The sequence below is a fragment of the Dinoroseobacter sp. S124A genome (assembly GCF_049801015.1).
Lineage (GTDB): Bacteria > Pseudomonadota > Alphaproteobacteria > Rhodobacterales > Rhodobacteraceae > Dinoroseobacter.
Genome location: NZ_JBNAGD010000003.1, coordinates 167,654 through 282,996, shown reverse-complemented (window position 1 = coordinate 282,996; position 115,343 = coordinate 167,654). Strand labels below are relative to the sequence as shown.

The 115,343-nt window shown below is 63.9% G+C and carries 103 protein-coding genes and 1 tRNA gene (2 of these 104 running past the window's edge); 51 read left to right on the top strand and 53 right to left on the bottom strand.

Annotated elements, in window-relative coordinates:
* Positions 1-112, bottom strand: the 5' portion of a protein-coding gene (locus ACP15I_RS09150; RefSeq protein WP_424974822.1) for a hypothetical protein. Its footprint begins 86 nt before the window's first position; the window shows 112 of its 198 coding nt (coding positions 1-112); the start codon lies at positions 110-112; its stop codon lies beyond the left edge, outside the window.
* Positions 113-959: 847 nt separating this feature from the next.
* Here ACP15I_RS09150 and ACP15I_RS09145 point away from each other — a divergent pair.
* The 3 genes from ACP15I_RS09145 to ACP15I_RS09135 are packed head-to-tail and all read left to right on the top strand — an operon-like array spanning position 960 to position 3,268.
* Positions 960-1,649 carry a flagellar hook-length control protein FliK gene (locus tag ACP15I_RS09145; RefSeq protein WP_424974821.1) on the top strand — a complete coding sequence of 230 codons (690 nt, stop codon included), beginning with the start codon at positions 960-962 and terminating at the stop codon, positions 1,647-1,649.
* A gap of 8 nt (positions 1,650-1,657) precedes the next feature.
* Complete coding sequence (locus ACP15I_RS09140; RefSeq protein WP_424974820.1) at positions 1,658-2,323, top strand: flagellar hook capping FlgD N-terminal domain-containing protein; 666 nt, start codon at positions 1,658-1,660, stop codon at positions 2,321-2,323.
* A 45-nt stretch (positions 2,324-2,368) separates the two neighbouring features.
* On the top strand, positions 2,369-3,268 hold the full coding sequence (locus ACP15I_RS09135) for a phosphotransferase (protein ID WP_424974819.1): 900 nt from the start codon (positions 2,369-2,371) through the stop codon (positions 3,266-3,268).
* Here ACP15I_RS09135 and ubiB read toward each other — a convergent pair.
* Positions 3,230-4,759: a 2-polyprenylphenol 6-hydroxylase gene (ubiB, locus tag ACP15I_RS09130; protein ID WP_424974818.1), complete on the bottom strand. Its 1,530-nt coding sequence runs from the start codon at positions 4,757-4,759 to the stop codon at positions 3,230-3,232. The genes ACP15I_RS09135 and ubiB overlap by 39 nt on opposite strands.
* A 1-nt stretch (position 4,760) precedes the next feature.
* Positions 4,761-5,513, bottom strand: a complete 753-nt coding sequence (gene ubiE, locus ACP15I_RS09125; protein WP_424974817.1) for a bifunctional demethylmenaquinone methyltransferase/2-methoxy-6-polyprenyl-1,4-benzoquinol methylase UbiE — start codon at positions 5,511-5,513, stop codon at positions 4,761-4,763.
* Positions 5,514-5,597: 84 nt separating this feature from the next.
* On the opposite strand from ubiE, the gene mutM reads away from it, so the two are divergent.
* From mutM to recF, 7 genes are all read left to right on the top strand, one after another.
* Positions 5,598-6,470 carry a bifunctional DNA-formamidopyrimidine glycosylase/DNA-(apurinic or apyrimidinic site) lyase gene (gene mutM, locus ACP15I_RS09120; RefSeq protein WP_424974816.1) on the top strand — a complete coding sequence of 291 codons (873 nt, stop codon included), beginning with the start codon at positions 5,598-5,600 and terminating at the stop codon, positions 6,468-6,470.
* 61 nt (positions 6,471-6,531) lie between these two features.
* The gene (locus tag ACP15I_RS09115) at positions 6,532-7,308 is read left to right on the top strand and encodes an enoyl-CoA hydratase (protein WP_424966292.1); all 777 of its coding nucleotides are present in this window, start codon (positions 6,532-6,534) and stop codon (positions 7,306-7,308) included.
* Between the two features lie 92 nt (positions 7,309-7,400).
* Complete coding sequence (gene rpsT, locus ACP15I_RS09110) at positions 7,401-7,667, top strand: 30S ribosomal protein S20 (protein WP_424966291.1); 267 nt, start codon at positions 7,401-7,403, stop codon at positions 7,665-7,667.
* Positions 7,668-7,940: 273 nt separating this feature from the next.
* On the top strand, positions 7,941-8,354 hold the full coding sequence (locus ACP15I_RS09105) for a rhodanese-like domain-containing protein (RefSeq protein ID WP_424974815.1): 414 nt from the start codon (positions 7,941-7,943) through the stop codon (positions 8,352-8,354).
* Between the two features lie 22 nt (positions 8,355-8,376).
* Positions 8,377-9,759 carry a chromosomal replication initiator protein DnaA gene (dnaA, locus tag ACP15I_RS09100; RefSeq protein ID WP_424966290.1) on the top strand — a complete coding sequence of 461 codons (1,383 nt, stop codon included), beginning with the start codon at positions 8,377-8,379 and terminating at the stop codon, positions 9,757-9,759.
* 138 nt (positions 9,760-9,897) lie between these two features.
* Positions 9,898-11,016 carry a DNA polymerase III subunit beta gene (gene dnaN, locus ACP15I_RS09095; RefSeq protein WP_424974814.1) on the top strand — a complete coding sequence of 373 codons (1,119 nt, stop codon included), beginning with the start codon at positions 9,898-9,900 and terminating at the stop codon, positions 11,014-11,016.
* 6 nt (positions 11,017-11,022) lie between these two features.
* Positions 11,023-12,108: a DNA replication/repair protein RecF gene (recF, locus tag ACP15I_RS09090; protein ID WP_424974813.1), complete on the top strand. Its 1,086-nt coding sequence runs from the start codon at positions 11,023-11,025 to the stop codon at positions 12,106-12,108.
* Here the strand turns inward: recF and ACP15I_RS09085 are convergent.
* The 5 genes from ACP15I_RS09085 to ACP15I_RS09065 form a co-directional block, all read right to left on the bottom strand.
* The gene (locus ACP15I_RS09085) at positions 12,105-13,208 is read right to left on the bottom strand and encodes a flagellar basal body P-ring protein FlgI (RefSeq protein ID WP_424966287.1); all 1,104 of its coding nucleotides are present in this window, start codon (positions 13,206-13,208) and stop codon (positions 12,105-12,107) included. The two genes, recF and ACP15I_RS09085, sit on opposite strands and share 4 nt — an antisense overlap.
* Positions 13,205-14,215, bottom strand: coding sequence for a flagellin (locus tag ACP15I_RS09080; RefSeq protein WP_424974811.1), 1,011 nt, complete (start codon positions 14,213-14,215; stop codon positions 13,205-13,207). The genes ACP15I_RS09085 and ACP15I_RS09080 overlap by 4 nt, the downstream gene beginning before the upstream one ends.
* Positions 14,216-14,217: 2 nt before the next feature.
* Positions 14,218-15,675, bottom strand: a complete 1,458-nt coding sequence (flgK, locus tag ACP15I_RS09075; RefSeq protein ID WP_424974809.1) for a flagellar hook-associated protein FlgK — start codon at positions 15,673-15,675, stop codon at positions 14,218-14,220.
* A 24-nt stretch (positions 15,676-15,699) separates the two neighbouring features.
* The gene (locus ACP15I_RS09070; protein WP_424966284.1) at positions 15,700-17,010 is read right to left on the bottom strand and encodes a flagellar hook protein FlgE; all 1,311 of its coding nucleotides are present in this window, start codon (positions 17,008-17,010) and stop codon (positions 15,700-15,702) included.
* 83 nt (positions 17,011-17,093) lie between these two features.
* The gene (locus ACP15I_RS09065; RefSeq protein ID WP_424966283.1) at positions 17,094-17,912 is read right to left on the bottom strand and encodes a flagellar motor protein MotB; all 819 of its coding nucleotides are present in this window, start codon (positions 17,910-17,912) and stop codon (positions 17,094-17,096) included.
* Positions 17,913-18,110: 198 nt separating this feature from the next.
* Between ACP15I_RS09065 and ACP15I_RS09060 the strand changes: the two genes are divergently transcribed.
* Both ACP15I_RS09060 and ACP15I_RS09055 read left to right on the top strand, forming a co-directional pair.
* Positions 18,111-19,901 (top strand): autotransporter assembly complex protein TamA, encoded by a 1,791-nt coding sequence (locus tag ACP15I_RS09060; protein ID WP_424974808.1) that lies wholly within the window; start codon positions 18,111-18,113, stop codon positions 19,899-19,901.
* Complete coding sequence (locus tag ACP15I_RS09055) at positions 19,898-23,152, top strand: translocation/assembly module TamB domain-containing protein (RefSeq protein WP_424974807.1); 3,255 nt, start codon at positions 19,898-19,900, stop codon at positions 23,150-23,152. The genes ACP15I_RS09060 and ACP15I_RS09055 overlap by 4 nt, the downstream gene beginning before the upstream one ends.
* On the opposite strand, the gene ACP15I_RS09050 is transcribed toward ACP15I_RS09055, so the two are convergent.
* The 4 genes from ACP15I_RS09050 to ACP15I_RS09035 form a co-directional block, all read right to left on the bottom strand.
* On the bottom strand, positions 23,146-23,772 hold the full coding sequence (locus ACP15I_RS09050) for a rhomboid family intramembrane serine protease (protein ID WP_424974806.1): 627 nt from the start codon (positions 23,770-23,772) through the stop codon (positions 23,146-23,148). The genes ACP15I_RS09055 and ACP15I_RS09050 overlap by 7 nt on opposite strands.
* Positions 23,773-23,920: 148 nt before the next feature.
* Positions 23,921-25,522, bottom strand: a complete 1,602-nt coding sequence (gene xrtD, locus ACP15I_RS09045) for a VPLPA-CTERM-specific exosortase XrtD (protein ID WP_424974805.1) — start codon at positions 25,520-25,522, stop codon at positions 23,921-23,923.
* 112 nt (positions 25,523-25,634) lie between these two features.
* Complete coding sequence (locus ACP15I_RS09040; RefSeq protein ID WP_424974804.1) at positions 25,635-28,046, bottom strand: tetratricopeptide repeat protein; 2,412 nt, start codon at positions 28,044-28,046, stop codon at positions 25,635-25,637.
* A 165-nt stretch (positions 28,047-28,211) separates the two neighbouring features.
* On the bottom strand, positions 28,212-28,898 hold the full coding sequence (locus tag ACP15I_RS09035) for a sugar transferase (protein WP_424974803.1): 687 nt from the start codon (positions 28,896-28,898) through the stop codon (positions 28,212-28,214).
* Positions 28,899-29,475: 577 nt separating this feature from the next.
* Between ACP15I_RS09035 and ACP15I_RS09030 the strand changes: the two genes are divergently transcribed.
* Genes ACP15I_RS09030 through ACP15I_RS09020 form a run of 3 tightly spaced genes read left to right on the top strand, consistent with a single transcriptional unit; the run spans position 29,476 to position 32,748 of the window.
* Complete coding sequence (locus tag ACP15I_RS09030) at positions 29,476-30,324, top strand: ExeA family protein (protein ID WP_424966275.1); 849 nt, start codon at positions 29,476-29,478, stop codon at positions 30,322-30,324.
* On the top strand, positions 30,321-31,850 hold the full coding sequence (locus ACP15I_RS09025) for a GumC family protein (protein ID WP_424974802.1): 1,530 nt from the start codon (positions 30,321-30,323) through the stop codon (positions 31,848-31,850). The genes ACP15I_RS09030 and ACP15I_RS09025 overlap by 4 nt, the downstream gene beginning before the upstream one ends.
* A 46-nt stretch (positions 31,851-31,896) precedes the next feature.
* A complete protein-coding gene (locus ACP15I_RS09020; RefSeq protein WP_424974801.1) occupies positions 31,897-32,748 on the top strand; it encodes a tyrosine-protein kinase family protein in 852 nt (283 codons plus the stop codon).
* Here ACP15I_RS09020 and ACP15I_RS09015 read toward each other — a convergent pair.
* The 3 genes from ACP15I_RS09015 to ACP15I_RS09005 form a co-directional block, all read right to left on the bottom strand.
* Positions 32,742-33,428 carry a metallophosphoesterase gene (locus ACP15I_RS09015; RefSeq protein ID WP_424975035.1) on the bottom strand — a complete coding sequence of 229 codons (687 nt, stop codon included), beginning with the start codon at positions 33,426-33,428 and terminating at the stop codon, positions 32,742-32,744. The genes ACP15I_RS09020 and ACP15I_RS09015 overlap by 7 nt on opposite strands.
* An 82-nt stretch (positions 33,429-33,510) precedes the next feature.
* A complete protein-coding gene (locus ACP15I_RS09010; RefSeq protein WP_424974800.1) occupies positions 33,511-34,308 on the bottom strand; it encodes an N-acyl homoserine lactonase family protein in 798 nt (265 codons plus the stop codon).
* Positions 34,305-34,586 (bottom strand): putative quinol monooxygenase, encoded by a 282-nt coding sequence (locus ACP15I_RS09005; RefSeq protein WP_424966269.1) that lies wholly within the window; start codon positions 34,584-34,586, stop codon positions 34,305-34,307. Before ACP15I_RS09005 ends, ACP15I_RS09010 begins: the two co-directional genes overlap by 4 nt.
* A gap of 121 nt (positions 34,587-34,707) precedes the next feature.
* Between ACP15I_RS09005 and ACP15I_RS09000 the strand changes: the two genes are divergently transcribed.
* Together ACP15I_RS09000 and ACP15I_RS08995 are read left to right on the top strand one after the other, a co-directional pair.
* Complete coding sequence (locus ACP15I_RS09000; protein ID WP_424974799.1) at positions 34,708-35,781, top strand: isocitrate/isopropylmalate dehydrogenase family protein; 1,074 nt, start codon at positions 34,708-34,710, stop codon at positions 35,779-35,781.
* Positions 35,778-36,788 carry a Gfo/Idh/MocA family protein gene (locus tag ACP15I_RS08995; protein ID WP_424974798.1) on the top strand — a complete coding sequence of 337 codons (1,011 nt, stop codon included), beginning with the start codon at positions 35,778-35,780 and terminating at the stop codon, positions 36,786-36,788. The genes ACP15I_RS09000 and ACP15I_RS08995 overlap by 4 nt, the downstream gene beginning before the upstream one ends.
* Before the next feature lie 73 nt (positions 36,789-36,861).
* On the opposite strand, the gene ACP15I_RS08990 is transcribed toward ACP15I_RS08995, so the two are convergent.
* The 7 genes from ACP15I_RS08990 to ACP15I_RS08960 all read right to left on the bottom strand — a co-directional run bounded on the left by ACP15I_RS08990 (position 36,862) and on the right by ACP15I_RS08960 (position 45,552).
* Complete coding sequence (locus ACP15I_RS08990; RefSeq protein ID WP_424966266.1) at positions 36,862-38,313, bottom strand: TRAP transporter large permease; 1,452 nt, start codon at positions 38,311-38,313, stop codon at positions 36,862-36,864.
* 3 nt (positions 38,314-38,316) lie between these two features.
* Entirely contained in the window at positions 38,317-39,120 is an 804-nt protein-coding gene (locus ACP15I_RS08985) for a TRAP transporter small permease subunit (protein WP_424974797.1), read from the bottom strand.
* 87 nt (positions 39,121-39,207) lie between these two features.
* Entirely contained in the window at positions 39,208-40,251 is a 1,044-nt protein-coding gene (locus tag ACP15I_RS08980) for a TRAP transporter substrate-binding protein (protein ID WP_424974796.1), read from the bottom strand.
* Positions 40,252-40,579: 328 nt separating this feature from the next.
* Positions 40,580-41,308, bottom strand: a complete 729-nt coding sequence (gene ubiG, locus ACP15I_RS08975) for a bifunctional 2-polyprenyl-6-hydroxyphenol methylase/3-demethylubiquinol 3-O-methyltransferase UbiG (RefSeq protein WP_424974795.1) — start codon at positions 41,306-41,308, stop codon at positions 40,580-40,582.
* Complete coding sequence (locus ACP15I_RS08970) at positions 41,301-42,068, bottom strand: methyltransferase family protein (RefSeq protein WP_424974794.1); 768 nt, start codon at positions 42,066-42,068, stop codon at positions 41,301-41,303. Before ACP15I_RS08970 ends, ubiG begins: the two co-directional genes overlap by 8 nt.
* 76 nt (positions 42,069-42,144) lie before the next feature.
* Positions 42,145-43,410: a M10 family metallopeptidase gene (locus ACP15I_RS08965; RefSeq protein WP_424974793.1), complete on the bottom strand. Its 1,266-nt coding sequence runs from the start codon at positions 43,408-43,410 to the stop codon at positions 42,145-42,147.
* A gap of 402 nt (positions 43,411-43,812) precedes the next feature.
* Positions 43,813-45,552 (bottom strand): AMP-binding protein, encoded by a 1,740-nt coding sequence (locus ACP15I_RS08960; protein ID WP_424974792.1) that lies wholly within the window; start codon positions 45,550-45,552, stop codon positions 43,813-43,815.
* A 228-nt stretch (positions 45,553-45,780) separates the two neighbouring features.
* On the opposite strand from ACP15I_RS08960, the gene ACP15I_RS08955 reads away from it, so the two are divergent.
* Positions 45,781-45,981: a hypothetical protein gene (locus tag ACP15I_RS08955; RefSeq protein WP_424966259.1), complete on the top strand. Its 201-nt coding sequence runs from the start codon at positions 45,781-45,783 to the stop codon at positions 45,979-45,981.
* 18 nt (positions 45,982-45,999) lie between these two features.
* Here the strand turns inward: ACP15I_RS08955 and ACP15I_RS08950 are convergent, their stop codons facing one another.
* Complete coding sequence (locus tag ACP15I_RS08950) at positions 46,000-46,722, bottom strand: DsbA family protein (RefSeq protein WP_424966258.1); 723 nt, start codon at positions 46,720-46,722, stop codon at positions 46,000-46,002.
* A gap of 269 nt (positions 46,723-46,991) precedes the next feature.
* Between ACP15I_RS08950 and ACP15I_RS08945 the strand changes: the two genes are divergently transcribed.
* Together ACP15I_RS08945 and ACP15I_RS08940 are read left to right on the top strand one after the other, a co-directional pair.
* The gene (locus ACP15I_RS08945) at positions 46,992-47,540 is read left to right on the top strand and encodes a L,D-transpeptidase (protein ID WP_424974791.1); all 549 of its coding nucleotides are present in this window, start codon (positions 46,992-46,994) and stop codon (positions 47,538-47,540) included.
* A gap of 133 nt (positions 47,541-47,673) precedes the next feature.
* Entirely contained in the window at positions 47,674-49,809 is a 2,136-nt protein-coding gene (locus ACP15I_RS08940) for a protein-disulfide reductase DsbD family protein (RefSeq protein ID WP_424974790.1), read from the top strand.
* Positions 49,810-49,812: 3 nt separating this feature from the next.
* Here the strand turns inward: ACP15I_RS08940 and ccmI are convergent, their stop codons facing one another.
* From ccmI to tsaD, 8 genes are all read right to left on the bottom strand, one after another.
* Positions 49,813-50,991, bottom strand: coding sequence for a c-type cytochrome biogenesis protein CcmI (gene ccmI / locus ACP15I_RS08935; RefSeq protein ID WP_424974789.1), 1,179 nt, complete (start codon positions 50,989-50,991; stop codon positions 49,813-49,815).
* Positions 50,988-51,476, bottom strand: coding sequence for a cytochrome c-type biogenesis protein (locus ACP15I_RS08930; RefSeq protein WP_424974787.1), 489 nt, complete (start codon positions 51,474-51,476; stop codon positions 50,988-50,990). The genes ccmI and ACP15I_RS08930 overlap by 4 nt, the downstream gene beginning before the upstream one ends.
* Entirely contained in the window at positions 51,473-52,036 is a 564-nt protein-coding gene (locus ACP15I_RS08925; protein WP_424974786.1) for a DsbE family thiol:disulfide interchange protein, read from the bottom strand. The genes ACP15I_RS08930 and ACP15I_RS08925 overlap by 4 nt, the downstream gene beginning before the upstream one ends.
* A 4-nt stretch (positions 52,037-52,040) precedes the next feature.
* Positions 52,041-54,035, bottom strand: coding sequence for a heme lyase CcmF/NrfE family subunit (locus tag ACP15I_RS08920; protein WP_424974785.1), 1,995 nt, complete (start codon positions 54,033-54,035; stop codon positions 52,041-52,043).
* 206 nt (positions 54,036-54,241) lie between these two features.
* Positions 54,242-54,661: an EVE domain-containing protein gene (locus ACP15I_RS08915; protein ID WP_424974784.1), complete on the bottom strand. Its 420-nt coding sequence runs from the start codon at positions 54,659-54,661 to the stop codon at positions 54,242-54,244.
* Positions 54,661-54,933, bottom strand: coding sequence for a YciI family protein (locus ACP15I_RS08910; protein WP_424966250.1), 273 nt, complete (start codon positions 54,931-54,933; stop codon positions 54,661-54,663). Before ACP15I_RS08910 ends, ACP15I_RS08915 begins: the two co-directional genes overlap by 1 nt.
* 1 nt (position 54,934) lies before the next feature.
* Positions 54,935-55,897 (bottom strand): NAD(P)H-dependent glycerol-3-phosphate dehydrogenase, encoded by a 963-nt coding sequence (locus ACP15I_RS08905; protein ID WP_424974783.1) that lies wholly within the window; start codon positions 55,895-55,897, stop codon positions 54,935-54,937.
* Positions 55,894-56,967 (bottom strand): tRNA (adenosine(37)-N6)-threonylcarbamoyltransferase complex transferase subunit TsaD, encoded by a 1,074-nt coding sequence (tsaD, locus tag ACP15I_RS08900; RefSeq protein WP_424974782.1) that lies wholly within the window; start codon positions 56,965-56,967, stop codon positions 55,894-55,896. The genes ACP15I_RS08905 and tsaD overlap by 4 nt, the downstream gene beginning before the upstream one ends.
* Positions 56,968-57,015: 48 nt before the next feature.
* On the opposite strand from tsaD, the gene ACP15I_RS08895 reads away from it, so the two are divergent.
* The 3 genes from ACP15I_RS08895 (at position 57,016) to ACP15I_RS08885 (ending at position 60,843) form a co-directional block, all read left to right on the top strand.
* Positions 57,016-57,732, top strand: coding sequence for a uroporphyrinogen-III synthase (locus ACP15I_RS08895; protein WP_424974781.1), 717 nt, complete (start codon positions 57,016-57,018; stop codon positions 57,730-57,732).
* Between the two features lie 71 nt (positions 57,733-57,803).
* Entirely contained in the window at positions 57,804-59,339 is a 1,536-nt protein-coding gene (locus ACP15I_RS08890) for a COG4223 family protein (RefSeq protein WP_424974780.1), read from the top strand.
* Between the two features lie 10 nt (positions 59,340-59,349).
* Positions 59,350-60,843 (top strand): heme biosynthesis protein HemY, encoded by a 1,494-nt coding sequence (locus tag ACP15I_RS08885; RefSeq protein WP_424974779.1) that lies wholly within the window; start codon positions 59,350-59,352, stop codon positions 60,841-60,843.
* 77 nt (positions 60,844-60,920) lie between these two features.
* On the opposite strand, the gene ACP15I_RS08880 is transcribed toward ACP15I_RS08885, so the two are convergent.
* The 5 genes from ACP15I_RS08880 to ACP15I_RS08860 are packed head-to-tail and all read right to left on the bottom strand — an operon-like array spanning position 60,921 to position 65,753.
* Entirely contained in the window at positions 60,921-62,384 is a 1,464-nt protein-coding gene (locus tag ACP15I_RS08880) for an aldehyde dehydrogenase (RefSeq protein WP_424974778.1), read from the bottom strand.
* 10 nt (positions 62,385-62,394) lie between these two features.
* Positions 62,395-63,432: an LLM class flavin-dependent oxidoreductase gene (locus ACP15I_RS08875; protein ID WP_424974777.1), complete on the bottom strand. Its 1,038-nt coding sequence runs from the start codon at positions 63,430-63,432 to the stop codon at positions 62,395-62,397.
* Positions 63,429-64,358, bottom strand: a complete 930-nt coding sequence (locus tag ACP15I_RS08870) for a flavin reductase family protein (protein ID WP_424974776.1) — start codon at positions 64,356-64,358, stop codon at positions 63,429-63,431. The genes ACP15I_RS08875 and ACP15I_RS08870 overlap by 4 nt, the downstream gene beginning before the upstream one ends.
* The gene (locus ACP15I_RS08865; RefSeq protein ID WP_424974774.1) at positions 64,355-65,179 is read right to left on the bottom strand and encodes an alpha/beta fold hydrolase; all 825 of its coding nucleotides are present in this window, start codon (positions 65,177-65,179) and stop codon (positions 64,355-64,357) included. Before ACP15I_RS08865 ends, ACP15I_RS08870 begins: the two co-directional genes overlap by 4 nt.
* Complete coding sequence (locus ACP15I_RS08860; protein ID WP_424975034.1) at positions 65,151-65,753, bottom strand: amino acid synthesis family protein; 603 nt, start codon at positions 65,751-65,753, stop codon at positions 65,151-65,153. Before ACP15I_RS08860 ends, ACP15I_RS08865 begins: the two co-directional genes overlap by 29 nt.
* Positions 65,754-65,855: 102 nt before the next feature.
* On the opposite strand from ACP15I_RS08860, the gene ACP15I_RS08855 reads away from it, so the two are divergent.
* The 5 genes from ACP15I_RS08855 (at position 65,856) to ACP15I_RS08835 (ending at position 71,724) form a co-directional block, all read left to right on the top strand.
* Complete coding sequence (locus tag ACP15I_RS08855) at positions 65,856-66,545, top strand: GntR family transcriptional regulator (RefSeq protein ID WP_424974773.1); 690 nt, start codon at positions 65,856-65,858, stop codon at positions 66,543-66,545.
* 118 nt (positions 66,546-66,663) lie between these two features.
* Positions 66,664-67,914, top strand: a complete 1,251-nt coding sequence (locus ACP15I_RS08850; protein ID WP_424974772.1) for a sarcosine oxidase subunit beta family protein — start codon at positions 66,664-66,666, stop codon at positions 67,912-67,914.
* A 9-nt stretch (positions 67,915-67,923) separates the two neighbouring features.
* Entirely contained in the window at positions 67,924-68,211 is a 288-nt protein-coding gene (locus ACP15I_RS08845) for a sarcosine oxidase subunit delta (RefSeq protein WP_424974771.1), read from the top strand.
* Entirely contained in the window at positions 68,208-71,159 is a 2,952-nt protein-coding gene (locus ACP15I_RS08840) for a sarcosine oxidase subunit alpha family protein (protein ID WP_424974770.1), read from the top strand. Before ACP15I_RS08845 ends, ACP15I_RS08840 begins: the two co-directional genes overlap by 4 nt.
* Entirely contained in the window at positions 71,152-71,724 is a 573-nt protein-coding gene (locus ACP15I_RS08835; protein ID WP_424974769.1) for a sarcosine oxidase subunit gamma, read from the top strand. The genes ACP15I_RS08840 and ACP15I_RS08835 overlap by 8 nt, the downstream gene beginning before the upstream one ends.
* Here ACP15I_RS08835 and ACP15I_RS08830 read toward each other — a convergent pair.
* The gene (locus ACP15I_RS08830; RefSeq protein ID WP_424974768.1) at positions 71,721-72,716 is read right to left on the bottom strand and encodes a GlxA family transcriptional regulator; all 996 of its coding nucleotides are present in this window, start codon (positions 72,714-72,716) and stop codon (positions 71,721-71,723) included. The genes ACP15I_RS08835 and ACP15I_RS08830 overlap by 4 nt on opposite strands.
* Before the next feature lie 128 nt (positions 72,717-72,844).
* Here ACP15I_RS08830 and ACP15I_RS08825 point away from each other — a divergent pair, with 128 nt between their 5' ends.
* The 5 genes from ACP15I_RS08825 (at position 72,845) to glnT (ending at position 77,922) form a co-directional block, all read left to right on the top strand.
* Positions 72,845-73,471 carry a helix-turn-helix domain-containing protein gene (locus ACP15I_RS08825; RefSeq protein WP_424974767.1) on the top strand — a complete coding sequence of 209 codons (627 nt, stop codon included), beginning with the start codon at positions 72,845-72,847 and terminating at the stop codon, positions 73,469-73,471.
* Positions 73,472-73,585: 114 nt separating this feature from the next.
* Complete coding sequence (locus ACP15I_RS08820; RefSeq protein ID WP_424975033.1) at positions 73,586-74,482, top strand: class II glutamine amidotransferase; 897 nt, start codon at positions 73,586-73,588, stop codon at positions 74,480-74,482.
* Between the two features lies 1 nt (position 74,483).
* Positions 74,484-75,161: a protein GlxC gene (locus tag ACP15I_RS08815; RefSeq protein WP_424974766.1), complete on the top strand. Its 678-nt coding sequence runs from the start codon at positions 74,484-74,486 to the stop codon at positions 75,159-75,161.
* A 10-nt stretch (positions 75,162-75,171) separates the two neighbouring features.
* On the top strand, positions 75,172-76,518 hold the full coding sequence (locus ACP15I_RS08810; RefSeq protein ID WP_424974765.1) for an FMN-binding glutamate synthase family protein: 1,347 nt from the start codon (positions 75,172-75,174) through the stop codon (positions 76,516-76,518).
* Positions 76,519-76,593: 75 nt separating this feature from the next.
* The gene (glnT, locus tag ACP15I_RS08805; protein WP_424974764.1) at positions 76,594-77,922 is read left to right on the top strand and encodes a type III glutamate--ammonia ligase; all 1,329 of its coding nucleotides are present in this window, start codon (positions 76,594-76,596) and stop codon (positions 77,920-77,922) included.
* Between the two features lie 254 nt (positions 77,923-78,176).
* On the opposite strand, the gene ACP15I_RS08800 is transcribed toward glnT, so the two are convergent.
* Positions 78,177-78,252, bottom strand: a tRNA-Thr gene (locus ACP15I_RS08800).
* A 594-nt stretch (positions 78,253-78,846) separates the two neighbouring features.
* Here ACP15I_RS08800 and pufB point away from each other — a divergent pair.
* From pufB to ACP15I_RS08780, 4 genes are all read left to right on the top strand, one after another.
* Positions 78,847-79,002 (top strand): light-harvesting antenna LH1, beta subunit, encoded by a 156-nt coding sequence (gene pufB, locus ACP15I_RS08795; RefSeq protein ID WP_424966228.1) that lies wholly within the window; start codon positions 78,847-78,849, stop codon positions 79,000-79,002.
* A 12-nt stretch (positions 79,003-79,014) separates the two neighbouring features.
* The gene (locus tag ACP15I_RS08790) at positions 79,015-79,347 is read left to right on the top strand and encodes a light-harvesting protein (protein ID WP_424966227.1); all 333 of its coding nucleotides are present in this window, start codon (positions 79,015-79,017) and stop codon (positions 79,345-79,347) included.
* 84 nt (positions 79,348-79,431) lie between these two features.
* The gene (locus ACP15I_RS08785; RefSeq protein ID WP_424974763.1) at positions 79,432-80,889 is read left to right on the top strand and encodes a PucC family protein; all 1,458 of its coding nucleotides are present in this window, start codon (positions 79,432-79,434) and stop codon (positions 80,887-80,889) included.
* Positions 80,886-81,908, top strand: a complete 1,023-nt coding sequence (locus ACP15I_RS08780) for a PucR family transcriptional regulator (protein WP_424974762.1) — start codon at positions 80,886-80,888, stop codon at positions 81,906-81,908. Before ACP15I_RS08785 ends, ACP15I_RS08780 begins: the two co-directional genes overlap by 4 nt.
* Positions 81,909-81,985: 77 nt before the next feature.
* Here ACP15I_RS08780 and ACP15I_RS08775 read toward each other — a convergent pair whose 3' ends face one another.
* The 3 genes from ACP15I_RS08775 to ACP15I_RS08765 all read right to left on the bottom strand — a co-directional run bounded on the left by ACP15I_RS08775 (position 81,986) and on the right by ACP15I_RS08765 (position 86,953).
* Positions 81,986-83,776 (bottom strand): PHA/PHB synthase family protein, encoded by a 1,791-nt coding sequence (locus ACP15I_RS08775; protein WP_424974761.1) that lies wholly within the window; start codon positions 83,774-83,776, stop codon positions 81,986-81,988.
* A 74-nt stretch (positions 83,777-83,850) separates the two neighbouring features.
* The gene (locus ACP15I_RS08770; RefSeq protein ID WP_424974760.1) at positions 83,851-85,035 is read right to left on the bottom strand and encodes an acetyl-CoA C-acyltransferase family protein; all 1,185 of its coding nucleotides are present in this window, start codon (positions 85,033-85,035) and stop codon (positions 83,851-83,853) included.
* Between the two features lie 22 nt (positions 85,036-85,057).
* Positions 85,058-86,953, bottom strand: a complete 1,896-nt coding sequence (locus ACP15I_RS08765) for a propionyl-CoA synthetase (protein ID WP_424974759.1) — start codon at positions 86,951-86,953, stop codon at positions 85,058-85,060.
* 288 nt (positions 86,954-87,241) lie between these two features.
* On the opposite strand from ACP15I_RS08765, the gene ACP15I_RS08760 reads away from it, so the two are divergent.
* Positions 87,242-88,666, top strand: coding sequence for a helix-turn-helix domain-containing protein (locus tag ACP15I_RS08760; protein ID WP_424966221.1), 1,425 nt, complete (start codon positions 87,242-87,244; stop codon positions 88,664-88,666).
* Between the two features lie 193 nt (positions 88,667-88,859).
* Here the strand turns inward: ACP15I_RS08760 and ACP15I_RS08755 are convergent, their stop codons facing one another.
* Positions 88,860-89,570: a dimethylsulfonioproprionate lyase family protein gene (locus ACP15I_RS08755; RefSeq protein WP_424966568.1), complete on the bottom strand. Its 711-nt coding sequence runs from the start codon at positions 89,568-89,570 to the stop codon at positions 88,860-88,862.
* A 402-nt stretch (positions 89,571-89,972) separates the two neighbouring features.
* Between ACP15I_RS08755 and ACP15I_RS08750 the strand changes: the two genes are divergently transcribed.
* Together ACP15I_RS08750 and ACP15I_RS08745 are read left to right on the top strand one after the other, a co-directional pair.
* Positions 89,973-91,628 (top strand): glycosyltransferase domain-containing protein, encoded by a 1,656-nt coding sequence (locus ACP15I_RS08750; RefSeq protein WP_424974758.1) that lies wholly within the window; start codon positions 89,973-89,975, stop codon positions 91,626-91,628.
* Positions 91,625-92,950: a glycosyltransferase family 2 protein gene (locus ACP15I_RS08745; RefSeq protein WP_424974757.1), complete on the top strand. Its 1,326-nt coding sequence runs from the start codon at positions 91,625-91,627 to the stop codon at positions 92,948-92,950. Before ACP15I_RS08750 ends, ACP15I_RS08745 begins: the two co-directional genes overlap by 4 nt.
* 18 nt (positions 92,951-92,968) lie before the next feature.
* Here the strand turns inward: ACP15I_RS08745 and ACP15I_RS08740 are convergent, their stop codons facing one another.
* The 10 genes from ACP15I_RS08740 to ACP15I_RS08695 form a co-directional block, all read right to left on the bottom strand.
* A complete protein-coding gene (locus tag ACP15I_RS08740) occupies positions 92,969-93,790 on the bottom strand; it encodes a sulfotransferase family protein (protein ID WP_424974756.1) in 822 nt (273 codons plus the stop codon).
* Between the two features lie 127 nt (positions 93,791-93,917).
* A complete protein-coding gene (locus ACP15I_RS08735; protein WP_424974755.1) occupies positions 93,918-94,499 on the bottom strand; it encodes a sulfotransferase family 2 domain-containing protein in 582 nt (193 codons plus the stop codon).
* A gap of 295 nt (positions 94,500-94,794) precedes the next feature.
* Positions 94,795-95,787: an SIS domain-containing protein gene (locus ACP15I_RS08730; protein WP_424974754.1), complete on the bottom strand. Its 993-nt coding sequence runs from the start codon at positions 95,785-95,787 to the stop codon at positions 94,795-94,797.
* Positions 95,788-95,818: 31 nt separating this feature from the next.
* Positions 95,819-96,709, bottom strand: coding sequence for a carbohydrate kinase family protein (locus ACP15I_RS08725; RefSeq protein WP_424974752.1), 891 nt, complete (start codon positions 96,707-96,709; stop codon positions 95,819-95,821).
* Positions 96,706-97,758, bottom strand: a complete 1,053-nt coding sequence (locus tag ACP15I_RS08720; RefSeq protein WP_424974751.1) for an ABC transporter ATP-binding protein — start codon at positions 97,756-97,758, stop codon at positions 96,706-96,708. Before ACP15I_RS08720 ends, ACP15I_RS08725 begins: the two co-directional genes overlap by 4 nt.
* Positions 97,759-99,243 carry an argininosuccinate lyase gene (argH, locus tag ACP15I_RS08715; protein WP_424974750.1) on the bottom strand — a complete coding sequence of 495 codons (1,485 nt, stop codon included), beginning with the start codon at positions 99,241-99,243 and terminating at the stop codon, positions 97,759-97,761.
* The gene (locus ACP15I_RS08710) at positions 99,240-99,674 is read right to left on the bottom strand and encodes a VOC family protein (protein WP_424974749.1); all 435 of its coding nucleotides are present in this window, start codon (positions 99,672-99,674) and stop codon (positions 99,240-99,242) included. Before ACP15I_RS08710 ends, argH begins: the two co-directional genes overlap by 4 nt.
* Before the next feature lie 157 nt (positions 99,675-99,831).
* Positions 99,832-100,710, bottom strand: coding sequence for a carbohydrate ABC transporter permease (locus tag ACP15I_RS08705; RefSeq protein ID WP_424974748.1), 879 nt, complete (start codon positions 100,708-100,710; stop codon positions 99,832-99,834).
* Entirely contained in the window at positions 100,707-101,603 is an 897-nt protein-coding gene (locus ACP15I_RS08700; RefSeq protein WP_424974747.1) for a carbohydrate ABC transporter permease, read from the bottom strand. Before ACP15I_RS08700 ends, ACP15I_RS08705 begins: the two co-directional genes overlap by 4 nt.
* 108 nt (positions 101,604-101,711) lie before the next feature.
* The gene (locus ACP15I_RS08695; RefSeq protein ID WP_424974746.1) at positions 101,712-102,977 is read right to left on the bottom strand and encodes an extracellular solute-binding protein; all 1,266 of its coding nucleotides are present in this window, start codon (positions 102,975-102,977) and stop codon (positions 101,712-101,714) included.
* 114 nt (positions 102,978-103,091) lie between these two features.
* Between ACP15I_RS08695 and ACP15I_RS08690 the strand changes: the two genes are divergently transcribed.
* From ACP15I_RS08690 to ACP15I_RS08670, 5 genes are all read left to right on the top strand, one after another.
* Positions 103,092-104,264, top strand: a complete 1,173-nt coding sequence (locus tag ACP15I_RS08690; protein WP_424974745.1) for an ROK family transcriptional regulator — start codon at positions 103,092-103,094, stop codon at positions 104,262-104,264.
* A gap of 12 nt (positions 104,265-104,276) precedes the next feature.
* Positions 104,277-106,622: a PIG-L family deacetylase gene (locus ACP15I_RS08685; protein ID WP_424974744.1), complete on the top strand. Its 2,346-nt coding sequence runs from the start codon at positions 104,277-104,279 to the stop codon at positions 106,620-106,622.
* Positions 106,619-107,479: a DMT family transporter gene (locus ACP15I_RS08680; protein ID WP_424974743.1), complete on the top strand. Its 861-nt coding sequence runs from the start codon at positions 106,619-106,621 to the stop codon at positions 107,477-107,479. Before ACP15I_RS08685 ends, ACP15I_RS08680 begins: the two co-directional genes overlap by 4 nt.
* A gap of 81 nt (positions 107,480-107,560) precedes the next feature.
* The gene (locus tag ACP15I_RS08675) at positions 107,561-108,202 is read left to right on the top strand and encodes a DUF3047 domain-containing protein (protein WP_424966204.1); all 642 of its coding nucleotides are present in this window, start codon (positions 107,561-107,563) and stop codon (positions 108,200-108,202) included.
* Positions 108,203-108,241: 39 nt separating this feature from the next.
* Positions 108,242-109,564 carry an ABC1 kinase family protein gene (locus ACP15I_RS08670; protein ID WP_424974742.1) on the top strand — a complete coding sequence of 441 codons (1,323 nt, stop codon included), beginning with the start codon at positions 108,242-108,244 and terminating at the stop codon, positions 109,562-109,564.
* On the opposite strand, the gene ACP15I_RS08665 is transcribed toward ACP15I_RS08670, so the two are convergent.
* Positions 109,561-110,607: a LacI family DNA-binding transcriptional regulator gene (locus tag ACP15I_RS08665; RefSeq protein ID WP_424974741.1), complete on the bottom strand. Its 1,047-nt coding sequence runs from the start codon at positions 110,605-110,607 to the stop codon at positions 109,561-109,563. The two genes, ACP15I_RS08670 and ACP15I_RS08665, sit on opposite strands and share 4 nt — an antisense overlap.
* An 86-nt stretch (positions 110,608-110,693) precedes the next feature.
* On the opposite strand from ACP15I_RS08665, the gene ACP15I_RS08660 reads away from it, so the two are divergent.
* The 6 genes from ACP15I_RS08660 to ACP15I_RS08635 form a co-directional block, all read left to right on the top strand.
* Positions 110,694-111,650 carry a Bug family tripartite tricarboxylate transporter substrate binding protein gene (locus tag ACP15I_RS08660; RefSeq protein WP_424974740.1) on the top strand — a complete coding sequence of 319 codons (957 nt, stop codon included), beginning with the start codon at positions 110,694-110,696 and terminating at the stop codon, positions 111,648-111,650.
* Positions 111,651-111,719: 69 nt separating this feature from the next.
* Complete coding sequence (locus ACP15I_RS08655) at positions 111,720-112,175, top strand: tripartite tricarboxylate transporter TctB family protein (RefSeq protein WP_424966200.1); 456 nt, start codon at positions 111,720-111,722, stop codon at positions 112,173-112,175.
* Entirely contained in the window at positions 112,176-113,660 is a 1,485-nt protein-coding gene (locus ACP15I_RS08650) for a tripartite tricarboxylate transporter permease (protein WP_424966199.1), read from the top strand.
* A gap of 3 nt (positions 113,661-113,663) precedes the next feature.
* Positions 113,664-114,554, top strand: a complete 891-nt coding sequence (ltnD, locus tag ACP15I_RS08645; RefSeq protein ID WP_424966198.1) for an L-threonate dehydrogenase — start codon at positions 113,664-113,666, stop codon at positions 114,552-114,554.
* 81 nt (positions 114,555-114,635) lie between these two features.
* Positions 114,636-115,052, top strand: coding sequence for a hypothetical protein (locus ACP15I_RS08640; RefSeq protein ID WP_424974739.1), 417 nt, complete (start codon positions 114,636-114,638; stop codon positions 115,050-115,052).
* A gap of 69 nt (positions 115,053-115,121) precedes the next feature.
* Positions 115,122-115,343 carry the 5' portion of a Dps family protein gene (locus tag ACP15I_RS08635; RefSeq protein ID WP_424974737.1) on the top strand. It continues 249 nt past the right edge of the window, so only the first 222 of its 471 coding nucleotides appear in the window; its start codon is at positions 115,122-115,124; its stop codon lies off the right edge, out of view.

Here is a 115,343-nt window from a genome sequence, read left to right as displayed (position 1 = left end):
TGGTCGCAAAGACACAGCCATCCGCTATTTCTGACCGTCCGATGCCGACACCCATCCCGGTCTCGACTTCGGCCGAACCTCGCGGCGCCTCGAACATCTTGGCAGGCGTCATACCAGCGTCCCGGTCGACCGGACCGAACGACCTCGCAGGACAGAAAACTGACGGGGTCGTGCCCACCAGACGTCCGGGGGATGTGACCGCTGGGATCTCGAACCAAACGCCTTCGGACAAGATAGCCAAGGCTGTCGCAAACGCACCGCAGCAAGGACAACCCTCTTCAATGACCCTGAGCGAAACCGCATTCGGCATGCGAGCAGCTGCGACAGGGGCTTCGACCGCAGAAACAGTTTCCCGAGATTCGTCTTTCGACATGCAGGGGCCACCACGCTTTCCAGTCGTGTCTGGCACAGTCCCCAGCGCTTTGGCCGCCCGCGGTCCGAATACTGCTCCGGGGAGCGGGCCAAACCCGGCCGCGGACATCGGCGAGACGCCCCGGACGCCAGAGGCCAACAGATCGAACATGTCGGGCAACGCTGTGCCCGGTACGCAGGATGAGGGCTTATCCACGAAAGCACAGATACCCCCCATGTCGTCATCAGCCGCAGGGATCCCTGCGCCCGGACCCGCCGAGGGCCCGGACGTCGCGCGTGAACCGGCAATTGCGACGGCGGCCAAGCTGCCGCTGGGGGACATTGAAGCCCCCGGAGCAAGCGGTTCCCAACTTCGCGCAGAGATCAGACAGGTTGTCGCAGCGCCCGTCGCCGCGACGGGTGATCTGGAACCTCCGACGAAAACCCCGGAGCAAGGATCATTCCCGCGCGCGGAGGTGAAAGGTGACGCCTCCCCTGCATCAGGCAATCAAAATACGCCCTCGGGATCGGCAGGTTCAGCCCCTCCGTCCACGGCAGTGCAAACGCAAAGCCCGGTACAACCTGCCGCAGCGAAACAGGCCCCGCCTATGTCGAGAGATGACCAAGGCGGGACCGATACGGCGCAGCGGCTTTCGAACCGCGTTAATACTGAAACCACGCAAATGCGGGCTCAGTTCGGGCTGGGACAGAGTGGTCAAACCACGACGGTTGCAGCGCAGTCTGGCCTGACGACGACCGCAGCTCCGTCCCCTGCCACCGTGTCAAACAAACTCGACACGTTCGAGGACCTCACACTTGGCGGACCTTCATCCCCCGCCGATACCTCCACGACGCGTAGCGAAATTGCAGCGACGGCTGGCCAGCGGAGCAATCCGACTGCGCAAGCCATCCTGGCACAGCTGCAGGCCGCACTCCCCAAGGCGAATGGCGAGGCGACCGAGATTCTGCTGAACCCGGAGGAACTCGGGCGCGTGCGCATGACGCTTTCGGGCGGCGATGGCGTAGGCTCGGTTCTGTTGCAGGTGGAGCGCCCGGAAACGCTCGATCTGATACGCCGCAATATCGAGCAGATGCGCTCTGAGCTTGCCGAGGCTGGCTGGGAATCCGTTACCTTCAACTTCGCGCAAGGCGGGTCGGGCTCGTCCGAGGGCTCGCCTGATCACGGCCAATCCGGGCACACCCCAGGGTCTGCCGTGCCTGCTGAGACCGCCCAAGAAACACCACTTCCGGCTTCACGCGCCAATGCTTCCGCGTCGGGCTTGGACCTGAGACTATAGGAGACACCATGGACGCTGTTTCAGGGGTCACTTCGACCACCGCACAAACCAGCACTTCGTCGAGCTCAAACTCCGCCACGGCCATCGCCTCGGATTTCGAGACGTTCCTGACCATGCTGACCACACAGCTCGAGAATCAGGACCCCCTGGATCCGGTGGACAGCCAGGACCTCGCGGTTCAGCTCGCGACCTTCTCCGGGGTTGAACAGCAAACGCGGACCAATGCCCTGCTGGAGGATCTCGGCGGTCAGATGGGGTTGATGAACCTCTCCCAACTGGCCAGTTGGGTCGGGATGGACGCTCTGGCCTCGGGCGAGCTCTACTTCGATGGGTCTCCAATCGAGATCCGACCGGAGATCCCGGCCGTCGCCGATACGGCCGAGCTGGTCGTGTTCCGCTCCGATGGCACCGAGGTGCAACGCCTCGCCATGGACACGTCTGCGGAAACCGCCCTTTGGGCCGGGGTCGGCGCCGATGGCAATCCCCTGCCGGACGGTGCCTATACTCTGGCGGTGGCTTCCACAGCCCGGGGCGAGGAGCTGCCCTTGGGCCAGGTCTCCGCCTATCGTGAAGTCCTCGAGGTGAAAGCGTCGGGTGGCGGGACGCAACTTGTCACCGAAGGCGGCATCGAAGTGGACTCCTCTTCCGTGATCAGTCTGAGGCAACCTCTCTAGAACCGATCTGGTCAGCCCCGCTCTCTCTGGCTATAGCTCCGCGCCATGGCCGGCTCGCGTCCCCAGACCAGACTGACGGAGATTTCCGTCGCCTTGCGCAGGACCCTTGCGGATCTGGGCCTCTCCGAGGACAAGCTGCAGCGGATCGACAAGGGGGGGACCAGCCATGTCTGGTTGCATGATGCGGCGGATGGCCCCTCCACCATCCTGAAGGCTTCGAGCGTGGATCGCGGCACTCCTCTGTTTCCGAATGATCCGCAAGCAGAATGGGAGGCGATGAAACGGCTGAGCAGCAAAGCCTTGTCGCCCTTTCCCCTGTCGATCCGCGCGCTTGAGGGGGGGACAACGCTGCTGGTGTCCCAATATCTGCGGCCCGAAGGCCCCGTCACGACCGAAGCGCTGGCTGAAGTGCTGCGCCGAGTTCACAAGACCCCCGGATGGGCCGGGTTGGCCCGGCGGTCTCACGACACCCAGGAGTTGCGCGCGCAAGGGGTCAGCATGCTTTCGAAAAGTAGCGCGCCGGCATGGCTGATGAACCTCGCTCCAAAGGCCGTGGCTGAAACCCTGACGTCCCCTCTGGTCCTTGTTCACCGAGACCTGGTGCCCGCCAATGCCGCGATGCTGGCGACCGGCGCAGCTGTTGCTTTGGACTGGCAGTGCCCGGCCCTCGGGGATCCTTGCGAAGACATTGCGCATGCGACGTCGCCGGGCATGCAATCTCTGTCTGACACGCCAGTCGTCATCAAGGACACGGACTTGCTCAGGGCCTACGGGGACGCAGAGGTGTCGCGCGCCTATATCCGGCGCGCACCTTTCTATCGCTGGCGCATGGCCTGTTACTGCCAGTGGCAGCTGGACCGAGGGCAGCTGGACTATGCCACTGCGCTGGACCGGGAATGCACCGCCCTAGAAGAGGCCCGCGAGCGCGCCGATCGTACCTGCTGAGACGGCCCCGGCGAAAAACCAGGCCCAGCCCGGAACCCGTGCCACCTTGGGCGGCGGCGTGGCCAATGTGGTCTGGCGAATGAGCGCGGCTTCCGCAAGCTGCGGCAAGCGGGGACCGAACTTGCCCAGAACCCGAACCGTCGCGGTCAGGTCCCGTAGCAGGGCCTTGGGCCCCACATTTTGCGCGATATAGGATCCAACGATCGGCTGCGCGACTTCCCAGATATTGATCCGCGGGTTCAAGGAACGGGCCACCCCTTCGACCACGACCATGGTGCGCTGCAACAGGATCAGTTCGGTCCGTGTTTCCATCCCGAACCGCTCGGTAACCTCGAAGAGATAGGCCAATAGTCGCGCCATGGAGATGCGCGAGGCATCCATACCGAAAATCGGCTCCCCGACCGAGCGCAGCGCCTGCGCGAACTGATCGATATCCCGGTCTGCGGGCACGTATCCCGCCTCGAAATGAACCTCGGCGACCCGGCGATAGTCTTTCTGGATGAACCCCATGAGGATCTCGGCATAGACCCGTCGGGTATACTCGTCGATCCGCCCCATGATGCCGAAATCGAGCGCGATGATGTCCCCGGACGGCCCGACCTTGAGGTTGCCCTGATGCATATCCGCGTGGAAATAGCCGTCACGCAGGGCCTGACTGAGAAACAGCGACAGCACCCGGCTGCCCAATTCCATCGTGTCGAGTCCGGCCGCGCGGATGGCATCGACATCATGCATCGGAAGGCCTTCGACCCAAGACAGGGTCATGACCCGGCGCGCCGAGAGATCCCAATGAACCTCAGGGACCTTGAACCCGGCATCCTGCGCAGTGGTCGCCGCGAACTCTCCGGCGGCGGAGGCCTCGAGCCGGAGATCCAGCTCCCCCATGACCACGCCTTCGAAATGCTCGATCACATCGATGGGCCGCAAGCGCCGCGCGCCGGGCGCAAAGAGCGAAACCGCCTGTGCGATCAGGTAGAAGGCGTCGATATCCTTGCGGAACGCCTTTTCGATCCCCGGGCGCAGGACCTTGATCGCAACGGCCTCGCCGGTCTCGGCAAGCCGCGCCTTGTGAACCTGAGCGATCGAGGCCGCGGCCACGGGCGGCGAGAAGTCGGAGAATACGCTTTCCACCGGCATCTCCAACTCGCGGGCCACTTCGCGCTTGGCCTCCTCGGCGGTGAAGGGCGGCAGCTTGTCCTGCAGCACCTTCAACTGATCCGCCAGCTCCTGCCCGACCACATCCGGCCGGGTCGAGAGGATCTGTCCGAACTTGATATAGGCCGGCCCGAGCGCGGTCAGCGCCCGGGTCACCGGTGGCATGCTCTCATCCCCCTTGAGCCCGAGCCACTGGAACGGCCAGCCCAGCACCCGCGCCGCCAGCCGCAAGGCGGGGGGCGCATCCATCGCCTCGAGCGCCACGCGCATGGCCCCTGTCCGCTCAAAGGTGGCTCCGGTTCGGATCAGGCGCCAGAAGTTGTGGGGTCCGCGCATCCTAGAGCTTCCACCCGGAATGCAGCGCGGCGATCCCGAAGCTCAGATTGCGATACTTCACCTGTTCGAACCCGGCGCCGCGGATCATATCGGCAAAGGTCTCCTGATCCGGGAAACGCCGGATGGATTCCACGAGATACTGATAGCTGTCGCGGTCATTCGCCACCATCTGCCCCATGGGCGGGATCACGTTGAAAGAATAGAGGTCATAAGCTTTCTGCAGCCCGGGATTGGGCAGCTGGCTGAATTCGAGCACCATCAACCGACCGCCCGGCTTGAGCACGCGAAAGGCCTCGGACAGCGCATCGGCGATCCGGGTCACGTTCCGGATGCCGAAACTGATCGTATAGACGTCGAAGCTGTTACTCTCGAAGGGCAGCGCCATGGCATCGCCCACCAGCCAATCGAGCCGCGTGTCCATCGCCTCGGCCTCGGCGCGCTGCCGCCCGGCGACCAACATACTCTCGGTCAGGTCGAGCACCACGGCCTCGGCGCCGGGGGCCCGCTTGAGGAATCGGAAAGAGATATCCCCCGTGCCGCCCGCCACATCGAGCAGACGCTGACCATCCCGCGGGGCCAGCCAATCCATCATCGCATCCTTCCAGACCCGGTGCAGACCGGCGGACATCAGGTCATTCATCACATCGTATTTCGACGCGACATTCGTGAAGACACCCTGCACGAGCGAGGCCTTGTCCTGCTCGGCCACCGTCTGGTAGCCGAAATGCGTGGTTTTCTCATTCTTCTCGGTCATGTGCTCTTGCCATCGGTGGATGCTGCCCCCTCCTTATAGGCTGCGTCTTGGCGGTGACAACGTGCTGCAACGCAGGGGGAGCTGATGCCTGAACTTCCAGAGGTCGAAACGGTCTGTCGCGGGCTGGATCCGGTCATGACCGGTCAGCGGATTGTCGCGGCAGATGTGCGGCGCCCGGATTTGCGCTGGCCCCTGCCCGAACGCATGGCCGAACGCCTCAGCGGGGCAAGGGTGCAGCGGCTCGGACGGCGCTCGAAATACATCCTCGCCGAGCTCGACACGGGCGAGACCCTGATCATCCATCTCGGTATGTCCGGGCGCATTCTGATCCACGCCCCGGAGGCGGCAAAACCTGCCCATGGCCCCGGGGCGTTTCACCACACCTTGCCCGCACTCGAGAAACACGACCATGTGGTCTTTGACTTCGAGACCGGCGCGCGGGTGGTTTTCAACGATGCGCGGCGCTTCGGGGCGATGGATCTCGCCCCGAGCGACGCGGTCGAGGCCCATCCGATGCTTGCCAGTCTCGGGCCCGAGCCACTGGGGAACGCCTTTGACGAGGACTATCTCGTGGTACGCCTCAAGGGCCGGAACACACCGATCAAATCCGCCCTGCTCGATCAGAAGATCATCGCAGGGCTTGGCAACATTTATGTCTGCGAGGCTCTCTACCGGGCCGGGATCGCGCCACACCGCAAGGCCGCGCGGATCTCGGAAGCCCGGGTGCGCAGCCTTGTGCCGATCATCCGCACGGTGCTTGGCGAGGCCATCGAGGCGGGTGGGTCCTCTTTGAAAGACTATCGGCAAACCGATGGCGATCTGGGGTATTTCCAGCACCGATTCCGCGTTTACGACCGCGAAGGCGCGTCCTGCCAGACGCCGGGATGCCCAGATGTAGTGCGCCGGATCGTGCAATCAGGCAGATCGTCCTTCTATTGTCCGAGCTGCCAAAGATAACCTTGCACCCCGCGCTCCAGTTGGTAACCCTGCCCGGGCTGGGAACAACGGGAGCGGCTGAATGGCCTACAACACGCTGATCGTCGATGTGGAGGACCATGTCGCACTGATCCGGCTGAACAGACCGGACGCGCTGAATGCTCTGAACACGGAACTTCTCCAAGAGCTCGCCAAGGCGTTGAAGACCGCGGAAGAGAACGAGAAGGTCCGCTGCATCATTCTGACCGGGTCCGACAAGGCCTTTGCCGCCGGTGCCGATATCAAGGAAATGTCCGACAAGACCTTCGTGGATGTGTTCGGGTCGGACCTGTTCGGGCCCGAGGTCGAGCGCCTGCTGAACTGCCGCAAGCCGATCATCGCCGCGGTGTCGGGCTATGCCCTGGGCGGCGGGTGCGAGATCGCCATGATGTGCGATTTCATCATCGCGTCGGAAACCGCGAAATTCGGCCAACCCGAGATCAATCTCGGCGTGGTCGCCGGGATCGGCGGCACGCAGCGCCTGACCCGCTTTGTCGGCAAGTCGAAATCCATGGACATGCACCTGACAGGCCGGTTCATGGACGCGCAAGAGGCCGAACGCTCCGGCCTCGTCAGCCGGGTCGTCCCGGTGAAAAAGCTGATGGAAGAGGCGATGGGCGCGGCCCACAAGATTGCCGAGAAGTCACAGCTGACGGCGATGGCGGTGAAGGAGGCGGTCAACCGCTCCTACGAGACATCGCTGCGCGAGGGGCTGTTGTTCGAACGGCGTTTGTTCCACGCCATGTTCGCCACCGAGGACCAGAGCGAGGGCATGGGCGCCTTCCTCGAGAAGCGCGAACCGCAGTTCCGGGACAAATAGGGCATTTGCCCTGTTCACAGGTTGACTTGACCGCGAGTCGCTTCTATTGGAGCGGTTCAGAATTTTACTCGTGACATCAAGTGGGAGGCCTCATGGCCAACTCGCCTCAGGCAAAGAAACGCGCGCGCCAGAACGAGCGTCGCGCTGACGTTAACAAGGCGCGTCGGTCGCGCATCCGCACGTATCTGCGCAAGGTGGAAGAAGCCATTGCGTCCGGGGACTATGCGGTGGCCACCGATGCTCTGCGCTCGGCTCAACCGGAGCTGATGCGGGGCGTGACGAAGGGCATCGTGCACAAGAACACGGCAGCCCGGAAAATGTCGCGCCTGACCAAGCGGGTGAAAGCGCTCAGCGCCTGATCGCTCACCCTCAGGTTGAAAAAAATTTGAAAGCGCCTCCATTCGGGGGCGTTTTTGCTTTTATGACGGAATTCCCCAGCATTTCATGAACCTTACTCGGCCAGCCCGACATCAACCCAGGGTTGTGTAAAGATTCGATGAACGATATCCCCGGAGTCAACAAAGAAGATTTGTTGCGAGACCGGTGGACCAGTTGATACCCATGTCCCAGCGAGTCACACGGAAGTGAGTTAGGATATGAGCGCGGGCCCAAATCCCGTCGTAGGAGAGGCTTTGCCTCATGACGTCTGGGACAGTCTCTCACAGGATGCAAACGCGGTGTTGGTGGATGTCAGATCTGCCGCAGAGTGGGCGTTCGTGGGCGTGCCCGATCTCAGCGATCTCGGCCGTGCGCCCATTCAAGTCGAATGGGCCAGCTTCCCCGAGATGTCTCGGAACGTGGACTTCGCACAGCAGGTGCTGGACGCCCTTGGAGGAGCTGCTCCCTCCCAGGCGTTTTTTATCTGCCGGTCCGGGGCACGCTCACTCAGTGCTGCACAGACCATGGCGCAAGCGTTTGCCGAGCGAGGCGAGTCGGTCGTTTGCGTGAACGTGACGGAGGGTTTTGAAGGAGACCTGAACGACGAGAAGCACCGCGGCACGCGGTGTGGATGGAAGGCACGTGGACTGTCATGGGTGCAGTCCTAAACACTTATAAAAAGGGCAAAAAATGACCGAAGACACTTGGGGGAGTGTTCAGAATGATCTGCTTAAGACTGTCGGGCAAAACAACTACCTTACTTGGATCGAGCCACTGAAATTCACGGACTGCCGCGAAGGGGTCGTCCGTTTCGAAGCACCATCAAACTTTGTCGGAAACTGGGTCGCACGGAACTACCGTGACGATATTCTGCAGCATCTCTTGTCGGCGGGCGTACAGGTGAACCGCATCGAATTCGATGTTGCACGTCTGGCCGCCACGGCCCGGAACAATGCATCCGTAGCCAAGACTGCGGCACCCGCGACAAAGGCAACACCGGCGGCAGGCGAAAAGCCGGTTCCGTCCGCGTCGCTGCAAAGTGCTCCGCTGGACTCGCGACTGACATTCGAGAACTTCGTGGTCGGCAAACCGAACGAGCTGGCGCATGCATCCGCACGGCGCGTGGCCGAAGGGGGACCGGTGTCGTTCAACCCGTTGTTCCTCTATGGAGGCGTCGGTCTTGGAAAGACACATCTGATGCATGCCATTGCCTGGGAAGCCTGCTCACGCAACCCAGAGTTGAAAGTGCTGTATCTTTCGGCAGAACAATTCATGTATCGCTTTGTTCGCGCTCTGCGCGATCGAAACACCATGGAGTTCAAGGAGCTGTTCCGCTCGGTTGACCTGCTCATGGTGGATGATGTGCAGTTCATCGCAGGCAAGGACAGCACCCAGGATGAGTTCTTCCACACGTTCAACTCGCTGATCGATCAGAACAAGCAGATCATCATCTCGGCGGACCGCGCACCGGGCGAGATCGACGGGCTCGAGGATCGGATCCAGTCGCGCTTGTCGAGCGGTCTTGTCGTGGACCTGCATCCGACGGATTACGAGTTGCGGCTCGGGATCCTGCAACAACGGCTTCAGGATCACATCGCCAACGGCGAATCGATCCATATCGATGACGGGGTGCTGGAGCTTCTGGCGCAACGGATCTCGACCAATGTGCGCGTGCTCGAAGGGGCCTTGAACCGCCTTTTCGCGTTCTCGTCCCTGGTGGGTCAGCACATCACGATCGAGGTCGCGCAAGAGGCCTTGTCGGACATGATCCGGGCCAATGATCGGCGGGTGACCGTGGACGAGATCATGCAGACGGTCTCGAAATTCTACAACGTGCGCATGACCGATCTTCTTGGCCCCCGCCGCACGCGGGCCATCGCGCGCCCGCGGCAGTTGGCCATGTATCTGGCCAAGACCCTGACCACCCGGTCGCTGCCGGAGATCGGGCGTCGCTTCGGCGGCCGCGACCACACCACGGTCATTCATGCGGTCAAACGGATCGAGGCCCTGCGCGACGAAGACCCGCAGGTCAAAGAAGACCTGCAGATCCTGACCCGGACCCTTCAGGTCTGACCGGGACAGGCCATAGGCCCGCAACAGGTAGGCGGGCCTTGACGCCCCCCTCAAACCATTGGAAGTTCGCATTTAGCGCTTGAGCACTGTGCAAGAATGCTTAGGCTCGAGCGCTCCCGGGGGGCATAGGACAACGCTATGAAAATCAGCATCGAGCGGGCCACTCTTCTTAGGGCCGTTAGCCAGGCGCAATCGGTTGTCGAGCGGCGCAACACCATTCCGATCCTAGCGAATGTGCTGATCGAGGCCGAGGGCGATGCCGTAAGCTTTCGCGCCACGGATCTGGATATCGAGGTGGTGGATCGGGTCTCTGCGCAGGTCGAGCGCGCGGGGGCGACGACCGTGCCGGCCGTAACACTGCACGAAATTGTCCGGAAACTCCCGGATGGTGCGCTTGTCCAACTGATCGATGACAGTGCCAAGGGACGGCTGGAAGTTGTCGCCGGACGGTCGAACTTCTCGCTCGCGACCCTGCCCCGCGAAGATTTCCCTGTGATGACAACGGCGGAATACACGAGCAACTTCGCGGCCCCCGCGAAGGTTCTGAGGCGGCTGTTCGAAAAGTCCAAGTTCGCGATTTCGACCGAAGAAACCCGTTACTATCTCAACGGTGTGTACATGCATGTCGCGGATGGTGAGGACGGTCGCTGCCTGCGCTGTGTGGCAACCGATGGACACCGACTGGCGCGCATCGATACGGACTTGCCGGATGCGGCCGAGACAATGCCGGGCGTGATCGTCCCCCGCAAAACCGTGGGAGAGCTTCGCAAACTCCTGGAAGACGATGACGCGCAGATCGCCGTGTCGGTGTCTGAAACGAAAGTCCGTTTCGCGACCCCCGAGATTACGCTCACCTCCAAGGTGATCGATGGCACCTTCCCGGATTATACCCGGGTCATCCCCATGGGGAATTCGCGCAAACTCGAAGTGGATGCGTCTGAGTTTGCCAAGGCTGTGGATCGAGTGGCAACGGTCAGTTCCGAACGGTCTCGCGCCGTGAAGCTGGCGCTGGACGAAGATCGTTTGGTCTTGTCGGTCAACGCCCCCGATAGCGGCGCCGCTGAAGAGGAGCTTGCCGTGGCCTATGGCGATGAGCGGCTCGAGATCGGTTTCAATGCGAAGTACCTTCTGGAGATCGCAAGCCAGGTTGATCGTGAGAACGCCGTGTTTCTCTTCAACTCCGCCGCTGACCCCACGATGATGCGCGAAGGCGGCGATTCTTCAGCAGTCTACGTCGTCATGCCCATGCGGGTGTGATCGCGTGTGGCGAAGCTAGCGGTCGAGCATATTCACCTTTCCCATTTTCGATCCCACAAATCGCTCAAGCTGGATTTGGAGCCAGGCCCGGTGGTCCTCTATGGGCCAAATGGCGCTGGTAAAACCAATATACTTGAGGCGCTTAGCCTGTTGTCTCCAGGTCGTGGACTGCGCAGGGCAAAGTCCAATCAGCTGGCCCGTCAGCCCGAAGCCATTGGCTGGAAGATCACCGCGCATGTGGCGAAGGGCCAAGACCACCATGTAGTGGAAACCGGCAGCGAAGATGCCGTAGCCCGTACTGTCAGGATTGATGGCAAAGCGAAGCCGCAGATTGCGCTTGGCGCGTTGGTGCCCGTGGTCTGGCTCGTTCCGGCAATGGATCGCCTGTGGACCGAAGCTTCCGAGGGGCGACGCCGGTTTTTGGACCGCCTCACGCTGAACTTCCGACCAGATCACGGAAAATCAGTTCTGAGCTACGAAAAGGCCATGCGCGATCGCAACCGGCTGCTCAAAGATGGGGCTCGGGATCCCCATTGGTATGACGCGCTCGAAGATCGGATGGCGCATTCCGGCGCACAGATCGTCGCCAACCGATTGGACACGCTGGATCGGATCACCCAGGCTCAAGATGATACCAATGACTGCTTTCCTTCGGCCGGGCTCGGACTGGCCGGCCCGGATGGGGGTCGCGTTCTTGCGGAGAGCGCACGCCTAAAGGATGCCCTGCAGTCGGGTCGAAATCGGGATCTGCTGGCTGGTCGGACGCTTAGCGGACCGCATCGCGATGACCTGACAGCCCTTTACTCGGCAAAAGGGATGCTCGCCCAAGACTGCTCGACCGGAGAACAGAAGGCACTCCTGATTTCTTTGATCCTGGCTGTGGTTCGTTCATTGCGGTCTATGAACGCATCGCCACCATTGGTCCTGCTCGACGAGGTATCTGCGCATCTTGACCATGAGAGGCAGCTGGCGCTCTATGATGAGATTTGCGCATTGGGTGCACAGGCCTGGCTGACTGGTACGGAAAGCGATCTTTTCCAAGGCCTTGCTCAGCGCGCACAGTTCGTCGAAGTCCGCGACACTGCGACTTAGCGCACCAGGAACTCCGCGTGGAGCGCACCGGCGGCTTTGATGCTTTTCAGGATATCGATCATGTCCCTCGGAGCAACGCCCAGCGCGTTCAGGCCTGCAATGACTTCAGACAGATTTGTGCCTTCCTGAACTTCAGCAAGCCCAATGCCTGGCTCACGGTCAAGTTCCACTTCCTGCCTGGGGACGACAATCGTGTCCGCAGTCGAGAAGGGGTTTGGCACCGCAATCACCGGACGATCCTCGATCCGAATGGTCAGGTTTCCCTGAGACACCGCGACGCGAGAGACACGGACATCTTCCCCCATCACGATGGTGCCGGAGCGTTGATCCACCACCACACGCGCGCGCAACTCAGGCTCTACAAGGATGTTTTCGATGCGCCCGATTGCGTGTGCGGCGGACCGTAGACGTGTTCGTGCGATATCGATCTCCACGGTACCTGCATCAAGCATCAGCGCCACCTGCCTTTCGAAGAAGGCATTGATAGCGGTCTCAATCCGCGAGGCCGTCGTGAAATCAGGTGCACGCAAGGCCAACCTCAAGGAAGTCAGTTCGCCAAACTCGAAATCGACCTCCCGCTCGACGCGGGCGCCGGATGGGATCACCCCTGCCGTCGGAACCCCCGTAACGATCTCTTCATTGCCGCCACGGGCTGATTCCCCGCCAGCAATGATGGTACCTTGAGCAACCGCATAGATCTCCCCGTCAGCGGCGTTCATAGGTGTCATGATCAGCGTACCGCCGAGCAAACTTTTGGCGTCGCCAATCGCTGAAACGGTGACGTCAATCTGACTGCCCGCGCGTGCGAAGGGCGGCAACTCGGCCGTCACGATTACGGCTGCGACATTCTTGGGGCGGAACTGCTCGCCCGAGACATTTACGCCCAGACGCTCCAGAATATTTCCCAGTATCTCTTCGGTGAACGGCGCGTTTCGAATACCGTCCCCCGTTCCATTGAGCCCGACCACGAGGCCATAGCCGACCAGATCATTCCCCCTGACGCCATCAAACTCAACCAGGTCCTTGAGACGGATAGGCGTTGCGAAACTCTGCGTGGCGAGGCAGAGGCACAAAAGCCAAGACAAAAGAGACCTGATCATCGTAGATACTCGGTCATCGAAAGACTGCTGAGACGCGATGTCACCGCATACATCGTCTCAAGTTGCAGCGCGACGGCTTCGAGTTGAGTCGCGACTTCATAAGGGTCTGCGGCGTAAATCTCGTTCAGCGCCATCTGGTACGTGCTCTTCTGCGTATCCAGGTGACCGCTGACGCCATCCAGAAACGCCTGTTGCGCCCCGAGCTCAGCTTGGATCACCGACAACCCGGTTTCGGAACTGAGCATCGCTTCACCGGCAGCACCAATCAGGTCCGCCTGCAGTTGCGCATCACCGTCGAACGCGCCTCTGGCCACGAGCGCCGCACTTGCAAAGGACGACATCACCTCGCGAATAGCCGGATCCGCCGCTGTGATACTCTGGGCAAGCCGCTCATCGGGCCCGACCGGGATTGCGGTCATGGGATCGGCAGACCCTTGATAGGCAAGGGTTTCAAAACCTCCCCCCGCATCCGAAAACCAGCTATCGACGAGCGCGAGCGCATCTGCCGGCGTTGGCGCACCCGCAACGAGGGCGGTCAGTTCATCCATAATCTCCTCAGCAGAGATCAAGGGCGATCCATCCGTCGCCGCCCCCCCAAAGATCGCGCGCCCGGATACGGAGACGTTCAACGCGGAAACAACGGTTGCCAGCTTCTGCTCGGCATCCTCGCCGGCCGCTTTGAGCATTGCGGGATCAGACACCTCACTCGAAAGAATGAGGTTGGGACCCGCTTCAACGGTCAAATCGTTGATCAATGTCAGGGACGCCTGAGCTGTGTCAAACAGCAGAACGCCTTCGGTCACGGAGTTCTCATAGGCTGCCAGTGTTTTCAGGGAGCCCTCGAGCGCGGAGACCGCGCTAAATTCGCCGCGCACCTCGGAGGCGATATCCTCTTTCTTCCCCGATGACATTTCATAGGTCAGAGTACCGAGATTGCTCTTCAAGCGCGTCATCTGCATGCGGTTGGACATGGTTTGCGCGAGATCACCGATGGAGGTCGAAATCATGGTCAGATCCTCAGGAGCAAGTCGAGCATCTCGTCGACAGTTTGAATAACACGCGCATTCGCCGCGTAGGCATCTTCGATGACCAGAAGCTTCTGCAGCTCCTGATCCGTATCCACACCGCGTTCGAGTTCAAGCGTCCGAAGCGCTTCCCACTTTGCGGATGTGTAGGCGACCTCTCCGTCAGAGGCTTGGCGCGCAGTCCCGATCTTGGAGAGAAAGTCGCTAGCCAGCTCAGATGCAGCGCGCGGAACAGAAGAGAACGACCCCGAGGATGTCACGCGCGGGTCATTCAACGCGTCTGACAATGACAAGAGAATGGTGCCCGCACCTGCCTCTCCGGGGGACGTCGCGCCAAGCCCGGCACGGAGCCTCCACGATTCGCCTCCTTGCTTCGGGTCCACAAGGGCGTTGATCGAAATGCGCCCGGCAAGCCCCGTTTCCATACTGATGTCAAACGCAGTCCCATCATCCGTAAAGAGCCCGGGATCCCCAGGCGCCAGCGTCGGGTCAACAGCGGGATCGGCAAACCGTTCGATCAGGTCTCTGGCAACCGCATCGACATCCTGCTGGGCCGATACCGCCAATTCATCGCGAACCTCGAAGAGGGCCTCGAGAGATCCCCCCTTCAGCGGATTGATACTCGTACTCGTATCAACCGGATTTCCGTTCATTTCGATGTAATTAAGCCCACCGCCCTCCACGGTCATGTCGGGCACGATCGCTCCGACATCCTCGAAGACAAACTCCGCCGCACGCCCGTCGAGCAAAACCCCTCCCCCATCGGAAATCAGCGCAACCTGTCCAAAGTCCCGGTCGACAACATTCACTGGTACGATGCTAGCGACCTGATCAATCAGGAGTTGGCGCTGGTCCATGAGCGCCAGAGCGTCATTCCCATTGGAGACTTGGCGTTGGATCTCTTTGTTCAGGTCTTCGATCTGAGACAGCGACGTGTTCAAAACATCCACCTGGGAGGCGATCTGCTTTTCAGCCTCCAGACGTTCGGCTTGGATACCGTCGCTCAGATCCCGCAACGTGATTGCCAGACTGTCTGCGGCGGCAACCGCACTCGACAGCCGCGCGTCCGAGTCCGGACGGCTCGCCGCCTCGATCAATGCCGCGTCAAACTTGGCAAGCTCGGACGACAGAGATCCGGCATCTCCGGGCAAGCCAATCGCGGCTTCGATGCTCGCATAGTAGCTGGCTTGCGTTGCCGCATTGGCGAAGGCGGCATCCGCAGCGCGACGATCCGCGAGAACGCGCTCGTCCACGCTGCGGGACACGCCATCGACCCTGACCCCGGCCCCCTGGCCGCCAAGCGACGCAGAGGACAGCTCCATTTCGCGCACGCCGTAGCCTTCGGTATTCGCATTGGCGATGTTCGCGGACACCACGGACGCGGCCTTGCTGGCCGCCGTGAGGCCAGAAAGCGCGTTGTTGAGAGCAGTCGTGACGGACATGGAAGGGTCCTTTTCTGATGATTATCAGCGTTTGATGTTGGTCGTTTCCTGCAACATCTCGTCAACGGTCTGAATGATCTTCGCGTTCGAGGAATAAGCCCGTTGTGTCGTGATCAACCGGGTCAGTTCACCCGCGACATCCGCTGTGGATTCCTCCAGAGCGAACCCCACGATGTCTCCGGTCGGACCATCTCCTGCGTCATAGAGGAAGAAGGCGCCGCTGTCGGAAGAGACCGAGTACGCCTGATTGTCTTTCGACATCAGACCGTTGGGGTTGGGCACATCAACGAGCGGGATCTGGTAGATCGTCCGCGTGGCCCCGTTGTCATAGATGGCATTCACCATCCCGTTCTCATCCACACGCACTCCTGTGAGCCCACCCACAGGTGTCCCGTTCTTGTCGTAATCGCTGGAGTAGGTATCGGACAGTTGCGTCATCTTGGTCGGAACGCCAGACCCGCCAAGCCCACCAATCTCCAGAGAGATCGGGCCACCTGCCACGGTCAGATCCAGAGTACCTTCCGTGTCGTTGTAGGAACCACCGGAGAGCGCCGTGACAGATGCTAGGCTACCGCCTGTGTCGCGGCCCGTGTTGAAGACCAACTCGAACTCGGCAATCACAGCCCCGTCGGATGCGGAATCCGTGATCGACAAGGTCCAGGTATTCGATGCCCCAGACGCCGGAATAGTCGGCGTATAGGTGGCGGTCAGGGTCTCGGAGGTCCCGAGATTGCCGAAATACTCCATCGGCATGATGATCGGCTCAGCCCCGGAATCGGCCTTGGTCGCATCCGCAGGCAGGTTGATGTTCAGATCCATCAGCGTCGTCGGATCGCCGGCAAACTGGTTGTAGGTCACCTCGATCGGTTCAAGCCCGGCGACAGTATCCCGCGGGAAGTCCGGGACCGTTCCATCCGGATCCGCGGGCCATCCCATGAGGACCATACCCGTTGCCGTTGTCAGATACCCATCCTCATTCGGGCTGAACGAGCCCGTCGTCATCAGATTGAGAGGGTAGTTTCCATTCGGGTTTTCCACCGCAGCCATCGTGGTCACAGGCAACATGCCACTGCCCGCGACAGCAAGGTCGGTGGAATTTGACGTCGCGACCAAGGGCCCTCGTTCGTCAATCACACGTGTGGTCGTAGCCCGGACACCACCGGCAGAATAACTGCCGCTGCCATTGTCCGTGATAACCATGGACTGGAAATCCGCCTCGGCCCGCTTGTAGCCATAGGTAGACGAATTCGCGATATTATCCGAGATGGTCGCCAGACGCGTCGCATTCGCATTAAGTCCGGCAACACCCGCATTCAAAGAAGAAGAAATAGTCATTGTGCGCCTTTCTGCAGCATCGACTCCGATGATCGGAACTTGGAACCGAAGCTGTTAAAGGCGCCCTAATTTGGCCTTCTTTTTTACTTGGAATGGCTCGAACGCAGCAAGACAATCTCCAACCTGTTGTTTTGAATTGATATATCTGGATAGGCTTTCGGCTTGCGATCTGCCTGTCCCGAAACCATGACAATCCGCTCCGCCGGGAATCCGGCCTCCTGAAGCGACTTGCGCGCGACATGCGCCCGCTCGGTCGAGACTTCCCAGACGTCGTTTTCGCGCAGAACCACAGGGCGACTCGGCACATGGCCAGTGACCGTCAGCCCATTGTCCACCACCTTGAAGACCTCCGCCACGACCAGAAGCAGCGCGGTGCCCAAAGGCGTGAGCTCATTCCCACCGGGCACAAACACTGTGGCCCCGTCCTGATCATAGAGATTGACCACGAGTCCGCGATCGGTCACCCGCGTCGTCACGTGACGCTTGAGCTGCTCGGCCACGTCGCTCTCGCCGCTCAACCCCAACAGGTCCTCTGACAAAGCCTGCAGGCGTGCGCCCTCGGCTTCCGCATCGGCACGGGCCGATGCCGACCCATTGGTCCGATCGGTGCCACCCGTGCCACTGCGTGCCAAAGTCATCTCGGAGAAGATGTTATCCCCCCCGAACATGCCCTCGCCACCGCCAGAGATCCGGTTCACCGGGATCGTCGGATTGAAGTAATCCGCGATCCCCTTACGTTGTTTTTCGGTCGTTGCATTCAGCAGCCACATCAACATAAAAAAGGCCATCATCGCGGTCACGAAGTCCGCATAGGCAACTTTCCACGCACCCCCGTGGTGGCCGCCGCCTGCGATAACCTTTTTACGTTTGATGATGACTGGTGCGGGAAGGTCCCCACCCATCGCATCACCTCTATACTTCACCCAAGACCGGTTTTAGCCCGCAGGCTGTTAAGGTGGACCTAACAGTTCAAATGCGCCCTTTATTGACCAATTGGTTAAACCCGTGCTCAGCCCGTCTCAGCCGTTTGCGTGCGCGCCGCGATGGGGTATGCCTGATGCAGGAGCGAGGCGAACAGGTAGAGTGCGATGGGATGGGTGATGGGGCGAGTGCGGGCACGGATCGGTGCACTTTTGGTGGTGACCGGTGTCGCCATCACGGGCGTTCAGGCCCAAGAGCTGCAGATTTCGACCTCTTTCATCGATGAAGACCTGTCAAACGCGTTGAGAGCCGCATCGCTGGTGCGCGTGGTTCTGGAAGAAGAGAGTTCGACCTCGCAAGATCTCGTGGCCGCGGCCAAGGCGGATTACAAACGCTATCTCTCGGTTCTGTACCGGAACGGGTACTATTCAGGGGTCGTCTCGATCCAGGTGGATGGGCGCGAGGCAGCCGAGCTTTCTCCCTTCGAGATTCCGGACTCGGTCGGAACGGTCCAAGTCGAGATCGAGCCTGGCAAACCCTTTACCTTCGGGCGCGCAGTCGTGGACCCCACCGCGCCGGGTACGGAACTGCCCGAGGATTTCCGCTCCGGCGTGCTGGCGCGCAGCGGGTTGATCAAGCAGGCCGCAGATGCCTCGATCCAGGGTTGGCGGGATGTGGGCCATGCGAAGGCGAAACTCACGGGTCAAAGCGTGACAGCGGCCCATCGTGAGAACGCGCTGAATGTGGATATCGATATCGACCCGGGCCCACGCCTGACCTTTGGCGAGATGCGGATTACCGGGAATGAGGATGTCCGCACCGAGCGCATCCGGGCCATGGCCGGTTTTCCGACGGGCGCCCTGTTTACCGATGATGATCTCGAGACGATCCAACGCAGGATCTCGCGCACCGGGGCCTTTCGCTTCGTCGTTGTGGAGGAGGCCGAGACCCCGAACCCCGATGATACCATCGACGTCATCGTCGAGCTGCAGGAAGAAAAGCCGCGCCGCCTTGGCTTTGGCGCCGAAATCGGCAGCAGCGATGGCATCTCGGTCTCGGGTTTCTGGTTCCACCGCAATCTGTTGGGAGGCGGGGAACGGCTGCGCTTTGACGCCGACCTGACCCAGCAGCTCGAAGAGGGCAAGGAGCTCGAATACACGTTCGGGGTTTCCTTCCTGCGCCCGGCGGTCTTTGCCCCCGAGGCTGATTTCCGAGCGTCTCTGGACATCTCGCGCGAGGCGAACTCGACCTTTCGCGAAGACATTCTGACCTTCGACACGGGGTTCAACTATCGGCTGAGCGACGAGCTATTCCTTTATGGTGGGATCCGGCTCTCGGCCACCAAGACCGACCTGAAGCCCGGCAAGCGGCGTTTCCGCATCTTCGGCACACCGGTCGGCGCGACCTACGACACCCGCGACATCGTCACCGATGCCCGCGCCGGGACGTTCATCAGCGGCGAGGTTTTCCCCTTTGTCGGAGAGCGTGATGCGGATGACGGGGTCCGCTCGACACTGGATGCGCGGTACTACAAGTCCTTCATAGAGGACGACGCCCTGACCCTGGCCGTGCGCGGGCAATTGGGCAGCGTCTTTGGCGCAACCTCGGGATCGGTTCCGGAATCCTATCTGTTCTTCTCGGGCGGGGGTGGCACTGTACGCGGTCAACCCTTTGAATCTCTTGGCGTTGAACGCAATGGCAGTCTGTCCAGCGGCGAGGGCTTCGCCGGGCTCTCTCTCGAGGCACGCTATCGCTTCACCGACGCGATCGGGGCAGTCGGGTTCTTCGATTACGGTCTGATCACGGATGGAGACGTCTTCACGGGCAGCGGTGACAGTCATAGCGGCGCAGGGATCGGCCTGCGCTACGACACGCCTGTCGGCCCGATCCGGGTGGATATTGCCGCTCCGGTCGGCGGCGACACCGATGACGGCGTGCAATTCTACTTCGGCCTGGGGCAAGCGTTTTGACACGATTTCTGATTACTCTCGTCTGCCTGATCTGGCTGCCTCTGAGCGCAATCGCACAGGATAAAAAGGGCGGACTCGAAGGGCTTCTCGAACGCAGCCTGTCCAGCGATACCCTGGAAGTCACCGTCGACGGGCTAAGCGGCGCACTGTCTTCGACGGCTACGATCGAACGCCTAACCTTCGCCGATCCAAATGGCCCCTGGATGATCATCGAGGATGCGAAACTGGACTGGACCCGTACGGCGCTGTTGCGAGGCCGTATACGTGCCAATGAGCTGGCCGCCGCTCGGATCACCTTGCTCCGCCTGCCCGCCGCAGCCCCTGAGGATCCGGAACTGCCCAGCGCCGAGGCCGAGCCTTTCGCGTTTCAGCTGCCTGAACTGCCCGTCTCGGTTGAAATCGAGCGCATCGCAGCCGAGGAGATTGTGCTCGAAGAGGCCATTCTCGGCGAACAGGTTGTTGCGAAACTGGTCGGCGGGCTGACCCTGGCCAATGGCAACGGTGCCATTGCGCTCGATCTGGAACGGACCGACGTGGACGGGACGCTGCTCAACCTCAACGCAAGTTTCGAGAACAGCAGCGAAGAGCTTGTCGTGATCCTCGACGCGAAGGGGCGCGAAGGCGGTTTGCTGTCGCGGAAGACTGGGATACCCGGGGCACCGGCGCTGGAGCTGGCGGTCACCGGGCGGGGGCTGCTGTCGGATTTCGAAGCAGATGTTCGGTTCGACACAGCCGACAGCACGCGGCTGGGCGGGATCGTGCGCCTTCTGGCAGCTGAGGCCGAGGGCGCGGAGGGCGTCGACCGGACCATACAGGCCAAGCTGTCGGGCGATATCCGGCCTCTGGTCACCGAGGACATTAAGGGCTTCTTCGGCCCGGAAACCGGCCTCGACTTCGAAACTGTGCTCTTTGCCAATGGTGCGATCAGTGTCCCGCGGCTGCATTTGCAGAGCTCACTCTTCAACATGCGCACGCGGCTGGCCCTATCGGAAACAAAATGGCCCGAACAGATCACCCTCGTCGCCCGTCTGGCGGCCGCCGAAGGGACCCCCGTGCGCCTGCCGATTCCGGGAACTCCAACCGAGCTAACATCGGCCTATGTCAACGTTTCCTACGACCGCACGGCGGCGTCGATCTGGTCCGCAGTGATCGCCATGTCCGATCTGCAACAAGGCGCGTTCGAGATTGAAAGCGTCGATCTTCGCGGCGCGGGGGAGCTGACCCTGCCCGAAGGGGAAACCCTCGGGGCCGTCTCCGGACGTCTGAGTGGTGGTGCGGATGGCGTGGTCCTGGGGGATCCGAAACTTCAACAGGCCGCCGGGGACGAGGTGGCCTTCAACGCGGCCTTCGACTGGCAGAAGGAAGCGCCTCTGACCATTTCCGAAGCCGCGATCGCGGCTGGGGATGTGGAACTTTCCCTCGACGGGATGTTCGCAAACCTCGCAGAAGGCGTGGATTTCGAGGGGGGTATCGCGCTCTCTGCGCCAAACCTGTCACGCTTTGCGGCTCTGACGGGGCAGGCGCTGCAAGGCGCGGTGGATCTGGACCTGAGCGGGACCGCTACCCTGTTGAGTGGGATGTTCGATCTGGAAGTTTCGGGGCAAGGTCGCGACCTGAAGACCGGGATCGCCGAGGCAGACAACCTGTTGGGCGGGCGCGCAGATCTTGCCTTTTCGGGGTCACGGGACACGGACGGGATCTCGATCCGCCAGGCCCTCATAGAGACCGAAGCGCTGAACCTGTCGGCGACTGGCGGCGGCAGTAACGCGCAAACGGATCTCGACATCGCGCTTGCGCTGGATTCGCTGGCGCGCATCGTGCCGGGCTTTCCCGGTGCCGCCGAGTTTTCCGGCACCGTGCGCAGTGGCGCAGGGGGCTATACCGTCGATGGCAGCGGATCCGGACCAGCCGGCTTGCGGCTGAATGTCGGCGGCTCGGTTGCCGAGGACTTCGCGACAGCAGATCTGACTCTGGACGGGACTGTTCGGATGGAACTCGCGCAGCCCTTCCTGTCGCCCCGAACGGCAAGCGGCGCCATTGGGTTCGACGTGTCGGTTAATGGCCCCTTTGGGCTCGATGCGGTGACCGCGACCTTGCGGGTGGAAAATGGGCGCGTGGCCGACCCAACCGTCGGCTTCGCGCTGGAGCAGTTGGGCGGTACGATCGGTCTTGAACGCAGCACCACAACCCTCGACCTTTCTGGGCGCGGCAACCGGGGCGGGCGAATCTCGCTGGGGGGATCGCTGGGGCTCACCCCTCCACAGCAAGCCGCGCTCGACATCGATATCGACAGGTTGCGCTTTGCACTGCAGGGCTTTCTCGCCACCCGGATCGATGGCGCGATTGCCCTCGACGGACCGCTCACCGGTGGTGCGGTCCTGTCTGGCGAAATCAACCTCGCCGAAACCGAAATCCGCGTTCCGGATGGCGGCGGTACAGTGGGCACCTTGGAAGGGGTTCGCCATGTCGGCGCGCCACAGGGTGTTGAACGGACGCTTTCCCATGCCGGGTTGGCCGCGCAACCAGAGCCCCCCTCGGCCGGTGGGGCAGGCGGCCCGGTGCTTGGGCTTGACCTCTTTATCAATTCTCCCACGCGGATTTTCGTCCGAGGGTTTGGTCTCGACGCCGAACTGGGCGGCAATGTTGAGATTTCCGGAACCTCCGCAAATCCGCGCCCTGTCGGCGAGTTTGAGCTGCAGCGTGGACGGCTCGATATTCTTGGCCAGCGGCTGGATTTGACCGAAGGCGAGATCCTGCTGACGGCGTCGATCGTGCCGGATATCCGCTTCGTTGCGAGCACCGAGACCGACGACTACGAGGTTGCCGCGATCATTTCCGGCCCGGCCGATGAGCCCGAGGTCAGTTTTGAGTCCACACCGACCCTCCCCGAGGACGAAGTGCTGTCGCGGCTTCTGTTTGACTCCGAGGTTTCGGGTCTGAGCCCGCTTCAGGCTTTGCAGCTCGCGAACTCGCTTGTGGCCGCGCGCAACGGCACCGGGCTCGGGTTCTTCAACGCCCTGCGCGAGGAGGCGGGTCTCGATGATCTGGACCTGACGACCGAAGATGACGGTCAGACCAACCTGCGTTTGGGCAAGTATATCTCTGACGACGTCTACACCAATGTGAACATCAACAATGAAGGCGAGACCGAGATCGACCTGAACGTTGAGCTGACGGATTCACTCACTGCGCGGGGGACCGCAGGTACCGATAACAGTAGCATCGGCCTGTTTTTCGAACGAGATTACTGAGCGTCGCTTTCGGGCGGCGGTCGCCCCGTCGGATCCAGCAGCATGGCCATGATCCACCCGGCGACGAAACCGCCGAGATGGGTCTCCCAAGCCAGCTGTCCGTCCATCGCCCACCACAAGGCCAGGTTCAATCCGATAAGAAAAAGCACGGTTCTGAGCACCGGCAGCAGCCCCTCGGAGAACAGGTAGCGGTCGAGATAGTCCCAGGCGACGATCGCACCGGCGAGGCCAAAAAGCGCTCCGGACGCGCCCACCATCGGACGAAGGCTGGAGGTCAGGAGCCAGTAGCCCACCGCGCCGCCGAGAATGGCCACCGTGTAAAGCGCGATGAACTTGACTGTCCCGACCCGCTGGATGACCGCCTTGGACAGGGAATAGAGCGTGACCATGTTCAGCAAGAGATGCAGCAGCCCGCCGTGCAGGAACCCGTAAGAAAAGAACATCGCATAAGGCTGAAGGGGGTAGTTTGCCTGCCAGCTGCGCAGCAGACCGGGCCAGAAGGCAAGATACTCGAGCACTTCGGCCCGCAGACGCGGATGGTCGATCAGACCGAGATTGGCGATCTGAAAAATCGCCTCAACCAGCACGCAAATCGCGATTAGCACGCCAGGCACAAGCATCGCCGTCGCAGCCGGGCTCTTGGAAGCTTTGAGGTCAGATGAGCCCGTTTGGATGGTGTGAGCGGGTGATGGTCTGCTCGTCTCGTTCATCTGGATGCTCATCAGGACCTAGCGCCTGATGAACACCCTAGATGCAATCCGCTGGACTTCAAAGTGGAACAAACCTCGGAAGCTTAACCAGAGTTTCCTCCATGAAGCTCTTGAGACGATCGTCTGCCGCGCTCTCCGGTTCGCCACCGCGGATCGGGGTCACGAAGCGCACCATCGCGCCATCGGTCCGACCTTCGAAGATACCATCATACACGACAGCTGCTTTGGCGGAGTAGTCATTGGTAAAGCGCTCGCCGCGCTGCTCGAACCAATAATAGACCAGCTGCTTGGAGAGCCCCTTCTGGATCACCGCGCGGTTCAGATTAAACGTGCCATAGGACGTTTCGGGCAAAGACACTTCGTAGGGATCGAGGCTGAACACCTCCCAGCCGCCGGCAGGGAGGCAAACCTCCGGCGAGTGGATCCCGCTGCCCTCTGTCTGATTGTGATAGAAGGCCACAAAGAAGTTGATCGTATCTTCGGTTTCCCGGTTCACATAGTTGGCGTTGATGTAGTCATCTGCCCCCAACACCTGTTCGATCTGGGTGTCGAGCGGGACCTGCACGCCCCGCCACTCAGAGATCTGGCGGGGAAAGATCGCGAACGGATCCCGTTCGATTGCCGGGGCCGGACCGGGATTGATGACAATGAACAGCGCTGTGGTCACCACAGCAATCCCCGTACCAACCATCATCGCAACAGAGTTCGGGATCGACAGGATGCGCGCGCTGACGGCGCCAAGCCCGTTGAAGTCGAGATCAATCGCCTCGCTGAGCGGCAGAGGGTTCGGGGTCAGGCGTTGCAGGGCAATCGCCATCAGGAAGAGGATCGCGATACAGGATCCAAAGATGACCCAGCCCTCAAAGAAGTGCATGAATCCTTCCGCATGCTGGATGCCATAGGAATTGACCATCACACCGATGATGCCGATCCGGACCGAATTCATGAACACCGCGAGAGGGGCTGCCATCAGCAGGAGCACCGCCTTGTGCCAGTAGGGTCCCCGGTACAGGATCGCAAAGAGATAGGAGAACGACAGGATCGGGAAGAGGTAACGCAGACCCGAGCATGCCTCCGCCACCTGCAACTTGTAGACGCCGAGATCGATGATGTTCCCTTCGAGGAACACCGGAACGCCGGCGAGTTGTACGAACCAGACCCCAACAACGGATGAGATGCCCTGCAGGAACATCGTCATTTGCCAGTACACGAATTGCGGCAGCGGCAGCATGAAGACCAGATGGAAGACAGGCAATTGATGACGGATACCCTGTTTCCAGCCGAACACGGTCAGGACAACGCCGCCGGTCCAGATGATAAAGCCATAGGTGATGATATCCGGGATACGCGCCAGGTTTCCGGCAAAGGCAATCAGAAGGCCAAAGGCAATCACAAGGATCCCTGGCCATCTCTTCTTGGCTTCGCCCTCGGGCGCATGCGGCTTGTCCCGCAATTCACGCAGGAAGAGATACAGAGAAATCAGTGGGATCAGAGGTCCATGACTGTATTCAGGCGTGCCCCACGCGTTGAACAACGAGACGAACCCCATCCAGAAAATCGGGACGGAGACAGCCAGAAGGAGCCCAAATGACAACAGACCGGGTAAATTAACTGGCAGCCGGTCGCGACCGGAACTTATGCTTTCTGTTAACGTCGACATTCACAATCACCTAAAGGCTAGTACACACGGGGGGCCGTTATTTACGCGTCAGTTCAACGTTGCGGTACTCGAACCGCAACGTTGACGTTTCATACATGGATTCGCGGAGCAATCACTGCCCTGCGCTCTCAAGTTTGTTCAACTCTTCACGAGCAATCTCAAATTGTGGCCGCACATCATCAGGACCCGCCAGAGAGATCGCGGTCTGCAACGCCTCGACCCCTTCGGTCGTCCGGTCCACAGCGAGGTAGGTCATGCCAAGATGGAACCGAACCAGCGGATCCTGAGGCAGGCCAGCAACGGCGGGCTCGAGATAGGTCAGGGCCTCGTCGAAGCGGCCGCGCTGATAGGCAAGCCAACCATAGGTGTCCTGGAACGCCGGATTGTTTGTCCCGCGCAAGCGACGCGCGATCCGATAGGCCCGCTCGATGCTGGCCTCATCCCCACGATGGGTCGAGAGCAAGCTCGCCAGATTGTTCGACACGATGGTCGAGCGACTAGAGATCGCATAGAGCTGTTCATAGATTGAAATCGCTCCTTCGAAATCGTTCTGCTGCTCCAGCGTTGAGGCCTTTGCCCAGAGCAGGTTCGGACCATCCGGGAACTTTTCAAGTCCCTGGTCAAGCATGAGCCCCGCCTCACCAGGTTTGCCCGCACGGTTGAGGACGCGCACAAGCTCAACCCACACGCGTTCATTCGCTTCCTCACGGGAAATCAGTTCGCGATAGGTCTGCTCGGCGACCGACAGATCACCGGCACTGCTTTCCAGCGCGGCATCGAGAAACTTGAGGTCAAACCGGTCCGGGTCGATTTCGATCGCATCCTGGACAAGCGCCCGCGCCTGTTCGACTTCACCCGCCGCGATGAGCGACTGGACCGCCGCGGTCAAGGCCCGGAAATTTCCATCTTCGCCAGTCGCAAGTTGGGCAAGGAAATCAAGGGCATCTTCGCTGCGGTCCTGACCGTCCAGAATGGCGACACGGATGGCATCCGCAGCATCCTTGGCCTGAGGCTCTTCAAGCCCGCGCAGGGTACGCTCCACGTGTTCGGCACGAGACCAATCTTCCAGCCTGACATACACATCGCCAAGGAGGGCCAGCAGTCGCAGGTTGGAGGGCGACCGACGCAATGCGTTCACAAGGACGTCTTCGGCCCCCAGAAGCTCGCCAGCGCCAACGAGGAACTGCGCATAACGCAGGCTCTCATCCGGTGCAAAGGAGGATGTGTCCGCGGCAAGGCTCAGAAGATCCCGCGCGAGTTCCCGATCGCCGTTGCGCAAATGCGCATTGGCAATCAGCGTCATGATCTGCGGGTCGTCCGGCGTCTGGTCCAAAGCGGTGCGCAGAAGGCTGATCGCGCGCTCGGTCTCATCGCCGTCGATCAGCCATGCGGCCTGCATCTTGATGGCATCTACATTGCTGACATCCTCGGCAAGCGTCTCTTCGACCAGCTTTCGCGCGCCGACTTCGTTGCCCGTGGCCAGCAGCATCTGCGCCAAAGCCACCTTGAAGCGCAGCGCATCCGAGGATCCCTCATCCGAATCTACCAGAGCCTGCATCCGGGAAATGCCTTCATCGCGCTGGCCGGAATCGAAGATCAAGGAGGCTTGCAGTGCCTTTAGAACGGCCGATTCCGGAGCCTGCTCCAGGGCGGATTGGAGCTCTTCCACGGCCGCTTCGATCCCCCGCGTATCCCGCAGATAGCGCACAAACGCGACGTATTCCGCCGGGTCCTCATCCGTGGGGGAGACAATGCTGCGGATAAAGGCTTCGGCCTTTTCCGGCTCGCCACGCTGTTGATAAAACTGCAAAACCAGCCGGCGGTACCGCTCAACATCGGGGAATTGCTGCGCCAGCGCGACCAGCTGCTCTTCGATGCCATCCATGTCTCCCAGCTGCTCAAGCGCGGCGAGGCGGAGCATATAGAGCTGCTGCTCTTCCGGGTGATGGCCGAGCGCATCATCGACACGGGCCAGAGCCAGTTCGAAGTCCTGTTGCCAGATGGCTCCGTCGATCACCACATTATGGAGGGTCAGCTTGTCCGGCGCGGTTTCCAGCATCTCCTGAGCCGTTGCCAGCAATTCGGCCCGCGTTGCATCGTCATTCGCCAGTCCAGCCTCGCGGTAGCGCACCACCAGGTCGACCACCTGCACTTCGAACTCGTCCGGCGCAAGTTCCTTGGCCCGGGCAGCATGGCGCGCCGCATCTTCCCAGGTGCGGCCTTCAATCGACAGATTCGCGAGGGCAAGGCGCGCCTCGAGATCATCCGGATGCTGTTCGACCAGGCGGAGATACTGCCCAAAGGCCTCACGCGTTCGGCCCATGTCGCGCACGGTGGCTGCATAGAGCGCGCGCGCATCCCGGTGGTTGCCATTCAGATTGAAAACATTTCGCAATTCGACCAGAGCGCGGTCGGCATCGCCAGCCTCGATCAGTTCGAGCCCCTTTTGATAGTGCTCTTCCGCGCGCTCCTCGGCAGTGTCACAGGCGGCAAGCGCCAACACACCAAGGACGCCGATCGCCAAGCGAACTGAACCAGCAAATCTCATACAACTACTCTCCGCAATTCTCACTGGCGTTTCTCTCGCCGTTCTTGCCAGTGTAGCAGTGCAAGTATGGTCTAGCCACGGCAAGAACTGCACGAATTCGTGCAGTTCTGCGACATATAGCGACCAACCCCTAAGGGTTTATTAGTATCCGGTGCAGCGGAAGACCACGGAGAAGGTCTGCTTCAGGATCCGGACGTCTTCCCGCAGAGTGATCTTTTGCTCGTAGAGATCATCGAACTGAGCCCGGCCGCGGAAGCTGCAATCATTGCGATCCGAGATCTGCCAGGTGCCGGTGATACCGGGGCGCATGCGATAATACGCCTTGCCCGGGTACATTTCACGCTGGGCTTCCATCATCGGACGCGGCCCGACCAAGGACATGTCGCCAAGCAGCACGTTGATCAGCTGCGGCAGTTCATCAAGGGAGCTTTTGCGAAGGATCCGGCCCACACGCGTGATCCGCGGGTCCGATTTCAACTTCTGGGTCGTGTCCCACTCTTCGCGGGCGTCAGGGTTGGCCGCGAGATACGCCTCAAGCTTCTCGTCCGCCTTCGGCACCATCGTGCGCAGTTTCCACAGCCGGAAGCTCCGCCCGTTCAGGCCGACGCGAGATTGCCAGTAGAAAGGATTATGTCCATCAAGCGCGACCAGGGCCGCGAGAAGAAGAATAACAGGCGCCACAAAAATCGCGGATCCCAGAACCAGCACCATATCCAGCGCTCGCTTGCCTGCGTTGCGGTAAAGGCGGTTCTTGGAGGAGGCGGTGGTCCCTACTGCAATCGCGGAGACCGGGGTGCTACCTGAAATGTCGTTCGCTCTTATCGTCATGGTACTCTTCACTCACCATTCAGCGTCTGCAGAAATTCGAGACGCGCCACACACACTGATCTTTGAAACTCTGTAGATCGTTAAGACAGCGCTAACTAAGCACGTGCGGCGGAGTCTGCCAAGGCCTGAGGAAAGCCAGATCACGCGGAAAAACGCCGTAATATACTGATTTCACGCACAAAACTATCAGTTAAACTTGATTGTAAATTTTATATGTGCATGGTTAAACTGCCGCTACGTCGGCGTTTGTTGTTATTTTTGGGCGAATTTTGAATATTTTCACGCTACGCTGCAGCGTGCTGAAACCGACAGCAGACGAATCACGACATCGGTGACAGACCGAAAACGAAGGTCTCGCGGCACAGAGATTGTTGCAGACAGCGAACCGCAGTGCCCGGACGACACGGTGCTGCGCAAAATGCGCACAACCGAGCCTCGTTGCGCGCATTTCGCTGTTCTTTAACCCTCCGAGACTACAAACAACTGCAAAGACCGGGGTAAATTCCTATATGGTGGGCGCAGGCCGCCCCTGTTCAGGCCTCGTGTTGATGGAAAGAATGAGTGTGTATCCATGTCGATGAGCGGGTTGTATTCGGATTATTTCGGGCTCCGGGAGCGGCCCTTCAAACTGCTGCCCGATCCCGACTTTCTGTTCTGGAGCAAGATCCACAAACGCGCCTATGCGGTCATGGAATACGGCATCCTCAGCAGCGCCCCTATAACAGTTGTCACGGGCGAGGTTGGCGCCGGCAAGACAACCCTGCTCCAGCGCCTTCTGCGCTCCATCGACGACCAGGTGACGATCGGTCTGATTTCAAACGCGCAGGGTGGCCGCGGCGAATTGTTGAAATGGGTGTTGAACGCCCTGTCCGTGCCGTCAGAACCCGGTGATGACTACGTTGAACTTTTTCAACGTTTACAAGACTTTCTGATCTCTGAATATGCAGAAGGGCGGCGCGTTATCATCATTATCGATGAGGCGCAGAACCTGTCTTCGGAAGGTTTGGAAGAGCTGCGCATGCTGACCAATATCAACTCGAACAAGGATGAAGTCCTGCAGTTGGTGCTGGTGGGGCAGCCGCAGCTCCGCAAGATGATCATGCACCCGGATCTGCAGCAATTCGCGCAACGTGTTTCGGCCTTCTACCACATCCCGGCGATGGACCGTGAAACCGTCGGGGATTATGTAGCGCATCGCATGAAACATGCTGGCGGAACAGGCACCGAGTTCACGGATCAATCGCTGGACCGTATCTATCAGGCGAGCGAAGGCGTTCCTCGGCTGGTCAACAAGCTCTGCGACTTTGCGTTGCTTTACACCGCGACAGAGAATCGGCAAGTGGTCACCGCAAGCGCCGTTGATGAGGTTCTCTCTGATGGCATCTTCATCGGAAACTTTGACCAAATGGGCGAGGCGGCAGAATGAACTTGAGCATAAACTACCTTCTGTCGGTCTTCTGGCGCCGGTTCCCGATCTTCATTCTTGTCGCAGGTCTGTCCATCGTGGCCTCGGCCTTTGTGGCCAAGCAGCTGCCCACCCGTTATGAGGCCTCAGCGCGTCTTCTGCTCGAGGCCGGACAGATCCCGGACGAGCTGGTCACCACGTTGAGCAATACCGGGGCACAAGAGCAGCTCGAAGTCGTTCAACAGCGCCTTTTGACCCGCGCGAACCTGCTGGATATCGCCGATCGGTTCGACGTGTTCCCGAACGCGTCGGAGATGAGCCCGGATGAAATCGTGCGCTCCATGCGTGCCAAGTCGGTGATCCGCCTGACAACCGGCCGCAACCGCGCGACGCTGATGTCGCTGTCCTTCACGGATGACGTGGCACAGACGACCTCAGACGTGGTCAATGAATACGTGACCCTCATCCAGCGCGAAGACAGCCGTCTGCGCACCAGCCGGGCGTCAAACACCGAAGAGTTCTTCAAACAGGAAGTTGAGCGCCTCTCCGAGGAGGTTGACGAGCGCACCGCGGCCATGCGGCAGTTCCGGTCCGAGAATATCGGGGCCCTTCCCGAGACCTTCCAGTTCCGGTTGGAGCGTCTGGCGGACCTGCAAGAACGTTCCACGACATATACGCGCGACATTCTGATCCTGAACGAACAGCGCAAGCAGCTGGTGGACGCACTGCCCTCGGGCTCCGATCCGTCCCAACTCGAAGGCAATGCGGCCCTTACCCGCGAGCAGGAACAGGTCGAGATCCTGCGGCTTGAGCTGGCCGAAGCCATGGAAACCGCGGGTGAGACGTCTCCGCGTGTGCGTATTCTGCGGTCGCGCATCCAGCAGGTGGAAGGCGTGATCCAGTCTCTGGGCGGTCAGCGGCCGTCCGACGATCCCACATCGACCCTGCAGTCCCAGATTGAACAGATCGATGCGCAGATCGCGTTTCTGCGAGAACAGCTCGAGCTGACGAATACGCAGGTTGAAGAGGTCGAAGCGACCCTGGACGAAACGCCTGGAATTTCTGTGACACTCCAGGGCCTGACGCGCGACTATCAGAATGTGCAACAGCAATATAACGCCGCGGTGGAACGTCTGCATATTGCGCAAACCGGCGAACGGATCGAACTGGCAGCACGCGGCCAGCGGATCACAGTTCTCGAACAGGCGACGACCCCGACGGATCCATCCAGCGCATCGCCGATGCTTGTGTTTCTTGGGGGCTCTCTGGCCGGGATCGGACTTGGTCTGGGTCTGATCCTTCTGCTGGAGCTTCTTGATCGCACTGTGCGCCGCCCCGTAGACCTCGTCAAAAGCCTCGGAATTGCGCCCTTGGCGACGCTGCCCTACGTCAAGACCCGGCGTGAAGAGGTGCTCGAACGCAGTTTGAAGTCAGCCATCGTGATCCTGGTCATAATCGGAATCCCGGTCGCGCTCTATGCGATTCATATGCTGTATCTGCCGCTCGATCTTCTGGCGGATCGCGTCCTCAACAAGATTGGCGTGTAGACGCCACCGCATGTGGCACCACGCTGAGGTGTAAGGAACCAGTTGAATGGAAAAACTGCAAGCAGCTCTCGAGAAAGCGCGCGAACGCCGTGGAGACGCGCCGACCAGTAGCGGCATCGTCGAAGCGCGCCCCGACACCGCGGCCCCGCGGGAGCGTGGCGGATCGAGCCTTGATCAACGCTGGGGTGCCCTCGAAGAGTTCCAGATCGACCCGGCGCATCTGATCAAGAACCGGGTCTTCTCGGCCGGATCCAAGCAATCCGAGGCAGCCAGCTTCGACGTCTTGCGCACCAAGGCCCTCAAGCAGATGGAGAAAAACGGTTGGAAACGCCTCGCCGTAACCTCTGCAAACAGTGGCGCGGGCAAGAGTACGGTCTGCTGCAACCTGGCAAGCTCCATCGCGCGCCAGAGATCGATCCGTGCAATCCTCATGGATCTGGACATGCGGCGCCCCGCCTTGGCCGAAATCCTCGGGGTGAAGCCCAGCGGAACGGTGGCCGATGTGCTGCATGGGCACCTGCCCTTTGAACAGCATGCCCGTCGTCTTGGGCCGAACGTGGCGCTTTCGCTCAACGCGCACCGGGTGAAAGACCCGTCCGATGTCTTTCTCAACACGTTGACAACCGACATCGTTGACCGGATCGAGGCGGACTACAAGCCGAGCATCATGCTCTTTGATGTGCCGCCGATGTTCGTGAACGATGATGCTGCGGCGTTCTTCACAAATGTGGATTGCGTGCTGATCGTGGCCGATGCAGAGCGCAGCAAGGTCGCAGATCTGGATCGCTGCGAAAAGGAAGTGGCGGAACACACCAATGTGCTCGGCATGGTTCTGAATAAATGCCGCCATTCCGATGAAGGCTATGGCTACGGATACAACAGCAGCGAGAGCTACTGAGCCACGCCTCGCACGGTAAGAATGCGCGCCGTAGCGCCGTCGCAGCGCACAGCGCTGAGGACACCACTTCTATAGGCGCCTGTATCGACGCTGATCCGTCCGGGACCAATCTCAGCCGCATCGACGATCGTATGGCCGTGAACAAGCCAGATCCCATCGAGCCGCGGCGCTGAATTCGGGCTCGGTCGCCCCCAGAGCAACATCCGTTCTTCTTGATCCTCCCAAGCGCGCGCCGGATCAGCCATGGCATGGAGACAACCCATGTTTCCGCTGAGAAAGGAAAGCGGCAAGGCCCGCAGCCAGTCCAGCATGTCCGTGCCGATCACCTCCTGCAGTTGATCCCTCAGAGTCTCCATGGGCGATTGACCGTTGACGCTGGTACGCCGCGCGGGGCCGAAATCGGCGATGGTCTCCAGCCCTCCATTCCGCAGCCAGAGCTCACCTCGCGCTGGATCCTCCAGAAATGACAGGAACATCCGCTCGTGATTGCCCATCAGACAGGTCACGGTCAGATTGCCCAGCTCCAACCGATAGAGACGCTTCAGCACCGCCGCACTGTCCGGACCACGATCAATGTAATCCCCGAGAAACACCAGGTCGCCCTGCGCCCCATCCGCGTCCGCCTCAATTTCGTCGATCATCTGATCGAGGAGATCCCGCCGCCCATGGATATCCCCCACAGCATAGGTCAACCGGTTCGGCCGAAGCGGCGCGATCTCCACCGCGGTCCCGGATCTCCCTTTGGACAGGAATGAAAACACGTCAGCCGAAATCGCCGGCTACCGGTCCCCGATCCAATCGCAGGATCATCTCCGGTTCTGTGGCAGGGAAATAGTCAAACACGAGAGGGTCGTGCCCCGGCACGATCAGGCGGCGGTCGCTTGCAAGAGTTTCGAGACGTGAGAACCCGCGCAGCATGTCTTCGAGATCCACAACCAGAGGGAAGGGCTTGCGCGACCAGAGGTTCTCGTAGAAATGCGCCGCGTCCGACGCAAGACACAGCCATCCGGCCTCGGTCCGCACCCGCACCGCCTGCAGTCCTCGCGAATGCCCGCCGATCTGGTGCACGGTCACGCCCTCGGCAACTTCGCCATCGCCTTCGAAGAACACCAGCTTGCCGGAGTACAGCCGCTGAACGGCCTCGCAGATATGCGCCCCGGTGAAGGGAAACCGCAGCGCGTCATGGCACATGCACGGCCCCGTCGCATAGGCCATCTCGGCTGCCTGCATGTAGAGTGTCGCATTGGGAAAGAGATGCAGCCCGCCCGCGTGATCATAGTGCAGATGCGTGACGATCACCCGATCGATATCTTCGGGCTGCAACCCCAGCGGCGCGAGCGCCTCACGCGGATCAAGGCGGATGGGCCGCCCCCGCTCCGCCGCTTCGGCCTTGTCATACCCGGTATCGACCAGGATGGTTTCCGCCCCACGGCGCAGCACCCACATGAAGTAATCCATCGGATGGGGCTGATCATGCTGGTCATCAAAGAGAAAACTGTCTCCGCGCACCCGCGCGTTGCGGTCTGCGTATTTGACGGCGTACACCTCCCAGGTGCTCATACCTGCACCTGCGCATAGGTCCGCACCTCCTTGCTGGCCACGAGGTTGGCAACCTCCCCATCGAAGGTTCGGAAATGCGGTGTCTCCAGATGCCGATCAAACGCCGCCCGATCATAGTAGATCTCGTAAAGGAACACCTCGTTCGGCAGTGCGGGATCCGTACACACGTCAAAGCGCAGGCATCCGGGCTCGTCGGTCAACGTCGTCCGGGCATTGGCCAGCATCAGGGGCATGAACGCCTCCGCGCCCCCCGGCACCAACCGAAATGTGACTGTCACCGCATACACCTGCGCATCCTCCCATGGATCAGTTCAGAAAACCTATGTCGAGCGCCGGACCCCTTGCAAGACGCTTGCGACCGGCGGGCCAGACCGGCAGATTGCGCGCGGGAGGATATCCATGCAGACTTTTTCAATTGTCGTCTTCGACGGCGACGGGATCGGGCCCGAGATCATGGCACCGACGCTCGCGATCTTGACCCAGATTTCCGAGGCCGCGACCAGCTACAGGCTGGCCTTTGATCACCATCCGATGGGCGCGTCGCATTACGCCAAGACCGGCGAAGCCCTGCCCGAGGCCTCGGTCGAGGCCGCGCGGCAGTCGGACGCGATCCTGCTTTCGGCGATGGGTCTGCCCGATATCCGGTATCCGGACGGCACGGAAATCACGCCGCAAATCGATATCCGCATCGCGCTCGACCTCTATGCCGGGGTGCGCCCCGTTCGGATCGTGCCCGGTCATCCGACGCCGCTGGCTGCGCCGGGTCCGGTGGATTTCGTCCTGATCCGTGAAAGCACCGAGGGGCTCTTTCACACCAAGGGCACCGGCGAGGTCACCGAGGACTATGCCAAGGAAACCCTCAAGATCACCCGTGCCACCTCCGAGAAGCTGTTCCGGTTTGCCTTCGATCTGGCGGCCCAGCGCAAGGCAAGCGGACGCGGATCGGGCAAGGTGACCTGCGTGGACAAGGCCAACGTCTTCCGTGCCTTTGCTTATTTCCGCGAGCTCTTCGATGCCGAGGCCGCCAAGCATCCGGAGCTTGCGGCAGACCACGCCTATGTCGACGCCATGGCGCTCTGGATGGTGACGCGGCCCGGCGCGTTCGATGTGATGGTGACCGAGAACATGTTCGGCGACATTCTCAGCGATCTGGGCGCGGGCCTCATGGGCGGGCTCGGTCTCGCGCCGTCTGCCGATATCGGGGATGACAACGCGGTCTTCCAGCCGTGCCACGGCACGGCGCCGGACATCGCGGGCCAGGGCATTGCGAACCCGCTGGCGATGATCCTGTCGGCGGCCATGATGCTCGACTGGCTGGGCGTGCGCGCCGAGAATGCCGAGATCGCGGCGGATGGCGCGCGCCTGCGCGAGGCGGTAGAGGCGGTGCTGACCGAAGGGGCGATCCTCACCGGTGATCTGGGAGGCAAGGCCACCACCGAGGAGGCGGCCGCAGCCGTCGCGGCACAGCTGTGAGCTACCGCGTTGCCTGTGTCGGCGCCGGGTATTTCGCCCGGTTCCACTATGACGCCTGGGAGCGTCTGGATGACGCCACGCTTGTCGGGGCGGTGGACCGTGATCTGGACAAGGCGACAGCCACGGGTCTGCCCGGTTTTGCCACACTCGACGACCTGTTCGCTGTCGAGGTTCCCGAGATCCTCGACATCATCACCCCGCCCAAGACCCATGCGGCGGCAATCCGGCTGGCCATCTCCAAGGGCGTTCGCGCGATCATTTGCCAGAAACCCTTCTGCAGCAGCCTTGAGGAGGCCCATGCCGTCACCGCTGAGGCGGAGGCGGCGCAGATCCCCCTCATCATCCATGAGAATTTCCGCTTTCAGCCCTGGTACCGCGCCATGCGCGCCGCCATCGAGGATGGTGCGATCGGTGATCCGCGCCAACTCACCTTTCGCTTCCGCACGGGGGATGGCCGGGGACCCGAGGCCTATCTCGACCGGCAGCCCTATTTCCAGAGGATGCGCCGCCTGTTGGTGCAGGAAACAGCCGTCCATTGGATCGACACATTCCGCTACCTTCTGGGCCCGGCCACAGGGGTCTATGCGGATCTGCGCCGCGAGAACCCGGTCATCGCGGGCGAGGATGCGGGCTACATCCTGTTCGACTACGCCTCCGGGGCGCGGGCGTTGTTTGACGGCAATCGCCTGCTTGATCACGCAACGGAGAACCCGCGCCTGACCTTTGGCGAGGCTCTGCTGGAGGGGACGGACGCGACGCTAAGCCTCTGGGGCAATGGTTCGGTCACACGCCGGGTCTTTGGCGCAACCGACGAGACCGAGATCCTCGCCGCCCGAACCTATCCGGGCTTTGCGGGGGATTGCGTCTTTGCCCTGAATGCCCATGTGCTTGCCGCCTTGCGCGGGGAGCAGCCCTTCGAAAACGCGGCACGGGACTATCTCGAGGTGCGCCGGATGGAAGAGGCGGTCTACACCTCCGCCGCGGAGCAGCGCCGCCTGCCGCTCTGAACCCGGAGACGCCGCAAAAGCAAAGGGCGCGCCAGTGGCACGCCCTTTTTTTGATGTCAGCTCACGTTCCACGCTAATCCGCGTAGGCCACCGCAGGTAACCATGTGGTCAGCGCCGGGAACTCGAACACGATGAATAGCCCCAGAAGCTGCAGCATCACGAAGGGAATGATCCCCTTGTAGATGTGCCCAAGGCTCACCCCCGGCGGACATACCCCCTTCAGATAGAAGAGCGCGAAGCCCACTGGTGGCGTCAGGAAGCTCGTCTGCAACGTCACCGCCACGAGGATCGCGAACCACACGACCGCCGGGTCCCGCACCTGATCAAAGCCAGGCACCGCCAGTTCGAGGCCCTGAATGATCGGCAGCATCAGCGGCATGATGATGATCGTGATCTCGATCCAGTCCAGCAGGAACCCAAGCAGGAAGATGATGAACAGAATGAACAGCACGATCATGTAGGGATCCGAGAAGGCCGAGGTCACATAGCCCTGGATGATCTCATCCCCGCCATAGCGGCGCAGCACCAGCGCAAAGAAGTTCGCGGCCAGGAAGATCCCGACGATGTAACCGGCGGTGTTCAGGGTCGAACGGCTGACCTCCTTGAGAACCTTGAAGTTCAGCTTGCCGTTCAGCGCCGCCAGCACTGTCGCCCCAAAGGCGCCCAGCCCCGACGCCTCGGTCGGTGTCGCGAAGCCCGCAAAGATCGAGCCCAGCACGAGCAGGATCAGGAACATCGGCGGCACCACGGCGAGGAGCACGTCCTTGACCACCTCCCAGCCGACCTCACCCGTATGCTCGGGCACCGGCATCGCCTTGGGATTGATCAGACCGTAGATGACGATGAACACGATGTAGAGCGCACCGAGGATCAGCCCCGGGAAGAGCGCCCCCATGAACAGATCGCCCAGGCTGATGGCCAGCTGGTCCGACATGATCACGAGCATGATCGAGGGCGGGATCAGGATGCCCAGCGTCCCCGCCGAAGCAATCGTCCCCGTGGCGATCGGTTTCGAATAGTTCTGCTTCATCATCGCCGGCAGCGCCATGACCCCGAGCAGGGTCACCGATGCCCCGATCACACCCGTGGACGCCGCGAGAATGATCCCGATTAGCAGAACCGTCAGGGATAGCCCGCCGCGCAGGCCCCCGAACAGCTTCTGCATCGAATGCATCATCCGCTGGGCCACGCCGGACTGGTCCAGCATCAGGCCCATGAAAATGAACATCGGCAGGGCGACCAGAACCGGGTTCTTGACGATATTGCCGAACAGGCGCCCCGAGAGGACCTGCAATCGCTGGTAATCGATACCGGTCCGGTCGAAATCGATCACCTCGCGCAGCACAGACCGGTTCGGGTCGAGGAAGATCTCGGCGATCAGGGCAAAGACAAGGCTCACCCCGACCAGCGCATAGGCCACCGGGATGCCCCGGAACAGCATGAAAATGAAGACAACGAACATCCCCAACACGGCGATCTCGTTCAGTGTCAGGATGGGCGAAACCGCCTCAAGCAAGGTCAGCATAGGTTAAAACCTCGCCTCTTTGCGACGGTCCATCAGCCACGCGCCCGCGATGACGAGCAGGGTGACAACCGTCGTGATGATGATGGTGTAGGGGATCTCCTCCACACCGACTTCCCATTCGCCAAAGATCGGCATCCGCCCGATCTCGCGATCGGTGACATCGGCGGGCGTCGTAAGACGCAGGAACCACCAGATGCTGTAGAACACGATCAGGTTGATCAGGAACATGGTGGACGGGAACGCCCAGAGGAGCTGTTTCCACAGCAACGGCTCGGTCAGCTTGTCGAGGAACCGCACATAGGCCGCCCAGATCGCGATCCCGATAAAGGCGAAGGACACATTCATGACCACCTTCAGGAACCACAGGTTGTGCAGGCCGTTCGGACTGTCCGAGCCCTCATCGGCGATCACCGACGAGATGGCGTAGTGAACGGTGACGTCCCAGCACAGGATGATGAAGGGCAGAAACAACCAGACGAGGCCGAATATCTCGATCTTGGTCTTCTTTTGCTCCGAATAATTGTCGAACAGGATGTCCACGCGCACATGGCTGGTCGTGGTCACGGCATAGCCGATCCCCACCAGCACGGCCGCGCCGTAGAGCCACCATTGCAGGTCGTCCAGCCAGGCTTGGTTGAACCCCGAAGAGCGCAGCACCACCTGAGCGCAGATCGCGACCATCAGGATCGGGAACAACCACGCAGCGGCGTTCGAGACCCAGACAATACCTCTGTCACCGCGATTATGGACCGCGCGGTCCTTTTCGCCGGGATCAGAAAGTTTGATGATTTCGTCGGCTGGTTCCATGGCTCCCCCCGCCCTTGTTGCGTGCCCTCAGACACGAAAAAACCGGGGCGGGCCCTTGGCGCCGCCCCGGCTTGGTAGGCTCAGATCTTACCGCGGGCGCGGCAGATAGATGGTGTTACCCCAGGTCTTGTAGCCTTCACGGTACTCCTGCAGGTCGTCCCAGACTTCCTTGAAATACGCATCTTCGGCGGCCAGCTCGGCGGCAACCTCGTTCCAGGTGCTCTCGAAAGTGGCGAGCATCTCGTCGGGCCAGGTCTTGATGGTCACACCGTGCTGTTCGGTGTTCTCGATCATGGCCGCGAAGTTGGTCGCTTCGCCTTCGGCATAGTTGGTGGTGATGTTCGCGAGGCAGGCCACTTCGATCTGCTTCTGGCTGCGCTCATCCAGATCGTTCCAGCGATCCTTGTTGACCAGCAGTTCGAACATCGTGGCGGGCTGGTGCCAGCCGGGGAAGTAGTTGAACTTCGCGATGTTGTAGAAGCCGAGGCGCGCGTCGATGCGGGGCATCGAGAACTCGGTCGCGTCGATTGCCCCACGCTCCAGCGCCGGGAAGATGTCGCCACCGGCCAGCAGCGAGGTGGACACACCCAGACGCTGCATCACTTCGGCGCCGAGGCCGAAGAAGCGCATGTTCAGACCTTCGAGATCGGCCATCGAGGTGATCTCGTTCTTGAACCAACCGGAGGTTTCCGGGGCGATGATCCCGCAGGGCAGAACGTGGACGTTATAGCCTGCTTCGTCATACATGCGCTGATAGAGCTCGGCGCCGTCGTCATAGAGCATCCAGCCGAGGAATTCGCCCGCTTCGGGACCGAAGGGCACAGCCGCGAACAGCGATGCCGCGGTGATCTTGCCCTGCCAGTAGCCAGCGGTCGCATAGGACGCGTCCACCGACCCGTTGGACACTGCGTCCAGCGCTTCGAGTGTCGGGACCAGCTCGCCCGGATCGAAATGCTCGAACTCGACGCCTTCGGAGATGCTGTTGATCTTTTCGACGAAGTCGACGCCGGCGGTGCCGAGGATCGGCAGGTTCTTACCGAACGACGATGTCATCTCGAGGACTTCCTGCGCGGATGCCCCGGTCGCGGCAAGGCTCAGGCAGCTGATCGCCGCCATTGTTCTGAACTTCATGGATTTCCCTCCCTAGGTATCCCACGTGCTTTGGTAAAACTTTCTTACCATTTTCCGCAACTCAAAAAAGCTGCGAACACCACGTGAGCATTTAAAAAATAACTCGGCATGGCAAGGCGCAATTACCAAAAATTAGGTGCCTGATGTTAATAACAAAATTACCTGCCGGGGCATAGCCCGGGATGCACTCTACCCAATACTACGCAGGGGAGTCCGGGCTGCGGCAACGCTGGCTTCGATTCTGACCGGGGCCGTGGCCGGAGCCGGCGAAGGTACAATTTGCGCGATTTCGGGTGCTTTGTGTCGCAGCCATGCGCGACGGCCTCAACTAACCAGTGCGCTCCGGTTTGCGCGCAGTCCCCATATAGATGATCGCCGTTCCCGGCAGCCGCCCGAAAGTGAAATCACCCCTTCGCGTGATCCCGCGCGGACCAAGCCCGGTGAAGGCCCCGACCTCGAACTGCGCGCCCGACAGGGCATCCCGCAGCTCAGCCGGCTTGATGAACATCGCCGGATCATGGGTGCCTTTGGGCAGCAAGCCGAGCACATCCTCGGCCATGGTGATCACCGCCAACCGCGCAAGCGGGTTGCGATTGATCGTATCGAACAGAAACATCCCCCCGGGCCGCAGCACCCGCGAGACCTCGGCAATCACCTGCGCCAGATCCTCCACATGCTCCAGCACGTCAACGCAGACCACCACATCGAAGCGCGCATCGTCATAGGGCAGCGCCTCGCCCACCCCGGTATCATAGCGGATCTCGAGGCCCTCAGCCGCCGCATGGGCCCGGGCAGCCGCAATCGCCTTGGCCGCCGGATCGATCCCCGTGACCTGCGCGCCCTTGCGCGCGATGGCCTCGGCCATGAAACCGCCCGCGCAGCCGAGATCGAGCACGGCCTGCCCCTCCCACGCTGTGAAGCGGTCGAAATAGGCCAACCGCCCCGGTACCATGTTCTTCAGGGTGCGAACCCAGCGCACCTCATCTGTCCACCACTGATCGGCGCGGTCGTCATAGATCTGCAGGTCGTTGCGCTGCGGCGCGGGTCCATCAGGCATCGGTCCGTCCTCGTCTTGGGCCCCCGGGGATCCAGTAGGGCACCCGGGCCTGATAGGCGCGGAAGCGATCCCCATAGATCCTGAGAAAGCGTTGCTCCTTGAACCTCGGCGCGGTCACGCAATAGGCGGTGTAAACCGTCGCCACCAGCAGCTGATCCGGCGTCCAGACCGGCACGCACCACAGCGTCAGGGCAAAGGCCACATAGATCGGCTGGCGCACCACCCGAAAGAGACCGCGCTCCGGCATATCGGGAAACACCGGCCGTTGCCCGCGCAGCAGGGCCATCCAGCCCAGCGAGCCCGATTGCACCGTGGGCCCCGCATCGAACGACGCCTTGGTCAGGAGCAGCCAGCTCCCCCCATAGCAGAGGCACAGCACCCAGAATGCCACGCCCTCGGCGCGCCAGAGCACCACGCCAGAGGGGGTCCAGAGCGTGAAGAGAAGCAGCAATTGCAGCGACGCGATGGTCGCATAGACGGTCGTGGCCAGTGTCTGCCCATGGGGCGCCGGGGCCAGTCGCGCGAGCACGCGTCGCCCCCGGGGCGTCAGCAGCGCGGAATGGGCTAGGGGAAACTGCGCCAGCAACACGAGGTTCGCGATCCAGGCATAGGGCTGCGGCACCGCACCGAAGCCGGATTGCATGCCGGTGAACAACCCCACCAGCATCGCGAGCCCCGCCAAGGCAAAGATGCCATGGCAGACCGCGCCATAGGTCAGGGCAAGGCCCATACGGAACAAAGGAGTGTCGGAGGACGTCATAGGGGCGGAGCTAGCAGCGCCGCGCCCCCTGTCGAGGGGCCTGCGTCAAAACCCCGCCAAAACGGAAGATCCGCGTTTAGATGAAGACGAAGTCTTCGGCACCCAGGACATCCGCCTCGATCCCGAGCAGGACGGCCCGGTCTCCGCCGAAGCCGACCACGGTGCCAAAGGCGCGTTCGACCACCAGAATATCACTGAACGTCTGAGCAGACTCGAAGAAGAGCTGATCTTCCCCGTCGGTGAAATCCGTCACCACATCGAGACCGTCAGAGCCGGTCCCGGACAACACGAAGCCATCCGCGCCCGCACCCCCGGTGAGGACGTCAACGCCCCCTTCGCCCATGAGCACGTCGTCGCCATCGCCACCGATCAGCGTATCGAACCCGTCGCCTCCCAGCAGGTAGTTGTCCGCCGCATTGCCGGTCAGCGTGTCATTGCCCGATCCCGCCCGCGCGAATTCGATCACCGTATCGGTATAGATAATGAGATTGCCCTTGAGGCCGTTCACATCGCTGATCGATCCGGGCGTGAGATCAATTGTCTGGTTCTCGGTCACAGAGCCGAAATCCAGCGTATCCAACCCGCCATCATCGATGATCGTATAGGCGATCGGGTTCCGCGTGGTCATCAGCTCGTCGTAATAACCGCCCGCATTCGAGTTATCACCATAGGTGGTGTTCTCGGTGCGAAGACCGCCATCCACGCCATAGAGCTGCTGGATCGCGCGGATATCGGCGATCATCGGCGTGACGACATAGGCGAAGCTGGCGTCGATCGACGTATTTTCGGTCTGGCTGAAATACGACATGATCGACATCTGCCAGCTGTCATTGGAATAAAGCGCGTCCTTCGGATAGGTCGCGTTGCCATTGTAATTGCCCGCATGCTCCAGACCCAGCGCATGACCGATCTCGTGGATAAAGGTCTGGAAGGAATAGTTATCGATCGTCTCGCTATCCGTCCGGATCCAGGATTGCGAGATGTTGATCTTGGCCGTGTAGATCTCGTCGCGGCTGTTGGTGATCGGCTGGGCATAGGCGCCGGATTCGGTGTCATCAAACACGATCCCGCTCTCGGCAAAGCCAAAGGCGATCACATCCAGCTCGGTGATGTTGAACTCGATCCCGGTGGTCATGGTCCAGGCATCGAGCGCGAGCTCGGCATAGTACTGGCCCTTGTCGGTCAGGCGCGAGATATCGACATTGATCGCCTCGCCCGGATCCAGATCCCAGGACGTCTCGTTCGGATTGAAGAAACCGCTCTTGAGCTGGTCCGCGACCTCGTCCACGGAGTATTCCGGCAGGGTCGCTTCAAGCGTGACGCGCGCAAGCGCGCCGAGCATGGGAGCCTCGTGGTAAGTAAACCGTTCACGATCGGGATGCATTGCCTGGCAAATGGTACACATAATCAAAGCTCCGGGTCGCATGCTGCGACGGGGTTGTTAACTAGATCTTTTCGGCTGTATTGGCCGTCTGTTTTACTGGCAAACAAATTCTCTGTCATCCGGAACGTTACGTCCCGTTAAGGTTACTATCTCGCTTTGAGCGGCAGATTATCGCCTATTCGGCCACGGAAACGGTCTGAGCCTCCGCGGGGGTCACCCTATGGTCATTATGGTTAAGAGAACCTTAATTGGCGTCCCGGTCGCGGAGATTCTTGAGGACCGCCGGCCCGGAAAGCGGGCCGCGATCCTGTCCGCAAAACACCGGGGAAAAGCCGCGACGTTAACCAGCCATCTGACGGCTCAGGCAGTCTCAATCTCCTCCAGGCCAAGCTCTGCCACCATCTCCGCCCGCATGATGAATTTCTGCGGTTTGCCCGTGACGGTCATCGGCAGGTCGGACTTGAACCGGATCAGGGCGGGGATCTTGTAATGGGCGATCCGTTCGCGACAGAAGTCGAGGATGTCCTCCGCGCTCGGACTGGCGCCGGGCTTCACCACGATCCAGGCGCAACTGCGCTCGCCATAGCGGGCGTCGGGGATGCCAAAGACCTGCACTTGGCTGACATCCGGATGGGTATAGAGAAACTCCTCCACCTCGCGGGGATAGATGTTCTCGCCGCCCCGCACGATCATGTCCTTCACCCGCCCGGTGATCTTGCAAAACCCCTCGGCATCGAGGGTGGCCAGATCGCCCGTGTGCATCCAGCCCTCGGCATCTATGGCCTCGGCGGTGCGCTCGGGGTCCTCCCAATAGCCCTTCATAACGCAATAGCCCCGGGTCAGCAGCTCGCCCTGCATGCCCACGGGTACCGGATCGCCTGCCTCATCCACGATCTTCACCTCCACATGGGGCTGGATCCGGCCGACCGAGGTCACCCGCTTTTCCACCGGGTCATCGGTCGCCGATTGGAACGAGACAGGCGAAGTCTCGGTCATGCCATAGGCGATGGTCACCTCGCTCATATGCATGCGCGCCTGCACCTGCCGCATCACCTCGATCGGACAGGGCGCGCCGGCCATGATGCCCGTGCGCATCGTGCTGAGGTCAAAGCGCGCGAAGTCGGGATGTTCGAGCATGGTCACGAACATGGTCGGCACCGCATAAAGCGCCGTGCAGCGATGGGTCGACAGGGCCTCCAGCGTCACCAGAGGCTCGAAGCCCGGACCGGGGATGACCATGGTCGCGCCCTTGGTCACGCAGCCCAGCGTCCCCATCACCATGCCGAAACAATGATAGAACGGCACCGGAATGCAGAGCCGGTCCTCTGCCGTCAGGCGGATCGCATCGGTCACGGATGCCGCGTTGTTGACGATATTGTGGTGGGTCAGCGTCGCGCCTTTGGGCATCCCCGTGGTGCCGGATGTGAACTGGATGTTGATCGCGTCATGGGGGTCGAGGCCTGCCGCCAGCGCGTCGAGTTCCGCCGCCACCACATCGCGCCCGGACGCCAGAACCGCATCAAAGGCCAGCATCCCCGCCGGGGCCGTCCCGCCGGTGACGATCACAGCCCGCAGATCCGGCAGGCCCTCGGCGGCCAGCGCACCGGGGGCGGCGCTGGCAATCTCGGGCGCCAGCTCCGTCAGCATGGCCACATAGTCCGAGCTTTTGAAGGCAGGCGCGAGGATCAGCGCCGTGCACCCAGTCTTGGTCAGGGCATAGCGCAGCTCATGGGTGCGATAGGCCGGGTTGATATTCACGAGGATCAGCCCCAGCCGCGCAGTGGCGAATTGCGTCAGCAGCCACTCGGCACAATTCGGCGCCCACATGCCGACCCGGTCCCCGCGCACAAGGCCCAGCTGCGCGAAGCCCGAGGCCAGCTCATCGACCTTGCGGGCGAACTCTTCATAGGTCCAGACGATGTCCTGATCGGCGAAAATCGCTGCGGTCCGCGCGGGCTGGGCCGCCGCCGTCCGGCGCAGCAGATCCGGGATCGTCAGGTCGAGAAGCGGGCGCTCCGTCGCCCCGCGCACATGGCTGACGCCGTCATCCGGCGTGATTCCCAACCCCGCCCCGACCTGTCCCTGAACACTTTGACCCACGCCATCCTCCCCATTTTGCAAAGAAAGCGCCTAAACTCACGGCACTCCATGAACACATGAGGTGTCTCGACACCGCGCCTGTGTCAACTCCGCCCAAATCGTTAACAAATCGTTGCGAACGAGATCGGGTACGCTAGGTATACGTCCAGGAACTGGAGGTTGAGCCCCGCGGGGCTCTGCGTCACCGAACGAAAACGACAGCGCCCCGCGCAGTTGGAGGAGATCCAGATGACCAAGTTTGCCGTTCCAGATATCAACCGCTCCAGCCGGGTGTCGTCGATTCAGGATGCTCTGACCGAACTGGATCCGGATGCCGTCGTCGACACACATCCGGACAATTGCATCATCGAAGTGCGCACGCAGGAATCCGAGGCTGTCGTCCTGTCGGTCCTGAACCAGCTCGGCTTTGCGGCGAACGTGGCCCGCTAGACGCGGGCCGCTGCCACGTCAGCCATCCGAGCGCTCGGCATCAACCAGCTCTTCGAGCTGCGCCTGATCCACCAGCCCCGGCAAGATGGTCTCGCCCACCACGAAAGACGGCGTCCCCGTGATCCCCAGCGACTGAGCCAGCGCCATCGAGGTTTCGATATGCGCGGTCACCGCATCGGACTCCATATCCGTGCGCAACTGATCCGTGTCGAGCCCGACCTCTTCGGCGGCGGTCATGATCTGCGCCTCGCCAATCCGACCTGACAGCGCCATGAGCGCCCAGTGGAACTCTTCGTATTTGCCCTGCTCGCGCGCGGCCAGCGCGGCCCGCGAGGCGATCACGCTGTTCTCGCCAAGGATAGGAAATTCGCGGAACACGACACGCACTTCGGCATCCGCCGCGATCAGACCTTCGATCGTGGGCTTGGCCCGGCGGCAATAGGGGCAGTTATAGTCAAAGAACTCGATGACCGTGACATCGCCATCGGGATTGCCGAGCACCGGCGCGTTCTCGTCCCGCTCCAGCAGGTCGCGCTGGGTGGACAGGGTCTCGGCGGCAGCGGCAGCCTGCGCCTCGGCCTCACGTTCACGCAGGATCGCAACGGCATCCATGACGATCTGCGGGTTCTCCAGGATCGCTTCCAGCGCCAGCTCCTTGATGCGTGCGTCGCTCAGGTCCTGCGCCCCGGCGGGCAGGGCGAGACACAGGCTCAGGGCGGCGGTTGACAGCAGGTTTTTCATCGAAGTCTCCTCACGGTGGCGGTCCGAAACCGTCACGGGGTTGTCGCGCGCAGAATGTCCCAGATGCCGTGCCGCGTCAAAGCCATTGGCGGGATCTGGCGTTCGAGAAACAACATATTCAGAATGTTTGCCCTAGCCTCGCGGGGATGTGATGAGCGAATCGGTGATTGCTTGTTACCCCAAACCCGGATCTGAGAGCCGGGTTTACCGGCGGGGCAGGCCACGCCCGGCAACGTCCGGGCCATCGCGGGACATGAAGGAGAGTTGCCATGATTACCAAGCGCGCGTTTCTCGGGATGGGTCTGGCGACCTTCGCCACACCGGCTATCGCCCAAAGCGGGTTTCAACTCGACCCAAGGTTCGAACCCCGGGTCGTGCCCCTGCGCTATCCGTTCAAGGCGGGTCAGATCATCGTCGTGCCCACGGCGCATTACCTCTATCTCGTGCAATCGGACCGGACGGCGCTGCGCTATGGCGTCGGGGTCGGCAAGGCCGGGCTGGAATTTAAGGGGAATGCCACGATCAAGCGCAAGGCCGTCTGGCCCAGCTGGCGTCCAACGGACGAGATGATCGAGCGGGATCCCCGCAGCTATGCGAAATACGCCGATGGGGTCCCCGGCGGTCCGGACAACCCTTTGGGCGCCCGGGCGCTCTATCTCTATCAGGGGAATGTGGACACCTATTTCCGCATTCACGGCACCACCCAGCCCCGGTCGATCGGCCGGTCGGTCTCCAACGGCTGCATCCGGATGATCAACGAGCATGTCATCGACCTTTATGAGCGGGTGCCCACGGGAACGCTGGTGACCGTGCTCTGACGCTCGCAAGCTCGTGACCAGAGTTTGATTGCACCTGCCGCCCGCAGACGGCAGGTCTGCAAATGTGTCCTCTCGTTCCTGAGACGACGCGGGCCTATATAATAGTGAAGTCTGAGTCTCAGGATATGCACGCGTGAGCCGAATTCTCAAAGACCTGACCCGCCGCGCGCGGGGTGTCGGATACGCGCTCGCGCTGGCGAGCGGGCTTGTTGCCTTTGCCGGGCCCAGCCCCGCGGCGCAGTCCGAGCCCCATGTCTCGCCCATATCGACGGCCCGTCTGGTCACCGCCGAGAACGGGATCGCGCCAGACGCACGCTACCTGTCCGCCGGGATCGCGGTGACGCTCGAGGATGCCTGGAAAACCTATTGGCGCTCGCCGGGCGAGGTGGGTCTGCCCCCCGAAGTGACATGGGAAGGCTCCGAGAACATCGCGGAGGTCGAGTTTCTCTTCCCCGCGCCCACCCGGTTTCGCGCCTTCGGGATCGAGAATTTCGGCTACGCGGATGAGGTGACTTTCCCGCTCAAGGTCACGCTCGCCGATCCCGGCGCGCCTGCCCAGCTCTCGGCGCAGGTGAACCTGCTCGTCTGCGCGGATATCTGCGTGCCGGAGACCTTTGAGCTGTCCCTGCCTCTCGCACCGGGGGAGGGCGTGGATCTCGACGCGGCGTCGCTGATCGCCGATGCCGCCAGTCAGGTGCCCGAAGCACCGGAGCGGTTCGGCGCCAGCCTGACCTCTGCCGCACTGACCGATGACGGCACGGCCCTGGTTCTGTCAGTGGCGCGCGCAGGCGGCTGGACCGACCCGGATGTCTTTCCCGAGATGGGCGAGTTCACGGCCTTTGGCGTGCCAGATATCCGCGTCGAGGGCGACGCGCTTTGGGCCCAGCTGCCGATCCTGTCGGAGCCGGTGACGGGCGAAGAACCCCTCCGGCTCACCCTCACCGATGGGGCCGTGGCCATCGACCTGCAGGATGTCGCGCTGGACGCGACCGCGCCTGCCCCGCCCTATGATGCGACCCAGGCCGCCGGATCGGCGGTGACCGAGCTTCTCTGGATCGCACTAGTGGCGGTGCTGGGCGGGCTGATCCTCAACGTGATGCCCTGTGTCCTGCCGGTGCTGTCGATCAAGTTCGCCTCGGCGCTCAAGGCCAAGGACCACTCCCCTGCGCGGGTGCGCGTCGGGTTCCTGATGTCCGCAGCAGGGGTGCTGGCCTTCATGTGGGCGCTCGCCGCTGGGACCCTGGCCGCGCGCGGTATGGGGGTCTCGGTGGGGTGGGGCCTGCAGTTCCAGAACCCCTATTTCCTCGTGGCGCTGCTGGCCATCCTTGCCGTGTTCGCCGCAAATCTGGCCGGATTGTTCGAAATCGCCCTGCCCCAGGGGCTGATGACGCGCATGGCGTCGGACAAGGGCTCGGGCTATCTCGGGGATTTCGCGACCGGGGCCTTTGCCGCCGTGCTCGCGACCCCCTGTTCCGCGCCTTTCCTCGGGACCGCCATCGCCTTTGCCATGGCCGGGCGCCCGATTGATATCGTGGTGATCTTCACCGCGCTCGGGCTGGGTCTGGCCCTGCCCTATCTGTTGATCGCCGCCGCGCCGGGGCTGATCCGCTACCTGCCGAAACCGGGCGCCTGGATGGTCACGCTGAAATTCGTGCTCGCGGCCCTGTTGCTTCTGACCGCGGCCTGGTTGCTCTTTGTCCTGATCGGTGTGGCGGGCCCGTCCGCAGCGCTCTGGACGGCGGGGACGCTCGCGATCCTTGTGCTGATCCTGTCTCCTCTGGGCGCGCGCCTGTCCCGCGCCCGCACCCCGGTGGCCGCCGCGGCCCTGATCGCGGCGTTCCTTCTGCCCGTTGGTCCGACCCCGACCAGCGCCGAGAGCGGCGATGCCCTGACGGCCTCGGACTGGGTGGTGTTTGACCGCTCCGAGATCCCGCGCCGCGTGGCAGCGGGCGAGGTGGTCTTCGTGGATGTGACGGCGGATTGGTGCCTGACCTGCAAGGCCAACAAGGCGCTGGTGCTCGACCGTGACCCGGTGGCCAGCCTGCTGAAATCCGACAGCGTGACGCCCATGCGCGCGGACTGGACGCGCCCGAGCGACGTGATCGCGGCCTATCTCAAGAGCTTTGGCCGCTTCGGCATTCCGTTCAATGTGGTCTACGGCCCCGCCGCGCCCGAAGGCATCCCCCTGCCCGAGATCCTGAGCGCCGAGACCGTGTCCGAAGCCCTGCGCGAGGCGGGCTTGCGCCAGATCGCCCTGGCCACGCAGTAATCCTCAGAGGCCAAGCGCGTCCAAAGCGGCCTGCGTGGCAAGCCGTCCCGGATCCCCCTCTGGCAGCACATCCGCCAGCGCCCGCGCCTTCTGAGCAGCCTCCGCCGCCCCCTCGGCCTCGCCCAGCACCGCATAGGCCCGGGCCAGCCTGAGCCAACCTTCGAGATCGCCGGGCTCATCCTCAAGCCGCGCGGCCAGCCCGTCCACCATGGACCGGATCATGGCCGAGCGATCCTCGACGCTCATCTCCTGCGCTGCTTCGACCTGCTCGGCGGTGGGGCCGGGCATGGCGGGACCCGGCGCCTGAGACGGGATCGACACCACATCCCGCAGGGAAATCGGGTCCATGCCGATCTCTTCCCCAAGCTGATTGGCCTGTTGCAGGAAAATCTCCATCCAGGGCTCGGGGCCGCTCGCCTGCTGGATCCGGGTCAGGAGCGAGGCACGCGCATCGCGGATCAGCCCCTCCTGCGCCAGTTCGCGGGCGTTGTAATAGACCGCCGCCGGGTTCATTGGATCGAGCGTCATCGCCTGGGCAATCGCGCGGCTGGCGGTCTGGGTGATGACCCCGTTCTCCGCCGCGATCAGCGCCTCGGCATATTGCGAATGAACGCTGCTATCCGCCTCGGGCCGCACGGCCACGACGGCAAAGGCCTGCGCCGCCTCGCCAAAGCGGTTCATCCGCATATAGGTCTGCCCGAGCAGCATCCAGCCATCCGAGGGCCCGCCGGTCTCATCCTCTAGCAGCCGCGTGCGCAGGGTCTCGGCCAGCTCGGCAACCTCGGTCACCTCCTCCTGCTCGGCTGCGCGCTCGGCAAAGGGCTGGCTCGGGATCTCCGGCGCGCCCCGCACCGCGTAAAGGGCAAAACCGGCCACCGGAATGAAGGCTGCCGCCGCCAGCAGGACGGCCACCCCGCCCGTGCGGGTTTCGCCCGTGCCGCCAGCCTCTTGCCGTTTGGTCAGGGCGAGCATCCGGCGCTTGATCTCCGAGCGCGCGGCGGTCGCCTCATCGCCCGAGATCAGGCCGCGCGCCGCATCGCGGTCCACCTCGGCCAACTGATCCTTGAAGATCTCCAACGCACTTTCATCTCGGCCCAGCGTGTCGGTGCGCTTGCGCATCGCCGGCAGCACCAGCACCAGTACAGACAGAGCGGCCAGAACACCGCCAATTGCCCAAATCATTCCTTGGGTCCTTCCTTGCCGTCCTCGGCCAGCATCGCCGCCACGGCGCGTTCTTCGTCATCGCTCAGGGCCACGGCCTGTGCATCGATCTTGCGCGGACGCCGGGCGAGCATGATCACCACCCCGAGCAGGCCCAGACCCATCACCGCGAAGGGCCCGATCCAGAGCGCATAGGTCGCGGGCTTGAAGGGCGGGTTGAACAGCACGTAGTCGCCGTAGCGCGCCACGACGAAATCCAGCACCTCCTGATCGCTGTCCCCGGCAACCAGGCGTTCGCGCACAAGGATCCGCAGATCCCGCGCCACGCCCGCATGGGAGCTGTCGATATTCTCGTTCTGGCACACTACGCAGCGCAGGTCCTTGGACAGCTCGCGCGCGCGCTCTTCAAGGACCGGATCGTCGAGGATCTCGTCCGGTTGCACCGCAAGGGCGGGCGCGGACAAAAGGCTCAGCGCCAGCAAGATAGCTGTGAGGAACCGCATCATGAGGCCCCCCCGCTGCGGGATCGGGCCAGCTCAAGCGCGCCGCGCATCTGCTCGACATCGTCGGGGGTCAGGATCGGGCCGACAAAGCGGTAGACCACGATCCCATTGGCATCGATCACAAAGGTTTCCGGCACGCCGGAAATGCCCCATTCGATGCCCGTGCGCCCGTTCAGATCCGCGCCGATCCGTTCGTAGGGGTTGCCGAGTTCCGCAAGCCATCGGGCCGCATCCTCAGGCTTGTCCTTGTAGTTGATGCCAAGCAGCCGCATGTCCTCATCCCGCGCCATGCGGGTCAGAACCGTATGCTCGGCCTTGCAGGGCACGCACCAGGACGCAAAGACATTCACCACCAGCGGGCTGTCCGACCCGGACAGATCCGCCGTGGCCAGACCCGGCGTATCCACCCCCGGGATCCCGCCCAGATCGAATTGCGGCGCCTGCGCGTCGATCAGCACGGAGGGGATCGCGTTAGGGTCCCGATCCGGGTTCAGCCCCCACCAGAAGAACGCTCCCAGCACGAGGACAATCAGCACCGGAAGGGCAACGAGCACACGTCTCATAAGGTTACTCCGCAGGGGTGGCTTGGGCAGGCGCGGCCTGCGCCCGGCGCGGCGCGCCCACACGCAGACGCCGATCCGTCAGCGAGAACATCCCGCCAATCACAAGGAAGACGGTCCCGATCCAGATGAAGTTGACGAAGGGCTCATAGAGGATCCGCAGAGTCCACTCGTTCGAATTCCGGTCCGCCGCAGGTTCACCGATGGTCAGGTAGAGGTCCCCCGCCAGGGTCGAGCGGATCGCCGATTCCGTGGTCTGCATCTCGGCCACCGGATACCAGCGACGCTCAGGTTGCAGCACGGTGATCTCCTCGCCATCGCGGAAGACTGTCAGCGTTCCCATATCCGACACGTAATTCGGCCCGCGCACCCGGTCGACGGAGTCAAACCGCACGTCATAGCCCGCGATCTCGACCACCGTGCCCGGGGCCGCGAAGAGGATCTGCTCGGACTTCCATGCCGAGGACCCGACCATGCCAAGGATCAGCACCGCAACGCCCATATGGGCAATCGTCATGCCATGGGCGGCACGCGGCAGGTTCCGCGCCCGACGCAGGCTCTCGGCCACGGGCACGCTGCCCGCCTTGATCCGCGACAGCCATTCCCGCCCGGACGCGATGAACAGCCAGCCCGCGATGCCCATGGCGACAATCGCCATGACCGGGCCTTGGGTATCCATGTACCAGGCCCAGAGCGCCGCGAGGATGCCGAGCCCGATCGCCAGCTTCAGCCGGGACATCACGCCCGGCAGATCCGCGCGCTTCCAGCTCAGGAAGGGCCCGATCCCCATCAGGAAGACCAGAGGCAGCATGATCGGGATGAAGCTTGCGTTGAAGAAGGGGGGACCGACCGAGATCTTGTCGCCGGTGATCGCCTCAAGAAAGAGCGGATAGAGCGTCCCGAAGAGGACCGCCGCGGTGGCCGTCGCCAGAAGCAGGTTGTTGATCAGAAGACCCGCCTCACGGCTGATCGGGGTGAAGAGGCCCCCGCCCTCAAGCTGCGGCGCACGCCACGCGTATAGCGCCAGCGAGCCACCGATCGAAACCGCGAGCAGGCCGAGGATATAGACCCCGCGCTCGGGATCGACAGCAAAGGCATGGACCGAGGTCAGAAGCCCCGACCGGACGATGAAGGTGCCCAGCAAGGACAGCGAGAAGGTCAGGATCGCCAGCAGGATCGTCCAGCTTTTGAACGTGTCGCGTTTCTCGGTGACAATCGCGGAATGGAGCAGCGCCGTGCCCAGAAGCCAGGGCATGAAGGACACGTTTTCCACCGGATCCCAGAACCACCAGCCGCCCCAGCCAAGCTCGTAATAGGCCCACCAGGAGCCCAGCGCGATACCGCCCGTCAGGCTCACCCAGGCCGCGAGGGTCCAGGGCCGCACCCAGCGCGCCCAGGCCGGATCCACCCGGCCTTCGATCAGCGCGGCCACGGCGAAGGAGAAGACAATCGAGAAGCCGACATAGCCGAGATAGAGAAGCGGCGGATGCAGGGCGAGACCGATATCCTGCAGGAGCGGGTTCAGGTCATTGCCGTTGAGCGGTGCCGGGAACATCCGGTCGAACGGGTTTGAGGTGAAGATCATGAAGGACAGGAAGCCGACACTGATCCAGGCCTGCACCGACAGGGTCCGCGCGCGCAGCTCTGCGGGAATGTTCCGCCCCAGAACCGCGACACCGGCCCCAAAGATCGCGAGGATCAGCACCCAGAGCAGGAGCGACCCCTCATGGGAGCCCCAGGTCGCCGCCACCTTGTAGAGCATCGGTTTCAGCGAGTGCGAATTGGCAACCACGTTCACCACGGTGAAGTCACTGACGATGAACGAGCGCATCAGCGCCGCGAAGGCCACCGCCAGAAGGGCGCATTGGATCAGTGCGGTGGTGATGGCCGATTGCATCCACAGGACGTTCCGCCGGGCCGCACCGGCCATGGGCAGCACGCTTTGGACCAGTGCCGCCGCAAGGGCCAGCATCAGGGCGAAATTGCCAATCTCAGGGATCATGTCGCGGTCCTCCTGCTTGAAAAGCCGACGCTTTTCTGGCGATCACATCAAGTCCGAAACGGCGTGAACCGCCTCTTGTCCGATCACGGATCTGCGAGGCCGACCAGTCCGCGTTCTTTCTACAATAGGGGGCCACCCCCGAGCCTGCCACGGATTCCCGACAGACTGCGACAAACCTGCACGCAAAAAGTGACTTCCGTTCGAAATCAGGGGGCAAGCCCTCCCATTTCGCAAATCAATGCCCATTCCGTGGCCGTGACCGGCTGCACGGACAGGCGCGAATTGCGCACCAGCACCATCTCGGCCAGACGGGGCTCGGATTTGATCTCGTCAAGGGTGACCGGACGCGCGAAGGGGCTGAGCGCGCGAATGTCCACACAGTCCCAACGTTCATCCTCGGTGGTGCTGTCGGGATGGGCCTCGGCCGAGACCTCGACCGTGCCGACCACCGCCTTGTCCTTCTGGCTGTGATAGAAGAACCCCCGGTCGCCCAGCGCCATCTCGCGCATGAAGTTGCGCGCCTGATAATTGCGCACGCCGTCCCATTCCTCGCCCGCCGCGCCCTTGGCCACCTGCATGTCCCAGGACCAGACCGAGGGCTCGGACTTGAACAGCCAGTAGCGCATCAGCCGATGACCCGGTTCCAATGGCGCAGCTCAACGCTCTCGAAGAGACCCGCCTTGCCATAGGGGTCGCCCGCTGCCCAGGCCTGCGCAGCCTCCATATCGGCGACGTCGAGAATGATAAGCGAGCCGCACATCTCGCCGGTATTGGACAGGAAGGGCCCCGCCTGCTGCACGGCGTCCGAGGCCTTGAGATAGGCGATATGGGCCTCGCGATTGGCCTTCCGCACCTCCAGCGCTCCGGGTTTGTCTATGGCGATCAGGGCAACCAGCATGTCATTCCTCTCGCAGGTCGCGGGACATCAGGGCCCCCATCGCCTGCTCTATGGTCAGGGTTTCGTCGATCACAGCGGATACCATCGTGCAGATCGGCATGTCGAGACCTTCGGCGGCGGCGATCCCCGCGACGGCCTGGGCCGTGGCCCGGCCCTCGACCGTGACGCCCGGGGCCGGAGGGGTGCCTGCCCCCAATGCCTGCCCATAGGCAAAGTTGCGCGATTGCTTTGATGTCGCCGTCAGAACCATGTCGCCGAACCCGGAAAGCCCCGCGAGGGTCGTCGGCTGCGCGCCGAGATGTCGGGCGAGCCGCTGCATCTCGACATAGCCCCGGGTCATCAGCGCGGCGCGCGCGCTCTCACCGAGACCCGCCCCGATCACCAGCCCGGCGGCGATGGCCACCACGTTCTTGAGCGCCCCACCCAGCTCGGCCCCGATCGGGTCCGCACTGCGATAGAGCCGCAAATCCTCGGTCGACAGCGCGTTTTGCAGATCCACGGCGCGTGTGCCATCCGCGCAGGCCAGGGTCAGGGCGGTGGGCAGGCCGCGGGCGATATCGGCGGCAAAGCTGGGCCCGGTCAGAACGGCCGGGATCCCGTCCGGCGCATGGCTCTGGATTAACCCTGTGGGTCCCTGACGCGTGGCCAGATCGAGCCCCTTGCAGCAGGCGACCAGCGCGGTGCCGGGCGGCGGGCGATGCGCGGCCAGATGCCCGCCCAGCACCTGCATCGGCACCGCCAGCAGGCGGATCGGCGCGGTCATCGCCGCCGCATCGGCGGTCACCGCGATCTCGGGCGGCAGGGTCACCCCCGGCAGGCGCGGCACCTTGCGGTCCCCCGTCATCGCCTCGGCCTGTGCCGGGTCCCGGCACCAGAGCCGCACATCCCGCCCGCCCCGGCACAGCGCGATGGCCAGGGCCGATCCGAAAGCGCCCGCTCCCATGACATCTATCGACGGGCTCATGCCTTGGCGCCCTTCTTGCCGGACCCGAGCAGCGCCGGTTGCCGGTCATCGAGTGGCCAGCGCGGACGGGCGGCGAGTGTCATGTCCGCGCGCTGCCCGGCGGCAAAAGCCTCCTGCCCGGCCCAGGCGATCATCGCAGCATTGTCCGTGCAAAACCGCAGGGGCGGTGCCACGAAGGGCAGCCCCTCGGCCTCGGCCAACCCTTGCAGGCCGGCGCGCACGGCGCCATTGGCCGCGACGCCCCCGGCCACGGCGAACCCGGTCAGGTCACTGCAGTCGGCCAGCGCGCGGCGGGACTTCTCGACCAGCACATCGCAGACCGCCGCCTGAAACCCGGCGCACAGATCCGCGCGATCCTGCGGGCGCAGCCCCCCATGCTCGGCCACCACCGCGTCCCGCGCACGCAGCAGCGCGGTCTTGAGACCCGAAAAGGACATGTCGCACCCAGCCCGGTCCAGCAGCGGACGCGGAAAGGCAAACCGCTTGGCATCGCCCGCCTGTGCTTCGGCCTCGACCGCCGGGCCGCCCGGTTGCGGCAAACCGAGGAGCTTGGCTGTCTTGTCGAACGCCTCGCCGGGGGCGTCATCAATGGTGCCACCCAGCCGGTGGAACCGCTCTGCACTCTCGACCCTCAGGAACTGGCAATGGCCCCCGGAGACCAGCAGCATCAGGTAGGGAAAGGCGAGCCCATCGGTAAAGCGCGGGGTCAGCGCGTGACCCGCGAGGTGATTCACCCCGACCAGCGGCACGCCCGAGGCCGCCGCAAGCCCTTTGGCCAGCATCACCCCGGACAGCACGCCGCCGATCAGTCCCGGCCCCGCCGTCACGGCAATCGCGTCCATCTGGTCGAGCCGCAATCCTGCCGCCTCCAGCGCGGTCTGCACCGCCACGTCGAGCTTTTCCACATGGGCACGCGCCGCGATCTCGGGCACCACGCCACCAAACTCCGCATGCAGCGCGGTCTGGCCATGGACCACCGAGGACAGCACCTCGGGCCCGCGCAGCACCGCCGCCGCCGTGTCATCACAGCTGCTTTCTATGCCCAGAACGGTCAGGGGGGTCGCCGACATGGCCTGCCTCGGTTGCGCCTTCGTTGCCCCGCAGCTACCACCGGGACCATGGTCAGACAACCGCCTCTCCCCGTTCTGCTGACGCGCCCCCGCGCGCAGGCGGAGGCGTTTGCCGCCACACTCCCCGATACGCTCGCCCCCGTGATCACCCCGCTCTTGCGGATCGAGACGCGCGACGGGCTTATGCCCCCGCCCCCCGAGGTGACGCTGATCTTCACGTCGGCCAACGGCGTGGCGCGCTACCCGGCGGCCCCCGACCGCGCCGGGCAACGGGCGCTTTGCGTCGGGGCGCGCACCGCCGAACTGGCCCGCGCCGCAGGGTATGACGCTCAATCGGCGGAAGGCACGGCGGAGGATGTCCTGGCCCTCGCCCTGACCCAGCCCGGTCCGTTCCTGCATATCCGAGGCGCCCATGCCCGGGGCGAGATCGCCGCGCGGTTGCGTGCGGCGGGCAAGGATGCGCAGGACTGCATCGCCTATGATCAGCTCCCCTGCCCCCTGACCGACGCAGCGCGCGCGGCGCTCACCGGGCCCTGCCTCGTCCCGCTCTTTTCCCCGCGCACCGCCGCGATTTTCGCCGCAGAATGCCCCGCAGCCCCCGACGCGCAGATCGTCGCGATGAGCACTGCAGTTGCAAGCGCTCTGGACGGGTCTGCTTATGCGGGTGTCGAGACGCTTAAAACGCCGACAGCTGCGGCAATGCGGGCTGCTCTTTTGGTCGATGGGGCAGGCAATCGCCTTGAGACAGGCAGGTCCTCTGGCTAGTCTGGCAGACGGTGCGGTCGGAAAGAGGATTCGGGCGCATGGCTCCGTGAATTCTTGGAAGGATGTTGTCCGTGTCAGATCCAAAAACCCCGAACGAAACACCCGAGGACCAGGTATCCGACACCGAACACAGCCCAGAAAGTCTCGACGCAGAGGCCACGACGAAACAAGACGAGCTGATTGAAGACGCCGAAATTCTGGACGAACAGCCGGCGGACACAGCCACGCAAGAGGAGGTCGCCGCGACCTCCGACGACACCCCAGAGACCACCGACGCCACGGAAACCGACGCCGAGGTCACCGAGGAAACCCCCGAGACCGCCAGCGATGAGACCCCCACCGAGGACAGCACGCTGGACGAAGTAACCACTGACGATGTGGCGGCCGATTCGGATGCGGAGAAACCCGAAGACACTTCCGAGATGTCCGATCCCGAACCGCAACCGGAGCCGGAGCCTGAGCCGGTCATCGAGGATCTGTCGACAGCGGAGACCGCGCCGCAGCCTGCGCCGCAACCCGCACCGGTCGTGGTGCAGAAGAAGGGCGGCTTCATGGGCCCGTTCCTCGGTGGTGTGGTCGCCGCCGGGTTGGGCTTTGGGCTGTGCTATTACCTAGTGGGCGAAGGCATCATCGGGACCGAAGACAATTCCGCCGAGATCGCCAAGATCGGCACGCTGGAAACCAGCCTCGCCGCCTTGCAGAGCGAGCTGGCGACCGTGGCCAGCGCCCCGTCCGAGGATCCGCGCGTCGATGCCATCGCGGGCGCAGTGGAAAGCGTCGAAGGCACCGTGGCCAGCGTCGCCGACCAGCTCGGCGGGTTGCAGGGCGAGCTCGGCACGCTCCAGTCAGAGATTTCAGCCCAGACCGGCCTGATCTCGAATCTCGAAGAACAAATGGCCGCCATCGCCGCGCTGCCTGAGGGCACCGAGACCGCCGACAGCGCCGCCATGGCCGCGCTGCAGGCAACCCTGGCGCAGCAACAGGAAGAAAACGCCGCCATGCAGGCCCAACTGGCCGAAGCCGCCGCCGCGGCGCAGGCGCAGATGGAAGCCGCCCAGGCGGAGATGGAGGCCGTGCGCAGCCAGGCCGGGGCGCTGCAGAGCGAGACGCAATCGGCCGTGGACGAAGCCTCCAACCGGGCTCTGGTGTCGAACCTGTCGGCGGCGCTCGAGAACGGATCGGGCTTTGCCGGGGCCGTCGAAGGGATCACCGTTCCGGTTCCCGAGGCGCTGACCACCGTGGCCGCAAGCGGGGTCGACACCCTGTTGGAGCTGCAACGGCAATTCCCGGCAGCCGCCCGGGCCGGTCTCGCGGATTCGCTCAAGGCGACCGTGGGCGACGCGCCGCAGGACCGCGTCTTTGCCTTCCTGCGTGCACAGGTCGGGGCACGGTCGCTGACCGCCAAGGAGGGGGATGATCCGGATGCGATCCTGTCCCGCGCTCAGGAGGCCGTGGATTCCGGGCAGCTCGAAGCAGCCCTGGCCGAAATCGCCGCGCTGCCCGAAGAAGGTCAAAGCGCAATGAGTTCCTGGATCGGTGCTGCGCAGGCCCGGGTCGACGCGATCGCCGCGCTGGACGCGCTCGCCACTGAAATCAACTCGAACTGAGGGCGCCCCGATGCTTTGGTCACTTATCAAGATCCTGATTTTCGTCGCGATGGTCGCGGCGCTCACCTTTGGGGCCACGTTCCTGATGGATACCGGCGAGCAAGTGCGCATCGCCGTGGCCTCGACCGAATTCACGCTCTCGCCCGTGGCGGCGGTGGTGCTGATGCTGCTTCTGCTGCTTTCGGCATGGCTCCTGTTCAAGGCGGCAGGCCTGCTGCTGGCAACCCTGAAATTCCTCAATGGCGACGAGACCGCCGTGTCGCGCTATTTCTCCCGCGGGCGGGAGCGCAAGGGTTTCGAGGCGCTGGCCCAGGGGATGATGGCTCTGGCCTCCGGCGAAGGTCGGGTCGCCATGGCCAAGGCTGCGCGCGCCGAGCGCTATCTGGGCCGTCCGGACCTCACCAGCCTGCTGACCGCGCAGGCGGCGGAGCTGGCCGGTGACCGAGCCAAGGCCGCCGAGACCTACAAGACCATGCTCACCGATGAACGGACGAAGTTCGCCGGGGTGCGCGGCCTGCTGAGCCAGCGGCTGGCCGATGGCGATACCGAGACGGCCATGGCGCTTGCCGAGAAGGCCTTTGCGCTCAAGCCCCGCCACACCGAGGTGCAGGACACGCTGCTGCGCCTGCAGGCCAGTGACGAGAACTGGTCCGGTGCGCGCAAGACATTGGCGGCCAAGCTGAAGACCGGCGACCTGCCCCGCGATGTGCATAAGCGTCGTGATGCGGTTCTGGCCGTCAGCGAAGCCATGGACGCCATGAGCGCCAACAAGACCGAACTGGCCGATGCGCTGGTCAACGACGCCAACCGCATGGCGCCCGGGCTTGTGCCTTCGGCGGCAATGGCGGCGCGCGTTGCGATCCGGGCAGGCAAGCCGCGGCAGGCGACCAAGCTGCTCAAGCGCGCATGGGAGCTGAACCCCCATCCCGAGCTCGCCGCCGCCTATGCCGAGATCGCTCCGGACGAGACCGCCGCGGCGCGGATCAAGCGGTTCGAGGCCCTGATCAAGCCCAAGCCGAACCATGTGGAATCGCGCCTGCTGATGGCCGAGCTCTTCATCGCGGCCGAGGATTTCCCGGCGGCGCGCAAGGCGCTCGGCGATCTCTACGAGACCGCGGCCACCGCCCGGTCCCTGACGATCATGGCCGCCGTAGAGAAGGGCGAAGGGTCGGATGACGCAATCGTCCGCGCCTGGCTGGCCAAGGCCGTCACCGCCTCGCGCGGGCCGCAATGGACCTGTGGCAACTGCAACAACATCCACGCGGCCTGGGTGCCGGTCTGCGACAATTGCGGCGCCTTCGACGCCCTGTCCTGGGTCGAGCCGCCGCAATCCGAGATCGCGCTGACGAACTCGGCCGAGATGTTGCCCCTGATCGTGGGTGCCATCGAAGACAAGAGCGCCGAGCCAGCGCCCGAGGACGACGTCATCGTGCCCGAAGTGGTGGATATCACGCCCAGCGACGAGACCGGGGATCCGGCGGAGCCGAACCGCGCCTCGGCCTGATCTGCGTACAGACCTGCAAAGCCCGGCCCTGGCTCCCCAGCGCCGGGCTTTTTCATGCGCCGGTCGCGTGTCGGGCCTTAGCGCATGACAAAAGGATCGGGGATCGGTTCATCGCTGGTCCGCAGCCAGACCGACTTGATCTTGGTGTAGTCCAGTGCCGCCTGCAGCCCGCCTTCGCGCCCATGCCCCGACAGGCCATGCCCGCCAAAGGGCGCGATGGGGCTAACGGCGCGGTAGGTGTTGACCCAGACGATCCCGGCCCGGATCGCACGGATCATCCGGTGCGCCCGCGTCAGGTTCTGGGTAAACAACCCCGAGGCCAGCCCATAGCGGGTGTCATTGGCAATGGCGATTGCCTCCGCCTCGGTCTCGAAAGAGACGACCGAAAGGACGGGCCCGAAGAACTCTTCGACCAGACTGTCCGCCCCGCGCGCGTCCGAACAATCGAGGATCGTTGGCGGGAAGTAATAGCCCGGCCCCTCCATCGGTGCTCCGCCGGTTACGCAGCGGGCGCCTTGGGCGATGGCACGGTTTGTCAGGTCGGTGATGGCATCCCTTTGGCGTGCGGTGCAAAGCGGTCCGACCTCGGTGTCCATCGCGTCCGGCGGACCGATCACCACGGCCTCGGCCTTGGCCTTGAGCCGGGCGAGAAACGCCTCCTTCACCGAGGCCTGCACCACGAGCCGCGACCCCGCCACGCAGCTTTGGCCCGTGGCCGCGAAGATCCCCGAGACCTGCGCATTGGCGGCACTGTCCAGATCCGCATCCTCGAACACGATGAAAGGCGATTTGCCACCCAGTTCCAGCGAGGTCGAGGCGAGGTTCTCAGCCGAGTTGCGCAGGATATGGCGCGCGGTTTCCGGCCCGCCGGTGAAGGCGACATGGGCCACCTTGGGATGGCTGCTGAGCCGCGCGCCCACCGCGGGCCCGCCAGTGATCACGTTCAGGACACCCTTGGGAAACCCCGCCTGATCAAAAATCCGGGCGAACTCCAGCATCGGCGCCGGTCCGTCCTCGGATGCCTTGAGCACCACCGTGCAGCCTGCCGCCAGCGCCGGGCCGATCTTGACCGCCGAGAGAAAGAGCTGCGAATTCCAGGGCACGATAGCAGCCACCACGCCGATGGGCTCCCGGCGCAGCCAGACCTCCATATCCGGTTTGTCGATGGGCAGATGCGCGCCCTCGATCTTGTCCGCAAGGCCCGCATAGTAGCGGTAGAAGTCGGCGACATAGGCGATCTGGGCCGAGGTCTCGCGGATGATCTTGCCCGTATCGCGGGTCTCAAGCTCGGCCAGACGCCCCGCATGTTCCGCAATCAGATCCGCCAGACGGTAGAGAAGCTTCCCCCGAGCAGTTGCGGTCATCCCGGCCCAATCAGGCGCAAGAAAAGCGGCCTCGGCTGCCGCGACCGCGCGGTCCACATCGGCGACACTCGCCTCGGGCATCCGCGCCCAGGGCTGGCCATTGGCGGGGTCGAGGCTTTCGAACTGGCGCGCAGCCTCGGCAAAGGCGCCGTCGATATAGTGCTGGAACTGCTGCATGCTCAGGGTCCTATTGGAACGCGGGCATGACATCGGCGATGAACCGTTCGAGCGAGGCTTTCTTGCGCTCGAAGCTCATGCTGGAATCCACCCAGAAAGAATACTCATCATAGCCCAGCTCGGCGCATTTGCGCAGCCGGTCGATCACCGTGCCCGCTGTGCCGATCACCAGATCCCGTTCCATGTTCGCCGGGGAATACATCGGATGGGCTGCAATCTCATCCTCGCTCAGCGGGTCGATCAGGCCCTGATGGATCTCGCGCTTGTTCATGAACCACGCGCCGAAATAGCAGTAAAAGCGGTTCAGCTCGATTGCCGCCCGCGCCACATCCGCGGCATCCTCGGCCACGTAGGTGTGGCGGAGCAGCATGATCTTCGGCCGTGGCTGCGCGGGGTATTTCGCACAGGCCGCCTTGAACTTGGCCATCAGATCCGCGACCTCGTCATCGCCATTCCACAAGGGCGTGACCTGCACATGGCAGCCATTGGCCACGGCAAACTCATGGCTGTTCGGGTCACGCGCTGCGACCCAGATCGGCGGACCGCCCGGTTGCAGGGGTTGCGGCGCGGAGGTGGTCTTGGGGAAGCGGAAGAACTCCCCCTCATGGGTATAGTCCCCTTCCCAGAGCCGCTGCACGGCCGGAACAAGCTCGCGCATGCGCTGTCCCGCCTCCCAGGCATCGAGGCCGGGCATCATCCGCTCGTATTCAAAGGAATAGGCCCCCCGCGCGATCCCGAGATCGAGCCGCCCGTCGGTGATCAGATCGGTCATCGCCGCCTCGCCAGCCAGCCGGATCGGGTGCCAGAAGGGCGCAATCACCGTGCCCGTGCCTAGCCGGACATGCTGCGTATGGCGCGCCACGTCGATCAGGTTGAGAAACGGGTTCGGCGCCATGGTGAAGTTCATGCCATGGTGTTCGCCTGTCCAGACCGCATGCATCCCGCCCGCATCCGCGATTTTGCAGAGCGCGATGAACTCGTCATAGAGCTGCTTCTGGTCCTGATCGGGCGAGATCCGCTCCATATGCGCGAAAAGGGAAAACTTCATGGGATGGCTGCGCCTCCTGTCGCGCGCGGTCTGACCTCGCCGGTCACTTCGGTTCCGTAATAGACCCCGAAATTCCCGAGACGGCTTTCCTCGGCAAATCGCTCCAGCATGGTGCAGGTTGCGGGATCCGCCACATCCATCAGGGTCGAGGGGTTGAGCACGGTAAAGCTGCCGCGCCGCGGGGTGCCTGCGGGGGCGGGACAGAGGAACGAGACATGCCGCCGGTTCAGACGCGCGTCCTGATAGACGGCATAGATGAACCCCGGCTCAGCCTTCAGGCCGGTCCCTGCGATCAGCCGGTCGAGCGTGCCCTGTACGCCGCCCGTCACATCATCGCTCATGGGCAGGGTCAGACTGCCATCCCCGGCATCCTGCAACAGGACTTGACCATCCCGCTCGATCAGGGCCGAGACCACCATGTCCCGGCGCGGGGTCAGGGCATCCACCTCCGCCGAGGGTGCCACATAGGCCCCGCGCGCATAGCCGAGCCCGGGGGCAGGCATGTGGTCAAAGGCCTGCACCCTGCCGATAAGGATCACATGGTCCCCGGCCTCGACTGTCCGGAACATGTCGCAGTCAAACCAAGCCGAGACCCCGGCCAGGATCGGCGCGCCGTTTGGGCCCGGGGTCCAGTCCACCTCGGCAAACCGGTCCTCCGCCGGGCGGGCAAAGGTGTTCGATAGCGCGATCTGGCTGTCGGCGAGGATATTCACCGCAAAGCGCTCAGCCCGGGTGAAGGCCTCGAAGTTCCGCGAGCTGCCGGCGAGGCAGACCAGCACCAGCGGCGGGTCGAGCGAGACCGACGTGAAGGAGTTTGCCGTGAAGCCCAGCGGCGCACCCGCCGCATCCATCGCGGTGACCACGGTGACACCGGTCAGATAGGTGCCGAATGCCTTGCGCAGTTCCATGGGATCGAGCGTGCTCATGCGCGGCGCCTTTCTGCAGTCCCGTCTCGCAGCCATGCGGTCAGCGCGGCATTGACCTCCTCGGGGGCGGTCAGATTTGCCATGTGGCGCGCACCGTCCAGCACGACCGCGCGGCCATGCGGGGCAGCCCGCGCCATATCCCGCGCCATGGCCGGTGTGGAGTTCGGATCCAGCGCACCGGTGAGCGTCAGAAGCGGTGCTGCGATCTCGCCCATCTTGGGGGCGTAGATCCCGTCGCCCGCTGCGAAAGCGCCATAGGCGTCCGCGTAACCTTTTGGGTCCATCGCCGCGAGCCAGCCGCGCACCTGCGCGCGCACGGTTTCAGTGTCAGTATCAGTGTCGGGATCCTGACCGAACCAACGATCCAGTGGTGTCTCGAGATCCACCGCACCGGCGCGGATCTCTTCCGCGCGGGCGATCACCGCGCGCCGCGCCTGCGGATCCCGCTGGTAGACCCCGTTCAGCAGCGCCACCCGGCGCACATGGCGCGGATGCGTCACCGCATAGCCGGTCGCGATCATCGCGCCCATGGAGTGACCGACAAGGCAGACCGGCCCGAGACCCAGCCCCTCCAGCACCCCGTGCAGCCAGTCGACATAATCCGGCAGTTGCGGGCGCCCCGGCAACGGCGCGCTCCCTCCATGGCCCGGAAGATCCAGCGCGAGCACCCTGTGATCGCAGGACAGGGCCGCGATCTGCGGTGCCCAGGCCGCCGATTGCATCCCGACCCCGTGGAGCAGGACAAGCGGCGCGCCCCGCCCGCACTCGCGAAACGCGACACGCCCGGGTCCGTCAAACTGCTGCTGGGTTATCGACGTCATGGCCAAGCTCTTTGAGGTCCTGATACCGGTCCCCGATCCGGTGATGGGGCCGCCCGCCAATCGAGGCGCCCAGCGCGATCACGATCTCGTCCGGCGCGGGGGCGTCCGGGATCGCGAGCTGAATCGTCAGGTAATGGCTGCGCCGCCCGCCATCATTCTTGTCCATCAGCGGGATCTGCAGGGATGCGTTGGCGGGACCGCGTGTGTTGGTGAAGGCGAGATAGGATTTCGCACCCACCGCCTCGCGATAGTGATTGCCGAAGCGCAGGGTGTGGATCAGGGCCGAGCCATGCTCCACCTCGCCATTGACGCCTACAATCGCGGCCTTGCCATAGCCCTCGACCTTGTCACCGCCGCCCGCGGCGCCAAGGATCATCTCGGTGAGCAGCGCGCCGAGCCCCGGGGCACAGTCCGTGATGGCCGGGCGCAGGTTCTCGACAAAGCCCAACCCGGCCCAGGGGTTCCGGATCACTGCCACCGCCGCGATCAGGGTCAAGGGTGTCTTCGCCGCCTTGCCCCCCTCGATCAGGGTCTTTTCAACATGCAGAAGCGTTTTTCGGATCTCTGCCGCCATGGCCTCGCCTTTCAGGATTCGCTGGCTCAAATTTGGTATACCATAATATCATCTGTCAATATGATCTTGCTCCGCCTCAGCGCGGGACCTATCCTGAGACCCATGTCCAAACCGGCCCTTGCGAAGATCGACCACCCTCCCGCCACCCTGCGCGACCTCGTGCAAGAGCGGATGCGCGAGGCCATCATCGAAGGCGTCTTCGAACCGGGTCAGCGTCTGGTGGAACGCCCGCTTTGCGACCAGCTTGGGGTGAGCCGCACGGTGGTGCGCGAAACGATCCGCTATCTCGAAGCCGAAGGTCTGGTCGAGATCCTCCCCGGGCGCGGACCCATCGTCGCCCGGATGAGCCGGGACGACGCGCGGCAGATCTACGATATCCGCCGCGCGCTGGAGACCGCCGCCGCCGAAGCCTGCGCCCGTAATATCACCCCCGAGGGCATCACCCGCCTGCGCGCTGCCCTCGACCGGCTCAAGCAGGCAGTCGCGGTGGCCAGCCCCGGCGCAGTGTTTCGCACAAGCTCGGAATTCTACGCCGAGATCTTCCAAGGGGCCGGGCACAGCGTCGCGTGGGAGGTCGTTCAGCGCCTCAACGGACGCATCAGCCGGTTGCGCCTGCTCACCCTGACCCAGCCCGACCGCGCCCGTCCCGGACCCGAACACATGGACCGGATCTGTGACGCGATCGCGGCCGGGGACGCGGCGGCCGCGCGCGCCGCGGTCGAGAGCCATCTGGACGACACCATGGCCATTGCGGACCGGCTTCTGGCGTCGGAAGACGCGCAGGGCGACTGAGCCGCGCGCGACCCGTCTTTTCCGCCGCGATGTCCGATTTACCTGACCCCGGGTCGGGTTTCACCGGGACAAAACAAGGGCAATGCGCCCATGGTGGCCCGGAAGGAGTCCGAACCGCATGCGCTATTCAGGTTTTCGCGTCATCAAAGAAGCCCTCACTGGGCACCTGGGCTGGGGTCCGGCCTGGCGCGATCCGGAGCCGAAGCCGCAATACGACATTGTGGTGATCGGCGGCGGCGGGCATGGGCTTGCCACGGCCTATTACCTCGCCGCGAAATACGGTCAGCACCGGGTGGCCGTGCTCGAGAAGGGCTGGATCGGCGGCGGGAATGTCGGGCGCAACACGACCATCATCCGCTCGAATTACCTGCTCGATGGCAATGAGCCCTTCTACGAATTCTCGCTGAAACTCTGGGAAGGGCTGGAGCAGGAGCTCAACTATAACGCCATGGTGAGCCAGCGCGGGATCCTCAACCTGATCCACACGGACGCCCAGCGCGATGCCTTCATCCGGCGGGGCAATGCGATGCGGATGCATGGCGCGGATGCGGACCTGCTGAGCACGGCGCAGATCACCGCGCGCTACCCCTTCCTGAACACTGCCGATGCCCGCTTTCCGATCAAGGGCGGGCTGGCCCAGCATCGCGGCGGCACCGTGCGCCATGACGCAGTAGCCTGGGGCTATGCACGGGCTGCCGACCAGCTCGGCGTGGACATCCTGCAGAATTGCGAGGTCACCGGCTTTGCCATCGAGAACGGTGTCTGCACCGGGGTGGAAACGACCCGAGGTCCGATCCGGGCGGGCAAGGTCGGGGTCTGCGTGGCCGGGTCCTCCAGCCGGGTGATGGCCCAGGCCGGGATGCGTCTGCCGATCGAGAGCCATGTCCTGCAGGCCTTCGTCTCGGAGGGGCTGAAACCCCTGCTGCCGGGGGTGATCACCTTCGGGGCCGGGCATTTCTACGTCAGCCAGTCCGACAAGGGCGGGCTGGTCTTTGGCGGCGATATCGACGGCTACAACTCCTACGCCCAGCGCGGCAACCTTCCGGTGGTCGAGGATGTCTGCGAGGGCGGGATGGCGATCTTCCCGATGCTGGGGCGCGCGCGCCTCCTGCGGATGTGGGGCGGGATCATGGACATGAGCATGGATGGCTCGCCAATCATCGACCGGACCCATATCGACGGGCTCTATTTCAACGGCGGCTGGTGCTATGGCGGGTTCAAGGCCACGCCGGCCTCGGGCTATGCCTATGCCCATCTGCTCGCCACGGATGCCCCCCACCCCACCGCCACAGCCTATCGGTTCGATCGCTTCGCCACCGGGCACATGATCGACGAAAAAGGCATGGGCAACCAGCCCAACCTGCATTGAGGTGCTGCCATGATCATTGACCACCCCCTGCTTGGCCCCCGGGACGCGGCGGAGTTCACCTATCTCGGCGCTGCCGCCCTGATCCAGCGCCCGGATGGCATGGCCGAGGGCGCGTTGGAGGCGTTCACGCGTTACGGCTATCTGCGCGACAACCCCGCCGGACTGCACCGGGAGCTGTGGTTCCACGAGCAGGGGGACCGATCATGGCTCGTCGTGACCCGCAACACCCTCACCCATGAGATCACCTCGGTCGAGCTGGCCCGGGACGTGGCCCGCCGGGAAGGACGGTCGCGATGAGCCAGATTCACCGTGTTTCGGGCGGGCAGATCGACCGCGCCACGCCGCTCAGCTTTCGCTTCGATGGCAAGACCTATGGCGGCTATGCGGGCGATACGCTGGCCTCGGCGCTGCTGGCCAATGGCGTGCGCCTCATGGGGCGGTCCTTCAAGTATCACCGCCCTCGCGGACCCCTGACCGCAGGCTCGGAGGAACCGAACGCCATCATCACCCTGCGCAGCGGCGCGCGGGCCGAGCCGAACACCCGCGCCACCACGGCGGAGCTCTTTGACGGGCTGGATGCGACGTCGCAGAACCGCTGGCCGAGCCTCGCCTTCGACGCCATGGCGATCAATGACCGGCTCTCGCGCTTCTTTGCGGCGGGGTTCTACTACAAGACCTTCATGTGGCCCGCCGCCTTCTGGGAAAAGGTCTATGAGCCGATCATCCGGAGGGCTGCCGGTCTCGGCGCGCTCTCGGCGCTGGACGACCCGGATGCCTATGACAAGGGGTTCCGCCATTGCGACCTTCTGGTGATCGGCGCGGGACCCTCCGGGCTGATGGCCGCCCTGACCGCGGCGCGCGCCGGGGCGGAGGTGATCCTCGCCGACGAGGATTTCCGTCTGGGCGGGCGGCTGAATTCCGAAACCTACAGCATCGGCGACCAGCCGGGGGCCGACTGGGCCAGCGCGGTCATGGCCGAGCTGGGAAGCTTCGCCAATGTCCGGATCATGCCCCGGACCACGGTCCTTGGCGGGTTCGATCACGGCATCTATGGCGCGCTGGAACGGGTCTGGGACCACGTCGCCACCCCGCCGCCGGGCAAACCGCGCCAGATCCTCTGGCGGATCTACGCCAAGCGTGCGGTGCTCGCCGCAGGGGCCACGGAACGACCCATTGCGTTCGAGAATAATGACCGGCCAGGGATCATGCTCGCCTCGGCCCTGCGCAGCTATGTCAACCGCTGGGCGGTCACCCCGGCCCGGCGGGTCGCGATCTTCACCAATAACGATGACGGGCACCGCGCGGCGATGGACCTGCAGGCCGCCGGGGTCGAGATTGCCGCCATTCTCGATACGCGCCCGGACGCGCCCACCCATGGAGAGGTCGAGGTCCTCCAGGGCGCGACCATCACCCAGACACGCGGACGGCTCGGACTGACCGGGATCACGTTCACCACCGCGGATGGCACAGAGCGGCAGCTGGCCTGTGGCGCTCTCGGTGTCTCGGGCGGGTGGAACCCGAACCTGCATCTGGCGAGCCACCATCGCGGCAGACCGACATGGGACGAGACCATCGCCGCCTTCGTCCCCGGGGACAGTCTGCCTGACGGATTGCGCGTGGCGGGGGCAGCCTCGGGGCAGCTCACCACTGCCGGGGCCCTGCGCAGCGGCGCGCAATGCGCACAGGCCGCGCTGGCCGATCTGGGGATCACCGCCCCCTGCCCGGACCTGCCCGAGACCGCGGATGCCCCGGTGCGCCTGACACCTTTCTGGCACGTGGCCGGGGCCAAACGCGCCTGGCTCGACCAGCAGAATGATGTCACCGTCAAGGATATCCAGCTGGCCTATCAGGAGAATTTCACCTCCGTCGAGCATCTCAAGCGCTACACGACGCTGGGCATGGCCACGGATCAGGGCAAGACGTCGAATATGGGCGGGCTCGCGGTGATGGCCGAGCTTGCGGGCAAGCCGATCCCCGAGGTGGGCACGACCATGTTCCGCCCGCCCTATACACCCACCGCCATCGGGGCCTTTGCCGGACGGTCGCGCGGCGCGGCGTTCCGGCCCACCCGCAAGACGCCGTCGCACCACTGGGCCGAAGAGCAGGGCGTGGTTTTTGTCGAGGTCGGCATGTGGCTGCGCGCGCAATGGTTCCCCCGCCCCGGCGAGACCCATTGGCGGCAATCGGTGGACCGCGAAGTGCTGCAGACCCGCAAGTCCGTGGGGATCTGCGATGTGACCACCCTCGGCAAGATCGATGTGCAGGGCGCGGATGCGGCAGCCTTCCTCAACCGGGTCTATTGCAACCCTTTCGCCAAGGTCCCCGTGGGCAAGGTCCGCTACGGGCTGATGCTGCGCGAGGATGGCATCGCCATGGATGACGGCACCGCCGCACGGCTGGCCGAGGACCATTTCGTCGTCACCACGACCACCGCCAACGCGGTCAGCGTCTATCGCCATATGGAATTCGTGCGCCAATGCCTCTTTCCCGACATGGATGTGCAGATCATCTCGACCACCGAGGCCTGGGCCCAATTCTCGGTGGCCGGGCCAAATGCGCGGCGTCTTCTGCGAAAGGTCGTGGACCCGGAGCACGACATCTCGAACGCGACGTTTCCTTACATGGCCTGTGGCGAGATCAGCGTGGATGGCATCCGGGCGCGGCTTTTCCGGATTTCGTTCTCGGGCGAGCTGGCCTATGAGATTGCCGTGCCGACCCGCTATGGCGATGCCCTGATCCGCAAGCTGATGGCCGCGGGCGCCGAGTATGACGTGGTCGCCTATGGCAGCGAGGCGCTGAGCGTCATGCGGATCGAGAAAGGGCATCCGGCGGGCAATGAGCTCAATGGCACCACCACTGCGCTGAACCTCGGGATGGCGCGGATGGTGTCCGAGAAAAAGGACAGCATCGGCAGCACCTTGTCCCGCCGCGCGGGGCTGACAGCGCCTGATACGCTGCGTCTGGTGGGGCTCAAACCCGTGGATCCCGCCCTGCCCGTGCCGGCGGGGGCGCATCTGGTGGCGCAGGACGCCCCGGTCACCGCCGCGCAGGATCAGGGATATGTCACCTCGGCCTGTTTCTCGCCCCATCTGGGCCACGCCATCGCGCTGGGATTTCTCAAGTCCGGGGGCGACCGCCTTGGTGAGGTCCTGCGCGTGGTCAGCCCGCTTACGGGCGTGGATCACGCGGTGGAGGTCGTCTCACCCCATTTCATCGACCCCGAAGGAGAGCGGCTCCGTGACTGAGATCCTTCTCACCCAGAACCCGCTGACCGCCCTCGGCGGCAGGACGCCCCGGGTCGATACGGTGGGCCATTTGACCCTGACCGAGAACCCGGATCTCGCGCTGGCTTCGGTTACCGCACGACAGGGGCAGGAGGCGGCCTGCCAGCACCATCTGGTGGCCCTGCTTGATGCGGTGCCCGCGCCGGGACGGGCAACCGAGCGCGCGGACGAGGCCGGGTTCTGGATCGGACCCGACGCGTGGATGATCGCCACCACTCTGGCCCGCGACGCGGACCTTGCCGCCGCCCTGAAACAACGCTTCGGCGAGAGTGCCTCGATCACCGAGCAGACCGATGGCTGGGTCGTCTTCGACCTGCAGGGGGAGGGGATCGTCGCGGCGATGGAACTGCTCTGCCCCGTCGATCTGCGCCGCATGGACCCCGGCGGGGTGCAGCGCACGACGCTCGACCATCTCGGCTGCTTCGTCTGGTGGCGGGGGCAAGAGGCCGGGTTGCGCATTCTCGGGCCACGCTCGGCCGCGGGCTCGTTGCACCACGCGCTGCTGACGGCGATGGGCGCGATCTAGGTCGAGGGCACCGGCAGGTTTCCGGTCACCCGGAACAGGTTGATCTGCGCCCGGTCCTCCAGCGGCGATTTCCCGAACGCCGCCCGGTAATGCTTGCCAAAGGTCTGGGCGTCGCCATAGCCCACGGCCTGAGCGATCTCGGCCAGCCGGTCATTGGTATAGAGCACGATCTGGCGTGCGGCCTCCATCCGCAGCTTGCGCGCATAGCGCGAAGGGCTGAGCCCGGTCGCCTGCTTGAAGGCGCGCTCCAACTGCCGGGGCGAAATCTCCAGACGCGCGGCAACCTCGGCCACCCCGGGCGGCTCGGACAGGGTTTCGGAGAACAGGCGCACGGCCTGCGCCACAAGCGGCGGCAACTCGGCCCCCGGTGCCTCGGACAGAAGCGCGGGAATGGCCTGGGCCACATCGCCCCGGCGCATCACCGGGTGCTGGAACCAGCAGGCCACTTCGGTCGCCAGCGCCCGTCCGAGCCGTTGCTCGATCATCAAAAGCGCAAGGTCAAAGGCCGCCGCTGCCCCGGCCGCGGTGATCGTCTTGCCGCGCCATTCCAGCACCTGATCCGTGGCCGCCTGATCCGGAAAGGCCGTCTCGAAAGCCGCCCGATAACACCAATGCACCGCGACAGGGGTGTCCGGCGCCAGACCTGCCCGAACCAGGGGGAAGACCCCGCCGCTCACCGCACCGAGCACGGCCCCATGCCGCGCCTGCCGTCGCAGGATCCCGGCCGTGGCCGGCGTGGCAAGGCGGGCGGTCGGGGCCGAGAGCAGGATGAGATAGTCAAACACCGGGTCCTCACCCCGCAGCGGATCCGTCTCGAACCCGATCTGCGCGCTGGACATCACCTGCCCGCCCCCCTCGGACAGCAACCGCCACCGGAAGACATCCGTGCCGTGGATCTCGTTGGCAGCGCGCAAGGGTTCGATCATCGAGGTCAGGCATGCCATCGGAAAGCCTGACGAGATCAGAAACCCGGCGGTCATGGTCTGTGTCATGGGCCCGGTGGAGGTTTGATTTCGATCCGCCTAGTGTAATCTCAGGAAAGAGAGTGGCAATCAGAAGAAACTCTGAAGCCCTGTGCGGGCCCCCTGCCCCGGCGCGCACCCCAGTGATGGAGACACCGATGGTCGTCAAACTGAGTCAGGACCCCCATTCCGTTCAGGCCGGGCGCGAGAGCGTGCTGGAGGTCGCGATCGGGCGCGAGGTCCGGGCCTTTCGCAAGCAGCACGGCATCACGGTCGCCGAACTGTCGGACCTGACCGGGCTCTCCATCGGGATGCTGTCCAAGATCGAGAACGGCAATACCTCGCCCTCGCTCTCGACCCTGCAATCGCTGGCCAATGCGCTGTCGGTGCCGCTCACCGCGTTCTTTCGGCAATACGAAGAGCGGCGCGAGGCTGTGCATACCAAGGCGGGCAAGGGCGTCGAGATCGCGCGCGAGGGCACGCGGGCGGGGCATCAATACAACCTGCTGGGCCATATCGGCAGCAATGCGAGCGGCGTGATTGTCGAACCCTACCTGATCGAGCTGACCGCGGAATCCGACACGTTCGACACGTTCCAGCATGGCGGGCTCGAGACGATCTACATGCTCAGCGGTGCGGTGGATTACCGGCATGGGGCCGAGGTCTTTCCCCTGCGCCCGGGCGATACGCTGTTCTTCGATGCGGATGCCCCGCACGGGCCGGAAACACTGGTGGACCTGCCCGCGCGCTACATCTCGATCATCAGCTATCCGCAGGGGCGGTGATCGTTCGAGACGCCGAAAATATTCCTGTGGTGAAATTTTTATTCTTCATGGTTGTGAATCGCCAGGGGGGAATGCTACCGTCCGCCCAAACCCCAGATCATGGAGAACGTGCGGATGTGCGGGATCGTCGGCCTATTTCTGAAGGACAAATCGCTGGAGCCTGCACTGGGCGCCATGCTCACGGACATGCTGGTCACCATGACCGATCGCGGTCCGGACAGTGCGGGCCTTGCGCTTTATGGCGATGAGCAGAGCGGAGTGTCGAAGCTGACGATCCAGTCCGATCACCCCGAGACGGTGTTTGACGGGCTGGCCGACACGCTCACGGCTGCGATCGGTGCCCCCGTTACGCTGGACCAGAAGGACACCCATGCAGTGCTGGAGGTGCCCACCGCGCAGGTCGAGGCGACCCGCGCCGCGCTGGAGGCCCATGACCCCGCAATCCGCGTGATGAGCGTTGGCGACATCATCGAGATCTACAAGGAAGTGGGCCTGCCCAAGGACGTCGCCGCACGGTTCAGCATTTCCGAGATGTCCGGCACCCATGGTATCGGCCACACCCGCATGGCCACGGAATCCGCCGTCACCACCATGGGCGCGCATCCGTTCAATACCGGGTCCGACCAATGCCTTGTCCACAACGGCTCTCTGTCGAACCACAACTCCCTGCGCCGCAAGCTGAAACGCGAGGGCGTGCGCATCGAGACCGAGAATGACAGCGAGGTGGCCGCCGCCTACCTGACCTGGAAAATGCAGAACGGCGCGACCCTCGGGGATGCGCTGGAAAGCTCGCTAGAGGATCTGGACGGGTTTTTCACCTTCGTGGTGGGCACCAAGGACGGGTTCGGCGTGGTCCGCGATCCGATTGCCTGCAAACCGGCAGTCATGGCCGAAACCGACCAGTATGTCGCCTTCGGCTCCGAATACCGCGCGCTGGTGAACCTGCCCGGGATCGACACCGCCCGCGTCTGGGAGCCCGAGCCCGCCACCGTCTATTTCTGGAACCACTGAGATGCAGATCTTTGACCTTGAGGCGCAGGGATTGCGCGCCCTGAACGCCACGCTCCATGCGCAGGCCGAGACCACCAACCAGACCCAATGGGAGGTCGTGAACCCGCGCGGCAGTCACGCCATCGCGGTCGGTCTCGACGCCCCGATCGAGGTGAATGTCAAAGGCTCGACCGGCTATTACTGCGCCGGCATGAACAAGCAGGCGACCGTCCATGTCCATGGCTCCGCCGGGCCGGGCGTGGCCGAGAACATGATGAGCGGCACAGTCGTGATCGACGGCGATGCCAGCCAATATGCCGGGGCGACGGGCCATGGCGGCACGCTGGTGATCAAGGGCAATGCCTCGTCGCGCTGCGGGATCTCGATGAAGGGGATCGACATCGTGGTCCATGGCAATGTCGGGCATATGTCCGCCTTCATGGCGCAATCGGGCAACCTCGTGGTCTGCGGCGATGCGGGCGATGCGCTGGGGGATTCGATCTACGAGGCGCGCCTCTTCGTGCGCGGTTCCGTCAAATCGCTCGGCGCGGACTGCATCGAGAAGGAGATGCGTCCCGAACATCTCGAGATCCTGGCGGACCTGCTCGCGCGCGGGGGCTGCGATGCGAAACCCGAAGAGTTCAAACGCTACGGCTCGGCGCGCAAGCTCTACAACTTCCATATCGACAATGCCTATTGAGGACCCAGAGATGAAGGACATCAAGCAGGATGGTCCTCCGCGGACCGAACCGATCCAGTCGGCCACCTTCAGCCAGAGCATCAATGCCGAGATCCGGCGCGCGGCGGCCACGGGGATCTATGATGTGCGCGGCGGCGGGGCGAAGCGGAAGGTGCCGCATTTCGACGATCTGCTGTTTCTGGGCGCCTCGATCTCGCGCTACCCGCTGGAGGGCTACCGCGAGACCTGCGACACGCGGGTGACGCTGGGCACGCGCTTTGCGGCCAACCCCATCGAGCTGGACATCCCGATCACCATCGCGGGCATGTCCTTTGGCGCGCTGTCGGGCCCCGCGAAAGAGGCTCTGGGCCGGGGTGCGACCCTCGCGGGCACCTCGACCACCACCGGCGATGGCGGCATGACCCCGGAGGAGCGCGGGCATTCCGACAAGCTGGTCTACCAATACCTGCCCTCGCGCTACGGGATGAACCCGGATGACCTGCGCAAGGCCGATGCGATCGAGGTCGTGGTCGGGCAAGGCGCGAAACCGGGCGGGGGCGGCATGCTTCTGGGCCAGAAGATCTCCGACCGCGTGGCCGAGATGCGGAACCTGCCCAAGGGCATCGACCAGCGCTCGGCCTGTCGGCACCCGGATTGGACCGGCCCCGATGATCTGGAAATCAAGATCCTCGAGCTGCGCGAGATCACCTCGTGGAAGGTGCCGATCTATATCAAGGTCGGCGGCGCGCGGCCTTATTTCGACACGACGCTTGCGGTGAAGGCCGGGGCGGATGTGGTCGTGCTGGACGGGATGCAGGGGGGCACGGCCGCCACGCAGGATGTCTTCATCGAACATGTGGGCCAGCCGATCCTGGCCTGCATCCGCGAGGCGGTGCGGGCATTGCAGGATCTGGGCATGCACCGGGAGGTGCAGCTGGTGGTCTCGGGCGGTGTGCGCACCGGGGCGGATGTGGCCAAATGCATGGCACTCGGCGCGGATGCGGTGGCCATCGGCACGGCGGCCCTGATCGCGCTGGGGGATAATGACCCGCGCTGGGAGGATGACTACCAGCGGCTCGGCACCACTGCGGGCGCCTATGATGACTGGCATGAGGGCAATGACCCGGCGGGCATCACCACCCAGGACCCGGATCTGATATCCCGCCTCGACCCAGTCGAGGGCGGACGGCGGCTGAACAATTACCTCAAGGTGATGACGCTGGAGGCGCAGACCATCGCGCGGGCCTGCGGCAAGAGCCATCTGCACAATCTGGAACCCGAGGACCTCTGCGCCCTGACCATGGAGGCCGCAGCCATGGCGCGGATCCCCCTGGCTGGCACCGACTGGTATCCGGGCAAACCCGGGACCAGTTTCTGACCAGACCGAGCCGCCATGCCCCGCGCAGCGGTCGCCCCTTCATTTCGACCCAAACCGACAACAGGACAACGCCACATGACCATTGATCTCGCCACCTTCGCCAAGGACAACGGTGTCAATTACTTCATGATCTCTTTCACGGACCTGTTCGGCGGCCAACGGGCCAAGCTGGTGCCCGCGCAGGCCATCGCCGACATGCAGAAAGAAGGCGCGGGCTTTGCCGGGTTTGCCACCTGGCTCGACATGACCCCGGCCCATCCGGACATGCTGGCCGTGCCGGATGCCTCTTCGGTGATCCAGCTGCCCTGGAAGCCCGAAGTCGCCTGGGTCGCGAGCAATTGCGTCATGGAAGACGCGGATGTCGCCCAGGCCCCGCGCAACGTCCTGCGTCGCTTGATCGACGAGGCCGCCAGCGAGGGCCTGCATGTGAAGACCGGGGTGGAGGCGGAGTATTTCCTGCTGACCCCCGAGGGCACGCAGATCTCCGACCCGTTCGATACCGCCGAGAAGCCCTGCTACGATCAGCAGGCCGTGATGCGTCGCTATGACGTGGTGCGCGAGATCTGCGACTACATGCTCGATCTGGGCTGGGGGCCGTATCAGAACGACCATGAGGACGCGAATGGCCAGTTCGAGATGAACTGGGAGTTCGACGATGTGCTCAGGACAGCCGACAAGCACAGCTTCTTCAAGTTCATGACCAAGTCTGTCGCCGAGAAACACGGCTTCCGCGCAACCTTCATGCCCAAGCCCATCGAGGGCCTGACCGGCAATGGCTGTCACGCCCATATCTCGGTCTGGGACGCGCCCGGGGCGGATGCCAAGACCAATGTCTTTGCGGGCGAGGGCGAAGGGCAGACCGGCGAGGTGGGCCTGTCGGAGCGGGGCAAGCATTTCCTCGGCGGGATCATGAAACACGCCTCGGCGCTGGCGGCGATCACCAACCCGACGGTAAACAGTTACAAGCGGATCAACGCACCGCGCACGGTCTCCGGGGCGACATGGGCGCCGAATACGGTGACCTGGACCGGCAACAACCGCACCCATATGGTCCGTGTCCCCGGTCCGGGCCGGTTCGAGCTGCGCCTGCCCGACGGGGCGGCCAACCCTTATCTTCTGCAGGCGGTGATCATCGCGGCCGGTCTCGACGGGATCCGCAGCAAGGCCGATCCGGGCAAACGGCACGACATCGACATGTACGCCGAGGGCCACAAGGTCCGGGGCGCGCCCAAGCTGCCGCTGAACCTGCTCGACGCGCTGCGCGCCTATGACCGCGACAAGGGGCTCAAGGCCGCCATGGGCGAGGAATTCTCCAACGCGTACCTGAAGATGAAGATGCAGGAATGGAATTCCTATGTCTCCCACTTCTCGGAATGGGAGCGGGTGAACACGCTCGACATCTGACGCGGAGGGCATGGCGGGCGGCCCCCCCGTGTCCGCACCGTCCCATCCTGGCCCTGTCCCGTCGCAACCTCGTTGAGAACGGGTGCTGCCACCTTCGCGAAGATCCGGCAGCCCCAGATGGGGGTCCACACAGACCATCTCTGGACGCTCTACACCCTGCGGAACCCCGAGCGGAACGTGGTTTCGGCCAAGGCACTTGATACGGGTGGTCTGATGTATCGCAGCTCAGAACGGGGGAGGTTCGGGGAAGAAAGTGGTGCCGCTGAAGGGACTCGAACCCCCGACCCCATCATTACGAATGACGTGCTCTACCAGCTGAGCTACAGCGGCGCTTTTCTTCCTTTTTGCACCCCCGGAGGGCTGCTGTCCCGGGTCCGATGCGCCGTTTTCAGGGGCTTCCGGGCCACCGCTCAAGGCGAACGGGCGGGACAATGACGGGTCGTTTAGCCCCTCTGATGATCCCGTGCAAGACCTCTTGAAGCGTGGCCATGACTCAGGCTTTCCAGCCACGGGCCAGAGGCAGCGCTGCGCGGCAAAGCCCGGGACAGACACGGGGCCGCGCGCGTCTGTCAGTGGCCGGCCGATCAAATCTGCACTCAAGATTTGCAAAAAGCGATTCTCGCGCCATCTTGTGTATCACAGATGTGGGTTCAGGCCCGTCAGGCCCGCGCCACCGGGTGGAAAACAGACCGCGAGCACCGGCAAAGTTCTGAAACGCTTGAGCTTCTTGACCCTGGGTCGCCCCCTCGAAGCGTCGTATTGTAAATTCTTATTTACACTTGCAATGTCTATAAATCATGACACACTAAGCCTGCGGTCCGGAGAAGGACGTCTCGAGACCGTAAAGTTGCGTGGCATCATTGGTGCAATGCACTGCTGATCGTCATTGCGCTTCAAATGACGCCGCATTGAAGGAGGACCCATATGTCCGATGACCCCGATAAGGTCTGGCCCACAGGCCTGACCCTGAACGAAGCTGAAGAGGTGCACAGCTATCTGATTGATGGCACGCGTGTCTTCGGTGCAATCGCGCTGCTTGCGCATTTCCTGGTCGCGGCTTCGACGCCCTGGCTCGGATAACGGAGGACCGACATGAACAACGCAAAGATGTGGCTTGTCGTGCCTCCCGCCGTAGGCGTGCCCGTATTTCTCGGCGCCGTCGCACTCGGCTCCTTTTCTGTCCATGTTGCTGTTCTGAGCAACACCTCCTGGGTGTCTGACTTCCTGTCCGGCCAACCTCTGGGGACGGGCGATCAGGAAGAAGCCTCGGCGACGATGCTGAAAGATGTCGAGACCGCGAAGGCGTCCTATGTGATGCCCGCGCAGGATGGCGGCCAGCAGGTCCTCGTGATCATGCCGGACGGATCCACCACGACGGCGGTCCTCGCCAGCGCTGCACCTCCCGTGCATACGATGGAACACTGACGCGTCCTCTGACCGTCAAGACTGTCCTGAGATCTGCGGGCACCTGTCCGCAGGTCCCTTTTGACCCCCGAATATGAGTGGGTGATGCTGAATTACCGCGACTTCGCTTTACGCAAACTGGCCACAATCGGTCCGCGCTATCTGCCCTTTGCAGATGTCGCGACGGACGATCTGCCCCTGTCGCGGCTGCTCCGTCTCTCGTTGTTTCAGGTGACCGTCGGGATGGCGGTGGTGCTGCTGGTCGGCACCCTGAACCGCGTGATGATCGTCGAGCTTGGCGTTCCCGCGACCCTCGTGGCGGGGATGCTTGCGCTGCCCCTGCTCTTTGCGCCCTTCCGCACCCTGATCGGGTACAAGTCGGACACCCATGTCTCGGCCCTTGGCCTGCGCCGGGTGCCCTATATCTGGAAGGGCACGCTCTACCAGTTTGGCGGCTTCGCAATCCTGCCTTTCTCGCTGCTGGTGCTGTCTGGCTATGGCGAGGCGGTGGACGCCCCGCGCTGGATCGGGATGTCCGCGGCGGGCCTCGCCTTCCTGCTGGTGGGCGCGGGCATGCATATGGTCCAGACCGTGGGCCTCGCCCTGGCAACCGATCTGGTCGAGGAAGAAGACCAGCCCAAGGTGGTCGGCCTGATGTATGTCATGCTGCTCTTCGGGATGGTGGTGAGCGCGCTGATCTTCGGTGCGCTTCTTGAGAATTACACGCCCGGCCGTCTGATCCAGGTGATCCAGGGTGCCGCGGTGATCACGGTTTCGCTGAATATGTTCGCCATGTGGAAGCAGGAAGCCCGCGACCGCGTCCGTGCCCAAAAGATGGCCGTTGCCAAGCATGATCCGTTCCGCGTCGCCCTGGCCAAGCTGGTACAGGCCCCGGGCAAGATGCGCCTGCTGGTGGTGATTGCGCTCGGGACCTTCGGGTTCGGCGCGGCGGATGTGCTGCTGGAACCCTATGGCGGTCAGGCCCTCGGCTTTTCGGTGGCCGAGACCACGAAACTCACGGCCCTGCTCGCGGGCGGCACGCTGATCGGCTTCGGGATTGCCTCGCGCATCCTCGGCTCGGGCGGGGCACCGACCCGGCTGGGTCTGATCGGCGCCCTGATCGGGATCCCCGGATTTGCCGCGATCATCCTGTCCTCCATGGGCGGCGGGGCGCAGGTCTTTCTGGCGGGCACTCTGGCCTGCGGACTGGGCGCGGGGCTGTTCGGCCATGCCACCCTGACGGCGACCATGCGCATGGCGCGCAAGGACCAGATCGGCATGGCATTGGGCACCTGGGGGGCTGTTCAGGCCACCGCAGCCGGGCTCGGCATTGCCCTCGCGGGGATCGTCCGGGATGTGATCCTGGCCGGCGGCGGCGAGAGCGGAGCCGCGGTCCACACCCCCTATAACGCCGTTTTTCTCATCGAAATCGTTTTCCTTGGCCTTGCTTGCGCTACCTTACTCCCGTTGCTGGGTAAGGCGCGGTTTGCGCAGGGCCCTGACACCACGCGGTCCGCAAGGTCCGTATCGGACACACATTCCGAACAGGCGGAGGCATCATGACAAAAGTCATCACGCGGTATTTCGAAGACGCAAAGCAAGCGAAGGCGGCGGAGCGCAGGTTTCTCTCGCAGCGCTTTCCACGCAGCATTCTGCGGGTCTACACCGATGCCGACGGCCTGACCGACACGCTGACTGCGGCCCATGTGGAAAAGGCAACCGCCAAGGCCTATGAAAAGGCGCTGGCCAAGGGCGGCGCCGTTCTGATGGTCAATGCCGGGCACAAGCCGCTCGGCGTGGCCCAGATGACCCGGGACACGACTGCGGCCATGGGCGCCAAGGACATGGGCGATCTGGTGGAAGAGGTCTATGTCGCGGACAAGCCGGGCAAGTCGACCAGCGTTCTGACGGATCACCCGCTCTTCCTGACCCGCGAACGGGACCCTGACGAGACGAACCATTACATGGCGAACTGGCCGATCCCGCTGATCAGTCACCGCAAGCCCAAGGACGAGTTCGCCTTCCCGCGTCATGCGCGGATGGCCAATTTCCCGATCCCGCTGACCATTCGGATGAAGCCACGCGACGAGTTCGCCTTTCCGCGCCATGCCCGGATGGCCAACTTCCCGATCCCGCTGACCATTCGGCGCAAGCCCTCGGACAAGTTCCTGTTCCCGCGCCACGCACGGATGGCGAACTTCCCGCTGCCGCTGATCAGCAAGCGCAAGCCCTATACCGGCTCGCTGATCCCGCGCCACCAGCGCATGGCGAACTGGCCCTTCCCGCTTCTGATCAATGGCAAGACCGGGACCAATGCCCTGATACCGGGCGCGCCGCGCATGGCCAACTTCCCGATCCCGCTGATAAGCGACCGCAAACCTTTTACCGGCACGCTGATCCCCAGACATGGGCGCATGGCGAACTTCCCGATCTCGCTCCTGAGCAAGCGCAAGCCCTTCACAGGCTCGATCTTCTCGCGGCACAAGCGGATGGCGAACTTCCCGATCCCGCTGGTGAGCAAGCGCGAGGACCGGTTCTCGTTCTCCAAGATGCTGGGGATGCCGACTCTGATCAGCCGCTGATCCCACGCGAACCCGGATACGGAAAGAGGCGCCACGGCGCCTCTTTTTGCATCCAGCTGTGCGGTAGGTCCGGGCGCTCAATCCGCCGGGCGCGCGGTCACATAGCGGCCCGGTGCAGGCTCAATGGATTTGTACTTGCCCCGGGTCTTGGGTTTGCGGGCGGGCACTTGCTCTCCGTCATGCTGGGCGAGCCATTCGGTCCAGTGTGGCCACCACGACCCCTTGTGCTGCACGGCGGCGTCCAAAAACGCCTGCGGATCGACCGGATAGCCATCGCCCGTGCGGTAGCCGTATTTCATCCGCTCGTTGGGCGGGTTGATCACCCCGGCAATATGGCCGGAACCCCCGAGCACGAATTCCACCTCGCCACCGAACAGACCCGTCGCCGGATAGATCGAGGTCCAGGGCGCAATATGGTCGTCAATCGTCGCCAGCACGAAGACCGGCGTCTCGACCTTGCTGACATCGATCTTCTGCCCGTCCATCTCGAGCCCGCCGGGCTGGCGCAACTTGTTCTCGAGATAGACCTCCTTGAGATACCACAGCAGCATGGCCTTCGGCAGGCGCGTGCTGTCGGAGTTCCAGTAGAGCAGGTCAAACGGCCGGGGCTTGTTCCCTTGCAGGTAATTCGCCTCGTAGAAGGACCAGATCAGGTCATTCTCCCGCAGCATCGAGAACATATCCTGCAAGTGATGGGATTCGAGATATCCCTTCTCTTCCATATGCGCGCGGAGGATTTCGAGCCGCTCTTCGTCGATGAAGACCCCGATCTCGCCCACATCCTTGAAATCCACCATGGTCGCCAGCGTGGTCGCGGCATTGATCCGGTCATCGCCCTTGGCGGCGAGATAGCCGAGCATGGCGGTCACAAGGATCCCGCCGATGCAGAAGCCCAGAACATTGGCCTTCTCTTCGCCGGTGATGTCGCGGATCACATCCAGCGCCGTGAGCGGGCCGAGCTTCATGTAATCGCCGAAATCCAGATCCGCATGGGCCTTGGTCGGGTTCGCCCAGGAGATCACGAAGACCGAATGCCCCTGTTCCAGCGCATAGCGGATCAGGCTGTTCTTCGGCTGCATGTCCATGATGTAGAACTTGTTGATCCAAGCCGGAACGAACAGCATGGGGATCTTGTTCTGCGTCTCGGTGCGCGGGTGATACTGGATGAGCTGCATCAGCTCGTTCTCGAAGATCACCTCGCCCTCGGTCGTGGCCAGATCCACCCCGACCTCGAAGGCATGGGCGTCATTGGTCGCGATGTCGAGCCGACCTTCGCCACGCTCCAGATCGTCGAGCATGTTTTCCAGCCCGTCGAGCAGGCTGGTGCCCCCGGTCTCGAGCAGCTTGGACCGGGCCGCCGCGTTGGTGGCAAGGTAGTTCGCAGGCGAGAGCGCGCTGACCGCCTGACGGGTGTAGAAGTTCACCCGCATATCGTCGCGCCCCTCTTCGGTCATCGTGTCCAACAGGTCCGAGATCGACTTTTCCAACACGAGAAACGCGTCGCGATAGGCGCGCGACACCGGATCGTCATTCCAGTGGGAATCCGCGAAACGGCGATCCCGGATCGGCGCATCCTCCTCGCCCGGCGGCATCAGCATCGCGGTCCAGGCCTGGGCCATGCTCGTACCCATCTGGAGCTGCGCCGCCCAAAGCTCCTGCGGCTTGGTCAGCATCCGGGTCCAGACATTGGTATAGGCCTTGGCCAGGGTCGAGGCGTCCATCAGCGAGTATTCAGAGCCGTTCGCCTTGGCCATGGACAAGGCCTGCATCTGGGCGGCCACGGCCATGCTCCGCTGCGCGATCGACATCATCCGTGTCGTCACCTCGGGCAGGTTCGCACCCCCGGTCTCGGTGGTTACATCAGTCATGGCACTCTCCCCCCTGCTGCGCCGAACAATACACGCGTGGTCGCGGGGCGCCCTCTGGGGCACCCCGCAAGTCCTCAGCTTAGCCGTTCAAAGGCCAGCGCGATACCTTGGCCGCCACCGATGCACATGGTGACGAGGCCAAAGCGACCATCGATCCGCTCCAGCTCGTAGAGCGCCTTGATCGAAATGATGGCGCCCGTCGCCCCGATCGGGTGGCCCAGCGCAATCGCGCCGCCATTCGGGTTGACCTTGTCCGTATCGAGCCCGAGCCCCGCATTCACCGCGCAGGCCTGGGCGGCGAAGGCCTCGTTGCTCTCGATCACGTCGAACTGGTCGGCGGTCATGTCGATCTTCTTGAGCAGGTTGGTCACCGCCGGCACCGGGCCGATCCCCATGACCTCGTGGCGCACACCGGCCAAGGCATAGCCGAGCAGCCGCGCGCGCGGCTTGAGCCCCGCCGCCTCGGCCGCGTCTGCCGAAGCCAGCACCAGCGCGCCCGCCCCGTCATTGATCCCCGAGGCATTGCCCGCGGTCACGCTGCCATCCTTCTTGAAGGCCGGGCGCAGCTTGCCGAGGCTTTCCATGGTGGTCGACGCCTTGATGTGCTCGTCCGTGTCAAAGGCGACCATCTCGCGCCGGACCTTCACCTCGATGGGCAGGATCTGGCTCTTGAAATGCCCGGCCTCGACAGCGGCGGCGGCGCGGCGCTGGCTTTCGACCGCAAAGGCGTCCTGCTGGTCACGGCTGATCTGATGCTCGGCGGCGACATTCTCGGCGGTCACGCCCATATGGCCGACCCCGAACGGGTCATTGAGCGCGCCGATCATCATGTCGGTGAAGGCCACATCGCCCATCTTCTGACCCGTGCGGATCGACTGGGTCGCATGGGGGGAGCGGGACATGCTCTCGGCACCACCGGCCAGGGCGAACTCGGTGTCGCCCAGCATGATGTGCTGCGCGGCCGAGATGATGGCCTGAGCCCCCGACCCGCAGAGCCGGTTGACCGTCAAACCCGGCGCATCCTCGGACACGCCCGCATCCACGGCCGCCACCCGGCCCATATACATGTCCTTGGGCTCGGTATTGATCACATGGCCAAAGACCGAGGCGCCGATCTGCCCGGGCTCGACACCGGAACGGGCCATGGCCTCTTTCGAGACTGCGGTGGCCAGGGCCGTAGGGGCCGTGCCCGCCAGTGCTCCACCAAAGGTTCCGATGGCCGTGCGGGCCCCGTCCAGAATAACAACATCTTTCGTCATAGCTTTTTCCTCACTCCTGAAATCAATCGACCGGGTGCCCGAGACCGGCAATCCGGTCCGAAATGACATCCAGAATCGCCGGGTCGTCGATGGTGGCAGGCATTTTCCACGGGGTGCCATTGGCGATGGACACCATCGTCCCGCGCAGGATCTTGCCCGAGCGGGTCTTGGGCAGACCGGTCACCACAAGGCAGGTCTTGAAGGCCGCAACCGGTCCGATCTCCTGCCGCACGAGGGCCACGCATTCCTTGGCGATGTCCGCCTCCGTGCGATCCGCCCCGGCGTTGAGACACACGAGGCCCAGCGGCGCCTGACCCTTGAGCTTGTCGCCAATGCCGATCACCGCGCATTCGGCGATGTCGGGATGGGCGGCCAGCACCTCTTCCATGCCACCGGTGGACAGGCGGTGCCCGGCCACGTTTATGACATCATCGGTGCGCGCCATGATGTAGAGGTATCCGTCCTCATCCATCATCCCCGCATCGCCGGTCTCGTAATAGCCCGGGAAGGCGTGCAGGTAGCTGCTCTCGTAGCGCGCATCGGCGTTCCAGAGCGTGGGAAGGGTCCCTGGGGGCAGGGGGAGCTTGACGGTGATTGCCCCCAGGGTGCCCGGACCGACGGGGTGTCCCGCGTCGTCCAGGATCTCAATGCTATAGCCCGGCATCGGCACGGCCGGAGAGCCCGGCTTCACCGGGAGCTCTTCGATGCCGAGCGGGTTCGCGGCGATGGCCCAACCGGTCTCGGTCTGCCACCAATGGTCGATCACCGGCTTTTCCAGATGGGTCTGGGCCCAGGCGATCGTGTCGGGATCTGCGCGCTCCCCGGCGAGGAACAGGGCCTGCAGCCCGCTCAGGTCGTATTTGCCGATATAGGAGCCTTCGGGGTCCTCGCGCTTGATGGCGCGCAGGGCGGTCGGCGCTGTGAACAGGACCTTGACGTCATGATCCTCGATCACCCGCCAGAAAGTGCCCGGATCCGGGGTGCCTACGGGCTTGCCCTCGAAGACAACTGTCGTACAGCCCGCGAGCAGCGGCCCGTAGCAGATATAGCTGTGCCCCACGACCCAGCCCACATCCGAGGCCGCCCAGAACACGTCGCCCGCCTCGACATTATAAAGGTTCTTCATCGTCCAGAGCAGCGCCACCATATGGCCGCCCGCATGGCGGACCACGCCTTTGGGCTGCCCGGTCGTGCCAGAGGTATAGAGGATATAGAGCGGGTCGGCCCCGCCCACCGGTGTGCAGCCCACCGGCTCGGCGCAGGCCACGCTATCGGCCCAGTCGAGATCGCGCCCGGCCTCCATGCTGGCCTCAAGCTGCGGACGCTGCAGGATCACCGTGAAGTTCGGCTTGTGCTCGGATTGCGAGATCGCCTCGTCGAGCAGGGGTTTGTAGGCGATGACCCGGCTGCCCTCGATCCCGCAGGAGGCGCTCAGAATGGCCTTGGGCGCGGCATCATTGATCCGCACGGCGAGCTCGTGGGCGGCAAACCCGCCGAACACCACCGAATGGATCGCACCGATCCGGGCGCAGGCCAGCATCGCCACGAGGGCCTCGGGCACCATGGGCATGTATATGATCACCCGGTCGCCCTTGCCCACACCGCGCGCCGCCAGCACACCGGCCAGCCGCGAGACATGCTCCAAGAGCTCGGCATAGGTGATGGTCGTCTTGCTGTCGGTGACCGGGCTGTCATGGATGATCGCGGGCTGATCGCCGCGCCCGGCCTCCACATGGCGGTCCACCGCGTTGTAGCAGGTATTGGCCTCGGCATCGGCAAACCACCGGTAGAACGGCGCAGCACTGTCATCGAGCACCTTGGCCGGCGGCACGCTCCACGACACCTCTTTCGCGGCCTCGGCCCAAAATGCCTCCGGATCGGCCTGCGATGCGCCGTAAACTTCAGAATACTTCCCCATAAAATCCCCCCTTCACGTCTAGGATCGCGCAGCCGGGACCGCCCGCGCTGTGTCTGGTCCGCGTGTCACCACGCGGCTGCGCTGGCCTCACCCTGCTCACCGTGCAGGATGCGGACATGCAGTGTCGTCGTCTTGGATCCCCCCTCGACCGCCTGGTCTGGCACCTTGGCGGCGCTCCATTGTCGATCTGTCCACAGGGGTAGGCGACCGGTCCGCTATGCGTCGATCCCTGAACGTGTTACGATGTACGAATACACAAATTGAAATGTGTGAAATGTGGAAATGTGAATGGCCGACGAACTGCGAAAAGTCTTTGCCGGAGCCCGCATCCGTCATCTCCGCCAGAGCCGCAAGCTCACTCAGGCGGAGTTTGCCAAGGAACTTGGGATCTCAACGAGCTACGTCAACCAGATCGAGAACAATCATCGCTCGCTTTCGGCCTCGGTCATCCTCGCGCTGTTTGATGTGTTCGATTTCGACCTGTCGGAACTGGCGCTGGACGAATCCGGCAAGGTCGCCGTGGATCTGGGCGAGATCCTGTCGGACCCGATCTTTGCCGATGACACGGTCCTGCCCCAGGAATTGAAGATCGCCGCCTCGAACACGCCGAACATGGTGCGCGCCTTTCTCGGGCTTTATCAGGTGTTCCAGCAGACCCGCGCGCAGCTGGGCCAGATCGACCACCGGCTGGCCGAGACCGAGGCCTCTGTCACCCCCCTGCCCTACGAGGAAGTGCGGGATTATTTCCACTACAAAGACAACTACATAGACGAGTTGGACCGCAAGGCGGAGGCCTTTGCCCGGATCCTCGACCACTCGGAAAACCAGCGCGCCACGCAATTGGCGGAATACCTTGCCGACACCCATGGCGTCCGGGTGCTGGAGACCAAGAAGGCCGCCGAGGCGGGCGCGATCCGGCGCTATGATCCGGCGACCAGAACCCTGCATCTGAGCGCGACATCGACGGCGGCGACAAACCTGTTTCAGATGGCCTATCAGCTCGCCCTGATCGAACAGCGCGGGTTGATCGAGGGCCTGCTCGACGATGCAGCCTTTCATTCCACCAGCGCGCGCGAGGTCTGTCGCATGACCCTCGCGAACTACTTTGCCGGGGCCGTGGTCCTGCCCTACGGGGATTTCCGCGCCGCCGCCGCCGAGATGCGCCATGATCTCGACCGGCTTGCCTTTCGCTTCGATGCCAGCCGCGAGCAGGTCTGCCACCGGCTCAGCATGTTGCAGCGCCCCGGCAACAAGGGCGTGCCGTTTTACTTTCTGCGGATCGACCGGGCCGGGAACATCACCAAACGCCACAGCGCCACGAGCCTGCATTTCACCCGGTTCGGCGGCTCCTGCCCGCTGTGGAATGTCCACCGGGCCTTTGAAAGCCAAGGCGAGATCCTGCGACAGCTCGCCGGAACCCCCGATGGGCGGCAATATCTGTGCCTCGCCTTCAGCAAGACGATCCGCAGCGGGGATTTCCACACCAGCTCGCGCAAATACGCGATCGGGCTGGGATGTGAGGCGAAATACGCGTCGCAACTCGTCTACGCGGATGATCTGGACGTCACGAATGTGGATCGGTTCGAGCCTATCGGCACGGGATGCCGGATCTGCGAGCGGGCCGATTGCAGCCATCGCTCCGTCCCGCCGCTGGCCCGCGAGATCGCAGTGGACCACCACTCGCGTCAGGCGGTGCCGTTCCGGATCGACTGACGCCTGGGCGGGTCCGCCGCGCCGGGCAAGCGCCGGAGGGCGGAAGTGACCGGCCATGTCCGCCCCGCCTCGAGCCATTCCGGGGGCAGAGATCCAACCAGATCGCCAAGACGCGGATGCAGACCGCACTTCGCAAGGACAACGTCCTGACCGGACCTCCGAACTGCCGTCCGACCGTCCCTGGTGCCGGACCCTAGATCCCCTGACGCATTCGCGCCTTGCGGGTCGAGCTCATCTTCATGCCCGGATCGCTCAGCCGCGTGGAAGGCCCGACCCAAGCATAGGCCAACAGGCACGGATCCAGATCCGCCGTGGTGATCCGATGTTCCTCGCCCGGACGGTTGAGAATCAACGACCCCGGCGCATGCACCGCCACGTCGTTCTCGGACCACGCCCCGGCGATGGAGATATAGCTCTCCTCGATCTCGGCATGGCTGTGCTGCGGATAGGTGGTGCGCGGCGCGAACAGAACGAAACCCAGCACCAGCCGGTCAGACTGCACCGGGCCACGGGGGCCCAGCACCTCGCAATAGGCGTATTTCCGGACCAGCGTCCGGGGCACCTTGGTATAGCCATATTCCCATGTCAGCGCGCCCGAGACCCGCTCCAGCGCGCGCGCCATGCCCGAGACCGCGCCCCGTTCCCCCAGATCCAGCGCCCGGGCGAGATGGGCCGTGACCGGCTTGACCTCTGGCGCGCGCATCACCAGCGCGGGGTTGCCATCGATGGTCTTGGACAGCGTGTCCCGCACCCGCTTGCGATGGCCACGGATCAGCTTGCTGCCCCCGGCGGACCCATGACGGTAGAGCCCGTCAAATTCCCGCAGCAGGTACAGCCAGTCAGGGTGATCGAAGAGCTTCGGCGCAGGGGCCTCGGTCTCGGAGAGCGGGGGGGTGTCCATCATCATCTCGGGTCTCGTATCAGGCACATCCGGTTTGGCCGAGCTATGCCCGACCTGCGTTCGCGCTTCGTCGCAATCCGCGCCATTTCCCATGTCGCAAACGACATATGGGCGACATCCGCGCGCGATGCACCCCCTTGTCTGACCCGGACCCCGCATCCGGCGCAACCCGGGCACGCCCCTGTCACGCACCGCGCGGATCCGCCTGTGGCTCTGGGCGAACACTTCGCCCCGGAGCGCCCAGGGATTGGGCAAACCAACTTGCAAAATCACGTGATCTCGGGCACCACCAACCCATTCCTGCCACCCAGGCGTCGCGCGTCGAACGCCGCAACATGTGGGGCTTTCTTGCTTTACCCTGACGACGAATTTGAGAGCGATCCGGGTGTCGACGTCGCCAGCCTGTTGACACAGGATGCACGGGACACGGTCGAGATCTTCTTTGACGAGGCTCATTACTTTGACACCAACACCGATGTGCAGGATGCCGGGATCGAGGGGTTTGGCCACTTCCTGACCAACGGGTTTGCCGAGGGTCGCGCACCTTCGCGACTGGTCGAGATGGGGTTCCTGAAATTTCTCGTCTCGCAGGAGGAGCATCCGCTCGAAGAGATTCCCGAGACCATCGATGCCTTCGCCGAGATGCTCGAGGACTGGCCGTCCGATACGGTGTTCGGGCCTGCGCCGCTTCTCTGTCCGCAATGGCTCAAGATGCAACTTGGCCTGACCGAGGAGCTCAGCCTTGCAGAGCTTCTGGCGACGGAGGCCCCGGTGGGACAGATTTCGCTGCATCCCGGGTTCAGCGCGATCACGGTGACCGAGGCTCAACCGCTGCACAGCCTGTTCAAGGGTCTCAGCGATGCGGATTACGAAGAGCTCTCGCTCATCGATCTGACACATTACATCTCGAACCACCGGGATCTCGCGCATCTGCGGGGCAAGACCAAGGCGGCCTTTGCCCATCTGTGGTCCAATGGCGCCTTCGAGAACCGGTTGAAGTATCTCGGCAACCGCCGCCCGTCCAACGCGGCGATGGAGATGGTCTACCTGACCCAATGCGCGACGGTGTACCGGACCCATATGTCCCGCAGCTCGCTTCTGTCACCGCAAAACCCGACCAGCCTGCTGCCCCAGACGTTGAAATTCGGGGCGGCGGATGACCCCTCCATCCTCGCCGTGCGCAAGGTCATGACCCGCGCCCATCCCAATGAGGACACGGATCTGAGCCTGGAGGGCTTTCTGCTGCTGCAGGAGGTGATGGCCAAGCGCGAGACGCTCGTGATTCCCGCGCTTGTGGACGAGGACGCGCCCGCCCCGACCCTTCGCCCCGTGGGTGCCGAGGCGATCCTCGATCGCGATCTTCTGTCCGGGGCGCATAAGGTCACCACAAAGCGTGTGGTCTATTGTGTCAATCTGGGCGGCTATGATGACCTGCCGATTCCGCCGGAGATGGAGGATTGCAGCTACTTCCTGATCACCGACGCGGCCGAGATCCCGGAAGGCAGCCCCTGGACCGTGGTCAGCCCGACCCTGCAGGAAACCGACATCAAGCGCCAATGCCTGTGGTACAAGACCCATCCCCACTGGCTCTTTCCGGACGCGGAGTTCGTCACCTGGATCGACAGCAATGTGGAGTGCAAGTCCTCTAGCGGGCAGATCCTGATCGCCCATGAGACCCTGTCGGAGATCGCCACCTTCCTGCATCCGGACCGCGATTGCGTCTATGAAGAGGCGCTGATGATCAAGAAGCTGAAGCTCGATCAGGCCCCGATCATCGAACGCGTGCTTGAGCAGATGAAGAAGGACGGTCTGCCCAAGCATTACGGGCTTTATGAAACCAATGTTCTGTTCTCCCGCAATCAGGATCTGGGCGTGCGCGCCTTTTTCGAGACCTGGTGGCGACGGATCTATCTGGGGTCGCGCCGGGATCAGATGTCCTTCACCTATTCCGCGTGGAAAGAGGGGATCGACATCACCCCGCTCGACGCGCGCTACTGCGCCAAGAACAGCCGCTTCTTCACGAAGCGCGCCCACAAGAACCTGACGGGACGATTTGTATGAGCACGCCTGCCGCCTCGCCCAATCTGGCTGACCTGTCCATTGTGATCCCCGTCTACGGCGCGCTGGAGGAAACGCTCGATTGCGTCACCTCGCTCTTGCAGAGCGATGCCGGGGGCTGCCCGATCTTCCTGATGGATGACGGGTCCGACTGGCATGTTCAGGACACCCTGCGCAGCCGATTCGCCGACGCACCGAATGTCACGCTGATCTCGCATTTCCGCAATCGCGGCTATACGCGCAACATCGCCATGGGCGTGGACCAGACCAACACAGAATATGTCTGCATCCTGAATTCCGACACGTTGCTGCCGGCGGTCTGGGCCGGGCCCCTCGTCGCCAAGCTCGAGAGTGATGCCTATCTCGCCGGGGTCGGCCCGCTGTCCAACGCGGCGAGCTTCCAGTCGGTGCCCGATCTCGTCGATCCCGAAACCGGCAAGTTTTCCGAGAATGACGGGCTGGGCTTTGATCCCGCAGAGCGCGAGACGGTCGCCGCCCTGCTGCACGAGCTTGGCAAGGGGGTCTGCGTGGATGTGCCGATCCTGAACGGGTTCTGCACGGTGTTCCGCCGCAGCGCACTGGACGCCATCGGCGGGTTCGACACTCAGGGCTACCCCGAAGGCTATGGCGAAGAGAACGACCTGTGCATCCGGCTGAAGGCCGAAGGCTATCGCCTCTGCGTGCTGCTCGACTGCTTTGTCCACCACCAGAAAAGCAAATCCTTCGGCTCCGCCCGCAAGGAGACGCTGTCGGCCCGGGGTGCGCGCACGCTTGCCAAGAAATTCGGGCCCGAGCTGGTCCCGAGCCTGAGCAAGCAGATGGGCGCGTCCCTGCCCCTGAACAACATCCGCGCACTGGTCAAGGCCGCGCTCGACACCGGGACGACCCCGCAGGTCGAAGGGATCGCGCCCGATGCCGGCGCGGTGTCCCTTCCGGCGGCGGACGGGACGCGGACCTGCCTCGCGCTGCAGGGCGGTGGGACCTATCGCATCTCGGCCACGGGGCTGAGCGCGACCCCCAATGCGGGCGATCTGCCGGGGATCACGGTTTCGGCCACGCCGGACGCGCTGCACGTCAGCCTGCCGGAGAGCAGCGCCCTGACCCTTGTGGGCGGCGCCCCCGTGCACAGCGCCTTGCGCGCGCTGAGCCAAGCCTCGTTGCTGCAAACGCTCTACGTGACCGGCTGGGAAATCCCCGCGGGACCGCCCGCCGCCGAGACCGACGAGGACAGCGACGCAGCGCCGGTCGCCCCCTGGCCCGAAGCCTGGGCCATGCCCGAGGACACGGACAAGCTGTCCTTCTCGCGGCTCTGGCTGTCGAACTGACCCGGCGGGGAGCGGCGCTTAGCTGCGCGGCTCCCAACCCAGTGGCGTGCCGAAAATCTCGGTCTCGCAAAAAGCGATGTCCTCGGCATAGACCTCATAAAGCTCCGCGATCGCGCTGTCGGGAATTCTGAGCCCGGGCAGGGACTCGCGGTCATCCAGGTTCAGGTCGGGATAGCGCTTGTGGATCCGGTTGTGCAGCTCGCCAACAACGGTGATCGCATCGCCGACCTTCTTGTACTTTAGTCCACGATTGAATTGCGTGCCCTGCTCCTCGAAAATGTGCGGTTCCAATCCGAGAAAAGCATAGGCCGCCTGAGCGACGCTTTGACCGTCGGTCTTTATGTTATCAAACTGCTCAACGAAAAAATATTCGCGGCCGTAAACTGCACGCCAATCAAGCCAGTGTTGTTTGTAATGGCCAATTTGCTCAATATCGCCCACAGCGGCGCGAAAATTATCCATGAAAGACTTGGTCAGGTCGAGACGCCCATGTCGGAGGTGGTGCCAATAGGCAGAGATCGCCCTCTCCACAGGGTTCCGTAGCGCAAGAAAAAAGCGCACGTCATTTCCCAACCGGTGTTTGATACGCTGCGGTATGACAACGCGCTTTCGACTTGTCCAAAAGTAGCCCGGCGTGCTCTCGCCGCGATAGGCTAAAGACGAACCATCAGCGAAGTTCTCCAAGTACTTAGTGAACCCATCGTCCGTGTGGTCACCCTGATCGAAGTATTGCAACTCCTTGGTCTCGGACATGAAGATGTCGGGATGATCCCCCAGCATTGCGTGGAACCATGTGGAGCCAGCTTTCTGCGCGCCGATGACGATGATATTGGGTTTCATGAAATGCGCTGTCTCCGTTGGTCATGTCTGCCACAAAGGGTAAAGGAAGTCGCTGTCACGTCCAACCGGCTTGCCCGGCCAGAGCCGTCCGGATCGGAACGGGCTGGCGCGGATGCCCGGACAGTCTTCAGGGATAGATGGTGATGCCGGGCTCGCCGGGCTTGTCGAAAGAATAGCCGAGGTTTTCGATGTCATCGGCCATCAGGGCGGCGAACACCTCCTGCTCCTCGGGGCCGAAGGCGGCCTGATAGGTGGGCCGGTCTTTCAGCGCGTTGACCTTGGGCAGGGTCTTCTTTTCGAGATCCAGAAGCTCGCAGAGGCGGTCGAACCCGGTCTGGAGGTCCTCGAAACTGATCAGCATATCCACCGCCCAGCGCCCATCCGAATATTTGAGCGCCCCAACCTGGCTACGCGTCAAGTGCCGGTAATCATGGCCCTTCACTGGCGGATTGCGCAACGTGTCGAGCAGGGAATTCTCCTTGGTGGACTCGCAGTATTTCCAGCCGGAGATGAACCGATCCCAGGGGTTTCTGACGATGGCTAGCTTGAGGTACTTCGCCAGCTTTTGCTCATGCCAGTCATCTTTGTATACACCATTCTGGTACTTTGCCTTGTCCTCCGGTGGGAGCTCGCCCAGGAACTTGTACGCGGTCGAACCGGCACATTTACGTTGATGTATGAATACCAGATTATGTTCTTCATACAGCATAGCGAAACTCCAAGCTTAGATCGTATCCGAGGCGGCGCGACCCGCTCCGAGCATCGGCAGATCCCGTGGTGGCCACGTGGTGATCTGCTGCTGCATCGGGGTGTTTCGACGGCGCGTCAAGGGCATCTGGTGGGTACATCATTCGGTAAGGCGCGCGAATTGGCGCCACGTCTGGACCATGGCATGAAGCCATTTGCTGGTAAACAGCTACAATGTACCAGCCCTGTATCCGGCCTGCGACCGCGCAGGTCCGCACGCGGATTGATGCCTTGGATGCACATGGCGGGGGGCCCGCTCAATGTGTGCGGGTGACCTTCGCGAGGAACTGGGGGCGGTCCGGGTTGCGGCCCAGCCTGCGCGTCGCCGCCTCCAGCGCGCGGTAGACCGGCGGGAGCTGGATCAACGGGTCGACCAGCGGATGGAGCAGGGGCGCCTCGGGCACCCGGTAGCAGCGCGCGCCCTGTTGCGCGAGCCGGTCGAGCACGGCTCCGCCCTCTGGCTGCACAAGGCCGATCACCCCGAACCCCTCCACCGCGATGGCCGCCGGACCATGGAGGACTTCGGCCTCGGAATAGGCCGTGGCATGCCGCCCGCAGAGCTCCATCGCCTTCAGCGCGATTTCCGCCGCCACACCGGCCGCCGCAGCCCGACCCAGCACAAAAAGACCCGCACTGTCGCACAGGACCGCCTCCAGCGCCGGATCCACACCCGTGCCCATCCGCAACGCCTCCGGAGCCCGGGTCAGCGCATCGGCCAGCGCCGCGTCGTCGGCCCAGTGGGCCACGAGCCAGAGCCCGGCCAGGGCGGAGTTCACGAAGCTCTTGGTGGCCGCCACCGCCTGTTCGGGTCCGGCGGCCATATCGAGACCATGGGCCGCCGCCTCGGCCAACGGGCTGCCGGGCGTGTTTGTCACGGCAAGGGTCAGCGCGCCCATACCCCGGGCCGCCGCCATCGCCGCGCTCAGATCCGGGCTTTGCCCTGATTGGCTGATCCCGAGCACGGCGCGCGGCCGACCACTGGCCACTGCCTCCGGCAGGCCCCCCGGCGCGAGGGGTTCCAGCGCGACCGGCAGGCCGAGGCACCGCCAGAGCGCATGGCCGATCACCGCCCCCGCATGGCGCGAGGACCCGTGGGCGATCAGCGAGATTGAGGTCGGCTCTGCGGCGCGCAGGGTTCCGGCCAGCGCCTGCAGGGATGCCTGCGCATCGGCCCCGGTCAGGCGCGCGGCTGCCTCCGGGATCTCGGCAATCTCCCGCGCCATCCAGCTTTGCGTGTCGGGGGATGTCATGGGCGCGATGCCCCTCGGGCGTGGTCTGCCATCAGCCATGCACCTGTTCGGCGGGCGCCTCGGCCTTGCGCAGGGACGCAGCCCCGCTCAGCCCGCCCGGCGCGGCAATGGCAGCGGCTCCGCAGCGCACGCCCTCCTCGACACATCGATGCAAGGAGGCCCCTTCGAGCCAGCGCGCAAGGAAACCGCCATTGAACGCATCCCCCGCGCCGGTGCTGTCCACGACCTCCGCCTTGCGGGCCGGGACACGGACGCTGCCCTGCCGGGTCAGGGCCTCGGCCCCCTCGGCCCCGCGCTTGATCACGGTGACAGGGGCCGGGCAATCGACCATGCCCAGACGCTCCAGCGCCTCGGTCTCGGCGCGGTTGGGCAAGAAGACATCGACCTGCGCGATCAGGCCCAGCGCTTCGGCCCCCATGGCATCGTCCCAGCCGCAATCCAGCGATACGGTCATGCCAGCCTCGCGCGCAGCGGCCACGAGCCAGGGGTGCTCGGCCAGGGTGCGCAGCTCTCCAATATGCAGATGCTGCACCTTCAGGGTCCGCAGCCCCCCGCCATCGATCCGGGGCAGGGCTGGCCCGTCGGTCCGGGTCAGAAAGGCGCGGTCCTCGCCCAGGGGCATGGCCACGGTGATTTGCGGGTCCGAACCCTTGGGCGCGTTGGGACACAGGCTCAGATCGAGCCCCGCGGCCTCCAGCGTCTCGGTCACCGGCCCGTCGAAGGGCGCGGCGGGCAGGGTCGCCAGCAGCGACACGGGCACGCCCAGAGCCGCAAGATAGGCGCCGGTCAGGGCGGCCCCACCCCCGGGATGCAGGCTCAGCCCCTCGGCAAACACCTCGGTGCCGAGGCTGGGCATCCGCCCCAGCCCCTGAAACACCAGATCGCAATAGAGCCGACCGGCGCAGAGAACTCCTCCGCTCATGGCAGGGCCGCGCCCGTGGCCGTGTCGAAGAGGTGCAGGGTCTCGGGTGCAGCCCCGAGCCGGACAGTCGCGCCAACCTCCGGCGGAGTGCGGCCATCGGCTTTGGCCACGACCTCGCCAGCTTCGGTTTCCACGTAGATGAGGGTCTCGGACCCCAGGGGTTCGCGCACGGACACCCGCCCCTCCACAAGGGGCACGCCGTGATCCGCAATGAGATCATCGGGACGGACGCCCACCAGAACATCGCCGCCTGCCGTGGCCCGCGGCAGGGCGATGTCGCGCCCCGAGGCAAGCCGCACCGCCCCGTCGGCAACCTGCCCCGGCAGCATGTTCATGGCCGGTGCGCCGATGAACTGCGCGACAAAGGTGTTGGCCGGGCTGTGATAGACCTCAGCCGGGGTGCCGACCTGCTGGATATGGCCGTCCTTCATGATGACGATCCGGTCCGCCATGGTCATCGCCTCGACCTGATCATGGGTGACGAAGACAATGGTGTTGCCCACGCGCTGGTGCAGCTTTTTGATCTCCAGCCGCATCTGTGTCCGGAGCTGCGCATCGAGGTTCGAAAGCGGCTCATCAAAGAGAAACACCGCCGGATCGCGCACCATCGCCCGCCCAATGGCGACCCGCTGCCGCTGGCCCCCGCTGAGCTGGTTGGGCTTGCGCCCCAGCAGGTCGGTCATGTCGAGAATGCCCGCCACCTCGTCGATCCGCGCATCCTTGTCCGCCTTGGACATCTTGGACGCCCGTAGGCCAAAGCCGATATTCTTGCGCACGGTCATATGCGGATAGATCGCGTAATTCTGGAACACCATGGCGATGTCCCGCTCCTTGGGTTCGAGGTTGTTGACCACGCGGCCCCCGATCTCGATCGTGCCCCCGGTCACCTCTTCGAGCCCGGCGATCATCCGCAAGGTCGTGGACTTGCCGCAACCCGAGGGGCCGACCAGCACCACGAACTCGCCATCATGGATCGTCAGCTCGATCCCATGGAGAACCTGCGTGCTGCCATAGGCTTTGGTGAGCTCCGTAAGCTTCAGATTTGCCATCTACCCCTCCAAAACCTGTGTGAATGCCGTCGCCAGAGCCTTATCCGCCATCTGCCAACGGGCCTGCCGGGCCTCAAATGCCCGGCGCAGGGACGCCAGCTCGGTGCGATAAGCGGCAAATGCCGCGTCGAGCGCGGCGGGCGCGGGCCCTCCGAACCGGTCACGGCGCGCCACGAAGCTCTCGGCCGAGACCGCCGCGCCATAGCCTGCCGCGTCCAGCCCGGGCGCGCAGCCCTCCTGCGCGGTAAAGGCGGCGGCAAAGGCATCATACCCGTCCGACAGGGGCACGCCCCGCGCGATCACCGATTTCGCCGTTTGCGCCGCCACCTCATGGGCCCGGCGAAAGGTCAGGCCCTCGGCCCGCACCAGCGTGTCCGCAAGCTCGGTGATCGTGACACAGGCCGCATCCGCGTTGGCCTGCACCCGGTCCGCCCGGATCCCGCATTGCGGCACCATCGCCGCCAGCAGCCGCAACACGCGGTTCCCGCTGTCAAAGGCCGCATAGCCCGCCTGCTGCACCTCGCCCTCGCTGTCATTCATGTCCGTGAACGGGGTGTTGTGCATCGTGTTCACCACCATGTCGCAACGCCCGCAGGTCACACTGGCCAGATGCCGCATATGCTCGATCGGCACCGGGTTGCGTTTCTGCGGCATGATCGAGCTGACCTGCACCAACGCGTTCGGCACATAAAGCTGCCCGACCTCAAACGACGACCAGAAGGCCATGTCCTGCACCACCCGCCCGAGATGGAGGAAAACCAGTTTCAGCGCGGAATAGAGCCCGGTCACGTAGTCCACACTGGCAATGCAGCCATAGGAATTGCGCAAGGGCCCGTCGAAGCCCAGCAGCTCCGCCACGCGGTCCCGGTCAATTGCAAAACCACTGGTGGTGATGGCGGCGGCGCCCATTGGGCAATGCTCCAACCCCTCAAGCGCTGCGTCGAGCCGCGCCGCATCCCGCAGCAACACCTCTGCCGCCGCCGTCAGGTAGTGCCCAAAGGTGGTGGGCTGCGCCGGTTGGCCATGGGTATAGGCCACGATCAGGGTGTCGCGCTCGACCTCGGCTTTGGCAATCAGAGCCTCGGCAAGGTTCAGGACCAGTCCCTGCGCCTCGCCCCCCCGGCTGCGCAGGGCCAGCTTGAACAACGTGTGGTCCATGTCATTGCGCGACCGGGCCGTGTGCAGCGCCCCGCCCAGATCCCCGAGCCGCGCGCGCAACTCAGCCTCCACGAGGAAGAAGTAATCCTCATGCTCGCCCGTATAGGTGAGCTTGGGGATCTCGACCTCCGCGTCGATATCCGCCAGCGCACGCGCCAAAGCCGCCCCATCCCCTGCGCCCAGGATCCCGGTCTCGACCAGCATCACCAGATGCGCCCGATTGATCGCGCCCATATGCGCCGCGTAATGGGCCTTCACCCCCTCAAAAAGCGGGGCAAGCACCGTGTCGCGATAGGTCGGATCGGGAAAGGTCGAATGGTCGGTCATGGCTCCCCCAGAACGGCGCGGACCTTGTCATGGTCATAGGTGGTCAGCTCCAGATGATTGCCATCGGGATCCTGAAAATAGAACGACCAGGCCCGGCCATGGTCATCTGCGTCCTCGATCCGCAACGGCGTACCCGTCCGCCCCATGACATCCGGATGGGGCAGAACCTCGGCAAAACCCAGAAACACCGTGCCCGTGACCCGAAACGCCTTGGTGTGATCCCCATCCGATGGCGGCCGCCCGGGGAAGATCGTCGCGCAATACTGACCCTTGGGCGTCGCCATGTAGCGACCCTCCGCCGCCCGCGGCCGAAAGGGCAACTCGGACAATCCCAGAACCCGCCCATACCAAGCCACAGCCGCATCCAGATCCGCCACATAGAGATGCCCGTGATCAATCGCCGAAACCGGCGCGAGGGCTGACCCGCTCATACTGCCCCCCTCATTGTTCCCCAAATACTCAAATTCTGACGAAGCCAAGGGCGCGCCATCTGGATAGAGAACCGCGACGAGCCACTTTCCCAGCGCTCCGCCCGTTCGGGCCTCAATCGGTCCACTGGACCGATTGCCGACGGTGTCGGACCGGCCCTCACCCCTTCAGCCCCGCCATCACGACGCCGCGGATGATGAAGCGCTGGAACACCAGGAACACGATCAGTGTGGGGATGGTCGAAATCGCCGCCCCGGTCATGATCAGCTCCCATTGCACATCCGCCTCGTCGCCAAAGCCCGACAGCCCCACAGGCAGCGTGTACATCTCCACCGAGTTGGTCACGATCAGCGGCCAGAGGAATGCCGTCCAATTCCCGAGGAACACGAAGATCGCCAATGCCGCCAGCGCGGGCCGCACCAAAGGCATCGCCACGGTCCACCAGATCTGGAACTCGTTCAGCCCGTCGATCCGCGCGGCCTCGATAAAGTCATCGGGCACGCTTTCGAAAAACTGCTTCATCAGGAACACGCCAAAGGCGGTCATCATGCCGGGGAACATGATCCCCCAATAGGTGTCCAGCCAGCCGAGGCTCTGGCTCATCAGGTACCACGGGATCACAAGCATCTCGGTCGGGATCATCAGGGTCGACAGGATCGCGATGAAGACCAGCGTCCGCCCCGGAAACTTGAACTTGCAGAGCGTGTACCCCACCAGGCTGTCGAAAAAGAGGTTCGAGATTGTCGTCAGCACCGCGATGATCAGCGAGTTGATGAACCAGCCGTAGAACCGCCCATCCTCAAGCACGAAAGTGTAGTTCTCGAGGGTGGGCTCGTCGGGGATCAGGTTGACGTTGTAAATCTCGTGGGGCCATTTCAGCGAGGTCGAGATCATGTAGACGATCGGCATGATCATCAGGATCCCGCCGACAAACAGGATCCACCAGCGGATCACCTGCCCCATATTGCGCGGCTTCTTCGGACCCTTGGCATCCAGTGCCGCACTGGCGGTCGGACGGATCTCCTCAAACGTGCTCATCGGTCTGTCCTCAACAGCCAGAGCTGGATCAGGCTCACCACCAGCAGGATCAGAAAGAGCACCACGGTCTGCGCCGCCGCATAGCCCATGTCAAAGCTCGAAAAGGCAGTCTCGTAGATCATCAGAACCAGCGGCTTGGTGGAATTCAGCGGCCCGCCGGGATTGTTCGTCGTCATGTTGAAGACATGATCGAAGATCCGCAGGAATCCGATGGAGGAAAACACCACGATGAAGACGATCGTGGGCCGCAGAAGCGGGATGGTGATCTGTGTCAATACGGTCCAGCTGCTCACCCCGTCGATCTTGGCCGCCTCGTAATAGGAGGTCGGGATCGCCCGCAAACCGGCCATGAAGATGATGATCTGAAACCCGAGCCCCGCCCAGACCGCCGGGGCCAGAACCGCCGGGAGCGCATTGGTGGTCGAGTTCAGAAACTCGATCTGTGCGATACCCACCGAGGCCAACAGGTTGTTGAACAGCCCGATCGGCACCCCTTGGTAAAACCAGCGCCAGACCCAGGCCATGGCCACCGCGGAGGTCATAAAGGGCAGGAAATAGAGCATCCGCAGGAAGCCATGGGCAAAGCGCAGCTTGTCCAGATGATAGGCCACCGCAAACGCGATCACGAGGCTGACCGGCGTGCCGATCAGCAGGTAGAGAAACGTGTTCTTGAACACCTTCCAGAAGACCGGATCAGCGATCAGTTTCTCGTAATTGTCCCAGCCGGTCCAGGTCCGGTCCCCGAGCAGGTTCCAGTCCTGAAACGAGATCAGAAAAGCGTTGCCGGTCGGATAGAACCGGATGATCCCGTAAAACAGAACGGGGACGGCGAGGAAGATCCACGCCCAGACGATCTGCTTCTGTTTGATCGACAGGTTGGAATAGCCCGGCATCGGCGGCTCTCTGCAAGGGGTTTACCCGCCCCGGGATCCTGTAGGGCGGATCGCGGTGGTCCGGGGCGGGTCCGCACCGCCCGGCTCGCCCGGGCGGTGCCACCGATCTCAGTCGGCGTAGTAATCGTCGAGGATCGCCTGCTCGGCCTCCGCCGCCGTGGCGAGACTGTCGGCCAGCGAGACATCCTGCAGGGTGATCCGCTCGACCATCTCCACCATGAGCTGACGCTGGGCGCTCTCATTGGCGAACTTGGTGGTGTTGGCATAGGCCAGACCCCGGATGAACGGGCCAAAGGTCTCGTCGGCGGCATTCGCATCGGTCATCCCGACCGAGGGCTTGGCAGGCAGTTCGCCCACCACATCAAGCCAGACCTGCATCGCCTCATCCGAGGTGATGTATTGCATGAACTTGACGGATGCGTCGTATTTCGCGCCCTCCGCCTTGGTGGTGATGGCGTTCACCCAATAGGACGAGTAGTTCGACCGTGCGCCATCCGCCGTCGCCGGAAGCTCGGTCACACCCCATTTCAACCCGCGCGTCTTGTTCAGCGACCCGATCCGGAAAGACCCGTCGATATGCATGCCCGCGCGGCCCGCCTTGAAGGCGGCCTGAGGCTCGTCCATGAAGCCAATCGCGCTCACAGCGTCATCGCCGGTAAAGAGATTGGTGTAGAATTCCAGCGCTTTCTGACCGGCCTCGCTGTTGTAGTTCACGGTCTGGTAGTCATCGAGATAAGGCTCCCCGCCCATCTGCCGGACCAGCACTTCGCGGAACCAGTGGTGATCCTGCGCGGTCATGCCCGCCGTGATCCCCACCTGGGTGATATTGCCCGCGCCATCGCGCTTGGTCAGCTTGGCCGCCGTCTCGACCAGCTCGTCCAGCGTGGTGGGGGGCGCGTCGATGCCCGCCTCGTCAAAGAGCCGTTCGTTGTAAAAGAGCGCAAGCGAGCGTACCGCCGTCGGCAGGGCCCAGTAATTGTCGCCCTCCCGCATGGCCGCGACCATGGGGAAGAACTCCGCCTCGATGGTCTCTGGCGGGAAATCCGCCGCCGGCAGCGGCTGGATCAGCTCGGCCTCCACATAATCGTTCAGCCAACCATAGAAGAGTTGCACCACATCCGGCCCCTCGCCCGCAGGCACCGCTGCGGCGACCTTGGTGCGGTAATCCGCATAGGGAAAATGGGTCATGGTCACGTCGATATCCGGGTTGGCCGCCTCGAAGCTTTCGATCAGCTGCTCCATCGCCGTGACACGCGCATCGAAGAAATACTGCCAGTACTCGATCTCGACCTTTTCGGCCTGCGCCGCCCCCGCGCCCAGCGCCAGAAGGCTGGTCATCCCGGCCAGGGTCAGCTTGCGAAATTCTGTCGTCATCTATCGTCTCCCTGATGATGTCTTCCGGCCCGCAGCTTGCGCGCGCCCCGCACTGGGGGCGAGCTTAGGTCAAGTCACTTGAGCTATCAACTGATTTGACTTAATCCTGAAGGCATGGCCCTGATCCCCCCCTCCCCCGGCGCCAATGCGCCCCGGTCGCGCAGCCATAACCGGCATGTCATCCTCGGCCAGATCCAGGCCGCGGGCCCCATGGGCCGCGCCGCGCTCGCCCGGTCCACGGGGCTGAGCACGCAAGCCGTGAGCAACATCATCGCCGATCTCGAAACCGATGGGCTCCTGGAACCTTGTGGCGCGCGGACGGTGGGGCGCGGCCTTCCGGCGATGCAGTACCAGATCAACCCGGGCGGGGCGTTCGCCCTCGGGATCGAAGTGCGCCAGACGGCCATCGTCGGCGCCCTGCTCGATCTGGGCGGTGCCATCCAGGCGACCGAGCGGGTGTCCCTGACCGATACCGCGCCCGAGACCATCCTGCCCCTTGTAAAGAGCCTGAAACAGCGGCTTCTGGCGAGCTGCCCGCAGGCGCAGCACAAGCTCCTCGGGGCTGGTCTCGTGATGCCCGGCCCGTTCGGCGCGACCGGGCTGTCCGGGGCGTCGGCGGACCTGACCGGCTGGACCGATATCAATGTGCAGGAGGCTTTCGAAACCGCCCTCGAAGGACCCGTCTTCGTGCAGAACGACGCCAATGCGGCGGCCATGGCCGAGCGGCTGGGCGGGCTGGCCCAAGGTCTGCAGACCTTCGGCTATCTCTATTTCGGGTCCGGACTGGGGCTCGGGCTCGTCGCCCATGGGCAGCTTATCACCGGTGCCTTTGGCAATGCGGGAGAGCTCGGCCAGATCCCGGTCATAACCCCGAACGGCCCCTGCACTCTGGAAAACTGCGCCAGCCGCAACGCGGTCCAGAGCCATCTGGCCCGCGCCGGCCTGCCCGGAAATGACATCGAGCAGCTCGCGCGCCACTTTGCCGATGGGCACCCCGCGTTGCTGACATGGATCGACGGCGCGGCGGCGGCCCTCTCGCAGGTCCTTCCCCTGCTCGAGAACCTGTTCGACCCGGAAACCATCCTGCTGGGCGGGGCCATGCCCGCAGAGATCGTCGAGGCCATGGTCGCGCGGATCACCCTGCCGGAGGTTTCGGTCGCCCACCGCCCGGACCGGCAATACCCACGCCTACAAGTGGGCAGTTGCGGGCGTCTTACCGCCACGCGCGGGGCCGCTGCCCTCGTGCTCAGCAACGCGCTCTCGCCGCAATTCAGTCTCTCCGCCTGAGGAGCCGTCGCCATGCCGACCCCGGACCAGACCCGCATCGCCGCCCAACGCGCCGCGCCCCGCATCACCGCGCTGTGGCGCGCCCTGCGCCCGCTGCAGACAACGGTGAGTTTCATGAATTCGGGCGCCCACCCGGATGATGAGATCTCGGACATGCTCGCCGCGCTGAGCTGGCGCGACGGGATCGAGCTCAGCTATGTCTGCGCCAATCGCGGCGAAGGCGGGCAGAACGATATCGGGACCGAGGCGACCACCGCGCTTGGCACCCTGCGCACCGCAGAGATGGAGCGCGCGGCCGAGATCCTGCCCCTGCGGCTCTATTGGTTGTCCGAGCACCCAGACGATGCGATCTTCGATTTCGGCTTCTCGAAATCCGGCGAAGAGACCCTGCGCAATTGGGGCCGCGACCGCACCCTGACCCGGCTGGTACAGGTGATCCGCGCCGAGAAGCCGGATATCCTCTGCCCCACCTTCCTTGATGTGCCGGGCCAGCATGGCCATCACCGGGCCATGACACAGGCCGCCCATGAAGCGTTTGATCTGGCCGCCGATCCGGGTTTTGCGCCCGAGCTCGGCGCGCCATGGGAGATCGCGAAGCTCTATCTGCCCGCATGGTCCGGTGCGGGGCAGGCCTATGACGATAACCTGCCGCCGCCTCCGGCCACGATGACCGTGCCCGCCGCCGGGCGCGATCCGGTCACGGGCTGGGACTATGCCCAGATCGGTCAGCAATCGCGCGCCTGCCACCGGACGCAAGCCATGGGCCGCTGGGTCCCGCGCGGGGCGGGACGCGATCTGCCTCTGCATCTGGCCCGGCGGCGGACAACGGGCCCTGACACTGCGGTTTCGGACGGTCTGCCCGCCGCGCTCAGCGCGCTGGACAGCCCGGCAAAGGCCGATCTGGCTGAGGCGGAGGCGCAGATCGCCCGCGCCGCGGCTGCCTTTCCCGACACGGCCGGCATCCTCGCCGCGGCGACCGCCGCCCTGCAGGCCCTGCGCCAGGCGGCCGAAGCCCGGAACCCGCCACGCAGCGCCCATCGGATCGCCCGCAAGATCGCACAGCTTTCGACCCTGATCCGCGCGGCTGCCGGGGTCGAGATCCATGGCCATGTGGCGCGCACAGTACTGGCCCCGGGCGAGGTCACCGAGCTGACGGTGGAACACTTCGCTGAGACAGGCTCGGTCGAGGTCATGCCGATGCTACCCCCCGACTGGGTGCAGGGCGGCAGCGCGATCGGCCCCGGGCCCGAAGCCGCGCCCTCGGACGCCTATCCGCCGGTTTTCCTGCCCGACGCGCCGAGCACGCCCGCCTTGCGCGTGGTGACGCGCGCGCTGGGGGTCGAGAGCGTGACCTCCCTGCCTTTCGAGACGCCGCCGCTGGTCCAACCCGCGCGGAGCCTGTCCTGTGATCAGACGCGCATCGCGGTGAACCGTGCCGCGCCGCCGGAGGTGATCGAGCTGATCCTGCGGGAGATCCGTCCATCCGGGGCCACGCCCGGGATCACCCTGCCCGAGGGGTGGCGGGCCGAGCCCACGGCCACCGGGCTGCGCGTGACCCTGCCCAAGGATCCGGCGGAGGGGCTGTACCGCCTGCCCCTGACCCTTGACGGGGCCCCGGCCCATGAAAGCCAGCTCATCGTCCATGACCATACGGCGCCCCGCCTTCTGTCGGGCGCGGCGGAGGTGCAGGTCCGCGTTCTCGACGCTGCGCTGCATCCCGGGCGGATCGGCTATATCGGAGGAGGCAATGACCGGGTTGACCATTGGCTCGGTCAGATCGGGGCGGATGTCACCGCGCTCAGCGATCGCGAGCTGAGCGATGCCGAAGCCCTGGCCCGCTACGACACGCTGGTCATCGGGATTTTTGCGATCCGGATGCGGAAGGGGCTGACCGAGGCCCTGCCGGCGATCCATGACTGGGTGGCGCAGGGCGGCACATTGTTGACGCTTTATCACCGCCCGTGGGACAACTGGGATGCCGCCCGGACCGCGCCGCGCCCACTGGAGATCGGGCAACCCTCCCTGCGCTGGCGGGTCACGGATGAGCGGGCTGAGGTCACGGCCCTCGCCCCCGATCACCCCTGCCTGACCCATCCGAACCGCATCGGCCCCAAGGATTGGGAAGGCTGGCACAAGGAGCGCGGGCTCTATTTCGCCAAATCCTGGGACGCGGCCTACACCCCGCTTCTGGAGATGGCCGATCCGGGCGAAGCCCCCCATCGCGGCGCGCTGCTGGCCGCCGAGATCGGCGCCGGGCGGCATGTTCATTGCGCGCTGATCCTGCACCACCAGATGGAACGTCTGACCCCCGGTGCGTTCCGGTTGGTGATGAACCTCACCGCACCCCGGGCCGGGTGAGCGGCGACAGCCAAACGCGGGGTTCAGAGGGCAATCGCCGGGGCGGCGGATGGCTGCTGGCGGATATGGCGCTCAACATCTGGGCGCTGTCGATCGTCAAGGCCATGGGGCTGGAGGTCCCCGCTGCCCAGCTTGTGCTGATCCGGGCCGGGGTCGGGCTGATCCTGATGCTGCCTTGGATCTGGCGGGACCGCGCGGCGTTTCGCACGCTCACCAACCTGCCGCTCCATGGGCTGCGCGTGGGGCTCTCGGCGCTGGCGCTGACCTGTTCCTTCTACGCAATCGCGCGGGTGCCCTTCGCGCTTTTCACGGCGATGAACTTCACCCGGCCACTTGTCCTGATGGCCATGGCCGCAATGCTGCTGGCCGAGCCGATCCGCCGCAGCCAGTGGGTCGCGGCGCTCGTCTGCCTCTGCGGTGTCGCCATCGCGCTGCAGCCGGGCACGGTGGCCTATGACCCCGCGCTCTGGGCGCTCGCAGTGACGATCCTGGCGGGCACGGGTGCGGTGATCGTGACCCGGCGGTTGAAGACCGCGCCAACCGTCGTGCTGATGACCTTCTACACAGCCGGACTATCGCTGGTACTGGCACCGGTCGCGGCAGTTCAATGGACCCCCGTAGCCCCTGGCGACTGGCCGGCTTTGCTGGCCATTGGCGCCTTCGCCCAGGCAGCGCAGTTCTGTTTCCTGCGCGCGCACAAGCTGGGCGAGGCCGGGATGCTCGCCATTCTCGGCTATCTCAGCCTCGTGCTGACGACCGCCGTGGGGTTCTTTGTCTTTGACGAGGTGCCCACCCTGTCACTGCTGGCCGGATCGACCCTGATCGTGGCGGCGAGCCTTTGGGTCCGCCTGCGCTGAGCCGCGCTTTGCAACAGAGCGTCACACAGGCGTGAGAGCCGTTGATTTGCCCGAGGCCCGTGGGCCCGCTAGCTCAGAGACATGACTTACCGTGCCACACTCACCGCCCTCGCCCTTGCCCTGACCACCCCGGCCTTCGCCGAGCCTGTGCCCTTTGACGGGTCATGGCGCGAGCAGGGGTTCCTGCGACTGTTCACGAATGACTTCGTGCAAAAGGGCGGATCCCTCGACGTGATCTCTGACGGGACGGTCTCGCTTCTGTGGCGGGCGGTGCCCGAGACCTCGCGCGATGCGGGCAAGGCATCCTGGCAATGGGCCGTGGCCGAGGGCGTCGGCGCGACGGATCTGCGGCGCAAGGGCGGTGATGACCGCAACCTCGCGCTGTATTTCGTGTTCACCGATGAAGGCACGGCGGCCACGGTCGATCCAAGCTCGGCACGCAAGCTGCTGAAGGCGCCGGGCACAAAGGCGCTGGTCTATGTCTGGGGGGGCGATCACGCCAAGAACGCCGTGCTGCCCAGCCCCTACCACCCGGGGCTTGTGACCATCGTCAAGCGCGGGCCGGGCACCGGGCAGTTTGCCGAGAATGTTGATCTGCGCGCGGATTATCGCAAGGCCTTTGGCGAAGAGGCCCCTGTCCTGATCGGGCTCGGGGTGTCTGCCGATAGCGACGACACCGATGGCAAGATTGCCGCGCGGGTCAGCAGCCTGCAGCTGAAGTAACCGCTGGCGGGGCGGCGGCTGCGCCCTAGCTCGCCCTGCATGACCAAATATGTCCACGAACCGCGCGGGTTGCCCGTGCCCAACTCCCGCGCGTCGCGTATGGCGCGGCTTGGCGGGATGGCGGCGGGCGTCGCAGGCTCCATGGCGGTGCAGGGCGGTCGGCAGCTTCTGACCGGGCGTCGCCCCAAATTCGAAGAGCTTCTGCTGACCCCCGGGAACGCCGCCCGGATCACCGCACAGCTTGCGCAGATGCGCGGGGCCGCGATGAAGGTCGGCCAGCTTCTGAGCCTTGAGGGCCGGGATTTCCTGCCGCCGGAGCTGGCCGAGATCCTCGGACATCTGCGCGCGGATGCCCATTTCATGCCGCCGCAGCAGCTCGATCAGGTGCTCCGGCGCAACTGGGGCCCGGACTATCGCCGGAAATTCGCGAAATTCGACGTGCGCCCCGTGGCGGCGGCCAGCATCGGGCAGGTGCACCGCGCACGGATGAAGGATGGTCGGGACGTCGCGCTCAAGATCCAGTATCCGGGCGTCCGCGACAGCATCGACAGCGATGTGCGCAACGTGGCGAGCCTGATGCGGGTGTCCGGGCTGGTCCCGAAAGAAATCGACCTCGCGCCGCTGATGGAAGAGGCCCGCCGCCAACTCCATGAAGAGGCCGATTATGCCCGCGAGGCCGACATGCTCGCCCGGTTCGGGGCGCTGCTGGACAAGGACCCCGACTACCTCGTGCCCGAGGGCTATCCGGACCTCACCACGCCCGACATCCTCGGGATGAGCTTCGTCGAGAGTGTCGCGGTCGAGAGCCTGACCGAGGCTGATGCGGAGACCCGGAACCGGGTCGTGGCCGGGCTGATCCGGCTGATGCTGCGCGAGCTGTTCGAGTTCGGGCTGATGCAGACCGACCCGAACTTCGCCAATTACCGCTATCAACCCGCGACCGGGCGGATCGTGCTGCTGGATTTCGGAGCGTCGCGCGCTTTTGCCCCCGGGCTTGTCGCCCAGTACCGCGACCTGATGCGTGCCGGGCTCAGCGCCGATCGCAGCGCGACCCGGTCCGCGATGGAGGCGATCGGGTTTCTCGAACCGGGCACCGCCCCGAAGCATCGTAAGCCGATCCTCGACATGGTCGACATGGCCATGACGCCCTTGCGCAGCGATGCCCCCGTCGATTTCGCCACGACCCCTTTGGCGCGCGAGCTGCGGGAGGCGGGCATGGAGTTCGCAGAGGATCGGGATTTCTGGGTGATCCCGCCCATGGACGCGCTCTATCTGCAGCGCAAGATGGGGGGGATGTTCCTGCTGGCGGCGCGGCTCAGGGCCGAGATCGCGATCCGACCGCTGCTGGAGCCCTATCTCTAGGTCGTCTCGCCCTCGATCAGGCGCAGGGACAGCGTCGCCGGAGGCGGGCGCGTCTCGCCCTCCAGATTGGCGAGCAGGAGCCGCCCCGCCGTGCGCCCGATCTCGAATCGCGGGGTCTGGATCGTGGTGAGCCGGGGCGCGATCACCTGGCACATGTCGAGCCCATTGAACCCGGCCAGCGCCAGATCCCCGGGCACCGACAGCCCGGCGGACTGACAGGCGAACAGAGCACCCAGCGCAAGATCGTCATTGGCAAAGACCACCGCGTCGAGATCCGGTGCCATGGCCCGCAGCACGCCCACCGCCTCGGCCCCAACGGGCAGGGAGGACGGCTCGGTCGCGATATGCTGGACCAGAGGCGGCAAGCCATTGGCCTCGATCGTTGCCGCAAGCGCCGCAAGCCGCTTGGCCGCGCGCATGTCGCGCCCGCCCCAGGCCCCGACAAAGCCGATCCGCCGATAGCCGCGCGCGATCAGATGGGTGGCCATCATCTCACCCGCGGCGCGCTGGGAGATCCCGACCGCCAGATCGATGGGCACCATATCGGTGTCCAGCATCTCGACCACCGGGCCGGAATGGCGCATCAGAAGCTTGCGCGTCCCCTCCGTATGCTCCGCCCCGCTGAGGATGACCGCCGACGGGGTCCAGGAGAGCAGGTCGCGCAAAATCGTCTCTTCGGTCCCGATGTCATATCCCGTCATGCCGAGCACCGGGCGGAACCGGCTGCCCTGCAGGGCCGCATCGATCCCATCGACGATGGGCGGGAAGACATGGTTGGACATGGAGGGCACGATCACCGCGATCAGATCGCTCGACTGCCCGCGCAAGGACCCCGCGATCCGGTTGCGGCTATAGCCCAGCTCGCTCGCAGCCGCCTCGACCTTCTGGCGCAGATCGGCAGAGACATGCGCAGCACCGCGCATGACCCGCGACGCCGAGATCAGGCTGACGCCCGCCCGGGCGGCCACGTGTTTCAGCGTCGGACGAGAGTCCCCATCGGGCACGGCAAGCTCCAGTTGCAATCGGTGGATACGGGTCAGCATAGCCCTATAACAGGGTTATTGACAACGTTACCATATGTCGTGACAACGTTACCAATCGCAATAAAGGCGATACCAGGGAGGAAGACATGAAGACATTGACGCTCTCCGCGCTGCTGAGCGCGACCGTGGCCATGGTCGGGACAACGGCACTTGCCGATGATTTTCCGCAGCGCCCCATCAACCTGATTGCCCCGTTCAACGCGGGCGGCGGTACGGACCTGCTGCTGCGCGGCTTTGCTCCGCATTTCGCCGAAGCCATCGGCGGCGACGCCTTTGTGTCGAACATGGCGGGCGGTTCCGGCACCGTGGCCGCAGGCGCGCTGGCCGGTCAGCGGGCGGATGGCTACCAGCTTGGCTATTTCTCGATCACCGTCTCGACGATCCAGCCGCAGATCAAGGACGTTCCCTATGACGTGGACAGCTGGACGCCGATCTGTTCGGTCGCGGCCTCGCCGACGCTGCTGTTCACCACCGCTGACAGCCCCTACACCTCCATCGAAGAGGCGATTGCCGCCATCGAGGCGGAGCCGGGCAAACTGATCTACGGCTCCTCCGGTCCGGGCGCGATGACCCACCTGACCACCGTGGCGGGCTTTGCCGGTCTGGGTGTGCTCGACAAGCTCAAGCATCTGCCCTTCCAGGGCTCCGGCCCCGCGGTGCAGGCCATGGCGGCAGGCACGATCCAATTCTTCGGCGATACCGAGATCCTAATGTCGCGCGGCGACTTCCGCCCGCTGATGGTGTTCAACGATGAGCGTCTCGAGAACTACCCGGATGTGCCCACCGCCGCCGAGGCCGGGATCGAGGCGCCTCTGAACGAGCTGTACCTGTGGGGCGGCCTCTTTGCGCCCGCCGGTGTCGAGCCCGAGGTTGTCGCCAAGCTCGAAGCGGCCTGCGAGACGGCGGTGAATTCCGACGGCTTCCAGGAGTTCGCGACCAACACCTCCACCGTGATCAACTATCGCGGCTCCGAGGAGTTCGAGGCGTTCTTCCGGGCACAATACGAGTCCAACGGCGCCCTGATCGAGGCGGCGGGTCTCTAAGACCATCCCATCCGCTGCGCCCGGGCAAGACCCCGGGCGCGGCCCTATCTTGCTCGGGGGAGGGGCGGGATGACGCGTATGCTGACCGAACGATCGGTCGTCTCAGTGATATTGCTGCTGATTGGCGCGGGGCTCATGCTCAGCACCTTTGGCCTGCAATTCGCGGATCTGGGCGGCGCGTTCAGCCCGATGTTCTTTCCCCGGATCGTTCTGATGATGTGGGTGGCCCTCGCCCTGCTCAACGTGATGAGCGATGTGATGGCGCAGCCGACGTCCAAGCCGATCCGGCTCGGCACGGTCGCGGCGATCTCGGTGGCCTTTGTGGCCTATGTGATCCTGCTGCCCAAGCTGGGCTTCTTCCTCTGTTCGGTACCGCTGGCCTTCGGCATGCTCTGGGTGCTGGAGGTGCGCAACCCGCTGGCGCTCGCCGGGATTGCACTTGGGGTGCCGGGCGGTCTGGTGCTGCTGTTCAATCATATCCTGACGATGCCGCTGCCGGTCTCGCCGTTCCTGTGGTGGCTCTGAATGGTTGAGCTTCTGCCCCAGGCGTTTGCCCTGCTTCTGTCGCCGCAAGGCCTGCTGGTGCTGAGCGTCGGCACCATGTTGGGGATCATTCTCGGCGCGCTGCCGGGGATCGGGTCCACCGTGGCCGTGGCGATGATCCTGCCCTTCACCCTGACCATGGATCAGGCCCCGGCGATCCTGCTCCTGCTCGCGATCTATGCGGGCTCGGTCTATGGCGGGTCGATCTCGGCGATCCTGATCAACACGCCCGGCACGCCGCAATCGGCGGCGACCTGTCTCGACGGGTTTCCCATGGCCCAGCGGGGCGAGGCGGGCAAGGCGCTCGGCTGGGCAACCATCGCCTCGGTCACGGGCGGGCTCGTTTCGGCGGTCGTGCTGATCTTCGCCGCGCCGCAACTCGCGGCCTTTGCCCTGAATTTCGGGCCTATCGAGACCTTTGCCCTGATCCTGCTGGGCCTGACCTGCATCGTCTCGGTCTCCGAAGGGAGCCTTGTGAAGGGCCTGATGGCGGGGATGCTGGGGATATTTTTGTCCACGGTCGGCGGTGATCCGATCACCGGTGAGGCGCGGTTCACCTTTGGGCAGTTTCAGTTGATCGCGGGCTTCAACCTGCTGGCGGTGGTGATCGGGGTCTTCGCCCTGTCGGAGGTGCTGATCCGCGCAAGCGCCGGCCCGGATCCGGCCGGGATGCTGGTGGATTTCAAGGGCATCGTCCTGCCGAAGCTGGCCGAGTGGAAGGGCCGGGTCCGGGGCCTCGTCAAATCCGTGGCCATCGGCAACGGCGTCGGCATCCTGCCCGGCACCGGGGCGGCCACGGCCGCGTTTATCTCCTATGCCGAGGCGCGCCGCTCTGCCCCGACTAAGGACAATTTCGGCAAGGGTGAACCCGACGGCCTGATCGCGTCCGAATCCGCGAACAATGCCGTGACCGGTGGCGCGCTGGTGCCGACCATGGCGCTCGGCATCCCCGGCGACGCGATCACGGCGGTGATGCTCGCCACACTGACCCTGCACGGGGTGACGCCGGGGATCCGCCTGATGGAGGACAACCCCGTCCTCATGGCGTCGATCTTTGCCGGGTTCTTCGTCATCAACCTGATGCTGCTGCCGCTGGGGATGGTGGTGTCGAAAATGGCGGCCCCGCTTCTGCGGATGCGCGAGGCCTATATGCTGATCGTGATCACGTTGCTCTGCACCGTGGGCGTGTTCTTCGTGCGGGGGAACCCGTTCGACTTGCTGGTGATGGCGGGAGCCGGGATTGTCGGCTTCATCCTGCGGCGGCAGGGCTATCCCATGGCGCCGCTGGTCATCGGCATGGTGCTGGGTCCGACACTGGAACTCAGCCTGCGGCAGGGCCTGATCATCACCGATGGCAGCTTCGCGGCCTTCTTCACCGGTCACCCGATTGCGCTTGGCCTGACCATCGCCGCGGCGGGCATGCTGAGCCTGCCGCTGATCCGCGCTCTGCGGGCTCGAAAGGACTAGGATATGACGGAAACGATGGCGCTGATCGGGTTGGGCTCCATGGGCTATGGCATGGCGCAATCGCTGCTGCGGGCCGGGCATGCGGTCTATGGCGCGGATATCGCGCCCGCGCCCATGGCCCGGTTTCAGACCGAGGGCGGGCTGGCGGAACGGCCCGAGGCCATCGACTCGTTGGTCATCGCGGTTCTGAACGCAGCCCAAACCGAAGCCGTCCTCTTTGGCCCGGACGGCTGGGCGCAAAGCCTGCGCCCCGGTGGCACCGTGATCGCCTGCGCGACGGTCCCGCCGAGCTTTGCCCGTGCCATGGCGGCGCGCTGTGCTGAGGCCGGGTTGCACTACCTCGACGCGCCGATCTCGGGCGGCGCGGCCAAGGCCGCACAGGGCGCGTTGAGCATCATGGCCGCCGGATCCGCAGAGGCGTTCACCGGGGCCGGTCCCGCGTTGGAGGCCATGGCCGAGACCGTCTTTGGACTGGGGCCGGAACCCGGGGCGGGCTCGGCGATGAAGGCGATCAACCAGATGCTGGCGGGCACCCATATCGCGGCCATGGCCGAGGCCGTGACCTTTGGCATGACCCAGGGGGTCGATCCGGCCAAGACCGTCGAGGTGATCTCGAAATGCGCCGGCTCCTCGTGGATGTTCGAGAACAGGGCCCCGCATATCGTCGATGGGGATTACACGCCGCGCAGCTCGGTCAATATCTGGCCCAAGGATCTGGGGATCGTTCTCGACATTGCGGCGGAGGCGAAATTCTCGGCCCCTCTCACGGCGGCGGCGCTCCAGCAGTTCATGGCAGCGGCCGGATCCGGGCTGGGAGCCGAGGATGATGCAGCGGTCGCCAAGATCTATGCGCGTAATGCGGGATTAACACTTCCAGGTGACACGCAATCCTGACAATTTTACCCGGGTGCATTGCCAAACTCGCTGATTTCCGATAAATCTACTCGGGATTAGATTCGAACAAAGATCGTCGCAATGCCCCTGCACGCTGTTCCCCTTGCCCCCGATCTGCGCCCAGCCAAGGCGCCCGAGCGCCCTGTGGCGCACTTGTCGGAAAAAGGACGCGCGCGGCTGACGGCCCTGCGCAACGCGGCGCGGCAGACCCGGTTCCGGCCCTATTGCTCGCTGGAGCAGACCTGCCTGACCGATCGGCACCGCGCACATCCGTTTGAAAGCCTCGCCGCCTGTCTGCCCGAGGCGCTGGACCGGCGGATCATCATTTACCGGCTCGGAGAGGACAGCCTGTCCTTCGATGAGGCATGGATTTTAAGCATGCTCGACCGGATCGATGCAACCGATTGGGATAGCTTGCACTTTCTGATCGCGCGTCGCGTGTGTCGACCCGCCCGAGTTGCGGTTCGGATGCTGCTTGGTGCTTGCCAAGACTTATAACAAGTCTAAGTTTGGGTGACAGCCAGCCCAACGCCAGCCAAAAATCAGAAATACTTTACGGAGGGTAGCATGACCCAAACCGCCGCCGCCTTGTCTCAAGACGCGCAAACGGCGATTGCAGACGCGTTGAATCAGTCCGTTGCTGAGACCGCTGTCACCACGATGCTCGCGCAGAACTTCCACTGGAACGTGACCGGCATGGCATTTGGCCCGCTGCACGCTCTGTTTCAGGAAATCTACGAGGATCACTTTCAGGCCCAGGATGATCTGGCCGAGCGTGTGAAGGCGCTG

Coding starts and splice junctions, on each gene's coding strand:
- ACP15I_RS08970 (WP_424974794.1), bottom strand. CDS start 42,068: ATGACGTCCTCCGACACTCCTTTGTTCCGTATGGGCCTTGCCCTGACC.
- ACP15I_RS08945 (WP_424974791.1), top strand. CDS start 46,992: ATGATTACCAAGCGCGCGTTTCTCGGGATGGGTCTGGCGACCTTCGCC.
- ACP15I_RS08930 (WP_424974787.1), bottom strand. CDS start 51,476: ATGATGCGGTTCCTCACAGCTATCTTGCTGGCGCTGAGCCTTTTGTCC.
- ACP15I_RS09140 (WP_424974820.1), top strand. CDS start 1,658: ATGGACGCTGTTTCAGGGGTCACTTCGACCACCGCACAAACCAGCACT.
- ACP15I_RS08685 (WP_424974744.1), top strand. CDS start 104,277: ATGCCGACCCCGGACCAGACCCGCATCGCCGCCCAACGCGCCGCGCCC.
- ACP15I_RS08925 (WP_424974786.1), bottom strand. CDS start 52,036: ATGAGACGTGTGCTCGTTGCCCTTCCGGTGCTGATTGTCCTCGTGCTG.
- ACP15I_RS08880 (WP_424974778.1), bottom strand. CDS start 62,384: ATGCAGCAGTTCCAGCACTATATCGACGGCGCCTTTGCCGAGGCTGCG.
- ACP15I_RS08695 (WP_424974746.1), bottom strand. CDS start 102,977: ATGACGACAGAATTTCGCAAGCTGACCCTGGCCGGGATGACCAGCCTT.
- ACP15I_RS08740 (WP_424974756.1), bottom strand. CDS start 93,790: ATGAAACCCAATATCATCGTCATCGGCGCGCAGAAAGCTGGCTCCACA.
- ACP15I_RS08650 (WP_424966199.1), top strand. CDS start 112,176: ATGGTTGAGCTTCTGCCCCAGGCGTTTGCCCTGCTTCTGTCGCCGCAA.
- ACP15I_RS08710 (WP_424974749.1), bottom strand. CDS start 99,674: ATGAGCGGGTCAGCCCTCGCGCCGGTTTCGGCGATTGATCACGGGCAT.
- ACP15I_RS09085 (WP_424966287.1), bottom strand. CDS start 13,208: ATGATCAGGTCTCTTTTGTCTTGGCTTTTGTGCCTCTGCCTCGCCACG.
- ACP15I_RS08780 (WP_424974762.1), top strand. CDS start 80,886: ATGACAAAAGTCATCACGCGGTATTTCGAAGACGCAAAGCAAGCGAAG.
- ACP15I_RS08760 (WP_424966221.1), top strand. CDS start 87,242: ATGGCCGACGAACTGCGAAAAGTCTTTGCCGGAGCCCGCATCCGTCAT.
- ACP15I_RS08875 (WP_424974777.1), bottom strand. CDS start 63,432: ATGAAGTTTTCCCTTTTCGCGCATATGGAGCGGATCTCGCCCGATCAG.
- ACP15I_RS08735 (WP_424974755.1), bottom strand. CDS start 94,499: ATGCTGTATGAAGAACATAATCTGGTATTCATACATCAACGTAAATGT.
- ubiG (WP_424974795.1), bottom strand. CDS start 41,308: ATGCCTGATGGACCCGCGCCGCAGCGCAACGACCTGCAGATCTATGAC.
- ACP15I_RS08920 (WP_424974785.1), bottom strand. CDS start 54,035: ATGATCCCTGAGATTGGCAATTTCGCCCTGATGCTGGCCCTTGCGGCG.
- ACP15I_RS08860 (WP_424975034.1), bottom strand. CDS start 65,753: ATGGCGGCAGAGATCCGAAAAACGCTTCTGCATGTTGAAAAGACCCTG.
- ACP15I_RS08840 (WP_424974770.1), top strand. CDS start 68,208: ATGAGCCAGATTCACCGTGTTTCGGGCGGGCAGATCGACCGCGCCACG.
- ACP15I_RS08725 (WP_424974752.1), bottom strand. CDS start 96,709: ATGAGCGGAGGAGTTCTCTGCGCCGGTCGGCTCTATTGCGATCTGGTG.
- ACP15I_RS08980 (WP_424974796.1), bottom strand. CDS start 40,251: ATGAAGTTCAGAACAATGGCGGCGATCAGCTGCCTGAGCCTTGCCGCG.
- ACP15I_RS08655 (WP_424966200.1), top strand. CDS start 111,720: ATGACGCGTATGCTGACCGAACGATCGGTCGTCTCAGTGATATTGCTG.
- ACP15I_RS08965 (WP_424974793.1), bottom strand. CDS start 43,410: ATGCTCGGCGCGCTTGCGCGCGTCACGCTTGAAGCGACCCTGCCGGAA.
- ACP15I_RS09080 (WP_424974811.1), bottom strand. CDS start 14,215: ATGATTTCGACCTCCATCGGTGATCTCGCGCAAACCATGTCCAACCGC.
- ACP15I_RS08895 (WP_424974781.1), top strand. CDS start 57,016: ATGGTCAGACAACCGCCTCTCCCCGTTCTGCTGACGCGCCCCCGCGCG.
- ACP15I_RS08910 (WP_424966250.1), bottom strand. CDS start 54,933: ATGCTGGTTGCCCTGATCGCCATAGACAAACCCGGAGCGCTGGAGGTG.
- ACP15I_RS09030 (WP_424966275.1), top strand. CDS start 29,476: ATGAGCGGGTTGTATTCGGATTATTTCGGGCTCCGGGAGCGGCCCTTC.
- ACP15I_RS08810 (WP_424974765.1), top strand. CDS start 75,172: ATGAAGGACATCAAGCAGGATGGTCCTCCGCGGACCGAACCGATCCAG.
- ACP15I_RS09135 (WP_424974819.1), top strand. CDS start 2,369: ATGGCCGGCTCGCGTCCCCAGACCAGACTGACGGAGATTTCCGTCGCC.
- dnaN (WP_424974814.1), top strand. CDS start 9,898: ATGAAAATCAGCATCGAGCGGGCCACTCTTCTTAGGGCCGTTAGCCAG.
- ACP15I_RS08905 (WP_424974783.1), bottom strand. CDS start 55,897: ATGAGCCCGTCGATAGATGTCATGGGAGCGGGCGCTTTCGGATCGGCC.
- ACP15I_RS08865 (WP_424974774.1), bottom strand. CDS start 65,179: ATGACGTCGATAACCCAGCAGCAGTTTGACGGACCCGGGCGTGTCGCG.
- ACP15I_RS08855 (WP_424974773.1), top strand. CDS start 65,856: ATGTCCAAACCGGCCCTTGCGAAGATCGACCACCCTCCCGCCACCCTG.
- ACP15I_RS08690 (WP_424974745.1), top strand. CDS start 103,092: ATGGCCCTGATCCCCCCCTCCCCCGGCGCCAATGCGCCCCGGTCGCGC.
- ACP15I_RS09050 (WP_424974806.1), bottom strand. CDS start 23,772: ATGCTTGTGCCTGGCGTGCTAATCGCGATTTGCGTGCTGGTTGAGGCG.
- ACP15I_RS08665 (WP_424974741.1), bottom strand. CDS start 110,607: ATGCTGACCCGTATCCACCGATTGCAACTGGAGCTTGCCGTGCCCGAT.
- ACP15I_RS09000 (WP_424974799.1), top strand. CDS start 34,708: ATGCAGACTTTTTCAATTGTCGTCTTCGACGGCGACGGGATCGGGCCC.
- ACP15I_RS09065 (WP_424966283.1), bottom strand. CDS start 17,912: ATGGGTGGGGACCTTCCCGCACCAGTCATCATCAAACGTAAAAAGGTT.
- ACP15I_RS08730 (WP_424974754.1), bottom strand. CDS start 95,787: ATGACATCCCCCGACACGCAAAGCTGGATGGCGCGGGAGATTGCCGAG.
- ACP15I_RS08755 (WP_424966568.1), bottom strand. CDS start 89,570: ATGATGGACACCCCCCCGCTCTCCGAGACCGAGGCCCCTGCGCCGAAG.
- ACP15I_RS08850 (WP_424974772.1), top strand. CDS start 66,664: ATGCGCTATTCAGGTTTTCGCGTCATCAAAGAAGCCCTCACTGGGCAC.
- ACP15I_RS09010 (WP_424974800.1), bottom strand. CDS start 34,308: ATGAGCACCTGGGAGGTGTACGCCGTCAAATACGCAGACCGCAACGCG.
- ACP15I_RS08675 (WP_424966204.1), top strand. CDS start 107,561: ATGACTTACCGTGCCACACTCACCGCCCTCGCCCTTGCCCTGACCACC.
- ACP15I_RS08765 (WP_424974759.1), bottom strand. CDS start 86,953: ATGGGGAAGTATTCTGAAGTTTACGGCGCATCGCAGGCCGATCCGGAG.
- ACP15I_RS08705 (WP_424974748.1), bottom strand. CDS start 100,710: ATGAGCACGTTTGAGGAGATCCGTCCGACCGCCAGTGCGGCACTGGAT.
- ACP15I_RS08820 (WP_424975033.1), top strand. CDS start 73,586: ATGTGCGGGATCGTCGGCCTATTTCTGAAGGACAAATCGCTGGAGCCT.
- ACP15I_RS08720 (WP_424974751.1), bottom strand. CDS start 97,758: ATGGCAAATCTGAAGCTTACGGAGCTCACCAAAGCCTATGGCAGCACG.
- ubiB (WP_424974818.1), bottom strand. CDS start 4,759: ATGCGCGGACCCCACAACTTCTGGCGCCTGATCCGAACCGGAGCCACC.
- ACP15I_RS08885 (WP_424974779.1), top strand. CDS start 59,350: ATGCTTTGGTCACTTATCAAGATCCTGATTTTCGTCGCGATGGTCGCG.
- dnaA (WP_424966290.1), top strand. CDS start 8,377: ATGACCGAAGACACTTGGGGGAGTGTTCAGAATGATCTGCTTAAGACT.
- ACP15I_RS08990 (WP_424966266.1), bottom strand. CDS start 38,313: ATGCTGACCTTGCTTGAGGCGGTTTCGCCCATCCTGACACTGAACGAG.
- ltnD (WP_424966198.1), top strand. CDS start 113,664: ATGACGGAAACGATGGCGCTGATCGGGTTGGGCTCCATGGGCTATGGC.
- ACP15I_RS09070 (WP_424966284.1), bottom strand. CDS start 17,010: ATGACTATTTCTTCTTCTTTGAATGCGGGTGTTGCCGGACTTAATGCG.
- flgK (WP_424974809.1), bottom strand. CDS start 15,675: ATGTCCGTCACGACTGCTCTCAACAACGCGCTTTCTGGCCTCACGGCG.
- ACP15I_RS08985 (WP_424974797.1), bottom strand. CDS start 39,120: ATGGAACCAGCCGACGAAATCATCAAACTTTCTGATCCCGGCGAAAAG.
- ACP15I_RS09025 (WP_424974802.1), top strand. CDS start 30,321: ATGAACTTGAGCATAAACTACCTTCTGTCGGTCTTCTGGCGCCGGTTC.
- rpsT (WP_424966291.1), top strand. CDS start 7,401: ATGGCCAACTCGCCTCAGGCAAAGAAACGCGCGCGCCAGAACGAGCGT.
- ACP15I_RS08775 (WP_424974761.1), bottom strand. CDS start 83,776: ATGACTGATGTAACCACCGAGACCGGGGGTGCGAACCTGCCCGAGGTG.
- ACP15I_RS08660 (WP_424974740.1), top strand. CDS start 110,694: ATGAAGACATTGACGCTCTCCGCGCTGCTGAGCGCGACCGTGGCCATG.
- ACP15I_RS08915 (WP_424974784.1), bottom strand. CDS start 54,661: ATGCGCTACTGGCTGTTCAAGTCCGAGCCCTCGGTCTGGTCCTGGGAC.
- ACP15I_RS08770 (WP_424974760.1), bottom strand. CDS start 85,035: ATGACGAAAGATGTTGTTATTCTGGACGGGGCCCGCACGGCCATCGGA.
- xrtD (WP_424974805.1), bottom strand. CDS start 25,522: ATGTCGACGTTAACAGAAAGCATAAGTTCCGGTCGCGACCGGCTGCCA.
- mutM (WP_424974816.1), top strand. CDS start 5,598: ATGCCTGAACTTCCAGAGGTCGAAACGGTCTGTCGCGGGCTGGATCCG.
- ACP15I_RS08870 (WP_424974776.1), bottom strand. CDS start 64,358: ATGAGCACGCTCGATCCCATGGAACTGCGCAAGGCATTCGGCACCTAT.
- argH (WP_424974750.1), bottom strand. CDS start 99,243: ATGACCGACCATTCGACCTTTCCCGATCCGACCTATCGCGACACGGTG.
- ACP15I_RS09145 (WP_424974821.1), top strand. CDS start 960: ATGTCGAGAGATGACCAAGGCGGGACCGATACGGCGCAGCGGCTTTCG.
- pufB (WP_424966228.1), top strand. CDS start 78,847: ATGTCCGATGACCCCGATAAGGTCTGGCCCACAGGCCTGACCCTGAAC.
- ACP15I_RS08830 (WP_424974768.1), bottom strand. CDS start 72,716: ATGACACAGACCATGACCGCCGGGTTTCTGATCTCGTCAGGCTTTCCG.
- glnT (WP_424974764.1), top strand. CDS start 76,594: ATGACCATTGATCTCGCCACCTTCGCCAAGGACAACGGTGTCAATTAC.
- ACP15I_RS09020 (WP_424974801.1), top strand. CDS start 31,897: ATGGAAAAACTGCAAGCAGCTCTCGAGAAAGCGCGCGAACGCCGTGGA.
- ACP15I_RS08845 (WP_424974771.1), top strand. CDS start 67,924: ATGATCATTGACCACCCCCTGCTTGGCCCCCGGGACGCGGCGGAGTTC.
- ACP15I_RS08955 (WP_424966259.1), top strand. CDS start 45,781: ATGACCAAGTTTGCCGTTCCAGATATCAACCGCTCCAGCCGGGTGTCG.
- tsaD (WP_424974782.1), bottom strand. CDS start 56,967: ATGTCGGCGACCCCCCTGACCGTTCTGGGCATAGAAAGCAGCTGTGAT.
- ACP15I_RS08670 (WP_424974742.1), top strand. CDS start 108,242: ATGACCAAATATGTCCACGAACCGCGCGGGTTGCCCGTGCCCAACTCC.
- ACP15I_RS08825 (WP_424974767.1), top strand. CDS start 72,845: ATGGTCGTCAAACTGAGTCAGGACCCCCATTCCGTTCAGGCCGGGCGC.
- ACP15I_RS09035 (WP_424974803.1), bottom strand. CDS start 28,898: ATGACGATAAGAGCGAACGACATTTCAGGTAGCACCCCGGTCTCCGCG.
- ACP15I_RS08700 (WP_424974747.1), bottom strand. CDS start 101,603: ATGCCGGGCTATTCCAACCTGTCGATCAAACAGAAGCAGATCGTCTGG.
- ACP15I_RS08950 (WP_424966258.1), bottom strand. CDS start 46,722: ATGAAAAACCTGCTGTCAACCGCCGCCCTGAGCCTGTGTCTCGCCCTG.
- ACP15I_RS08785 (WP_424974763.1), top strand. CDS start 79,432: ATGCTGAATTACCGCGACTTCGCTTTACGCAAACTGGCCACAATCGGT.
- ubiE (WP_424974817.1), bottom strand. CDS start 5,513: ATGACCGAGAAGAATGAGAAAACCACGCATTTCGGCTACCAGACGGTG.
- ccmI (WP_424974789.1), bottom strand. CDS start 50,991: ATGATTTGGGCAATTGGCGGTGTTCTGGCCGCTCTGTCTGTACTGGTG.
- ACP15I_RS08640 (WP_424974739.1), top strand. CDS start 114,636: ATGCCCCTGCACGCTGTTCCCCTTGCCCCCGATCTGCGCCCAGCCAAG.
- ACP15I_RS08790 (WP_424966227.1), top strand. CDS start 79,015: ATGAACAACGCAAAGATGTGGCTTGTCGTGCCTCCCGCCGTAGGCGTG.
- ACP15I_RS09115 (WP_424966292.1), top strand. CDS start 6,532: ATGGCCTACAACACGCTGATCGTCGATGTGGAGGACCATGTCGCACTG.
- ACP15I_RS09060 (WP_424974808.1), top strand. CDS start 18,111: ATGGGGCGAGTGCGGGCACGGATCGGTGCACTTTTGGTGGTGACCGGT.
- ACP15I_RS08815 (WP_424974766.1), top strand. CDS start 74,484: ATGCAGATCTTTGACCTTGAGGCGCAGGGATTGCGCGCCCTGAACGCC.
- ACP15I_RS08745 (WP_424974757.1), top strand. CDS start 91,625: ATGAGCACGCCTGCCGCCTCGCCCAATCTGGCTGACCTGTCCATTGTG.